Annotated in this window: 110 protein-coding genes, 2 tRNA genes, 1 other RNA gene, 6 pseudogenes and 1 other annotated feature (2 of these 120 cut by a window edge); of the genes and pseudogenes, 69 read left to right on the top strand and 50 right to left on the bottom strand. The window is 53.3% G+C overall.

Features of this window, described 5'->3' with window-relative positions; all coding sequences use genetic code 11:
* The 3 genes from ppiD to EPYR_RS13135 all read left to right on the top strand — a co-directional run.
* On the top strand, positions 1–1,726 hold the 3' portion of the coding sequence (gene ppiD, locus EPYR_RS13145) for a peptidylprolyl isomerase (RefSeq protein WP_014539277.1). It extends 146 nt beyond the left edge of the window; only the last 1,726 of its 1,872 coding nucleotides appear in the window; its start codon lies beyond the left edge, outside the window; it ends in the stop codon at positions 1,724–1,726.
* Positions 1,727–1,866: 140 nt separating this feature from the next.
* Positions 1,867–2,199, top strand: a complete 333-nt coding sequence (locus EPYR_RS13140) for a helix-hairpin-helix domain-containing protein (protein ID WP_014539275.1) — start codon at positions 1,867–1,869, stop codon at positions 2,197–2,199.
* Between the two features lie 105 nt (positions 2,200–2,304).
* Positions 2,305–2,709, top strand: a complete 405-nt coding sequence (locus EPYR_RS13135) for an acyl-CoA thioesterase (RefSeq protein ID WP_012668872.1) — start codon at positions 2,305–2,307, stop codon at positions 2,707–2,709.
* 20 nt (positions 2,710–2,729) lie between these two features.
* Here the strand turns inward: EPYR_RS13135 and queC are convergent, their stop codons facing one another.
* Positions 2,730–3,425, bottom strand: coding sequence for a 7-cyano-7-deazaguanine synthase QueC (gene queC / locus EPYR_RS13130; protein ID WP_012668871.1), 696 nt, complete (start codon positions 3,423–3,425; stop codon positions 2,730–2,732).
* Between the two features lie 78 nt (positions 3,426–3,503).
* Positions 3,504–4,430 carry a DMT family transporter gene (locus EPYR_RS13125; RefSeq protein WP_012668870.1) on the bottom strand — a complete coding sequence of 309 codons (927 nt, stop codon included), beginning with the start codon at positions 4,428–4,430 and terminating at the stop codon, positions 3,504–3,506.
* Positions 4,431–4,534: 104 nt separating this feature from the next.
* Between EPYR_RS13125 and EPYR_RS13120 the strand changes: the two genes are divergently transcribed.
* From EPYR_RS13120 to amtB, 5 genes are all read left to right on the top strand, one after another.
* Positions 4,535–5,008, top strand: a complete 474-nt coding sequence (locus EPYR_RS13120; protein ID WP_012668869.1) for an Lrp/AsnC family transcriptional regulator — start codon at positions 4,535–4,537, stop codon at positions 5,006–5,008.
* 46 nt (positions 5,009–5,054) lie between these two features.
* Complete coding sequence (locus EPYR_RS13115; protein WP_012668868.1) at positions 5,055–6,824, top strand: SmdA family multidrug ABC transporter permease/ATP-binding protein; 1,770 nt, start codon at positions 5,055–5,057, stop codon at positions 6,822–6,824.
* Positions 6,817–8,571, top strand: a complete 1,755-nt coding sequence (locus EPYR_RS13110; RefSeq protein ID WP_012668867.1) for a SmdB family multidrug efflux ABC transporter permease/ATP-binding protein — start codon at positions 6,817–6,819, stop codon at positions 8,569–8,571. Before EPYR_RS13115 ends, EPYR_RS13110 begins: the two co-directional genes overlap by 8 nt.
* A 278-nt stretch (positions 8,572–8,849) precedes the next feature.
* Positions 8,850–9,188, top strand: a complete 339-nt coding sequence (gene glnK / locus EPYR_RS13105; RefSeq protein ID WP_012668866.1) for a P-II family nitrogen regulator — start codon at positions 8,850–8,852, stop codon at positions 9,186–9,188.
* Between the two features lie 22 nt (positions 9,189–9,210).
* Positions 9,211–10,512, top strand: a complete 1,302-nt coding sequence (gene amtB, locus EPYR_RS13100) for an ammonium transporter AmtB (protein WP_012668865.1) — start codon at positions 9,211–9,213, stop codon at positions 10,510–10,512.
* A 74-nt stretch (positions 10,513–10,586) separates the two neighbouring features.
* Here the strand turns inward: amtB and tesB are convergent, their stop codons facing one another.
* Entirely contained in the window at positions 10,587–11,447 is an 861-nt protein-coding gene (gene tesB / locus EPYR_RS13095; protein WP_012668864.1) for an acyl-CoA thioesterase II, read from the bottom strand.
* Positions 11,448–11,669: 222 nt separating this feature from the next.
* Between tesB and EPYR_RS13090 the strand changes: the two genes are divergently transcribed.
* On the top strand, positions 11,670–12,227 hold the full coding sequence (locus EPYR_RS13090) for a YbaY family lipoprotein (RefSeq protein WP_012668863.1): 558 nt from the start codon (positions 11,670–11,672) through the stop codon (positions 12,225–12,227).
* A 22-nt stretch (positions 12,228–12,249) separates the two neighbouring features.
* On the opposite strand, the gene EPYR_RS13085 is transcribed toward EPYR_RS13090, so the two are convergent.
* Positions 12,250–12,567 carry an MGMT family protein gene (locus EPYR_RS13085; protein WP_012668862.1) on the bottom strand — a complete coding sequence of 106 codons (318 nt, stop codon included), beginning with the start codon at positions 12,565–12,567 and terminating at the stop codon, positions 12,250–12,252.
* 132 nt (positions 12,568–12,699) lie between these two features.
* Here EPYR_RS13085 and ffs point away from each other — a divergent pair.
* Positions 12,700–12,796, top strand: an RNA gene (gene ffs / locus EPYR_RS19440) — signal recognition particle sRNA small type.
* Positions 12,797–12,865: 69 nt separating this feature from the next.
* Here the strand turns inward: ffs and EPYR_RS13080 are convergent.
* From EPYR_RS13080 to EPYR_RS13050, 7 genes are all read right to left on the bottom strand, one after another.
* Positions 12,866–13,084 (bottom strand): HHA domain-containing protein, encoded by a 219-nt coding sequence (locus EPYR_RS13080; RefSeq protein WP_004156337.1) that lies wholly within the window; start codon positions 13,082–13,084, stop codon positions 12,866–12,868.
* Positions 13,085–13,113: 29 nt separating this feature from the next.
* Positions 13,114–13,494, bottom strand: coding sequence for an Hha toxicity modulator TomB (tomB, locus tag EPYR_RS13075; protein ID WP_012668861.1), 381 nt, complete (start codon positions 13,492–13,494; stop codon positions 13,114–13,116).
* 146 nt (positions 13,495–13,640) lie between these two features.
* Positions 13,641–13,994: a hypothetical protein gene (locus tag EPYR_RS13070; protein WP_012668860.1), complete on the bottom strand. Its 354-nt coding sequence runs from the start codon at positions 13,992–13,994 to the stop codon at positions 13,641–13,643.
* A gap of 456 nt (positions 13,995–14,450) precedes the next feature.
* Positions 14,451–14,597, bottom strand: a complete 147-nt coding sequence (gene ykgO / locus EPYR_RS13065; protein ID WP_012668859.1) for a type B 50S ribosomal protein L36 — start codon at positions 14,595–14,597, stop codon at positions 14,451–14,453.
* A gap of 10 nt (positions 14,598–14,607) precedes the next feature.
* Positions 14,608–14,868, bottom strand: a complete 261-nt coding sequence (locus tag EPYR_RS13060) for a type B 50S ribosomal protein L31 (protein ID WP_012668858.1) — start codon at positions 14,866–14,868, stop codon at positions 14,608–14,610.
* A 154-nt stretch (positions 14,869–15,022) separates the two neighbouring features.
* Positions 15,023–18,163: a multidrug efflux RND transporter permease subunit AcrB gene (acrB, locus tag EPYR_RS13055; protein ID WP_012668857.1), complete on the bottom strand. Its 3,141-nt coding sequence runs from the start codon at positions 18,161–18,163 to the stop codon at positions 15,023–15,025.
* Positions 18,164–18,179: 16 nt separating this feature from the next.
* Positions 18,180–19,373 (bottom strand): efflux RND transporter periplasmic adaptor subunit, encoded by a 1,194-nt coding sequence (locus EPYR_RS13050; RefSeq protein ID WP_012668856.1) that lies wholly within the window; start codon positions 19,371–19,373, stop codon positions 18,180–18,182.
* 141 nt (positions 19,374–19,514) lie between these two features.
* On the opposite strand from EPYR_RS13050, the gene acrR reads away from it, so the two are divergent.
* Complete coding sequence (gene acrR / locus EPYR_RS13045; protein ID WP_012668855.1) at positions 19,515–20,153, top strand: multidrug efflux transporter transcriptional repressor AcrR; 639 nt, start codon at positions 19,515–19,517, stop codon at positions 20,151–20,153.
* Between the two features lie 7 nt (positions 20,154–20,160).
* Here the strand turns inward: acrR and rsmS are convergent, their stop codons facing one another.
* From rsmS to priC, 3 genes are all read right to left on the bottom strand, one after another.
* Entirely contained in the window at positions 20,161–20,310 is a 150-nt protein-coding gene (gene rsmS / locus EPYR_RS19435) for a pleiotropic regulatory protein RsmS (protein WP_012668854.1), read from the bottom strand.
* A gap of 38 nt (positions 20,311–20,348) precedes the next feature.
* Positions 20,349–20,594 (bottom strand): GlsB/YeaQ/YmgE family stress response membrane protein, encoded by a 246-nt coding sequence (locus EPYR_RS13040; RefSeq protein WP_012668853.1) that lies wholly within the window; start codon positions 20,592–20,594, stop codon positions 20,349–20,351.
* A gap of 280 nt (positions 20,595–20,874) precedes the next feature.
* On the bottom strand, positions 20,875–21,411 hold the full coding sequence (gene priC / locus EPYR_RS13035; RefSeq protein ID WP_012668852.1) for a primosomal replication protein PriC: 537 nt from the start codon (positions 21,409–21,411) through the stop codon (positions 20,875–20,877).
* 66 nt (positions 21,412–21,477) lie between these two features.
* Between priC and EPYR_RS13030 the strand changes: the two genes are divergently transcribed.
* From EPYR_RS13030 to EPYR_RS12990, 9 genes are all read left to right on the top strand, one after another.
* Complete coding sequence (locus EPYR_RS13030) at positions 21,478–21,855, top strand: DUF454 family protein (RefSeq protein WP_012668851.1); 378 nt, start codon at positions 21,478–21,480, stop codon at positions 21,853–21,855.
* 154 nt (positions 21,856–22,009) lie between these two features.
* Positions 22,010–22,561 carry an adenine phosphoribosyltransferase gene (apt, locus tag EPYR_RS13025; protein WP_012668850.1) on the top strand — a complete coding sequence of 184 codons (552 nt, stop codon included), beginning with the start codon at positions 22,010–22,012 and terminating at the stop codon, positions 22,559–22,561.
* Between the two features lie 228 nt (positions 22,562–22,789).
* Entirely contained in the window at positions 22,790–24,721 is a 1,932-nt protein-coding gene (dnaX, locus tag EPYR_RS13020; protein ID WP_012668849.1) for a DNA polymerase III subunit gamma/tau, read from the top strand.
* Positions 24,060–24,121 (top strand) — a sequence feature (DnaX frameshifting element). It overlaps the preceding gene by 62 nt.
* A 55-nt stretch (positions 24,722–24,776) precedes the next feature.
* Complete coding sequence (locus EPYR_RS13015; RefSeq protein ID WP_004156376.1) at positions 24,777–25,106, top strand: YbaB/EbfC family nucleoid-associated protein; 330 nt, start codon at positions 24,777–24,779, stop codon at positions 25,104–25,106.
* Positions 25,106–25,711 (top strand): recombination mediator RecR, encoded by a 606-nt coding sequence (gene recR / locus EPYR_RS13010; RefSeq protein WP_012668848.1) that lies wholly within the window; start codon positions 25,106–25,108, stop codon positions 25,709–25,711. The genes EPYR_RS13015 and recR overlap by 1 nt, the downstream gene beginning before the upstream one ends.
* A 105-nt stretch (positions 25,712–25,816) precedes the next feature.
* Positions 25,817–27,685 carry a molecular chaperone HtpG gene (htpG, locus tag EPYR_RS13005; RefSeq protein ID WP_187298270.1) on the top strand — a complete coding sequence of 623 codons (1,869 nt, stop codon included), beginning with the start codon at positions 25,817–25,819 and terminating at the stop codon, positions 27,683–27,685.
* A 334-nt stretch (positions 27,686–28,019) separates the two neighbouring features.
* On the top strand, positions 28,020–28,325 hold the full coding sequence (locus EPYR_RS13000; RefSeq protein ID WP_012668846.1) for a hypothetical protein: 306 nt from the start codon (positions 28,020–28,022) through the stop codon (positions 28,323–28,325).
* Positions 28,322–29,626, top strand: a complete 1,305-nt coding sequence (locus tag EPYR_RS12995; protein WP_012668845.1) for a KGGVGR-motif variant AAA ATPase — start codon at positions 28,322–28,324, stop codon at positions 29,624–29,626. The genes EPYR_RS13000 and EPYR_RS12995 overlap by 4 nt, the downstream gene beginning before the upstream one ends.
* Positions 29,547–31,058: a hypothetical protein gene (locus EPYR_RS12990; protein WP_014539269.1), complete on the top strand. Its 1,512-nt coding sequence runs from the start codon at positions 29,547–29,549 to the stop codon at positions 31,056–31,058. Before EPYR_RS12995 ends, EPYR_RS12990 begins: the two co-directional genes overlap by 80 nt.
* A 114-nt stretch (positions 31,059–31,172) precedes the next feature.
* Here EPYR_RS12990 and EPYR_RS12985 read toward each other — a convergent pair whose 3' ends face one another.
* A complete protein-coding gene (locus tag EPYR_RS12985; protein ID WP_012668843.1) occupies positions 31,173–32,048 on the bottom strand; it encodes a LysR family transcriptional regulator in 876 nt (291 codons plus the stop codon).
* A 205-nt stretch (positions 32,049–32,253) separates the two neighbouring features.
* Here EPYR_RS12985 and EPYR_RS12980 point away from each other — a divergent pair, with 205 nt between their 5' ends.
* The 8 genes from EPYR_RS12980 (at position 32,254) to EPYR_RS12945 (ending at position 39,162) form a co-directional block, all read left to right on the top strand.
* Positions 32,254–32,958, top strand: a complete 705-nt coding sequence (locus EPYR_RS12980) for a hypothetical protein (RefSeq protein ID WP_041474028.1) — start codon at positions 32,254–32,256, stop codon at positions 32,956–32,958.
* A 52-nt stretch (positions 32,959–33,010) separates the two neighbouring features.
* Positions 33,011–33,409: an NUDIX hydrolase gene (locus EPYR_RS12975; RefSeq protein WP_012668841.1), complete on the top strand. Its 399-nt coding sequence runs from the start codon at positions 33,011–33,013 to the stop codon at positions 33,407–33,409.
* Entirely contained in the window at positions 33,409–34,284 is an 876-nt protein-coding gene (locus EPYR_RS12970) for a DUF6024 family protein (RefSeq protein ID WP_012668840.1), read from the top strand. Before EPYR_RS12975 ends, EPYR_RS12970 begins: the two co-directional genes overlap by 1 nt.
* On the top strand, positions 34,281–35,183 hold the full coding sequence (locus EPYR_RS12965; protein ID WP_012668839.1) for a DMT family transporter: 903 nt from the start codon (positions 34,281–34,283) through the stop codon (positions 35,181–35,183). Before EPYR_RS12970 ends, EPYR_RS12965 begins: the two co-directional genes overlap by 4 nt.
* Positions 35,184–35,276: 93 nt before the next feature.
* Positions 35,277–35,921, top strand: a complete 645-nt coding sequence (adk, locus tag EPYR_RS12960; RefSeq protein ID WP_012668838.1) for an adenylate kinase — start codon at positions 35,277–35,279, stop codon at positions 35,919–35,921.
* A 117-nt stretch (positions 35,922–36,038) separates the two neighbouring features.
* Entirely contained in the window at positions 36,039–36,998 is a 960-nt protein-coding gene (hemH, locus tag EPYR_RS12955) for a ferrochelatase (protein WP_012668837.1), read from the top strand.
* An 89-nt stretch (positions 36,999–37,087) separates the two neighbouring features.
* Positions 37,088–38,392, top strand: coding sequence for an inosine/guanosine kinase (locus tag EPYR_RS12950; RefSeq protein WP_012668836.1), 1,305 nt, complete (start codon positions 37,088–37,090; stop codon positions 38,390–38,392).
* Between the two features lie 227 nt (positions 38,393–38,619).
* Positions 38,620–39,162, top strand: coding sequence for a P-loop NTPase family protein (locus tag EPYR_RS12945; protein WP_012668835.1), 543 nt, complete (start codon positions 38,620–38,622; stop codon positions 39,160–39,162).
* A 194-nt stretch (positions 39,163–39,356) separates the two neighbouring features.
* Here EPYR_RS12945 and ybaL read toward each other — a convergent pair whose 3' ends face one another.
* Positions 39,357–41,042: a YbaL family putative K(+) efflux transporter gene (gene ybaL / locus EPYR_RS12940; protein ID WP_012668834.1), complete on the bottom strand. Its 1,686-nt coding sequence runs from the start codon at positions 41,040–41,042 to the stop codon at positions 39,357–39,359.
* 288 nt (positions 41,043–41,330) lie between these two features.
* A complete protein-coding gene (locus EPYR_RS12935) occupies positions 41,331–42,530 on the bottom strand; it encodes an MFS transporter (protein ID WP_012668833.1) in 1,200 nt (399 codons plus the stop codon).
* 167 nt (positions 42,531–42,697) lie between these two features.
* Between EPYR_RS12935 and ushA the strand changes: the two genes are divergently transcribed.
* Positions 42,698–44,401: a bifunctional UDP-sugar hydrolase/5'-nucleotidase UshA gene (ushA, locus tag EPYR_RS12930; RefSeq protein WP_012668832.1), complete on the top strand. Its 1,704-nt coding sequence runs from the start codon at positions 42,698–42,700 to the stop codon at positions 44,399–44,401.
* Positions 44,402–44,522: 121 nt separating this feature from the next.
* Here ushA and EPYR_RS12925 read toward each other — a convergent pair whose 3' ends face one another.
* Positions 44,523–44,972, bottom strand: a complete 450-nt coding sequence (locus EPYR_RS12925; RefSeq protein ID WP_012668831.1) for a multidrug/biocide efflux PACE transporter — start codon at positions 44,970–44,972, stop codon at positions 44,523–44,525.
* Positions 44,973–45,061: 89 nt separating this feature from the next.
* Here EPYR_RS12925 and EPYR_RS12920 point away from each other — a divergent pair, with 89 nt between their 5' ends.
* The gene (locus EPYR_RS12920; RefSeq protein WP_012668830.1) at positions 45,062–45,928 is read left to right on the top strand and encodes a LysR family transcriptional regulator; all 867 of its coding nucleotides are present in this window, start codon (positions 45,062–45,064) and stop codon (positions 45,926–45,928) included.
* Positions 45,929–45,986: 58 nt separating this feature from the next.
* Here the strand turns inward: EPYR_RS12920 and ybaK are convergent, their stop codons facing one another.
* The 3 genes from ybaK to copA all read right to left on the bottom strand — a co-directional run bounded on the left by ybaK (position 45,987) and on the right by copA (position 50,039).
* Complete coding sequence (gene ybaK / locus EPYR_RS12915) at positions 45,987–46,469, bottom strand: Cys-tRNA(Pro)/Cys-tRNA(Cys) deacylase YbaK (RefSeq protein ID WP_012668829.1); 483 nt, start codon at positions 46,467–46,469, stop codon at positions 45,987–45,989.
* A 179-nt stretch (positions 46,470–46,648) separates the two neighbouring features.
* The gene (locus tag EPYR_RS12910) at positions 46,649–47,452 is read right to left on the bottom strand and encodes a TraB/GumN family protein (RefSeq protein ID WP_012668828.1); all 804 of its coding nucleotides are present in this window, start codon (positions 47,450–47,452) and stop codon (positions 46,649–46,651) included.
* 79 nt (positions 47,453–47,531) lie between these two features.
* Positions 47,532–50,039, bottom strand: coding sequence for a copper-exporting P-type ATPase CopA (copA, locus tag EPYR_RS12905; protein WP_012668827.1), 2,508 nt, complete (start codon positions 50,037–50,039; stop codon positions 47,532–47,534).
* Between the two features lie 95 nt (positions 50,040–50,134).
* On the opposite strand from copA, the gene cueR reads away from it, so the two are divergent.
* Complete coding sequence (gene cueR / locus EPYR_RS12900; protein ID WP_012668826.1) at positions 50,135–50,545, top strand: Cu(I)-responsive transcriptional regulator; 411 nt, start codon at positions 50,135–50,137, stop codon at positions 50,543–50,545.
* Here cueR and EPYR_RS12895 read toward each other — a convergent pair.
* From EPYR_RS12895 to tesA, 5 genes are all read right to left on the bottom strand, one after another.
* Positions 50,542–50,994: an NfeD family protein gene (locus EPYR_RS12895; RefSeq protein ID WP_012668825.1), complete on the bottom strand. Its 453-nt coding sequence runs from the start codon at positions 50,992–50,994 to the stop codon at positions 50,542–50,544. The two genes, cueR and EPYR_RS12895, sit on opposite strands and share 4 nt — an antisense overlap.
* The gene (locus EPYR_RS12890) at positions 50,994–51,908 is read right to left on the bottom strand and encodes an SPFH domain-containing protein (RefSeq protein WP_004156457.1); all 915 of its coding nucleotides are present in this window, start codon (positions 51,906–51,908) and stop codon (positions 50,994–50,996) included. The genes EPYR_RS12895 and EPYR_RS12890 overlap by 1 nt, the downstream gene beginning before the upstream one ends.
* A 131-nt stretch (positions 51,909–52,039) precedes the next feature.
* The gene (locus EPYR_RS12885; protein ID WP_012668824.1) at positions 52,040–52,897 is read right to left on the bottom strand and encodes a co-chaperone YbbN; all 858 of its coding nucleotides are present in this window, start codon (positions 52,895–52,897) and stop codon (positions 52,040–52,042) included.
* A gap of 69 nt (positions 52,898–52,966) precedes the next feature.
* Positions 52,967–53,740 (bottom strand): SDR family oxidoreductase, encoded by a 774-nt coding sequence (locus EPYR_RS12880; protein ID WP_012668823.1) that lies wholly within the window; start codon positions 53,738–53,740, stop codon positions 52,967–52,969.
* Positions 53,741–53,847: 107 nt separating this feature from the next.
* Entirely contained in the window at positions 53,848–54,501 is a 654-nt protein-coding gene (gene tesA, locus EPYR_RS12875; RefSeq protein ID WP_014539258.1) for a multifunctional acyl-CoA thioesterase I/protease I/lysophospholipase L1, read from the bottom strand.
* Between tesA and ybbA the strand changes: the two genes are divergently transcribed.
* Together ybbA and ybbP are read left to right on the top strand one after the other, a co-directional pair.
* Positions 54,469–55,155 carry a putative ABC transporter ATP-binding protein YbbA gene (ybbA, locus tag EPYR_RS12870; protein WP_012668821.1) on the top strand — a complete coding sequence of 229 codons (687 nt, stop codon included), beginning with the start codon at positions 54,469–54,471 and terminating at the stop codon, positions 55,153–55,155. The two genes, tesA and ybbA, sit on opposite strands and share 33 nt — an antisense overlap.
* Positions 55,152–57,569 (top strand): putative ABC transporter permease subunit YbbP, encoded by a 2,418-nt coding sequence (ybbP, locus tag EPYR_RS12865; RefSeq protein ID WP_012668820.1) that lies wholly within the window; start codon positions 55,152–55,154, stop codon positions 57,567–57,569. The genes ybbA and ybbP overlap by 4 nt, the downstream gene beginning before the upstream one ends.
* 62 nt (positions 57,570–57,631) lie before the next feature.
* On the opposite strand, the gene purK is transcribed toward ybbP, so the two are convergent.
* The 4 genes from purK to ppiB all read right to left on the bottom strand — a co-directional run bounded on the left by purK (position 57,632) and on the right by ppiB (position 60,554).
* Positions 57,632–58,699, bottom strand: coding sequence for a 5-(carboxyamino)imidazole ribonucleotide synthase (gene purK / locus EPYR_RS12860; RefSeq protein WP_012668819.1), 1,068 nt, complete (start codon positions 58,697–58,699; stop codon positions 57,632–57,634).
* Positions 58,696–59,205: a 5-(carboxyamino)imidazole ribonucleotide mutase gene (gene purE, locus EPYR_RS12855; RefSeq protein WP_012668818.1), complete on the bottom strand. Its 510-nt coding sequence runs from the start codon at positions 59,203–59,205 to the stop codon at positions 58,696–58,698. The genes purK and purE overlap by 4 nt, the downstream gene beginning before the upstream one ends.
* A 138-nt stretch (positions 59,206–59,343) precedes the next feature.
* Complete coding sequence (lpxH, locus tag EPYR_RS12850) at positions 59,344–60,060, bottom strand: UDP-2,3-diacylglucosamine diphosphatase (RefSeq protein WP_012668817.1); 717 nt, start codon at positions 60,058–60,060, stop codon at positions 59,344–59,346.
* Entirely contained in the window at positions 60,060–60,554 is a 495-nt protein-coding gene (ppiB, locus tag EPYR_RS12845; RefSeq protein ID WP_004156470.1) for a peptidylprolyl isomerase B, read from the bottom strand. The genes lpxH and ppiB overlap by 1 nt, the downstream gene beginning before the upstream one ends.
* Positions 60,555–60,793: 239 nt before the next feature.
* Between ppiB and cysS the strand changes: the two genes are divergently transcribed.
* Positions 60,794–62,182: a cysteine--tRNA ligase gene (gene cysS, locus EPYR_RS12840; RefSeq protein WP_012668816.1), complete on the top strand. Its 1,389-nt coding sequence runs from the start codon at positions 60,794–60,796 to the stop codon at positions 62,180–62,182.
* 81 nt (positions 62,183–62,263) lie between these two features.
* Here the strand turns inward: cysS and adhP are convergent, their stop codons facing one another.
* From adhP to folD, 3 genes are all read right to left on the bottom strand, one after another.
* Positions 62,264–63,280, bottom strand: a complete 1,017-nt coding sequence (gene adhP / locus EPYR_RS12835; protein ID WP_012668815.1) for an alcohol dehydrogenase AdhP — start codon at positions 63,278–63,280, stop codon at positions 62,264–62,266.
* A gap of 194 nt (positions 63,281–63,474) precedes the next feature.
* Positions 63,475–63,687 carry a ribosome-associated protein YbcJ gene (gene ybcJ / locus EPYR_RS12830; RefSeq protein ID WP_012668814.1) on the bottom strand — a complete coding sequence of 71 codons (213 nt, stop codon included), beginning with the start codon at positions 63,685–63,687 and terminating at the stop codon, positions 63,475–63,477.
* Positions 63,687–64,553, bottom strand: a complete 867-nt coding sequence (gene folD / locus EPYR_RS12825; protein ID WP_012668813.1) for a bifunctional methylenetetrahydrofolate dehydrogenase/methenyltetrahydrofolate cyclohydrolase FolD — start codon at positions 64,551–64,553, stop codon at positions 63,687–63,689. Before folD ends, ybcJ begins: the two co-directional genes overlap by 1 nt.
* A gap of 180 nt (positions 64,554–64,733) precedes the next feature.
* On the opposite strand from folD, the gene EPYR_RS12820 reads away from it, so the two are divergent.
* Positions 64,734–64,810, top strand: a tRNA-Arg gene (locus tag EPYR_RS12820).
* Between the two features lie 15 nt (positions 64,811–64,825).
* Here EPYR_RS12820 and EPYR_RS12815 read toward each other — a convergent pair.
* A pseudogene (locus EPYR_RS12815) lies at positions 64,826–65,503 on the bottom strand (site-specific integrase); the annotation flags it as partial.
* Between EPYR_RS12815 and EPYR_RS12810 the strand changes: the two are divergent.
* Positions 65,495–65,779, top strand: a pseudogene (locus EPYR_RS12810) (tyrosine-type recombinase/integrase); the annotation flags it as partial. The pseudogenes EPYR_RS12815 and EPYR_RS12810 overlap by 9 nt on opposite strands.
* 244 nt (positions 65,780–66,023) lie before the next feature.
* Here the strand turns inward: EPYR_RS12810 and EPYR_RS12805 are convergent.
* The 3 genes from EPYR_RS12805 to EPYR_RS12795 form a co-directional block, all read right to left on the bottom strand.
* Entirely contained in the window at positions 66,024–66,341 is a 318-nt protein-coding gene (locus EPYR_RS12805) for a DUF1493 family protein (protein WP_012668810.1), read from the bottom strand.
* On the bottom strand, positions 66,338–66,793 hold the full coding sequence (locus tag EPYR_RS12800) for an STM2901 family protein (RefSeq protein WP_041474025.1): 456 nt from the start codon (positions 66,791–66,793) through the stop codon (positions 66,338–66,340). Before EPYR_RS12800 ends, EPYR_RS12805 begins: the two co-directional genes overlap by 4 nt.
* 162 nt (positions 66,794–66,955) lie before the next feature.
* On the bottom strand, positions 66,956–67,330 hold the full coding sequence (locus EPYR_RS12795; protein ID WP_012668808.1) for a hypothetical protein: 375 nt from the start codon (positions 67,328–67,330) through the stop codon (positions 66,956–66,958).
* Between the two features lie 384 nt (positions 67,331–67,714).
* Here EPYR_RS12795 and hxsD point away from each other — a divergent pair, with 384 nt between their 5' ends.
* Together hxsD and EPYR_RS12785 are read left to right on the top strand one after the other, a co-directional pair.
* The gene (gene hxsD / locus EPYR_RS12790) at positions 67,715–67,987 is read left to right on the top strand and encodes a His-Xaa-Ser system protein HxsD (protein WP_041474024.1); all 273 of its coding nucleotides are present in this window, start codon (positions 67,715–67,717) and stop codon (positions 67,985–67,987) included.
* A gap of 5 nt (positions 67,988–67,992) precedes the next feature.
* Positions 67,993–68,247: pseudogene (locus EPYR_RS12785) on the top strand (His-Xaa-Ser system radical SAM maturase HxsB); the annotation flags it as partial.
* An 8-nt stretch (positions 68,248–68,255) separates the two neighbouring features.
* On the opposite strand, the gene EPYR_RS12780 reads toward EPYR_RS12785, so the two are convergent.
* Positions 68,256–69,424, bottom strand: a protein-coding gene (locus EPYR_RS12780) for an IS3 family transposase (protein WP_104945030.1) whose coding sequence is annotated in 2 segments (ribosomal slippage) — positions 68,256–69,175 and positions 69,175–69,424 — 1,170 coding nt in all. Because the reading frame shifts where the segments join, the coding sequence is not laid out codon by codon here.
* 23 nt (positions 69,425–69,447) lie between these two features.
* Between EPYR_RS12780 and hxsC the strand changes: the two genes are divergently transcribed.
* The 5 genes and pseudogenes from hxsC (at position 69,448) to EPYR_RS21135 (ending at position 73,909) form a co-directional block, all read left to right on the top strand.
* The gene (hxsC, locus tag EPYR_RS12770; RefSeq protein WP_014539248.1) at positions 69,448–70,542 is read left to right on the top strand and encodes a His-Xaa-Ser system radical SAM maturase HxsC; all 1,095 of its coding nucleotides are present in this window, start codon (positions 69,448–69,450) and stop codon (positions 70,540–70,542) included.
* Entirely contained in the window at positions 70,539–71,174 is a 636-nt protein-coding gene (hxsA, locus tag EPYR_RS19425; protein ID WP_012668806.1) for a His-Xaa-Ser repeat protein HxsA, read from the top strand. Before hxsC ends, hxsA begins: the two co-directional genes overlap by 4 nt.
* Before the next feature lie 19 nt (positions 71,175–71,193).
* Positions 71,194–72,804, top strand: coding sequence for a TIGR04141 family sporadically distributed protein (locus EPYR_RS12765; RefSeq protein ID WP_012668805.1), 1,611 nt, complete (start codon positions 71,194–71,196; stop codon positions 72,802–72,804).
* A 246-nt stretch (positions 72,805–73,050) separates the two neighbouring features.
* Positions 73,051–73,538 (top strand): annotated as a pseudogene (locus tag EPYR_RS12760) (transposase); the annotation flags it as partial.
* A 110-nt stretch (positions 73,539–73,648) separates the two neighbouring features.
* Entirely contained in the window at positions 73,649–73,909 is a 261-nt protein-coding gene (locus EPYR_RS21135; RefSeq protein ID WP_071819820.1) for a hypothetical protein, read from the top strand.
* Between the two features lie 123 nt (positions 73,910–74,032).
* Here the strand turns inward: EPYR_RS21135 and EPYR_RS19405 are convergent, their stop codons facing one another.
* The gene (locus tag EPYR_RS19405) at positions 74,033–74,338 is read right to left on the bottom strand and encodes a hypothetical protein (RefSeq protein WP_041474022.1); all 306 of its coding nucleotides are present in this window, start codon (positions 74,336–74,338) and stop codon (positions 74,033–74,035) included.
* A 238-nt stretch (positions 74,339–74,576) separates the two neighbouring features.
* Between EPYR_RS19405 and EPYR_RS21560 the strand changes: the two genes are divergently transcribed.
* Together EPYR_RS21560 and EPYR_RS12750 are read left to right on the top strand one after the other, a co-directional pair.
* Positions 74,577–74,738: a YnfU family zinc-binding protein gene (locus EPYR_RS21560; protein ID WP_222838325.1), complete on the top strand. Its 162-nt coding sequence runs from the start codon at positions 74,577–74,579 to the stop codon at positions 74,736–74,738.
* Positions 74,739–74,967: 229 nt separating this feature from the next.
* Positions 74,968–75,264, top strand: a complete 297-nt coding sequence (locus EPYR_RS12750; RefSeq protein ID WP_012668803.1) for a hypothetical protein — start codon at positions 74,968–74,970, stop codon at positions 75,262–75,264.
* 29 nt (positions 75,265–75,293) lie between these two features.
* Here the strand turns inward: EPYR_RS12750 and EPYR_RS12745 are convergent.
* A tRNA-Gly gene (locus tag EPYR_RS12745) sits at positions 75,294–75,367 on the bottom strand.
* 270 nt (positions 75,368–75,637) lie between these two features.
* On the opposite strand from EPYR_RS12745, the gene ymcF reads away from it, so the two are divergent.
* The 9 genes from ymcF to EPYR_RS12700 all read left to right on the top strand — a co-directional run bounded on the left by ymcF (position 75,638) and on the right by EPYR_RS12700 (position 84,032).
* Positions 75,638–75,856: a cold shock small protein YmcF gene (ymcF, locus tag EPYR_RS21645; protein WP_436198088.1), complete on the top strand. Its 219-nt coding sequence runs from the start codon at positions 75,638–75,640 to the stop codon at positions 75,854–75,856.
* Positions 75,857–76,287: 431 nt separating this feature from the next.
* The gene (locus EPYR_RS12735) at positions 76,288–76,719 is read left to right on the top strand and encodes an OsmC family protein (protein WP_012668801.1); all 432 of its coding nucleotides are present in this window, start codon (positions 76,288–76,290) and stop codon (positions 76,717–76,719) included.
* A 170-nt stretch (positions 76,720–76,889) separates the two neighbouring features.
* The gene (locus tag EPYR_RS12730) at positions 76,890–77,321 is read left to right on the top strand and encodes an RcnB family protein (RefSeq protein ID WP_012668800.1); all 432 of its coding nucleotides are present in this window, start codon (positions 76,890–76,892) and stop codon (positions 77,319–77,321) included.
* A 258-nt stretch (positions 77,322–77,579) separates the two neighbouring features.
* Entirely contained in the window at positions 77,580–77,936 is a 357-nt protein-coding gene (locus EPYR_RS12725) for a hypothetical protein (RefSeq protein WP_012668799.1), read from the top strand.
* A 132-nt stretch (positions 77,937–78,068) separates the two neighbouring features.
* Positions 78,069–78,971, top strand: coding sequence for a homocysteine S-methyltransferase family protein (locus tag EPYR_RS12720; RefSeq protein ID WP_012668798.1), 903 nt, complete (start codon positions 78,069–78,071; stop codon positions 78,969–78,971).
* Positions 78,972–79,023: 52 nt separating this feature from the next.
* On the top strand, positions 79,024–80,568 hold the full coding sequence (locus EPYR_RS12715; protein ID WP_012668797.1) for an ABC transporter substrate-binding protein: 1,545 nt from the start codon (positions 79,024–79,026) through the stop codon (positions 80,566–80,568).
* Positions 80,569–80,574: 6 nt separating this feature from the next.
* On the top strand, positions 80,575–81,564 hold the full coding sequence (locus tag EPYR_RS12710) for an ABC transporter permease (protein WP_012668796.1): 990 nt from the start codon (positions 80,575–80,577) through the stop codon (positions 81,562–81,564).
* A gap of 69 nt (positions 81,565–81,633) precedes the next feature.
* On the top strand, positions 81,634–82,443 hold the full coding sequence (locus EPYR_RS12705; RefSeq protein ID WP_012668795.1) for an ABC transporter permease: 810 nt from the start codon (positions 81,634–81,636) through the stop codon (positions 82,441–82,443).
* Between the two features lie 2 nt (positions 82,444–82,445).
* Positions 82,446–84,032, top strand: coding sequence for an ABC transporter ATP-binding protein (locus EPYR_RS12700; protein WP_012668794.1), 1,587 nt, complete (start codon positions 82,446–82,448; stop codon positions 84,030–84,032).
* A 434-nt stretch (positions 84,033–84,466) separates the two neighbouring features.
* Here EPYR_RS12700 and EPYR_RS12695 read toward each other — a convergent pair whose 3' ends face one another.
* Positions 84,467–85,936 carry a leucine-rich repeat domain-containing protein gene (locus tag EPYR_RS12695; RefSeq protein WP_012668793.1) on the bottom strand — a complete coding sequence of 490 codons (1,470 nt, stop codon included), beginning with the start codon at positions 85,934–85,936 and terminating at the stop codon, positions 84,467–84,469.
* Between the two features lie 263 nt (positions 85,937–86,199).
* The gene (locus tag EPYR_RS12690) at positions 86,200–86,574 is read right to left on the bottom strand and encodes a hypothetical protein (protein ID WP_041474021.1); all 375 of its coding nucleotides are present in this window, start codon (positions 86,572–86,574) and stop codon (positions 86,200–86,202) included.
* A 442-nt stretch (positions 86,575–87,016) separates the two neighbouring features.
* Here EPYR_RS12690 and pqqU point away from each other — a divergent pair.
* Both pqqU and EPYR_RS12680 read left to right on the top strand, forming a co-directional pair.
* Positions 87,017–89,156, top strand: a pseudogene (gene pqqU / locus EPYR_RS12685) (TonB-dependent receptor PqqU).
* A gap of 166 nt (positions 89,157–89,322) precedes the next feature.
* On the top strand, positions 89,323–91,704 hold the full coding sequence (locus tag EPYR_RS12680) for a glucose/quinate/shikimate family membrane-bound PQQ-dependent dehydrogenase (protein ID WP_012668791.1): 2,382 nt from the start codon (positions 89,323–89,325) through the stop codon (positions 91,702–91,704).
* Between the two features lie 46 nt (positions 91,705–91,750).
* Here the strand turns inward: EPYR_RS12680 and EPYR_RS12675 are convergent, their stop codons facing one another.
* Positions 91,751–92,218, bottom strand: coding sequence for a PNPOx family protein (locus tag EPYR_RS12675; protein WP_012668790.1), 468 nt, complete (start codon positions 92,216–92,218; stop codon positions 91,751–91,753).
* Between the two features lie 569 nt (positions 92,219–92,787).
* Here EPYR_RS12675 and arnB point away from each other — a divergent pair.
* The 7 genes and pseudogenes from arnB to arnF all read left to right on the top strand — a co-directional run bounded on the left by arnB (position 92,788) and on the right by arnF (position 99,963).
* Complete coding sequence (gene arnB / locus EPYR_RS12670) at positions 92,788–93,927, top strand: UDP-4-amino-4-deoxy-L-arabinose aminotransferase (protein WP_012668789.1); 1,140 nt, start codon at positions 92,788–92,790, stop codon at positions 93,925–93,927.
* A gap of 1 nt (position 93,928) precedes the next feature.
* Complete coding sequence (gene arnC / locus EPYR_RS12665; protein ID WP_012668788.1) at positions 93,929–94,906, top strand: undecaprenyl-phosphate 4-deoxy-4-formamido-L-arabinose transferase; 978 nt, start codon at positions 93,929–93,931, stop codon at positions 94,904–94,906.
* Entirely contained in the window at positions 94,903–96,882 is a 1,980-nt protein-coding gene (gene arnA / locus EPYR_RS12660) for a bifunctional UDP-4-amino-4-deoxy-L-arabinose formyltransferase/UDP-glucuronic acid oxidase ArnA (protein WP_012668787.1), read from the top strand. Before arnC ends, arnA begins: the two co-directional genes overlap by 4 nt.
* Entirely contained in the window at positions 96,882–97,772 is an 891-nt protein-coding gene (arnD, locus tag EPYR_RS12655) for a 4-deoxy-4-formamido-L-arabinose-phosphoundecaprenol deformylase (RefSeq protein WP_012668786.1), read from the top strand. Before arnA ends, arnD begins: the two co-directional genes overlap by 1 nt.
* A 10-nt stretch (positions 97,773–97,782) precedes the next feature.
* Positions 97,783–99,444: a lipid IV(A) 4-amino-4-deoxy-L-arabinosyltransferase gene (gene arnT / locus EPYR_RS12650; protein ID WP_012668785.1), complete on the top strand. Its 1,662-nt coding sequence runs from the start codon at positions 97,783–97,785 to the stop codon at positions 99,442–99,444.
* Positions 99,441–99,554 (top strand): annotated as a pseudogene (locus EPYR_RS21130) (4-amino-4-deoxy-L-arabinose-phospho-UDP flippase); the annotation flags it as partial. The gene arnT and the pseudogene EPYR_RS21130, both read left to right, overlap by 4 nt.
* A 25-nt stretch (positions 99,555–99,579) precedes the next feature.
* A complete protein-coding gene (gene arnF, locus EPYR_RS12640; protein ID WP_012668784.1) occupies positions 99,580–99,963 on the top strand; it encodes a 4-amino-4-deoxy-L-arabinose-phosphoundecaprenol flippase subunit ArnF in 384 nt (127 codons plus the stop codon).
* A gap of 138 nt (positions 99,964–100,101) precedes the next feature.
* On the opposite strand, the gene EPYR_RS12635 is transcribed toward arnF, so the two are convergent.
* The 4 genes from EPYR_RS12635 to EPYR_RS12620 all read right to left on the bottom strand — a co-directional run bounded on the left by EPYR_RS12635 (position 100,102) and on the right by EPYR_RS12620 (position 104,837).
* The gene (locus tag EPYR_RS12635) at positions 100,102–100,356 is read right to left on the bottom strand and encodes a glycine zipper domain-containing protein (protein ID WP_004169116.1); all 255 of its coding nucleotides are present in this window, start codon (positions 100,354–100,356) and stop codon (positions 100,102–100,104) included.
* Between the two features lie 191 nt (positions 100,357–100,547).
* The gene (cydB, locus tag EPYR_RS12630) at positions 100,548–101,555 is read right to left on the bottom strand and encodes a cytochrome d ubiquinol oxidase subunit II (protein WP_012668783.1); all 1,008 of its coding nucleotides are present in this window, start codon (positions 101,553–101,555) and stop codon (positions 100,548–100,550) included.
* A gap of 1 nt (position 101,556) precedes the next feature.
* Positions 101,557–102,981 carry a cytochrome ubiquinol oxidase subunit I gene (locus EPYR_RS12625; RefSeq protein WP_012668782.1) on the bottom strand — a complete coding sequence of 475 codons (1,425 nt, stop codon included), beginning with the start codon at positions 102,979–102,981 and terminating at the stop codon, positions 101,557–101,559.
* A gap of 950 nt (positions 102,982–103,931) precedes the next feature.
* Positions 103,932–104,837, bottom strand: coding sequence for a LysR family transcriptional regulator (locus EPYR_RS12620; RefSeq protein ID WP_014539230.1), 906 nt, complete (start codon positions 104,835–104,837; stop codon positions 103,932–103,934).
* Positions 104,838–105,010: 173 nt separating this feature from the next.
* Between EPYR_RS12620 and EPYR_RS12615 the strand changes: the two genes are divergently transcribed.
* Both EPYR_RS12615 and EPYR_RS12610 read left to right on the top strand, forming a co-directional pair.
* Positions 105,011–106,024: a zinc-dependent alcohol dehydrogenase family protein gene (locus tag EPYR_RS12615; protein WP_012668780.1), complete on the top strand. Its 1,014-nt coding sequence runs from the start codon at positions 105,011–105,013 to the stop codon at positions 106,022–106,024.
* A 470-nt stretch (positions 106,025–106,494) separates the two neighbouring features.
* Positions 106,495–107,583: a hypothetical protein gene (locus EPYR_RS12610; RefSeq protein ID WP_012668779.1), complete on the top strand. Its 1,089-nt coding sequence runs from the start codon at positions 106,495–106,497 to the stop codon at positions 107,581–107,583.
* 18 nt (positions 107,584–107,601) lie between these two features.
* Here EPYR_RS12610 and EPYR_RS20660 read toward each other — a convergent pair whose 3' ends face one another.
* From EPYR_RS20660 to ygbI, 3 genes are all read right to left on the bottom strand, one after another.
* Positions 107,602–107,766, bottom strand: coding sequence for a hypothetical protein (locus EPYR_RS20660; protein WP_162013508.1), 165 nt, complete (start codon positions 107,764–107,766; stop codon positions 107,602–107,604).
* Positions 107,767–107,780: 14 nt separating this feature from the next.
* The gene (locus EPYR_RS12605) at positions 107,781–108,026 is read right to left on the bottom strand and encodes a hypothetical protein (protein ID WP_012668778.1); all 246 of its coding nucleotides are present in this window, start codon (positions 108,024–108,026) and stop codon (positions 107,781–107,783) included.
* A 169-nt stretch (positions 108,027–108,195) separates the two neighbouring features.
* Positions 108,196–108,957: a DNA-binding transcriptional repressor YgbI gene (gene ygbI / locus EPYR_RS12600; protein WP_012668777.1), complete on the bottom strand. Its 762-nt coding sequence runs from the start codon at positions 108,955–108,957 to the stop codon at positions 108,196–108,198.
* A gap of 302 nt (positions 108,958–109,259) precedes the next feature.
* Here ygbI and ltnD point away from each other — a divergent pair, with 302 nt between their 5' ends.
* The 4 genes in view from ltnD to EPYR_RS12580 are tightly spaced (at most 2 nt apart) and all read left to right on the top strand, a layout consistent with a single transcriptional unit that may run on beyond the window.
* Positions 109,260–110,174: an L-threonate dehydrogenase gene (gene ltnD / locus EPYR_RS12595; protein WP_012668776.1), complete on the top strand. Its 915-nt coding sequence runs from the start codon at positions 109,260–109,262 to the stop codon at positions 110,172–110,174.
* A complete protein-coding gene (gene otnK, locus EPYR_RS12590) occupies positions 110,174–111,436 on the top strand; it encodes a 3-oxo-tetronate kinase (protein ID WP_012668775.1) in 1,263 nt (420 codons plus the stop codon). Before ltnD ends, otnK begins: the two co-directional genes overlap by 1 nt.
* Positions 111,433–112,056 carry a 3-oxo-tetronate 4-phosphate decarboxylase gene (gene otnC / locus EPYR_RS12585; protein ID WP_012668774.1) on the top strand — a complete coding sequence of 208 codons (624 nt, stop codon included), beginning with the start codon at positions 111,433–111,435 and terminating at the stop codon, positions 112,054–112,056. Before otnK ends, otnC begins: the two co-directional genes overlap by 4 nt.
* Before the next feature lie 2 nt (positions 112,057–112,058).
* Positions 112,059–112,779, top strand: the 5' portion of a protein-coding gene (locus tag EPYR_RS12580) for an HPr family phosphocarrier protein (protein WP_012668773.1). It continues 56 nt past the right edge of the window; 721 of the gene's 777 nt are visible here — the first part of the coding sequence; its start codon is at positions 112,059–112,061; its stop codon lies off the right edge, out of view.

Here is a 112,779-nt window from a genome sequence, read left to right as displayed (position 1 = left end):
GATCGGCCGGGCGCAGCTTGAACGTGCCTTTAGCAGCGAGCGTGCTCGCCAGCAGCAAATGCTGGGAGAACAATTTTCCGTGCTGGCGGGTAACGAAGGCTATATGCAGCAGATGCGTCAGCAGGCCCTCTCCCAACTGATTGATGAAATGCTGCTCACGCAGTATGCAAAAGAAATTGGCCTGGCTATCGGCGACGACCAAATCAAACAGGCGATCTTCACACAGCCAGCTTTTCAGACAGACGGGAAATTTGATAACGCTAAATACCTGAGCATTATCAATAATATGGGATTCACTGCCGATCAGTATGCAGAAGCTTTGCGTAAGCAGCTTACCACCCAGCAGCTAATTGGGTCCGTGACAGGAACTGACTTTGTTCTTGGCAATGAAACGGATTCACTGGCGGCGCTGGTGGCACAACAGCGTTTGGTGCGTGAAGTGACGATTAACGTTAACGCCCTGGCCGCTAAGCAGAACGTGACTCAGGAAGAGATCGCCAACTACTACCAGCAGCATCAGAGCAGCCTGATGTCTCCTGAGCAGTTCCGCGTCAGCTACATTAAAATGGATGCGTCGGCGATGCTGCAGCCGGTGAGTGAAAGTGATATCCAAAGCTGGTATCAACAGCACCAGGATGATTACACTCAGCCACAGCGCAACCGCTACAGCATTATCCAGACGAAAACCGAAGCCGAGGCACGGTCGGTTCTGGATGCTCTGAATAAAGGGGGGAGCTTTGCTAAGTTGGCGAAAGAGAAATCCGCCGATCCTATTTCTGCCCGCAACGGCGGCGATATGGGCTGGCTGGAGCCAGAGACCACGCCAGACGAGCTGAAAAATGCCGCTTTGAAAGAGAAAGGCCAGCTATCGGATGTGATTACCTCGTCAGTCGGTTTTATCGTTGCGCGCCTGGATGACACTCAGCCGGAAAAAGTCAAAGCGTTAAGCGAAGTGCACGATGAGATTGCCCGCAAACTGAAACAGGAAAAGGCGGTTGTTGCTTTCTATAAACTGCAACAGAAAGTCAGCGATGCAGCCAGTAATGACAACGAGTCACTGGCGAGCGCCGAACAGGTTGCCGGTGTGAAAGCCGTTGATACCGATTGGTTTGATCGTGACAATCTGCCAGCCGAGCTGAAGTTTAAAGCGGTGCAGGACGCTATCTTTAACGGTGCTCTGTTAGGTGAAAACGGTGCGCCGGGCAGCAACTCCGAGGTGATTACCGTGGATGGCGATCGTGCGTTCGTTCTGCGTATTCGCGAACACAAACCGGAAGCGGTAAAAGCGTTAAAAGACGTGGCTGCACAAATTACCGATACGCTGAAACAGCAAAAAGGGTTGCAGCAGGCAAAAGCTCAGGCAGACAAACTGTTGGCTGAACTGAAAGCCGGTAAGGGTGACGACGCGCTGAAAGCAGCCAATCTCAGATTTGCCGCTCAGCAGACGCTCATGCGTACCGGACAGGATGCGTTAACCCAGGCTGCATTCTCACTGCCACTGCCACCACAAGGTAAGCCGTCCTACGGCATCAGTGAAGATGCTCAGGGTAATGTGGTGCTGATTGCGCTCGACAAAGTGCAAAAAGGCGAGATGCCTGAAGCGCAAAAACAGGCGTTGGTGCAGGGCATCACCCAGAATAACGCCCAGCTTGCCTTTGCAGCCATGCTTAGCAATCTGCGTAAGGAAGCGAAAATCAAATACGGAGCTATGGCTCAGGCGCAATAAGCCTCGTAAATTTTCTGCAACAGATTGCAACATTCAAGGCCGCTTATGCGGCCTTTTCCATTTCTGAAACAGGCCGTTTGCCGCGCTGCCACTTCGGGCGTAGAGTTGCCGTGCTGTCAAACACATGGAGGAAAAACAGCATGATGAATCATCGATTACAGGCGATCACCTTTGCCCTTGCTATCGGGCTGACGATGCCTTCTTTAGCCGCTACCAGCGCGCCAGATGAGCTTAGTAGCGGGGGAAAAACGTTGGCCGAAGAAAGGGGCGCCGCCGGGGCGCAGGTCAGTATTAATAGCGCCAGCGCGCAGGAGCTGGCGGCGGCGATGAGCGGCGTCGGTCTGAAAAAAGCAGAATCTATAGTCAGCTACCGCGAGAAATACGGTCCTTTTACTGGGGTAGATCAATTGAAGGAGGTTCCCGGTCTCGGCAACACGTTGGTGGAGAGAAATCTGGCGCGCCTCAAACTGTGATCCCTATCCTGAGTCGGCCATTTGCTCTGTAAACCGGATTGCTAACTGCTAATCTCTGAAAGGTCATACCCGTTTTTGTGGCCTTTCAGCGCGGAGAACATGGTTATGCGAACCGTTATAAAAGTACGTGGCTACCATCTTGACGTCTTCCAGCATGTCAATAACGCGCGTTATCTGGAGTTTCTTGAGGAAGCCCGTTGGGCATGGTTGGAAGAAGGAGGATCCTTTCACTGGATGAGCAAAAGGGGCCTGGCGCTGGTCGTCGTTAATATTAATATCAACTATCGCCGCCCGGCAATGATGGGCGACGTGCTGGATGTTGACTGTCAGCTGGTGAAGCTTGGTGGCAAAAGCGGCATCGTTGCACAGCGGGTTTCATTGCAGCCGGACGGAATTGAGATCGCAGATGCCATGTTGACCTTTGTCTGCGTCGATACCAAAACGCAGAGAGCACAGCCGCTGGAAGGGGAGTTGAAAGCACATTTGGCCGGCTTAGCCCCGGGGAGCTGATCAATACCCGCCCCGGGCCGTTACACCAGACCGGTTTTGCGCTTTAACTCCAGCGTGATCGCAGCAGGATTTTGCTGATATTCGCTCAATCCACGGGCGCGCAGATGGCAGGCGGCACAATCGCCACAGCCGTCGCCGATAATACCGTTATAGCAGGTTAGCGTCTGATGACGTATCAGCGGCAGCTGCTGCCAGTAGTCGGCCAGCGCCCAAGTCTCTGCTTTATTCAGCCACATTAGCGGAGTTTCGATGCGCAGTTCACGAGCCATACCGAGGTTAATCGCCTGGTTCAGCGCTTTAACAAATTCATCGCGGCAGTCAGGGTAACCGGAGAAGTCAGTTTCACAGGCACCGGTAACGATCGCTTCTGCTTCAATCTGATAAGCATAAATTGAGGCGAAGGTGAAAAACACGATGTTGCGGCCAGGGACAAAGGTGCTGGGCAGGCCACTGGCTGCGGGATTATAAGCCGGAACTGGTATGTTATCACGCGTCAGGCTGCTGACGGCCAGTTCGTTAAGCATGGTGACATCGAGCACTTTGTGCGCCCGAACACCCAACGACGTTGACAGCTGTTGGGCAACTTCTATTTCAGCGCGGTGGCGCTGGCCGTAGTCAAAGGTGACGCAGTGCACCTCGTCATACTGTTGTAAGGCCTGAATCAAACAGGTTGTGGAGTCCTGCCCACCGCTAAATACAACCACTGCACGCTTCATATTTTGTTTCCCCGATTATCTCACGGGGCTATGGTAATGCCTGGCGGCAAATAAAGGTATCCCCGGTCTTAGTGTTGCTTAACGATTACTGGCCCGTTCCGCTCTGGCTATAGCAGGTTGGCAAGCTCCACGATATAGCGTCAGCATAATTCCCAGCAGGAATGGCAGTAACAGGATCAGCGACTGGAGGCTGATGCTAACGCCGTTCAATTTGCTTTCCAGCGTCACGGCAATTAGAGGAAACACCAGAAATACCAGCGATGCCTGGAAGGGTTTGGCCGTTTGCTGCAGCGCAAAGTAGGCCAGAATACCACCCACCCCGGCGATCACCCCAAGATAAGCTATCGCCAGCAGCGCCTGTGGCGTAAAAGCCTGGTAATCAGGTGATTCACTGAGGCCGACAAGCGTCAGAAGTATCCCGGCACCCATGCAGGGTAGCGCGTTGTAGCTCAGTACCGAGATACCCGCACAGCGTTTTTTGCACTGTACATACATGACTGCATGGATTAGCACTGCCGCGACCAGTGCCAGAATTCCCAGCAGCTGACTTTCTGCGCTGGACTGCGTTTCATGCCACAGTATGGTGCCCAGTGCGCCGGTACTGATGCCAAGGCCAAGCAGCTGTTGCAACGTTGTTTTTTCTCGTAAAAATAACAGTGATGCCGCAAGAACGGCCGCAGGCATTGTGGCAAAAATAATGGCGGCCAGGCTGGAGGAGGTATAGCGTTCGCCGTAAATCATCAGGGTGAACGGGATTGCAAAATAGAAAAGCGTGACGCACAGCTGGAAGCCGCGTTGACCAGCGGGGAATAGCAGAGGGGCTTTTTTATAACGTGCCAACAATAACAGCAGCGGCGCGGCACAAAGAAAGCGCAGCCCGGTAGCGAAAATTGGCGGCACGCTGGCCACGGCAATTTTCATCGCCATCCAGGTGGTTCCCCAGGTAAGGGAAACGGCAGTGAATAGTCCAATGATCAAAATGTTACGATAAATTTTGTTGTTCATCCCGGTCATCCCTGAATGTAAAAGAGGAAAGCAGCAGATTAACGAAATGCCGGGAGAAAAGGTTGCTATAATATTGCTGCTTTTATCATATTAGGGAGAAAATTTTGCTACAAACAGCGCTGGATAAAAAAGACCGTATGCTTTTGAACCTGCTTCAGCAGGATTGTACCTTGTCACTGCAGGTGCTGGCGGATGCCGTAAACCTGACAACAACGCCGTGTTGGAAGCGCTTGAAAAGGCTGGAGGATGAGGGCTATATTCGCGGCCGGGTAGCGCTGTTGAATGGTGAAAAGCTCGGTCTGGATCTCACGGCCTTTGTGTTAATCAAAACTCGTCAGCACAGCAGTGACTGGTACCATCAGTTTGTCAGTGTGGTCCAGGCGATGCCGGAAGTGATGGGTTTTTATCGCATGGCGGGAGAATATGATTATTTGTTGCGGGTACAGGTAACCGATATGAAAAGCTATGATGGCTTCTATAAAACGCTGGTAAACAGCGTTCCCGGCTTACTTGATGTGACCTCGAGCTTTGCCATGGAAGAGATAAAATACACTACCGCTTTACCGGTTGGCCCCTGACAGGGACTGCCGCTAACTTAATCCGGCCAATAATCAGGATGTTCAATTGCGACTTTTTAGCCAACTGAGCTGGTTTTTCTTGCGAGAATGGCGCCGATATCTCGGTGCGGTGCTGCTGCTGATTGTCATTGCTGTACTTCAGCTATTGCCACCTTATGTTGTAGGCAAAATCGTTGACGGCGTCAGCCATGGGGTCATGAGCACCGGGCAGCTGATAATGTGGATTGGCGCAATGATAATCACCGCGATAATCGTCTATTTACTGCGCTATGTCTGGCGCATACTGCTATTTGGTGCCTCTTACCATTTGGCGGTTGAACTGCGTGAAGATTTTTACCGCCAGCTAAGCCGTCAGCACCCTGAATTTTATTTGCGGCACCGCACTGGCGATCTGATTGCCAGAGCCACCAATGACGTTGACCGGGTCGTCTTTGCAGCCGGAGAAGGCGTCCTGACGCTGGTGGACTCACTGGTAATGGGCATGGTGGTGCTGGTGGTGATGAGCAGCCAAATTAGCTGGCAGCTCTCCCTGCTGGCCCTGCTGCCGATGCCGATCATGGCGATGGTGATCAAACATTACGGCGACCAGCTACATCATCGTTTTAAAAGCGCACAGGCCGCCTTCTCCTCATTAAACGATCAAACCCAGGAAAGTCTGAGCAGTATCCGCATGATCAAGGCATTTGGTTTAGAGAACCATCAGTCGGGCCAGTTCGCAGCCATTGCTCAGGATACCGGGGAAAAAAACCTGCGTGTGGCGCGCATTGATGCACGTTTCGATCCCACCATCTACATCGCCATCGCTCTGTCAAACCTGTTGGCTGTCGGTGGGGGGAGTTGGATGGTCTGGCATGGTTCGATGACGCTTGGGCAGCTAACCAGTTTTGTTATGTATCTCGGTTTGATGATCTGGCCAATGCTGGCGCTGGCGTGGATGCTGAATATTGTTGAACGCGGTAGCGCCGCCTGGAGCCGTATCCGCTCGCTGCTGTCCGAAGCGCCGGTGGTCGCCGATGGTAATAAGTCGCTGCCGGAAGGGCGTGGGATGCTGCAAATTGCTATCCGGGAGTTTTGTTATCCTGGCGTGCAGCAGCCTGTGCTACGTAACCTCAATGTGAATATCAAACCCGGGCAAATGCTGGGGCTGTGTGGCTCCACCGGCTCGGGCAAAAGTACGCTACTCAGCCTGATCCAGCGCCATTTTGATATTGAACAGGGGGGCATTCGTTTTCATGCAATCCCACTGCCACAGTTGCGTCTTGACGCCTGGCGCAGCAGGTTGGCGGTAGTCAGCCAAACCCCGTTCCTGTTCTCTGACAGCGTGGCAAAAAATATTGCCTTAGGTCGTCCTGCTGCCACGCAGAGCGAGATTGAGCATGCGGCGCAACTGGCCAACGTGCACGAGGATATACTGCGCTTGCCGCAAGGGTACGAGACGGAGGTAGGCGAACGCGGGGTGATGCTTTCCGGCGGGCAAAAACAGCGTATTTCCATCGCGCGTGCGCTGCTGCTGAATACTGAAATTCTGCTGCTGGATGATGCCCTGTCTGCGGTGGACGCTCGTACTGAACACCAAATTCTGCAAAATTTGCGGCGCTGGGGAGAAGGGCGCACGGTGATCATCAGCGCACATCGTCTATCTGCATTGGCCGAGGCCAGTGAAATTCTGGTATTGCAGTATGGTGCCGTTGCCCAGCGTGGTGATCATGAACAGCTGCTCGCCATGGAAGGCTGGTATCGTGAAATGTATCGCTATCAGCAGCTGGAAGCGGCGTTAGATGAAGATGACATCGTACAGGGAGTGACACATGGCTAATACTACTCGGCTATGGCCGACGATCAAGCGGCTGCTTTCCTACGGTGCACCCTGGCGGAAATCCCTTGGCCTGGCCGTATTAATGTTGTGGATTGCCGCAGCGGCAGAAGTGCTTGGACCGGTGCTGATCGGTTATTTTATTGACCAGTTGGTGGCGAAACACCGTATGCCTTTTGGGCTGGCGGCAGGGCTGGTAACCAGCTACCTGTTGCTACAGCTGCTGGCCGCTTTACTCCATTACTGGCAGGCACTGCGGTTCAACCAGGCCGCAGTTGGCGTGGTACAGCGTTTACGCACCGATGTTATGGATGCCGCTTTGCGCCAACCGTTAAGCGCATTCGATACTCAGCCGGTCGGGCAAATTATCTCGCGGGTGACCAATGATACAGAAGTGGTGCGCGATCTGTATGTCACCGTGGTGGCTACCGTACTGCGCAGTGCTGCGCTGGTCGGTGCGATGCTGGTGGCAATGTTTAGTCTGGACTGGCGCATGGCACTGGTGGCGGTGGCCATTTTTCCGGCGGTGCTGACCGTGATGCTGATCTATCAGCGTTACAGCACGCCTGTTGTGCGCCGGGTGCGCAGTTACCTGGCAGAAATCAATAATGGTTTTAACGAAGTGATTAGCGGCATGAGCGTGATCCAACAGTTTCGTCAGCAGGCCCGTTTTGGCGAACGTATGGGCGAGGCCAGCCGCTCGCACTATCTGGCGCGCATGCAGACGTTACGCCTGGATGGTTTCCTGCTGCGGCCGCTGCTCAGCCTGTTTTCCGCGCTGATACTCTGCGGGCTGATGATGCTTTATGGTTTTTCATCTGTGGGAAGCATTGAAGTCGGCGTGCTCTACGCTTTTATCAGCTATCTCGGCCGGCTCAACGAGCCTCTGATCGAACTGACCACCCAGCAATCGATGCTGCAACAGGCCGTGGTAGCCGGTGAGCGCATTTTCGAGCTGATGGATGCGCCCCGCCAGCCTTATGGTAAAGATATCCAGCCGCTCAGTAGTGGCAGCATCGACATTCGCGACCTGACGTTTGCTTATCGCGCCAGTCGCCCGGTGCTGACGGATATCAATTTGTCGGTGCCGCCGCGCCATTTTGTTGCGCTGGTAGGGCACACCGGCAGCGGTAAAAGCACGCTTGCCAGCCTGCTGATGGGCTACTACCCGTTGAGCGACGGCGAGATCCTGCTTGATAATCGACCATTGCCCTCACTCAGCCATGCCGCACTACGCAACAGCGTGGCGATGGTTCAGCAGGATCCGGTGGTATTAGCTGATACGTTCTTCGCCAATATCACTTTGGGAAGAGAGATAAGTGAGGAAGTGGTTTGGGATGTTCTGGAGAAGGTGCAGCTGGCGGCGCTTGCGCGCTCTATGCCTGAAGGTATTCATACCCGATTGGGGGAGCAGGGTAATTCTCTTTCCGTCGGGCAGAAGCAGCTGTTAGCACTGGCCCGAGTGCTGGTCTCGACGCCTGAAATACTTATCCTTGATGAAGCCACGGCAAATATCGACTCCGGTACCGAGCAGACGGTCCAGCAAGCCCTGCGTGCGGTACGTCAGCGGACTACGCTGGTCGTCATCGCCCATCGACTATCGACGATCACCGAAGCGGATACCATCCTGGTGCTGCATCGCGGACGGGTGGTTGAACGCGGCAGTCATCAGCAGCTATTGGCGGCACGCGGACGCTACTGGCAGATGTATCAGTTGCAGCTGGCTGGCGCGCAGCTTGCCGTGTCATAAGAGTCCGGAAGAGACAATCGCTGTGCTGCACCAAATTCAGGCGAGAAAATGGCCGACGGTGAGAAAAAATGCACTGACTTAATGCATGGCGCACCATGTTGGTGCGTTATTTTTTCTTCTTTTTCTGCTTCTCTCTTTTCGTTCAAATGCAGTCTCAGCCAGGTATCAGCCCGACATTGACTCATCATATGAAATCTTCAGTTATTCAACTGTGGCACAGCCTTTGCTTAATAGACAGGTGTTGCTGAGACAGCCATATTTTAATCCTGGGGGATCGTATGAAGCTGGTTACCGTGGTAATCAAACCGTTTAAACTGGAAGACGTGCGTGAAGCGCTGTCGTCTATCGGCATTCAGGGACTCACCGTCACTGAAGTTAAAGGCTTTGGCCGTCAGAAAGGGCATGCGGAGCTGTATCGCGGTGCGGAATACAGCGTGAACTTCCTGCCAAAAGTAAAAATTGACATCGCTATTGCGGAAGACCAGTTGGATGAAGTTGTGGATGTCATCAGCAAAGCGGCCTACACCGGAAAAATAGGTGACGGGAAGATTTTCGTTGCAGAGCTGCAGCGGGTCATCCGCATTCGTACCGGTGAAACTGATGAAGCAGCACTGTAATCCGGGGCTAAGAATAGAATAGATGGGATGGGATAAAATGAAAAAAATTGCTACCTTCTGCCTCGCCGGGGCCACTTTTTTACCGTCGCTGGCAATGGCTGCTGCACCCGCAGTCGCCGACAAAGCTGATAATGCTTTTATGATGATCTGTACTGCCCTGGTGCTTTTTATGACCATTCCCGGCATTGCACTATTTTATGGCGGTTTAATTCGTGCGAAAAACGTGCTGTCAATGCTGACTCAGGTTGCCATGACTTTCGCCCTGGTTTGCGTATTGTGGATGGTCTACGGTTATTCTCTGGCATTCAGCGAGGGCAACGCATTCTTTGGCAGCTTTAACTGGGCGATGCTGAAAAATATCGCGCCTGGTGCACTGATGGGGTCTTTTTATCAGTATATTCATATCGCTTTCCAGGCGTCCTTTGCTTGTATCACCGTTGGTTTAATTGTTGGCGCTATCGCTGAACGCATCCGTTTTTCTGCGGTGCTGATTTTCGTGGTTATCTGGTTGACATTTGCCTACCTGCCAATTGCTCATATGGTGTGGGCCGGCGGTTTCCTCGCTCAGGACGGTGCGCTGGACTTTGCCGGGGGGACGGTGGTTCATATTAACGCCGCCGTTGCGGGGCTGGTCGGAGCTTATCTGGTGGGTAAACGTGCCGGTTTCGGTAAAGAAGCCCTTAAACCGCATAATCTGCCGATGGTGTTTACCGGAACGGCGATCCTTTACTTTGGCTGGTTTGGCTTTAACGCCGGCTCGGCCAGCGCAGCCAATCAAATTGCGGCTCTTGCCTTCCTCAATACGGTGATCGCGACCGCTGGTGCGATGCTAAGCTGGACCTTCGGCGAATGGGCGCTACGCGGTAAGCCCTCACTGCTGGGCGTCAGCTCCGGTGCTATCGCCGGCCTGGTTGCCATAACTCCTGCTTGTGGGTACGTAGGTGTTGGTGGTGCGTTAATTATCGGAGCGATCGGCGGACTGGCCGGCCTGTGGGGGGTAACCACCTTGAAAAAATGGCTGCGTGTTGATGACCCTTGTGATGTGTTCGGCGTGCATGGCGTATGCGGGATTGTTGGTTGCATCCTGACCGGTGTCTTCGCGTCTTCTTCATTGGGTGGAGTGGGCTATGCCGAGGGGGTGACTATGGGCCATCAGGTTTGGGTACAACTGTTCAGTGTTGGTCTGACCATCGTCTGGACTGCAGTGGTCGCTTTCGTCGGCTTCAAAGTGGCGGATATGGCTGTTGGTCTGCGTGTTCCGGAAGAGCAGGAGCGCGAAGGTCTGGATGTTAACAGCCACGGCGAGAATGCTTATAACAATTAATGTTTGGCATGAAAAGCCGAAGCCAAAAGTTAAGCGGGCCATTCAAGGCCCGCTTTTTTTATGCCACCAGGGTGTTATGAGTTTTGACGTATGACGCCTTCCTGTACGGTAGAAGCCACCAGGCTGCCCTGCTGATTGTAGAACTCACCGCGCACAAAGCCTCGGGCGCCGGAGGCGGAGGTGCTTTCTACGCTGTACAGCAGCCATTCATTGAGATCGAACGGACGGTGGAACCACATCGAATGGTCGATGGTGGCAACCTGCATGCCTGGCTCCAGAAAACCCTTACCGTGTGGTTGCAGCGCGACAGGGAGAAGATTGTAATCTGAAGCATAGCCCAGCAAATATTGATGAATACGTTTGTCGGAGGGCAGGGTGCCGTTCGCGCGTATCCAACTATAGCGCACCGGCTCACTGACGTGGCCTTGCAACGGGTTATGGAATTCAACCGGGCGGATTTCGAACGGTCTCTCGGCTAAAAACTTTTTACGGGCTTTTTCAGGAATAAACTGCACCATCTGGCGGGTCATATCAGACTCGGATGGCAGTGCATCAGGCTCGGGCACCTTGGGCATCGTTTTTTGGTGCTCAAAACCACTCTCATGGCCCTGGAATGAAGCGGTCATGTAAAAGATCGGCTGACCATTTTGCACTGCCTTTACGCGGCGGGCGCTGAAGCTTTGCCCGTCACGCAAATTTTCCACATCATAGATAATGGTTTTCTGGCTGTCGCCCGGACGCAAAAAATAGCTGTGAAATGAATGGGTGACGCGATCCTGCGGCACCGTTTGTTTGGCGGCGTACAGCGCCTGGCCTACCACCTGGCCGCCGAAAACCTGTCGCAGACCAAGATTTTCACTTTGTGCGCGAAACAGACCCTCTTCCAGCTTTTCCAGATCCAGCAGGTTTAACAGATTATGCAATGCCTGACTCATACCCGGTTCCTCAATATTTTTTACTACTGCAGTTTGCGAGATCCGACCAGCCAACGTCAATAACGGGTCGTATGAGCTTTTCTAAGACGGCCTGCACATGAAAATAGCCACATACAGGAAAAAATCAGCAACTTGTGCCAGTATTAAATCCACCAAAGTAGTAAAAATTGGCCAATCAGTGGCAATGTTTTGCCGTAGCACTGAGTTAAGGAGAAATGATTAATGAAAATCTGGCAAGTATTAAGTAGCGCAGCGCTGGCCGTTGCAATTTCGGGTTGTGCCGATAAAAGCACAAATGTGCCAACTCCTACACTGGGATCTCAGGTCGCCGGGCAGTCATCGACGCTGAGAATGCCTAATGTTAGCGGTACGGTATGGATCCGTCAGAAAATCGCTCTCCCCCCCAACGCGGTACTGACGGTCACCCTCTCTGATGCCTCATTGGCTGATGCGCCGTCTAAAATTCTGGCGCAGCGGGTGGTACGCACCGAAGGAGCACAGGCACCTTTCCGCTTTGTCCTGCCATTTGAACCCGCAGATATTAAGCCAAATGCGCGCATTTTGTTGAGTGCGGCAGTGACGGTTGATGGCAAGTTGCTGTTTATTACCGATACGGTGAAGCAGGCTGTTACCAGCGGCGGCACACGGCAGGACTTGACGCTGGTTCCGGTTCCTTCAGTCGCCATACCAACTCATAGTGGAACGGCGAGTACTGTACCTTTAACGTCACCTACTCAGGTTACCCCATCATCCAGCGTGCCGGCTCCGACATCGCTCTAACGACAGCGCCCCGCAAGGGGCGTTACAGGCGTTGCCAGCGGTAGCGCTGCAGACAAATTTTACCTTCCAGAGAAACTTCTATGTCTTCGCTTAACAGCGCCTGACGCTGCCGGGCAAAATCATCTCCGGCCAATGCGATTTCCCCTTTACGATTTATCACCCGGTGCCAGGGCAGTTTGCTGCCTGCAGGCAACCGCTTCAGTACACCACCGACCTGGCGGGCGGCGCGGGGTGAACCGGCCAGCAGGGCTACGTCACCGTATGTTGTCACCGATCCAAAAGGAATGGCGGCGATGATATGCCAGATTCGTTGTGTGAAGTTGTCAGATTCCGAACTCATGATGCTCCAGGCCGGGAAAAAAGCTGCAAATTGAGCAAGAAAACAACGGTCATCAGGAGGTGGCTTGCAATTGGTAAGGGCATCATTGATAATGCTTTCGCTCTGATTATTCTGAGCACTCAATGGGGGCCCTGTTGGTTCTCCCGCAACGCTAATTTGTGAACTCGGTCAGGTCCGGAAGGAAGCAGCCGTAACAGATGACGCGTGTGCCGGGATGTAGCTGGCAGGGCCCCCACCCAATTCTGCCTTAGCCAGCTATTCGCTTTCTTAATTCTGCTTCTCAAAACCTTTTACATTTTTAACGGACAAACTTCCAGACGGCAACCGGTACTTTGTCGTACAGCTTATTCATGGTTAGTTCGGCAAGACGGTGATCGGCGGCTGAATAAAATACAGCCAGTTCATCATCAGATAATTCATACTTGTTCTTTTCAATCACGCGTTCCAGGGTGTCGATTGAACGACAACGTCTGAGGCGCATCAGGTAGTCAGTTTTCGTAAGAAGTTTGTCAGTCATTATTAAACCGTAGAAAGAGTTATGGGCTGCTAAAATGAATGGCTGGATTGAACCTGGCTCATTAGGCATTCTTTAGCAAAAATGTTAAACAATCGCTTCGCTGATTTTTGCCAGCGTTGTAAGTCATGAGTATTGACGCCATAATTGCTGAAAAGCATAAAGGTGTCGTCCAGATACTCATCAATCTGACTTATCAAATCGCAGTCTTCGATATGCTTGATTTTGTAATTCATAGTGAATGCTGCAATGTGCTCTATCAGGTCGTTAAGCTGTAGATTGCTCGTTGAGGTGGGGTCGTTAACCCAGCCATGGTGGCTGTCGCCTAACGTAGCCAGACTTTCATCATACAGGTTTTCACATAAGAATTTCAGCTGCGCAATATCATGCCTTTTCGGTGAGTATTCGTCCATCATTTTTCCCTCCATAGCTCGCGAAACATGTCATTAAGCCGCACTTGTAAACTCAGTGAGCCTGGAATTGATAATTACGACGCGACTATGAACATCTGTACAAATATAACCTGGTATGAATTATCTGTATGGGTGATGACTAAATATTACAGTTCGTCTGACATCATTTGGCGATGGTTATCAACAAAGTCAAAAATCAGTTCGTTTGGACGGTAACTAAAATTGACCGACTGCTTGATTGTTTCGTTCGCATCAATATCCAGACAGGCATTGAACAAGTTCCAGCAAAAACTGTAGTTCATTTTATAACGCGATTGTCCCAAATGTTCCAGGGAAATCATTCTGATAGCATCGGGAACATATCGCGCATCAGGTGAATACCAATCAAGGGAACCGACCAGGTCAGTCTCTATTTTTGGAATTAACTGTTGGATTTCTGACATTAATTCAAGTGGGTTAGCTTCAGTTTGGCTGTACTTTACTGGTAAAGTTTTGAGCATTTTTTCCTCGCGGAGATATTTTTTTACCCAGGATAGTTGCCAGAAATCGTTAAACAGGCGACCAGTCAATTGCAGTATAGCCTATCACAATGACTAAGTGGTCAAATATTCCCCTGTCTGCATTGCCGTCATACAGGTATAAGAGGGTGGTTGAGTTTTATTTATATATAGGCGGATGTCGAAAGAGAAGTTGTGTGTAATAAATAGATACATTTCATTTTTGATTGCTTCCACGCCGTCAAGTCGCTGACTACCGCAGTGCTCGGGAACTGAGAAAGACTTTTTCCGTACCACGGGGGACGTGGGTTTCTGGCCATGCAGTGGCTGACTGAGAGACACGAGTCGCCAGCATCTATAAACCGCGCCACAGCACCCGTTGGAGGAAAAAAAGGACAGCTGGCGCTGTCCTTGATTTGAATCCGGGTGGCACTATTCTGTGCGCCGCGACAGTCACTGTCAGCGCTTCTTCTTGCCACCTCTGCCCTGTACGGCTTTGAAGCGCGGGTTGCTTTTGCAAATCACAAATATGCGGCCGTGACGGCGAACGACTTTGCAATCCTTATGGCGTTTTTTGGCCGATGCCAGCGAGCTGAGAACCTGCATCATATTCCCCTTATTTTTTCATTGCGCCAAGAAAACTGCCGAATCTCTGATTGAAGCGCGCAGCGCTGCCTTCTTTGGCAAAATCTTTTTGCTTGCCGGTATAGTAAACGTGTGAAGCGGAGGAAACATCCAACGGCACATAGGGCATATCTTCACCTTCATGCTGGATGGTTCGGTCAGTTTTAATGGTGGAACCTACAACAAAATAAGCATCGGCCGTTGTGTCATGGAACACAACCTTGCGGTAAACAGGATGAATTTTCGGTTTCATTATTACCTCAAATGATATGTTATAATATAACATAAATTATGCGCCGACGTTTCCTGAATTGCAACCACTTAAAGGCTATATTTAAGGCAAAAAAAAGAGGCAGCACAGTTATCCCGGCGGCCTCTTACTTCCTCACAACAGCTGTGGTTAAGTGTTAATCCACAGGGTGGCTATGTTCAATATCTTCTTTGTTTTTACTGAAGCGGCGGCGCACGACCACAAAGAACACCGGTACAAAGAATATTGCCAGCACGGTTGCGGTGACCATGCCGCCCATTACGCCAGTACCTACGGCGTTCTGGGCGCCGGAACCGGCACCGCTGCTGATTGCTAACGGCAGAACGCCGAGGATAAACGCCAGTGAGGTCATCAGGATTGGGCGTAAACGCATACGCACCGCTTCCAGCGTTGCCTCAACCAGACCTTTTCCTTCTTTCTCCATCAGGTCTTTGGCAAACTCAACAATCAGGATGGCGTTTTTCGCCGATAGCCCGATGGTGGTTAGCAGCCCTACCACAAAGTAGGCATCATTACTCAGCCCACGCAGAGTGGTGAAAATTAATGCGCCGATAACCCCAAGCGGTACTACCAGCATAACGGCAAAGGGTATAGACCAGCTCTCGTACAGCGCAGCCAGACACAGGAACACTACAATCAATGAAATGGCATACAGTGCCGGAGCCTGATTACCCGATAGTCGTTCCTGGTAAGACATGCCGGTCCAGTCATAGCCGATACCGGTTGGCAACTTAGACGCCAGCTCTTGCATCAGGTCCATCGCTTCACCGGAGCTTTTGCCTGCCGCCGGCTGGCCCAGCAATTCCATCGAAGGCAGACCGTTATAGCGTTCCAGACGTGGTGAACCGTAAACCCACTGCGCGGAAGCAAAGGCGTTAAACGACACCATTTCCCCGTTGGTAGCGCGAACATACCAGTTACCAATGTCATCTGGCAGCATGCGGTAAGGAGCACCACCCATCACGTACACTTTCTTCACACGGCCACGGTCAATGAAGTCATTGACGTATGAACCACCCCAGGCAGCAGCGAGCGTCGTGTTGATATCAGACAGCGATACCCCCAACGCCTGTGCTTTTTCCTGGTCGATGGTCAGTTTGTACTGTGGGGTATCTTCCAGACCGTTTGGACGCACACCAACCAGCGTATCTGAATGCTGGGCAATCATGCCCAACAGCTGGTTGCGTGCCGCAGTGAGTTTTTCATGGCCCAGGCCACCCTGATCGATAAGCTGGAAGTCAAAACCGGTGGCGGTTCCAAGTTCAACAATAGCCGGCAGGTTGAACGGGATCACCATCGCATCTTTGATCGCCGAAAGTGCGCCCATTGCCCGCCCGGTAATGGCCGGAACTTTGTTAGCTGCACCGGAACGTTCATCCCAGGGCTTCAGGCTGACAAAAGCCAGCCCGGTATTTTGCCCGCGCCCGGCAAAGCCAAAGCCGTTAACGGTAAATACCGAGTTAACGTTCGCTTTTTCTTTATTCAGGTAGTAATCCGTTACCTGGTCCAGCACTTTCTGGGTACGTTCCTGGGTTGCGCCAGCAGGCAGCTGCGCCATGGTCAGGAATACCCCCTGGTCCTCCTCCGGCAGGAAGGCGGTTGGCAGACGCAGGAACAGGAATGCCATACCCACCACAATCAGCAGATAGATCACCAGATAACGGCCCGTGCTGCGCACAATGTGGCCGACACTGTCGGTATAGTGATGGGTGCTCTTGTCAAACAGTCGGTTAAACCAGCCGAAGAAGCCGGTGGTTTTGCCGTGATCGCCTTTGTTAACTGGCTTCAGCATGGTGGCACAAAGTGCCGGGGTCAGAATCAGTGCAACAATGACCGACAGCACCATCGCCGAAACGATGGTAATCGAGAACTGGCGGTAGATAACGCCGGTAGAGCCACCGAAGAAGGCCATCGGGATAAATACCGCTGACAGCACCAGAGCGATGCCGACCAGCGCGCCCTGGATCTGATCCATTGATTTGCGCGTGGCTTCTTTCGGCGGCAGGCCCTCTTCGGCCATGACACGCTCGACGTTTTCCACCACTACGATGGCGTCATCGACCAGCAGGCCGATAGCCAGCACCATCCCGAACATCGTCAGGGTATTGATTGAATACCCGAAGGCACTGATTATGGCGAAAGTACCCAGCAATACTACCGGCACCGCGATCGTTGGGATCAGGGTGGCGCGGAAGTTCTGCAGGAACAGATACATCACCAGGAATACCAGCACGATAGCTTCAACGAGCGTTTTAACCACTTCATTAATTGAAATTTTAACGAATGGCGTGGTGTCATACGGGTAAACCACTTTCAGCCCTGAAGGGAAGAACGGCTCCAGTTTACCCAGCTCCGCTTTCACTGCCGCTGCGGTGTCCAGTGCGTTTGCTCCGGTTGCCAGCTTGATACCCAAACCTGAAGCAGGTTGCCCATTATAGCGAGCAATCACCTCATAATTCTCACCGCCCAGCTCAATATGCGCCACGTCACTCAGGCGCACGCGTGAACCGTCAGCATTCACTTTCAGCAGGATTTTCCCAAACTCTTCCGTCGACGTCAGACGAGTCTGCGCGATGATCGATGCATTCAACTGTTGGCCTTTAACCGGCGGTGAACCACCGAGTTGGCCAGCCGCGACCTGGGCGTTTTGCGTGTTAATCGCACTGATAACGTCTACCGGGGTAAGCTGGTAGTTGTTCAGTTTGTGCGGGTCCATCCAGATACGCATCGCATATTGCGCCCCGAACAGCTGAGTATCACCCACGCCGGAAACACGACTGATCGGATCTTTGATATTAGAGCCAACATAGTCGGAGATATCGTTCTGCGTCATGGTGCCGCTGTCGTTAATGAAACCGGCGACCATCAGGAAGCTGCTGGAGGATTTCTGTACGCGGATCCCCTGTTGTTGGACTTCTTGCGGCAGCAGCGGCGTTGCCAGCTGCAGCTTGTTCTGCACCTGAACCTGAGCGATATCGGCATCAGTACCGGACTCGAATGTCAGGGTAAGCTGCAGCGTACCTGACGAGTCACTGCTGGAACCCATATACATCAGGCCGTCGATGCCATTCATGTTTTGTTCGATAACCTGCGTGACGGAGTCCTGCAGCGTTTTCGCATCGGCACCCGGGTAGGTAGCCGTGATCTCAATTGCCGGCGGAGCAACGTTAGGATATTGCTCAATCGGCAGTTTCAGGATCGACAGCGTACCCGCCAACATAATAATGATGGCGATAACCCAGGCGAAGATAGGGCGATCGATAAAAAACTTAGCCATGTATCAGCGGCTCCTGTTAAGACTTCGGTTTTTCAGATTGCGCCTGGGTCGTTGCGTTGGCGCTATCGTCGCTCACTTCCTGTGGTGTCACCGTTGCACCGGGTTTCACCCGCTGCAGACCGGTAATAATAACGCGGTCGCCGGCGTTAAGACCTTCAGTGACCAGCCACTTATCACCTACAGCCCGATCGGCGGTCAGATTACGTGATTCAACCTTGTTATCCGGGCCGACCACCATGGCAGTTGCCTGGCCAGTTGGCGTGCGCGTTACGCCTTGCTGAGAGACTAACAGCGCGTTCGGGTTGGTGCCTTCATCCAGACGTGCACGGACAAACATGCCCGGCAGCAAGTTATGATCCGGGTTAGGGAAAATGGCGCGCAGAGTGATGGAGCCGGTGGTCTCATCAACGGTAACATCAGAGAATTCTAATGTTCCACTTTGGGCGTATTCACTCCCATTTTGCAAAAGCAGTTTAACTTCCGCTTTTCCGTTGGTCTGCTGCAACTTACCGGAAGCCAGCTCTTCACGCAGGCGCATAAAGTCTTCACTGGGCTGCGTCACGTCAACATAGATTGGATCCAGCTGCTGTACGCTTGCCAGCGCGGTCGTTTGTGCGCTGGTGACCAACGCCCCTTCGGTCACGGAAGATTTACCAATGCGCCCATCGATCGGCGAGGTGACTTTGGTATAGGCAAGATTAATATGAGCTGACTCTACCGCTGCCCGTGCCGCCACAACGGCCGCTGCCGTCTGGCTCTGGGTGGCGACAGCCGTGTCGTAGTCCTGCTGGCTGATGTACTGAGTCCCCATCAGGGGTTTATAGCGTTTTACGGTTGTTGCAGCAATTTGCGCATTAGCCTGTGCCTGTGCCAGATCGCCTTTAGCGCTATCGTATGCGGCCTGATAGGTCGCCGGATCGATTTGATATAGAGACTCACCAGCCTTGATATCGCTACCCTCAACGAAGTTGCGTTTCAAGATAATGCCTGAAACCTGTGGGCGAACTTCTGCGACTCGGAACGACGAGGTACGACCTGGCAGATCGGTAGTAATTTTAAGCGGGGCGCTTTTTAACGTTGTGATGCCTACTTCTGGTGCCTGCTGTTGTCCAGTCTGCTGCGAATCTTTGTTATCACACGCAGTCAGCGCTAAGCTCCCTGAAAGCATCAGAACGGCCGCCAGAGGCGTTAGCCCTCTGTTTTTGTTCATAAATAAACCTCGAATGTCCGATATCGATTGTTCAATGGATTACAAACCCACAAACCCATTGCTGCGTTTAAATTTTAGTCGTGCTATGGTACATACATTCGCAAATGTATGTAAGTCTGAAGCGTTGTCAATCATACCGCCATGGCACGAAATACCAAACAACAAGCGCAGGAAACGCGCAATCACATCATAGATGCGGCTATCAAGCGTTTTTCTGAACATGGCGTTGCTAAAACGTCACTGGCGGACATTGCCGCAGGCGCAGGCGTGACGCGAGGGGCGATTTATTGGCATTTCAAAAATAAAACCGATTTGCTCAATGAAATCTGGACCCAGTCCGAATCCGGTTTGACGACCCGGGAACTTGAGTATCAATCAAAATACCCGGCTGATCCACTCTCCGTGATGCGTGCAATGCTTCTGTATGTGTTTGAAGCGACTGCCACCGACCCGAGAAGACGTGCGCTTATGGAAATCATTTACCATAAATGTGAGTTCGTGGGTGAAATGACCACCCTGCAACTGATGCAGCAAAACCTCTACCTGGAATGTTATGAAAAGATAGAAGAGGTGCTGACCGAGTGTATTGCAGCAAAGCAACTTCCTGAAAATCTGGATACCCGGCGCGCTGCGGTGGTGATGCGCGGCTATGTTAGCGGCATCATGGAAAACTGGCTTTTTATGCCGGAAAGCTTTGACCTGGCTGAAGATGCGCCTCAGCTGGTGGCGACCTTAATTGATATGTTGAACTACAGCGTCACTCTGCGCAAACCGACCTGATGGCGAATTACGCCAGTGCAATGACTTTTTGTTCAAAATCTCGTTGTACAATAGCCAGTGCCGCCAGTACGGTTGCCGGAGCAACCTCATTTTCCTCAAGCAACATAATCAAATCAACGGCTAGCTTAACTTCTTCTGGCGCATTTTCCAGCGACATAGGGTTTCCTTATCAGATGTACAGCATAAGCTGAAGTTTTAAATGCGCAGAATTTTACCCACGCCGGCCATGATTAGCGCTCCGGCCAGCGCCAGCAGCAGGGCGTGCGAGTTAAAAGCGGTGAGAGAACCGTAATCGAAGTAGCTACTGATATATCCGCCGATCAACGCACCGACGGCGGCAAGCACCAGCGAGCTGACCAGCCCGCTGGCCCGAGCGGGGAACAGGCTCCAGGCCACAAAACCCACCAGCAGGCCGATGACAATCCAGGTAAGCAGACCCATATATTATTGCTGCTCCAGTCATAAAAGGCTTATACCCGTCATACTTCAAGCTGCAGGTGCGTTGGCTACGCGTGTTCACCCGAATCACTGACTGTAGTCAGCTCATCGGGATTCACCCGCTTGCCGCCTTCCTGCAACGCGAATTATTTAGGGTAGATCCGTCATACTTCAAGCTGCAGGAGCGTTGGCTACGCGTGTTCACCTGAATCACTGACTGTAGTCAGCTCATCGGGATTCACCCGCTTGCCGTCTTCCTGCAACTCGAATTATTTCGATTATATTATAATCCACGTTCACGGTTTTCAATGGCGCGCTCAATCCGTTTCACAGCCTGCAGACAACGCTGCAAACGTCCTTCCAGCGCCGCCAGCTCGCGTTGTAAGTGTTGCTGCTGGATCAGCGTCTCCTGCTGCGCCAACAGGCTTTCACGATCGCCGATCATGGCGCGCAGGCGGCGCTCAAAGTCCTGATGTGCCGCCAGCTTCTCGTACAAATTTTCTTTGACTGGTGCCGGACGTTGCTCGCTGCTGCGCATTTTTTGCGTTGCGATTTCACGCTGTAGCGCGCTCATCTGTAAAACCACCCGTTCGGCCATCCACGCCACGCTTTCGGTGCGGTTATCACGCACGCTTTGCGCTAACTGTGCCAGCGTTTGACGTACTTCAAGCAAATAATCGCCAAGTCGTGTGGTATGGCAATGAAATAACTGATGGTCGAAGCGTGCCTGTGTCGTCCGCTTATTGGCATGAGGCTCCACGGCTTGCGCCAGCTTTTCAAGCTGGATTTCCAGTTGTTGCAATAAAACTGTGCTCTTCATTGGCATTTCCCCGGCGTTAATCCCGGTATGATAACCTGAATTTAACTCTGATTATGCGGGCTTCCCATGCAACGTTACATCCTGATGACTCTGGGTTGGTTAGCCGTGATATTAGCCACTATTGGCGTTATCCTGCCACTGTTGCCCACCACGCCTTTTTTGCTGCTGGCCGCGTGGTGCTTTGCCCGATCTTCGCCGCGCTTTCACCAGTGGCTGTTGCATCGTTCGATGTTTGGGCGCTATCTGCGCTACTGGCAGCACCACCACGCCATGCCGCCGGGTGTTAAGGGCAAGGTAATCGTGTTTATTTTACTCACCTTTGCTTTGTCGCTGTGGATGGTCAATATTTTTTGGCTCCGGCTCGTGTTACTGGCAATCCTCATCCTGCTGATCGTTTTTATAATCCGGCTACCGGTGCATGATACAGGACAAGAAAAACCCTGATTTTGCTGAATACGGTTGCAATTGCCCGGCGCTTTGCATAGATTTGGTCGTTTTCGTGCGCGGCTTCCCCCCGATGTTTGAATTTCACGCAGCAATGATTGCCGCGTGTAATGAGGCTGCGTGAGTCAGATTTGTTTTTACCAGGCACAAGATTATGACCGCGACTGCGCAGCAGCTTGAATTTCTAAAAAACAGTATCCAAAGCATCCCGGATTATCCTAAACCGGGCATCCTCTTCCGTGATGTCACCAGCCTGCTGGAAGACCCGAAAGCGTTTGCGCTGAGCATTAAACTGTTAGTAGAACGCTATCGTCATGCAGGTATCACTAAGGTAGTGGGTACTGAGGCGCGTGGTTTTCTGTTTGGCGCACCTGTCGCTCTGGGGCTGGGAGTCGGCTTTGTACCCGTGCGTAAACCGGGCAAACTGCCACGTAAAACCTTTGCTGAAGATTATGAGCTGGAGTACGGCACCGATACGCTGGAGCTGCATTGCGATGCGATTCAGCCGGGTGACGTGGTACTGGTAGTGGATGATTTGCTGGCAACCGGCGGTACCATTGAAGCGACCGCGAAGCTGATCCGCCGTGCGGGCGGCAGCGTCAAGGATGCGGCATTCATTATCAACCTGTTTGACCTGAGCGGCGAAGCGCGCCTGAAAGCACTGGGCATTGAAAGCTATAGCCTGGTGAACTTCCCGGGTCACTGACCGGGATGGGGTCAGTCTGGCTTGGCCCGCCCTTTTTCGCTTTCCCGCTGTTGTTTTCATCCTTCTCTCTCTTCCCTGTCAACATGGCGGACTTGTGCCAGCGAACCGAAGCCATGGGCGTGATAAAGTGACAGCGATAAGACGACAACGGCGATAAACTGTTATAGTTGCCAGGCCGGGTTTACCACAACCCTAATACAATTTATTCCACTCGATGATGAAGTCTTAATGAGCTATCAGGTACTGGCCCGCAAGTGGCGTCCACAAGCGTTTACCGATGTTGTCGGACAGCAACATGTGCTGACCGCGCTGGCTAATGGTTTGTCCCTTGGCCGTATCCATCACGCTTATCTGTTTTCCGGCACCCGTGGCGTCGGGAAAACCACCATCGCCCGCCTGCTGGCGAAGGGGCTTAACTGCGAAACCGGTATCACTGCCACTCCCTGTGGGCAGTGCGATAATTGCCGCGAGATTGAACAGGGCCGCTTTGTCGATCTGATTGAAATCGATGCCGCTTCACGCACTAAGGTGGAAGACACCCGCGATCTCCTGGATAACGTCCAATATGCCCCGGCGCGCGGTCGTTTTAAGGTCTATCTGATCGACGAAGTGCATATGCTGTCGCGTCACAGTTTTAATGCGCTGTTGAAAACCCTTGAAGAACCGCCGGAACACGTTAAGTTTCTGTTGGCCACCACGGATCCGCAGAAGCTGCCGGTCACCATTTTGTCACGCTGTCTGCAATTTCATCTTAAAGCGTTGGATCAGGAACAAATCCGTGGTCAGTTGGCGCATGTTCTTCACGCCGAGAATATCGGCGCTGAAACCCGCGCTCTTCAGCTGCTGGCTCGCGCGGCAGATGGCAGCATGCGTGATGCATTGAGTCTTACCGATCAGGCGATCGCGATGGGGCAGGGGCAGGTCACTGCTGCCACCGTCAACGATATGCTCGGTATGCTTGATGATGAACAGCCGCTGGCGCTGATTGAAGCGCTGGTTCACGCCGACGGGGCGCAGGTGATGGCGCTGCTCAATCAGGCCGCCACGCGCGGGGTCGAGTGGGAAGCCCTGCTGGTAGAAATGCTCGCGTTGCTGCATCGCGTGGCGATGATCCAGCTGCTGCCTTCTGCGCTGAGTGATGACATGGCCGCTGTCGCCCAGCGGCTGCGCGAACTGGCCCGGGTGCTGCCTCCCGCTGATGTGCAACTCTATTACCAGACGTTGCTGATGGGGCGCAAAGAGCTATCTTTCGCGCCGGATCGCCGTATGGGCGTTGAAATGACGCTACTGCGCGCGCTGGCTTTCCATCCTAAGGCGGTGATTGCCGAACCGCTAGCTCGCCCGGCGATGACGCCCGCTGCTTTGCCAGCGCAGGCATCTACTCAGAGTGAAACGCGCAGCGAAGCGGCGGCCGCGTCGGCACCGCAGGTGCCAACGTCTCAAGGGCTACCGGACGCCACCAGCCAGCTCCTGCAGGCGCGAACGCAGTTAATGCGCCATCAGGGGGCGAGCAAGCCAAAAAAGAGTGAGCCGGCAGCGCAGAATGCGCGGCCGGCAAGTTCGGTACTGGATCGCCTCGCTGCGTTCAGCGAGCGCGGGCAGCAGCGTCAGCAACAGACCGCTGGCGAAGCGGCTCCGTTAAAACAAGAAGCCTATCGTTGGAAAGCGCAAAACCCTAAGGAAGTCAAAACGGAACCGCGCGCAACGCCCAAAGCGTTGCGCAATGCGCTGGAGTACGAAAAGCACCCTGAGCTGGTCGTTAAGCTGGTGGCAGAATCGCTGGAACGCGATGCCTGGGCGGCTGAAATCGCTGCGCTCACCCTGCCGAAACTGGTGCAACAGCTGGCGTTAAATGCGTGGAAAGAGACCACCGACAGCGGCATCTGTCTGCATTTACGTTCGGCTCAGCGTCATCTTAATTCCCCTTCAGCGCAAAAAGTGCTGAATGAAGCCCTGAATGAGGCAGCCGGACGCCCTATTGAATTAACCGTGATTGAGGATGATAATCCGGCAGAGCTAACGCCACTGGAGTGGCGGCAAAAGATTTACCAAGAGAAGCTGGCGCAGGCGCGTCAGTCGATTATAACGGATACGCATATTCAGACGCTGTGCCGGTTTTTCGATGCTGAAGTAGACGAAGAAAGTATCCGACCTGTTTAAACCGCCGCATCGCTCTGACAGAGTTGATGTGGCCTGAGCTAAAGAGAGAAAACGTATGTTTGGTAAAGCCGGATTGGGTAACCTGATGAAACAGGCCCAGCAAATGCAGGATAAAATGGCGCAGGTGCAGGAAGAGATCGCCGCGATGGAAGTTACCGGCGAGTCCGGGGCCGGTTTGGTGAAGGTCACGATTAATGGCTCACACAGCTGTCGCCGGGTAGAGGTTGATCCAAGCCTGCTGGAAGACGACAAAGATATGCTGGAAGATTTGGTGGCGGCGGCTTTCAATGATGCGGCTCGCCGTATTGCTGAAGCACAGAAAGAAAAAATGGCAACGGTATCAAACGGAATGTCTCTGCCACCTGGCTTCAAGATGCCGTTCTGATGCAAACCAGCCCACTCCTCGAAACATTAATGGAGTCGCTGCGTTGCCTGCCGGGCGTTGGGCCTAAGTCTGCTCAACGCATGGCTTTTCAGCTGTTACAACGCGATCGCAGCGGCGGGATGCGCCTGGCCCAGGCGTTGACGCGAGCGATGTCGGAAATCGGGCACTGTGCCGACTGCCGTACCTTCACTGAACAGGATATTTGCACTATTTGCGCCAATCCACGGCGTCAGCAGAATGGGCTGATATGCGTAGTGGAAAGCCCGGCAGATATCCACGCCATCGAGCAAACCGGGCAGTTCGCTGGCCGTTACTTTGTACTGATGGGGCATCTGTCGCCGTTGGATGGTATCGGGCCAGATGACATAGGCCTCGACCGGCTGGAGCAGCGGCTGGAAAAAGAATCGATTCAGGAAGTGATCCTCGCCACTAATCCGACGGTGGAAGGTGAGGCGACCGCTAACTACATCGCCAGCCTGTGCGAACAGTACGGCGTGGACGCCAGCCGCATTGCTCATGGTGTTCCGGTGGGCGGTGAACTGGAAATGGTCGATGGCACCACGCTGTCGCACTCACTGGCCGGACGTCAGAAGTTCAAATTCTGAGCAACTAAATGGCACGAACTCTTCGTGCCGTCTTGAAATCCATTTTTACATCCCCATCTTTACCTCAACGTTCATCAACCTGTTTTCATTGAGGTAGCAATGACCATGAAAGGACAAGAGACACGCGGCTTCCAGTCAGAGGTAAAACAGCTTCTGCACCTGATGATCCACTCGCTCTATTCAAACAAAGAAATCTTCCTGCGCGAACTGATCTCAAACGCCTCCGATGCCGCTGATAAGCTGCGCTTCAAGGCGTTATCTACCCCGGAACTGTACGAAGGGGATGGCGACTTGCGCGTGCGGGTGGCGGTCGACAAGGAAAAACGTACCCTGACGCTCAGCGATAACGGTATCGGGATGCGTCGCGACGAAGTCATTGAAAACCTGGGCACCATTGCCAAGTCCGGGACTAAATCCTTCCTTGAATCACTGGGATCTGACCAGGCCAAAGACAGCCAGCTCATCGGCCAGTTCGGCGTGGGTTTCTATTCGGCGTTTATCGTTGCGGATAACGTTTCCGTGCGTACCCGTGCTGCGGGGGCTGCTGCCGATGAAGGGGTATTCTGGCAATCTGCCGGTGAAGGCGATTACACCATTGCCGACATTGAGAAAAGCGATCGCGGGACCGAAATCACCCTGCATCTGCGCGAAGGTGAAGATGAATTCCTCGATGCGTGGCGCGTTCGCAGCGTCATCAGTAAATACTCTGACCATATTGCCTTGCCGGTGGAGATCGAAACCCATAACGAAGAAGATGACACCACCACCTGGGAAAAGATCAACAAAGCGCAGGCGCTGTGGACGCGTAATAAGTCTGATATCAGCGAAGACGAATACAAAGAGTTTTATAAACACGTTGCCCACGATTTTACCGACCCGCTTACCTGGAGCCACAACCGGGTAGAAGGTAAGCAGGAGTACACCAGCCTGCTGTATATACCGGCCCAGGCACCGTGGGACATGTGGAACCGCGATCACAAACATGGTCTGAAACTGTACGTGCAGCGCGTGTTTATCATGGACGATGCCGAACAGTTTATGCCGAACTATCTGCGCTTCGTCAAAGGACTGATTGACTCTAACGATCTGCCGCTCAACGTGTCGCGTGAACTCCTGCAGGACAGCCGTATTACCCAGACGCTGCGCGGGGCGCTGACCAAGCGTTCACTGCAGATGCTGGAGAGAGTGGCGAAGGATGATGAAGAGAAATACCAGAAATTCTGGCAGCAGTTCGGTCTGGTGCTGAAGGAAGGCCCGGCAGAAGACAGCAGCAATGCCGAAACCATCGCCAAACTGTTGCGTTTTGCCTCTACCAGCTTCGAAGGGGCGGCGCAGACCGTATCGCTGGAAGATTATGTCAGCCGCATGGTGGAAGGGCAGGAGAAGATTTATTACATCACTGCCGATAGCTACGCTGCCGCGAAAAGCAGCCCGCATCTGGAGCTGTTCCGCAAGAAAGGCATCGAGGTTCTGCTGCTTTCAGACCGCATTGACGAATGGATGATGAGCTATCTCACCGAGTTCGACGGAAAATCATTCCAGTCGGTCAGCAAGGCGGACGACGCGCTAAGCAAGCTGGCGGACGAAGAAACCGAAGAGCAGAAAGAAGCCGGGAAAGCGCTGGAGCCTTTTGTTGAGCGGGTAAAAACCCTGCTGGGCGAGCGAGTGAAAGAAGTGCGTTTGACGCACCGCCTGACCGATACGCCGGCAATCGTTACCACCGAAGCTAACGAAATGACGACCCAGATGGCAAAACTGTTTGCCGCTGCGGGCCAGGATGTGCCGGAGGTGAAATATCTGTTTGAGCTGAATCCTGAGCATGCGTTAGTGAAGCGCGCTGTCGACACCCAGGATGAAGCACGCTTTGCCGAGTGGATCGAACTGCTGCTGGATCAGGCGCTGTTTGCCGAAAAAGGCACGCTGGAAGATCCGAATCAGTTTATCCGCCGGATGAACCAGCTGCTGCTGGGATAATCCGCACAGTATTCTGTAACAGAGCTGTTGACTCACCGGCAGAAATTCTCCCGGTGAGTCATTAATCCATTTTTCCTTTATTCCTGCTTTGCACTCTCCCCGTCTTCCTGTTTAATATCATCACGTCAATTTGCATACCGCTTTTGTAGGTAAAATCAATTGCCTGCAGAGTAAGAACCGTTTATGCGTGTAAATTCTGTTAAATGAGTGTCTAAAGATGAGCTGTGATTTTGCAGATTCTTGCCAGCGGCATTAGGATGATGCCGAACTATTATTCAGTAGAGGGCGCTGGGCCAATGCCGATCATCTTTATGGTTTCTCGGCAGAAAGTGCGTTGAAATACCTGATGTTAGCCTTTGGCATTCCCTTCAATACTGTAAGAAATATGCCTCAAGAGCGTGATGACCAAAAGCATATTGACCGCATCTGGCAGCGTTATCAAACCTACCAGGGGAACTGTCATCCCGCAGGGGCTTACGCATTAGACCCGGTGAATCCATTCGATGACTGGCGGGCATCTCAGCGTTACGATCATCAATCGGCGTTTAGCCAGCAGGTAGCGGAGAATCACAGAAAGGGCGCTAAGATGGCGAAAGATATCCTCAAACAGGCTCAACTCGACGGTGCGATACCAATATGATTATCTTTGATCAAATTTTAACTGGCCTGGAGAGCATTTTTGCCCCCCATGCTCAGGCTGTCTCAGAGATTGGCCCCATCGCCGTCAATCGTGACCTGAATGGTAAAGTTCGTTTAATTGCGCCCGAGACTGCGCGCGAAAATCCGCAGCAGTTTGATCTCATTAATCAGATTGCACAGCAGATGGAACAACGGCTCTCCCCACATTCCTTTCCTGCTAAGGCTGCGGTTCTCTATGAGCCGGATGTGGCAGCGGTCTGCCAGAATGCCCCGCACTTTTTACTATCAGGCACGGATAATGTTTGGGTTGTCGACCGTCTGCCCACGGAAGGCCGTTGGGATCTGATAAAACCTGTCACCCACGGTGCCAGGCGCATTGTCTTTTTCTCTATAAAAGGCGGCGTGGGGCGATCCACGGCGATGGCGGCCTCTGCCTGGGCGCTGGCTCAGGAAGGCAAAAAAGTGCTGGTGCTTGACCTCGATCTTGAGTCTCCTGGCCTGTCAACCTCCCTACTGCCGGAGGAAAAACGCCCAGCCAGTGGCATTGTTGACTGGATGGTCGAAGACCTGGTGGATAATGGCAGCCGTATTGTCGATAACATGCTGGCAACCAGCTCTCTCTCTCATGACGGTGAAATTTACGTCGTCCCTGCTCACGGTAAAGATCCCGGCGAATATATCGCCAAGCTGGGTCGTGTCTGGATGCCGAAAGTGGGTAACCATGGCCAGCGTGAAAGCTGGTCGCAACGGCTAAACCGGTTGATATCCGATCTGGAAGAAAAGATAAAACCGGATGTTATCTTTATTGATTCCCGTTCCGGCATTGATGAAATAGCAGCAAGCTGCGTGAGCGATTTAGGTGCAAGTCTCATCTTATTATTTACGGTAGATGGAGAACAGACATGGTCTGGCTATCGTGTATTGTTCGAGTATTGGCAACGTTTAGGTAAAGCCACCGAAATACGCGAGCGTTTACAGATTGTTGGCGCAATGGTACCGGACGATGAGCGCCGCGAAGCTTATTTTTCCGGTATGCGCGAACGCGCCTGGAATCTGTTTAATCCGCTATACGATGAAATACAGCCCGGCGATCTTAAAGATCGCTTTAATTTTGCCATGAGCGATGTTCTTGCCCCGCATTATCCATGGGTAATACGCTGGAATCTGGGTTTTTCAGCAATAACCTCCCTGCATTCTCGTTTAACCGTAGTCGACGCCAGGAATGTTTCCCTTGTCTTCGGCGAGCTTATCGACGGGACCAGTCAGGCGATCAATATCGTGGAGACATCAGAAGAGGTGTAAAGCAGATAGCATTCGTCGCGCAATATATGAGGCTTTGCCCGCCGATACCTCCTACAGCGGTTCCGCGCCTGCACTGGAGAATTTATATGTCCCTCCGGCGCATTTAAAGGCGCTGCGGCCAGAATGCGTGCTGGTGGTTGGCAGCCGTGGAGTGGGTAAATCGGTATGGACCGCTGCCTTGGCCGATCCTCAGTTGCGTAAGGTTATCGGCTCAAATATACCTGAACTGGATTCTGCGGAAATTCATATCGGTTTTTCCGAGCGGCCCAATAATCAGGACTATCCTGATGCGGATACTTTTAAGCAACTGTCGTCCCGTTTCACGCCTTATGTTATCTGGCGCACGATCGTTGTCTTAGGTATTGCAAAATTATTGCAACATAACTTATTTAACGATAAGAAAACGTGGCAGGAAAAAGTCAGCTGGATTGAGCAGAACCCCGAGCGTGTTGCGCAGTTTATGGCTGATGCCAGTCAGCAGGCGGTGGTAAAAAACCAGCATTTTTTAATTCTCTTTGACGCACTGGATCGCCTCAGTACCGACTGGTCATTGATGGATAGCATGGTACGGGACTTACTGCGCGTCGTGTTATGGCTGAAACCTTATCCGCGCCTGTCGGCTAAGGTGTTCTTACGCGAAGATCAGCTGGAGAGGACGGTGACTGATTTTCCTGATGCATCGAAATTGCTGGCGACAAAAGCAGAGCTTTCATGGGCGCTTAACGACCTGCACGGTTTGCTGTGGCAGTACCTGTTGAATGCTAAAGGTAATGCTGGCGATGTTTTACGGGGCTTATATCAACATTCTGTTGGCAAAAGTGTCATTGAAGCCAATGGTCTTTATTTACCACATGACGAAATCAAGCGCGAGACCGAAGCACAAAGAGCGTTATTTTCAGCGCTGGCTGGCCCGTGGATGGGAAAAGACAGGCGCCGTGGCGTGCCCTATATTTGGGCAGTAAGTCATCTTGCTGATGGCAATGGCCGCACCTCACCACGCTCGTTTCTCGCCGCAATTCGTCAGGCAGCCGAGGATTCCCGCGACAAATATCAGGACCATCCCTATCCTTTGCATTATGAAAGCGTCAAGCGCGGAGTTCAGGAGGCTTCAGGAATTCGTGTGGGCGAGCTGGCGGAAGACTATCCCTGGGTCAGGGTATTTTTTGATCCGCTGGGGGGCTTAACGGTACCTGTTGATTTTTCCTACGTCTTACAAAGATGGCATGATGCTTTCCCCAATGGGCCACAGGATGCGGGTAATAACCGGCTTCCGCCACAGCATGTGGAAAAAGGCTGGCCGGGTATTAAGCAGGACCTGTTGCGTATCGGTGTTTTTGAAGAACGTGCCGATGAGCGTATCGATATGCCCGATCTTTACCGAGTCGGTTTTGGTTTAGGGCGCAAGGGCGGGGTAAAACCCAATAAACAGTAATTTCCGTCGGGCCAGTTCATTCAGTTCGACGTGCCTGTTGCAACGACATCTGCGGATATTCATTTGGCCGTAAAATATCCCTGATGTCGTTGACAGTTTTGTGCGCTGCCCTTGTTACCCCACCATCGAAGCTTCATCTAATAGCCAGCTGCGAAATAATTTAATCCCCTTATCTGCTTTACGTGACGCTTTTATCATCATCCAGGTAGCGCGATCTACCTCGGCAAAACCCAGTGGTGCAATCAGTGAACCGTCGAAGATCTCTTTTTTCACCAGGATCTGCGGCGTCATAATAATCCCCATGCCGTTACGCGCCGCCTGAATCGCCAGAGTGAGATTGTCGAAATGATTTCCAGCCCAAAAATCACCGCGCGCTCCGGTTTTTTTTGCCCATTCGGACCAGGCATTGAGTTTGGTATCGGCATGCAGCAGCGGTAAGGTAGAAAAATCGGTCTCGTAGCTAAAGCGGCTACTGAACGCTGGGGAACATACCGGGCCAATATAGTCGACGGTAATCAGCGTGGCGGCAATGTCCTTCTGTACGGGCTGCTGCTGGCTGACGATCAGTATATCGGTATGCTCACTACGCACCCGCTCCAGATCAACGTGGGTCTGGAAAGTCAGGGCGATTTCGCTATGGCGTGACGTGAAGCGGTTGATACGCGGGATAAGCCATTGCGCCAGAAAACTTGGGGCGCACGATATTGTCAGGCTATGAAGGTCGCACGCGCGAATTTTGTCACAGGTCACTTCAATGCTGCGAAAGCTTTGCATACAGCAGGCTTTAAGGCGCTCACCGTCGGCCGTTAATTGCACTCGCCCCTTAATCCGCAGGAATAAAGGTTTTCCCAGCCACTCTTCTAACTGTTTGATTTGATGACTAACGGCACTGTGCGTTACGTTCAGCGATTGTGCCGCCCGGCTAAAACTTTGTCGCAATGCAGCCTGATGGAAATAGTGTAACGCGCGCAGTGAAGGAAGGTTAGACATCATAGTACCTTGTTAGAAAAACTCACATTAAGTGTCTGTTTATATCATTTTTAAGTCCAGTCAAAATTCACTAGTCTGGCACAGGTTCCGGGGAATGTACTGGTAGCGAACAGCCTGAATCAACTGATGGAATATCACTTCATACAGACGAATTTTCCCCTTGTCAGACCTCGATGAAACTCAACCGCTATGCGAAGGAAAGGAAATGACAAATCAGTATTCAGTTAAGCCGCAACTCGTTATGTTTACCGGTGGTCGGGACAGCACCCTGGCTGCTTGTTATCTGATGTTACAGGGTATCCCTGTCCACCTTTGGTCGGGTAATAGCGGATGCTCACTGCATCGCGGTATTTTGTCGCACCGGGTTGAAGAAATGAAGAATCGCTTTGGCGATCTGGTGGTGGGTCATACCGTTGCTGACATTAGCGGTGCTTTTCGCTCTATTGCCATCGAAGCGCTGGAACAAGATATTCTCAAATATCGCAAAAATCTGGTGCTGCTCGGCGAAAAACTGGCCATTCATGCGCATCTGGTCGATTTCTGTCGCCGCAACGATATCAATACCATCAACGACGGTATTACTCATTATCAAATGGAGTTCCCGGAGCAGCGGCTGGTGGCAAAAACCTTCCTGATGGAGATGATGGCACAATATGATATTAACTATCAGTCGCCGGTGTATGAGTTTGCGCAGTCGGCAGATGACGTGAAATATCGTCTGTTGCAGCTGGGTATCTCTACTAAATCCCTTGAGGGGATCAGCATCTTTGCCGACAGTTTCTCTACGCCTTCAGATGATGTCGTCCTCGCTTATCTGAAAGAAAAAGCGCCTCTGGCACACAATATTGTGAATTTCCTTGCTGGCGAAACGCTTAATCCTCCCGTTTTGAACAACAGCGCCGCAGCCTGAGGTTGCACGAAAATCGTGGCGTAATCTGCGGATTACGTCTTGCGGAGTTGAGATGAAAACAATTGTTAAATGCGCTGCCATTATCATTCATCAGCGTTCGCTGTTACTTACCCGTAAACGGGGCACCGAGGTTTTTATTTCTCCCGGTGGCAAACCGTTGGCAGGGGAAGATCATCTGAGCTGCCTCAAGCGAGAATTAGATGAAGAACTGGGGGTGAAAATCAAAAGTTTCCGACCTTTTGGTTTGTTTCATGGTCGCGCCGAATTCGAAGCACAGGCCATCGAGAACCACGTTTATTTTGTCGAGATTATTGGCCAGCCGCGCGCAAGCCACGAAATTGAAGAGATTGCGTGGGTGAATTATCGCAAACCGCCCTGTGAAATTGCGGTCGGATCGATTTTTCGCAATAACGTTATCCCACTGTTATTCCAGCAAGAGTTGATCAACTGATGGATGCTTCCTCCTTTTCCCCGCAGTTGCAGACGGTGCACGGCGATCGGTTTTATAAGCGAGTCAATATGCTAAAAGACGAACTTCGTGAAGAGCTTACACGGGTATACCAACTACATGATTACGATCTGTTTTTTGTCCAGTCGGTGCGCGTTGGATTGGTGATCCTTTCACACCTGTTTTATAAGCAGGAAACCGCTTTATGCCTGGCGAAACATGCGCATTACAAACCTATCTGTGAGCTGTTTAACTCATCTTCAGCACATGCCAGCGGGCCGGGCAGCGTGCCGATTATTACCCACGTCAACCCTTACACGGGGAAAGTTAACAGCCTGCAAGATTGCAAAGGAAAAGGGGTTGTTGATGCGTCTCACAGTTTCGCCACTAATCGCCACGCCGAGCTGATCGCAGAGAGTTCGGTGTTTGTCGCCCCCTTGCATAAGCACGCTTCGTTGGCCGTTGGGCTGGCGATCGTTGCTTTACGCGCTGAGCACTTCAGCACGCTGATGCGTAGCGAACTGCGCCTGTTCGAAGAGTCCACTTCTTCAGACAAGCCGCTGGAGGAAGCGCTCGAAAATGTGCGCAGTCACAGCTGGCAGCCCTTTAATGTTGCCCAGGTTCAGCCGGTTGAAATAAAGGACGCGGCGGGAATGGACTTTTGCTCCATCAGCGCGCCGGATCTGCCATTCAGCTGTTTCCCTGTACCCGCGCTAAGCGCCACACGGCAACAGCAGGTTAAGAAAGCCGGGGCCAGTTATTTCCCCCATACCAACACGGTGCGTTTGTCGTGCTGGGTGCGTGGTGATGGCAGTCAGCGGGTGGATATGACCAAACAGATAGAGCAAGATTTGATTGCGCTGTGGGAGGAAAAATGAAAGGTTCCCTGGCAGTGAATGGCAATCTGATTGGCATGGTGGGCGGCATTATCCTGAGTACCGATTCGGTATTTATTCGTCTAATGAGCATCGATAACTCATGGCTGATTGTTGCCCTGCGCGGGATTTGCATGTGGGTCATCTGCCTGCTTGTCTGGATCTTCTGGCGTCAAAGCCGTTCAACGCTCGGGCAGCCGTGGCTGACCAGAGATAATTTGCTTTCGACGCTGTTTTTCTGCATCGCCTCCGCCTGTTTCGTTAATGCGCTGAACCACGGCAACGTGGCAACGGTACTGGTTATCATCTCCGGTACGCCGTTTATTTCGGCGCTGATCGCCCGTCTGTTGTTTAAAGTGGCTATCGATCGCAGCGTCATGCTGGCTGCACTGGCAGGCATTATTGGCGTGGGTATCGTGATGTCCGGGCGCGGCATGGGTCACGACGGGGTGGCCAACCTTTATGCGCTGGCAACGGCAATATCGATGGCGCTGGCGTTTATTTTTACCTCGCGCGTTAGCGGCGGAACGGCCGGGCTGCCATCGCTGGGAGCGCTGCTGGCTTCAGTCTTGATCGTGCTTGGGTCAGGTTCCGATGTGGTAACCAGTCTGAACATGCTGTCGGCGGCGCAGCTGGGATGGGTAATGGCTGAAGGCGCCCTGATCATGCCGCTGGCGATGGGGTTAATTACCTTATCAACACGTTTTGTCTCGCCTGCTAATGCAGGACTGTTTTTACTGCTGGAAACCGCCTTAGCGCCGTTGTGGATGTATTTGTTCCTGGGTGAAGTGCCCACAGTTCAGGCGGTTATTGGCGGTGCGATCATTATCATCACGGTGATGACACAATCGTTGTACGCCCGTCGAAAGGAGTCTGCATCGCGCTGCGCCGAAGTGGCATAACCGCGCCCTTCCTTGTGGAAAACGGGGCATGATGATATGTTCGTGCCCTCAGATAATGTGTTCATTAAAGCAATTCGCAAGGGGATTTACGCAATGCGTATTATTCTGCTCGGGGCTCCGGGTGCTGGAAAGGGGACTCAGGCTCAGTTCATTATGGAGAAATACGGTATCCCGCAAATCTCCACGGGTGACATGCTGCGCGCCGCGGTTAAAGCCGGTTCAGAGTTGGGTCAGAAAGCCAAAGAGATTATGGACGCCGGTAAGCTGGTTACCGATGAACTGGTTATCGCGTTGGTCAAAGAGCGTATCGCTCAGGAAGACTGCCGCAATGGTTTCCTGCTGGACGGTTTCCCGCGCACTATTCCCCAGGCTGATGCCATGAAGGAAGCGGGCATCAAGGTCGACAACGTGCTGGAATTTGATGTGCCGGACGAACTGATCGTTGAGCGTATCGTGGGTCGCCGGGTGCACGCAGCATCGGGTCGGGTTTACCATGTTACCTTCAACCCGCCGAAAGAGGCAGGCAAAGATGACGTGACCGGCGAAGAGCTAACCACGCGCAAGGACGACCAGGAAGAAACCGTGCGTAAACGGCTGGTGGAATATCATCAGATGACGGCTCCGCTGATTGCTTACTACAGCCAGGAAGCGGAGGCGGGAAATACGGCCTACCATAAAATCGATGGTACGCGTAAGGTGACCGAAGTCAGCGCCGAACTGGCAAGTATTCTCGGTTAAAGCTGTGAGCCAGGCTCCTCCTGGCTCAATTGCACCAATCGGTTCCACTCCCGCCTTTTTCCGCTAAAATAGGTCAGGTTTACATCACTGACCCTGTCACTAAATCAAGGAATAGCAATGAGGCAAGATAAACCTGGCGTGCTGCTGGTGAATTTAGGCACGCCTGATGCCCCAACCACCCCAGCGGTAAAACGTTATCTGAAGCAGTTCCTCAGCGACAAGCGCGTGGTTGATGCGCCACGCTGGCTATGGTGGCCGCTGCTGAATTTCGGTATTCTGCCTATCCGCTCACCGCGCGTATCAAAACTGTACGCTTCGGTGTGGATGGATGAGGGGTCACCGCTGATGGTTTATAGCCAGCGGCAGCGCAGCGCCCTGGCAGCAAGGCTGGACATGCCTGTGGCGCTGGGCATGAGCTACGGTAACCCAAGCCTTAAGAGTGCCATCGACAGCCTGATGGCAGAAGGTGTCACCCGGCTTATTGTACTGCCGCTTTATCCGCAATTTTCCTGTTCCACCGTTGCGGCGGTATGGGATGGTATTACCGAGGTATTTGCCGGTTACCGTAGCCTGCCGTCAGTCCATTTTATTCGCGACTATGCACAACATCCGGCGTACATTGCCGCATTGAAAGCTTCAGTAGAGCGTTCATTTGCGCAGCACGGCAAGCCGGATCTGTTAGTGACGTCATTCCACGGCATTCCACAGCGTTTTGCTAACGAAGGCGACGATTATCCGCAGCGCTGCTACGAAACCTTTGACGCATTGAAAGCGTCTCTGGGGCTTGGCAGCGACGAAGCGATGCTGACTTTCCAGTCGCGCTTTGGCCGTGAACCCTGGCTGATGCCTTACACGGATGAAACCATGAAGGCGCTGCCCGCTAAGGGCGTAAAGCATGTACAGATTATGAGCCCCGGTTTCGCCGCTGACTGCCTGGAAACCCTGGAAGAAATCAACGGAGAGAACCGGGAAATCTTCCTGCATGCGGGCGGCACGCGCTTTGAATACATACCGGCGCTGAACGATGACGAAGCCCATATCACCATGATGCTTGAGCTGGTGAATCAGTACCGCTAAGCATTCGGGGCAGCTCCCGTCTGGGGAGTCCTCATCGGGCGCAATTGTGTTATCATTGCGCCCTGTTTCCCTGCCAGCAATCCGCAATTATGAAATTCCCCGGTCAACGTAAATCCAAACATTACTTTCCCGTCAGCGAGCGCGATCCGCTGCTGCAACCTGTACAGCCCGAAAACGAGGCCGCCAGAAGCTGGATCGTCGGTATCGATCAGATCCTGGTCGATATTGAAGCAAAAGTGGATGACGAATTTGTCAGCCGTTACGGGCTAAGTATCGGCCATTCGCTGGTCATTGCAGATGATGTTGCCGAAGCGCTGTACGGCGAACTGCAGCGCGGTAAGCTGATCGGCCACCAGTTTGCCGGCGGCACCATTGGTAACACCCTGCATAACTACTCGGTGCTGGCGGATGACCGCTCGGTGCTACTCGGTGTGATGTGTAACAACGTGCAGATTGGCGGCTACGCTTACCGCTATCTGTGCAATACCTCCAGTCGCACTGACCTGAACTATTTGCAGGGAGTTGATGGGGCTATCGGTCGTTGTTTTACGCTGATTAATGAAAACGGTGAACGCACCTTTGCTATCAACCCGGGCATGATGAATCAGCTGCGGCCGCAGAGCATTCCCGAAGAGGTGATTGCCGGCGCTTCAGCGCTGGTACTGACCTCTTATCTGCTGCGTTGCAACCCTGGGGAGCCGATGCCGCTCGCCACCATGCAGGCGATTGAATGGGCGAAAAAGTATAACGTGCCGGTGGTACTGACGCTGGGTACCAAATATGTGATTGCGGATAATCCGCAGTTCTGGCGTGATTTCATCCGCGATCACGTTTCCGTGGTGGCGATGAATGAGGATGAAGCTTTTGAGCTGACCGGCGAACGCGATCCGCTTCAGGCGGCGAACATGACCCTCGACTGGGTCGACCTGGTACTGTGTACTGCTGGTCCGAACGGGCTGTATATGGCCGCATTTACTGAAGATTCTGGTAAACGTGCCACCCAGCATCCGCTCTTACCGGGGGCGATCCCTGAATTTAACCAGTATGAATTCAGTCGCGCAATGCGCTATCAGGACTGTAGCCAGCCGTTGCGGATTTTTTCCCACATTGCCCCATATATGGGCGGGCCGGAAAAAATCATGAACACCAACGGAGCTGGCGATGGTGCGTTGGCGGCGCTGCTGCATGATATCTCAGCGAATAATTTCCACCGTACTAACGTACCTAACTCCAGTAAACACGCACGCAGCTATCTGACCTATTCGTCACTGGCGCAGGTATGTAAATACGCCAACCGCGTAAGTTATCAGGTGCTTAACCAGCACTCCCCACGTCTTACGCGTGGTTTGCCTGAGCGGGAAGACAGTCTGGAAGAGTCGTACTGGGAACGCTAAGCCGCATCTCTGTGTACAGGAAACAGATAGCCTCCTGTACTCCCCCCTGCAAAGACGACGGTTAGCTACTTTCGCATATCTGAACTTCCCACGTTGAAGTTGCTGGCTTTTATCTCAATACGGCTGGCGTCAAATAAAGTCGTTTTCTGGCTTTGATACCGACTTTAATTTATTTAGCATAAGTTTCTTACTGGTGGAACCACACCGTATCGTAAAAAGGAGCTGTTATGAGGGGTATTACGGAATATTGGCGACTTTCACCAAGTTGTCATGATCTGATTAATAAACTAAGCAGTGATTCAACGCGAAAAGGGAAGGTCACGTTTTCCAATCTGCTAAGCTGTCTGAATAATGTGAAGAATTCAGAGGAGAAATCACAACCGCATGAAATTTCCGATCAAATAAGTCACGTATATCGTATTCTGCTGAATAGTGGCAGTAAAGTCTTAGAAAAGAAAACGGTAATTCTTAAAGATATATTTTTATTATCAATAGCTTCTGATCCTTCAGCTAACGTGTTGAGCTGGCTTGATAAAATGGATTGTAATCAAGGACATGCCCCGACTCAGTATCTTGTGTTGTGCGCAAGTCAATCGTATTCAGGTGCAGAAACAAAAAGCACGATACAAAAGAAATATTCGATTGATAGGTTCAGAAATGAACTGAAGCAAAGAATTCATGCGGTAGAAGCAGAAAAGCAAAAAACAATCGGCACCAGGCGCCCGAATTTACATTCTGTTCAGTGTAGAAGTTTGTTGCCGTTGGATTAACGTATTTTTTCAAGGGCGTTAAACAAAATCATGACGTTCAAAGTAAGATCCATTTCATCAAATAAGAACTTGCTGATGCCGCAATGAAAGGCCGGGGGGCGCAAATAGCCAGCTGCTTCCATTAACTCTTAACCGATATTTATCGAGGGCCAGACCGGCTTACCATGCAGCCCCCTCAACCGCACCCCGTGACGTTAAATCGGGCGCGCGGCCGGTTTTTCGTCCTTCAGCGGCAGCAATATAATATTCAGCATGCTATTGGCGATCTCGCGTTCGCCCATAACCACCCGATCGGCACCGCGCTCCTCAATATATATAACCTCGTCGTCATAGTGGGCGCGGGCGATAATCTCTATTTTGGGGCGTTTTTCTCGTGCGGCGGTAACGATCTCACCAGATTCGTAGCCATTAGGAATGGTCAGCAGCAACCAACGGGCGCAGTCAAGACGTGCCAGATCCATAATATCGCCGCGCGCCGCGTTGCCCAGCACCGCCGTGATCCCCCGTTCACGTAAAGCTTCAACCCGCGCACGGCTGTTCTCCACCACCACGACAGGAATGTCGGCCGCCATCAGCTGGCTGCCCAGCAGGCTGCCTACGCGGCCGAAGCCAACAATAATCGCGTGATGACAGAGATCGACAGGGATTTGCTTCTCGTCTTCATCCGCCACTGTTGACGTTTGCTCTTCAAGATTTTCCGTTTTGAGCAGATAGCGCTCCAACAGGGAAAACAGGATGGGATTAAGCATAATCGACAGAATGGCACCTGCCAGCACCAGATTACGACCACTTTCTGGCAGCAGGTTGAGCGATATGCCCAGCCCGGCGAGAATAAAAGCAAATTCACCAATCTGCGCCAGACTCACCGAGATGGTCAGGGCCGTGCGCCTGGAGTGACCACACAAGCGCACCAGAAGTAGCGCAACCAGTGATTTGCCGAAAACGATAATCGACAGCGCGCCCAGCACCGCCAGCGGCTGCTGGACAAGGATCATTGGGTCAAACAGCATCCCCACCGAGACAAAGAACAGCACCGCGAAGGCATCCCGCAGCGGGAGCGTATCGTGTGCGGCACGGTGGCTCAGCTCTGACTCGTTGAGCACCATTCCGGCGAAGAAAGCGCCAAGGGCAAAGGAGACATCAAAGAACTCCACCGCGCCAAAGGCAATGCCCAACGCCAGAGCCAGCACCGACAGGGTAAACAGCTCGCGGGAGCCGGTTGCAGCGCTACGCGCGAGTATCCAAGGCACCACGCGTCGCCCCACCACCATCATCAGCACCATAAACGCCACCACTTTGCCGATGGTGATCAGCAGGTCGAACAGCACCATCGTGACGCTGGCATTACCCTCTTCAAACAGTCCGGCAACGGCAGGCAGCAGCACCAGCGCCAGCACCATCACCAGATCTTCAACAATCAGCCAGCCGATAGCGATCTGTCCGCGTTTACTGTCTATTAACTGTCGCTCTTCCAACGCGCGCAGTAACACCACGGTACTGGCGGTTGAAAGACAAAGACCAAACACCAGGCCGGTCATCGTTGGCCATCCCATCGCCCACGACAGCCCCATTCCCAGCAGGGTGGCGGCGGCGATTTGCACCACCGCACCGGGAATAGCGATCGACTTGACTGCCATCAGGTCTTTCAATGAGAAGTGCAGACCAACCCCGAACATCAGCAGGATCACACCCAGCTCGGCCAGTTCCGGTGCCAGATTAGTATCGGCGACAAAACCCGGTGTAAAAGGCCCGGCCAGCACGCCGGCCAGCAGATAGCCGACTAAAGGAGAGATGCGCAGGCGGTTGGCCAGCATACCAAACAGGAAGGCGAGTACCAGGCCTCCCACAATGGTGGTGATAAGCGGGGTGGTGTGGTGCATGCCTGTCTCCTTTATTTGCACACTCGCTATTCATCGGGTTACTCAAGGAGAGTCTGCCGTTTTCCTGCTACCCGAGTTATACGGAGCGTAAATGGTTCTGAACGTAGTTTTTAAGTGTATGGCATATTGCCAGCTCGCGCTTGTCATTATGGGTGATAATGACAAAAAACATCATTTATTCAGATAAGTTCGTCGAAGAGTGTGCTTTTTCCCACTTATCAGCTGGAGAGCCAGACGTCGCGGGTGAACTGTGCGCTGCTAATTACAGTCAATAGCAGCGTGGAAGGGCTATTTATGGCGGTTATCAGGCAGGAAAGCTGCGAGGATTCCGAGTAAAGGCAGGTAAGCGCAGATTTGATAGACCAGCTCAATGCTGTGGCGATCGGCCACCACGCCGAGTAAGGCGGCACCCAGCCCGCCCATGCCGAATGAAAAACCGAAAAAAAGACCGGAAACCATGCCAATACGACCAGGCATCAGTTCCTGGGCATAGACCAGAATGGCGGAAAAAGCCGAAGCCAGTACCAGGCCAATCACCACCGACAGGACTCCGGTCCACTCTAAGTTGGCATAAGGCAGCAGCAGGGTAAAAGGAGCCACGCCGAGAATGGATGCCCAAATCACGCGCTTACGGCCGATTTTGTCGCCTACCGGGCCGCCAACGATTGTCCCTGCCGCTACGGCAAACAGAAAGACAAACAGATGTAACTGCGCATTCTGTATCGAAAGGCCGAATTTATGCATTAAGTAGAAGGTATAGAAGCTGCTCAGACTGGTGAGATAAAAGTATTTGGAGAACACCAGCACCAGCAGAATGGCCATCGCGTACGCCACCTGACGGCGTGGTAACGCATGGATGGCTGCGGAAGCAGGGGGTTTGGCGGCTACATGCTGCGTCTGATACCAGCGACCAATCTGCAGCAATACCACAATAGCCAGCAGGGCCGCCAGCGAGAACCAGCCAAGGTTGCCTCGACCGTATGGGGCAATAATCAGCGCCGCCAGCAGCGGGCCAAGCGAAGTACCAAGATTACCGCCGACCTGAAACAGCGATTGCGCCAGGCCATGACGCCCGCCGGAGGCCATACGAGCCACCCGCGAGGATTCCGGGTGAAACACCGAGGAGCCGCTACCGACCAGCGCTGCCGCCAGTAAAATCATCGTATAATGACTGGCCAGCGCCAGCAGTATCACGCCGCAGAGTGTAAAGCCCATCCCGACAGGCAGCGACCACGGCTGCGGATGTTTATCGGTAAAATGACCAATCAGCGGCTGAAGCAGTGAAGCAGTCAGTTGATAAGTCAGGGTGATCAAACCAATCTGCACAAAGCTGAGTGAAAAATCTTCCCGTAGCAGGGGGTAGATCGCCAGAATGAGCGCCTGAATCATATCGTTGAGCAAATGGGCAACGCTTATCGCACTGAGTACGCCAAAAGAGGTACGCTTAACCGGTATCTCTGGCGGAAGGGGAGTATGGACGCCTGTCATTATCGTTCCTGTCATCAAGTTAGGGTTGTTGAGTGCCTGTCACTCGCCAATTTGCAACAATATAAGACAGAGCGATGACCTTTTAGTAGCATTCCTGCTGCATAATCAGCCGGACGTCATAAAAACAAATCATTTTCACCTTTCGGGGATTTAACAAGGAGAAGCGAGTGGCAATGTTCAAAAGAAGTCTTGTCGGAGTTCTGGCGGTTGCGTTATGCAGCACGCCGTTGATGGCACAGGCGTGGCAAAAAGACCGGACCTACAAATTTACCGTGCTGCATACCAACGACCACCACGGCCGTTTCTGGCCTAACGTGCATGATGAATATGGCCTGGCCGCGCAGAAAACCATGATGGATCAGATCCGTACCGAGGTGCAGACTCATGGCGGCGCAACGCTGATCCTCTCCGGAGGGGACATCAATACCGGCGTGCCGGAGTCCGATTTGCAGGATGCTGAACCGGATTTTCGCGCAATGAATATGATTGGCTACGATGCGATGGCGATTGGCAATCATGAGTTTGATAACCCGCTTTCGGTACTGCGCCAGCAGCAGAAATGGGCGAAGTTCCCTCTACTCTCGGCCAATATCTATCAGAAAAGCACCGGCAAACGTCTGTTCCAGCCTTATGCACTTTTCAACCGCATGGGCCTGAAAGTTGCCGTCATCGGCCTGACGACCGATGATACGGCCAGGATCGGCAATCCGGAATATTTTGACGATATCCAGTTCCGTAAACCAGCGACAGAAGCCAAAACGGTGGTCGAAGAGCTGCGTAAAAACGAAAAACCGGACGTGATCATTGCCGCAACGCATATGGGTCACTACGACAACGGCCAGCACGGTTCTAACGCGCCGGGCGACGTAGAAATGGCGCGCGCACTGCCAGCAGGCTACCTGGATATGATCGTCGGTGGACATTCGCAGGATCCGGTATGCATGGCCAAAGAAAATCTGAAACAGGTGGATTATGTGCCGGGCAGCCCCTGTACGCCGGATCGTCAGAATGGTACCTGGATCGTGCAGGCTCATGAGTGGGGCAAATATATTGGCCGTGCCGACTTCACTTTCCGTAATGGCACGCTGACGCTGGTTAACTATCAGCTGGTGCCGATCAATCTGAAGCATCAGGTTAAGGATGCTGACGGCAACACCCGCTGGGTGAACTACACGGCTGAAATTGCCAAAAACCCAGGGGTACAAAAACTACTGACGCCATTCCAGAAGAAGGGTGAAGCGCAGCTTGGTGTCAAAATTGGCAGCGTCAACGCTCACCTTGAAGGCGACCGTAGTAAAGTGCGTTTTGTGCAAACCAATATGGCACGCCTGATCCTGGCTGGCCTGACAGAGCGCACGCACGCCGACTTTGCGCTAATGAGCGGCGGTGGGGTGCGTGATTCGATTGAAGCGGGTAGCATCACCTATAAAGATGTGCTGAAGGTGCAGCCATTTGGTAATACCGTGACCCGGGTTGATATGACAGGCAGCGAAATTGAAAAGTACCTTGCGGTCGTCGCCAATAAGCAGGTGGATTCCGGTGCATATGCGCAGTTTTCCGGCGTCAGCCTGGTTGCCGACGGTTCCGGGGTCAGTCATATCAAAATTAACGGCAAGCCGCTGTTAGCGGATAAAACCTACCGTATGGCGATGCTGAGTTTTAACGCCACCGGTGGTGACGGCTATCCGCCGGTGGATAAGCGACCGGGCTACGTTAATACCGGTTTTGTCGATGCTGAAGTCCTGAAACAATATATTCAGAGCCATTCTCCTCTCAACGCGGCAAACTATCAGCCTGGCAAAGAAATTGTGTATCTTAATACGGCAGCAAAGGCAGCAGCGGGCGATAACGCATCGGTGACCCGGCCTTAGCAACCGGCAAGATCCCTGTCAGGATGTATCGATAGCAGGAGGGGCGGCCCGCCAATAAGGGAGCCGCCCTGAATAAACAGACAGAGCCGGGGTGCCGGGCGTTCAGCGGCTTTGTCCGCCACTAAATCGGTTTATTCTGCGCCTGCCGCCGGGGTGATCTCAGGATCCGTTCGCGGACTTTGTCATACAACCAGTTATAAACCACCGTATACGGCAGGAAGAACAGGAAGAAAGCGACTTCAATCAGGAATGCCTGCCGCAAAGTGATACCCAGCATCGAGGCCGCAATCGGCAGGCCGATAGCGATAAAGCCGCCCTCAAAACCCAGTGCGTGCAGTATGCGCAACTTCAGTCCGCGCTGTACCTTGCCGCGCGGCCACAGCCGGTCAAAGCCAGCGTTGTAAACCATGTTCCATATCATCGCTACCGTCGACAGCACGATCGCCAGCAAGCCCATCTGAAACAGGGGTTTACCCATTGCCCAGGCAGCCAGCGGTGACACCAGCAGAATAGCCAGTAATTCAAAGCCTGCAGCATGATAAAAACGTTCTTTTAGCGTACGGCCAGACATATAGCCCTCCTTGTTATTTTCATCGCGCTATTTTCACCGCTTTATTTGCTAAGATGAAATGACTATCCATCGATAAAAGCGATATATAAGTGCGTTATTCACCGGAATCTCTGCAAGCTTTTGTACAGACTGTGGAAAGCGGCTCGTTCTCCGCAGCGGCGCGCGCGCTGCGCAAAAGCCAGTCAACCATCAGTACCGCCGTGGCGAATCTTGAAAGCGATCTGGGTTTCACCCTGTTCGACCGCACCGCCCGTACCCCGGTACTGACTGAAAACGGTCAACGGGCGCTGGCGCAGGTGAAAGAGATCCTGAGCGCCTCGGCGCAGCTGGACAGGCTGGCAGTGCGCCTGGCAGGTGAGGTGGAACCCTGTCTGCGGCTGGCGATCACCGACTTCTGGCAGGCTGACCACCATGCATTGCTGCTGCAACGTTTTGCCAGTCGTTATCCTGATATTGAGTTTGAGTGCATGATTGCGGAAGATGAAGATGTGATCGATTTGCTGCAAAGTGGCCGGGCGCATATCGGCGTATTGCGTGCGCAGCATCACTACCCGCCGGACATCAACGTACAGCACCTGCAGGTAAAGGCGCAAATGGCCATTTATCTGCATCAGGATCATCCGCTGGCGCACCAGCAGCAGGTCAGCGAAGCAGAACTGAGCCAGCTCCGCCAGCTGCGGTTAAACACCTGGGTTGAGCAAACGCCGGCACCCGCCGGGAAGGTGTGGCTGGCGCCGTCATATCCGCTATTACTGGAGATGGCGGAACAGGGGTTCGGCTGGAGTATCTTACCGCGCTGGCTTACCGCGCAGTTTGGTCATCAACTGCTGCGCGAACTGCCGGTGGCGGGCTGGCCGCAACATATTCAGGTTGATGTGATTAGCTCAAGGTGTTCACCGCCCGGCCCGGCGGGACAGTGGATGATCGATCGGCTTATAGCCCAGCGTCCTGATTAATCGCCCTTATCCCTTTCCCACTTCGATCTGCCGTTGCATTTTTGCACAGCAGACCGAATTATTTTTTGGCTATGGCGATATCGGCAAAGCGGGCGCTGAGCAGCTGTGCCAGATCCTGCGGTGCCAGCCCGATATCCAGCCCACGTCGGCCGCCTGACACGTAAATGGTGGCAAACTGCTGCGCGCCAGCATCGATCACCGTCGGCAGGCGCTTCTTCTGGCCGATGGGGCTGATGCCACCCAGCAGATAACCGCTGCTGCGCTGAGCAAACTGCGGGTTGGCCATCTCCACTTTTTTGGCCGCCAGCACTTTAGCCACCTGCTTTAAGTCCAGCTGCGCGTCTACCGGAGTCAGCGCGACGGCCAGGGTTTTGTTATCACCATTCAGCGCCACTAGCAGGGTTTTATACACCTGGGCGGCATCAAGATTTAACTTGCGCACCGCTTCGTCGCCGAAATGGGTTTCGTTGCTGTCATGCTCGTAGGCGTGCAGTGTAAAGGCGACCTTCTGTTTTTCAAGGAGTTTTACCGCAGGTGTCATAAGTACAGGCCTTCCGTTATGTGCCGCTTAACAGTATCAACGATTGATGAATAAAAACGCTGGTGAATGATGTCGCTTTAAGCGACAATCGGCTCCCGTTTCGGCTAACCGCTGAAACGATAACTAAAATCATAATGATGTCCTTATTTGATGGCCGATAGCGATATTGGCCTTTTTTTTTAGCCGCCGCTCAGCAGGCCGGGGAGGTTCCCCTCGCCATAAAGATGCAGTGCGCCAACGGCGACCACGTATCGGCCCGGCGGCAGCTGCTGAAGAAAGCGGCACCAGTGCAGGTTACGCTGGGTCATCAGCAAATCATTCAGGCCGCTGCTGAACGTGCCGGGCAACTCAAGTTTCCTCCCGCTGCCCGGTGGGGCTTCCAGCCACCAGCTCACCATCGTTTGCAGCAGGCGGGCATTGGTGTGCCAGTATTTTAGCGTGTCTTCCAGCAGCGCAAGGCCGTTATCCGCCAGGGATTGCAGCAGCGCCAGCTGGGCCTCGGCCCCCTCCAGTTCGACAACCTTTATCGACCGCGCATGTGCGGCCTGCAGCAGTTGTAAGTCAATACCGCAGTCGGCACGTAGCCCGAGCCGCTGCGCCTGCTGCGCCTGCAGCGTTAGCGCAATCTGCCAGGCGGGCAAGGTATCAACCCGCAGAGGATCGATGCCCAGCTCTTCACAGAGGCGTTGCAGCTGTTGCAGCTGCTGCTCCGGCAGCCGTTGCGCCAGCGGCGCGCACTCTTCACTTCTGTTAAGGGGGGAAGCGCCAGCGGAGATATCCGCTTCAACGATAAGCGCATCGGCGCGCTGTAACCGATCCAACAGTAGCGCCGGGAGCAGCATCATATTACCCGTCCCCATATGAATACTGCCCACCAGATGAAGCTGACGCGGCCCCAGGGTGATGTCCACAGCCGGGTAACGATAGCTTGCCGCGCGTAGCCTCCGCCACAGCACCTGCAGCCTGTAAATCAGTGTCCTCATATGCTTCCCCTTTTCCGCTTATTGCCCTTATGCTAACGCGAACGGTGGCTGGCCGACAGGAATAACGCAGAGCCGTCGGTCACTTCGGTGGGCGATAGCGGATCAGGCGATTGGCATTGCTCACCACGGTTATTGAGGACAGCGCCATCGCTGCCCCGGCGACGACCGGGCTGAGCAGCGTTCCGGTTAGCGGATACAGCACGCCGGCAGCAAGCGGAATACCGCAGGCATTGTAGATAAACGCGCCCAGCAGATTCTGTTTCATATTGCGCAGCGTGGCCTTGGCGATGGCTAACCCATCCACCAGGGCATTGAGATCCTGGCGCATCAGCGTCATCGCCGCCGTTTCAATCGCCACATCGCTGCCGCCGCCCATGGCAATCCCCACATCCGCCTGTGCCAGCGCCGGAGCATCATTGATCCCGTCGCCAATCATGGCTACCCGTTGCCCCTGCCGTTGCAGGGCGCTAATGGCTGCGGCTTTACCATCAGGCAACACCCCGGCAATCACGCGGTCGATTCCCGCCTCGCGAGCAATGGCACTGGCGGTTATTTCATTGTCACCGGTCAGCATCACCAAGCGATAACCCCGCTGATGCAGGCGTTGCAACGCGCTCACGCTCCCCTTGCGCAGCGCATCGCGAATGGCAAACAGGGCGACGATCTTGCCATCCGCCGCCAGCAGTACCGGAGTGGCACCCTTTGCTGCCAGCTGTGACATCTGCGTTGAGACGGCATCGGTGGCAATCTGCTGCTGCGCCATCAGCGCTGCGTTACCCAGCAGCAGAGCGCGACCGTCGAGAACGCCGCTCACGCCCTTTCCCGCCAGGGTACGAAACTGCTCAACGTCCGGCAGCGTGGCCAGCCCGGCATGGGCGACGATGGCGCGCGCCAGCGGATGACTGGCGCCCTGTTCCAGAGCAGCCGCCTGTTGCAGCACCGTCTGGCGATCGGCCTGGTTAAACAGCACAACCTCGACCACGCGCGGCGTGCCTTCGGTCAGCGTCCCGGTTTTATCAAAAACCAGCGTGTCCAGCGTGCTGGCGCGTTGCAGCGCATCGGCATCACGCACCAGCACGCCGAACTCGGCGGCACGCCCAACGCCGGCAATAATTGACATCGGTGTGGCGAGGCCCAGCGCACAGGGGCAGGCAATAATCAGTACGGTAGTGGCCACCACCAGGGTGTAAACCAGCTGAGGTGCCGGGCCGAACAGAAACCAGACGGCAGCGCTCAGTAGCGCGACCGCCATCACTACCGGGACAAATACCGCAGAGATTTTATCCGCCAGCTGGCCGATTTCCGGCTTGCTGTTCTGAGCCTGACGCACCAGCTGAATGATGCGCGCCAGGGTGGTGTTTTTGCCGACGGCCCCGGCACGCAACAGGACACTACCGTCCTGCAACACGGTTCCGGCATGCAGGGTATCGCCCGGCGATTTCAGCTGCGGGATGGCTTCACCGGTGAGCATTGCTTCATCCAGCCAGGCCTCTCCCTGCACGATAGTACCGTCTACCGGCACACGATCGCCGGTCATCACGCGTAGCGTCATCCCCAGCTGTACCTCGCTGAGTGGCCTAAGCTGTTCGCCACCTTCAGTGACCACGCGTGCGGTGGGCGGGGTGAGATCCAGCAGTTTTTCCAGCGCCTGCGATGAGCGCTGACGAGCGCGCTGCTCAAGCATATGGCCAAGATTGATCAGGCCGATAATCATCACGCTGGCTTCATAATAGAGATGGCGTGCCGCCATCGGGAACAGCTCAGGCCAGAGATTCACCGTGATGGAGTAGAGCCAGGCGGCGGCGGTACCCAGCGCTACCAGCGTATCCATCGTGGCACTGCGATTTAACAGGCTGTTCCAGGCGCTGCGATAGAAATGGCCGCCGGCAACAATCATCACCAGCAGGGTCAGAACGCCTGCCACCAGCCAGCCGCCGCGATTGGCTGCGGTAAGCATCATATTGCCACCGCCCATCCCCCAAACCATGAGTGGAACACCCAGCGCTAACGCCAGCGTTGCTTGCCAGCGGAAACGTGTTACCGCCGCCTGCGCGCTTTGCTGCTGTTTTTCGCGCCTTTCCGTCTCATCTTCAACGATTTCCGCGCCATATCCGGCGCGGCTGACCGCTTCGATTAATGCGCCGGGTAACGCGCAGCCCAGCACCAGCGCGCTGTGCAGTGCAAGGTTGACCCGTGCCTGACTGACGCCGGGGACATTTTGCAACGCATTCTGAACGCGGCTCACGCAGCTGGCGCAGTTCATACCCTCAATCAGTAACTGGACGCTTTCACTTTGTTGCGCCGGAAGCTCGCTGGTGGCCGCTGTCAGCGCTTCCGGCTGAATATCTGAGTCTGTCAGCGGGTCAGCCTTTGGGCGCGCGGGTGTTTCAGCCAGGCTGGCGTGATAGCCCGCTCCGGCAACCGTGGCGATCAGCGCCCCGGCGCTGGCGCTTCCGCTCACGCGTGCTTCAGCGATGCTGACCTCTGCCTGCTCCACGTCGGCGCGCTGTTCCAGCGCCTCTTTTACCCGTTTTACGCAGTGTCCGCATGACAATCCGTCCAGCGTCAGTAGGGTGACTTGCGACATATTATCTCTCCTGGTGATCCGGTTTGACCCGGCGCGATTTTTACATTACTTATGGAGGTTAAACCTTCCATTAAGGGGAAGGTCAAGGGGAAACCATGAACATCAGCGACGTGGCAAAAAAGACCGGACTGACCTGCAAAGCAATCCGCTTTTATGAAGAGAAAGGGCTGGTGACGCCGCCGTTGCGCATGGAAAACGGCTATCGCAGCTACAGTGCGAAGCACCTGGAGGAGCTGACGCTGCTGCGCCAGTCGCGCCAGGTGGGTTTTAATCTGCAACAGTGCCGGGAAATGGTCAGTTTGTTCAATGACCCGGCGCGCCATAGCGCTGATGTGAAAGCGCGCACGCTAAAGAAAGCGGCGGAGATCGCGTTACATATTAACGAGCTACAGCTGATGCGGCAGAAGCTGCTCGAACTGGCCGCCAGCTGCCCTGGCGATGACGGTGCTGATTGCCCGATCATTAATCATCTGGCCAGCTGCTGTCACGATAGTAAGGGCGGTTAAACGCTGCGCGCCACCACGCGCAGCGTGATCCCTTCTACCGCCACCACGGTAATCTGCGTGCCTGCCGGCAGATCTTCATCGGCCTGCACGCGCCAGTTACCGTCACCGATCCGGACATGGCCGAAACCATTTACCAGCGCGGCATCCAGCGTTAGCTGGCGGCCAATCAGCTGCTGGCCGCGTTGGTTAAGCGTGGAGGGCGGATGGCGCTGCTGGCGACTTTTCAGCCAGCGATACCACCACAGCGCGGCAAGAATAGTCAGTATGGCAAAGCTCAGCCCCTGCCACTCCCACGGCAAGGGCACCAGCCACACCAGCAGGCTGACCAACACGGCGGCGATGCCGCTCCACAGCAGATAGCCGCTGGCGCCGAGCATTTCAGCTGCCAGCAGCAGACCGCCGAGCGTCAGCCATAACCACCACGGATTTGCTAACAGCGGGTCAAACATTAGCGTTTACGCTCCAGTTTGCTTTCACCTAACAGTTCGCCGATGCCGGCAATCGATCCAAGCAGACTGCTGGCCTCCAGCGGCATCATCACCACTTTGCTGTTGGTGGAAGAGCCAATATGCTGCAGCGCATCGGTATATTTTTGCGCCACGAAGTAGTTAATGGCCTGAATATCGCCAGCGGCAATCGCTTCAGAGACCATTTTGGTCGCCTGGGCTTCTGCCTCCGCACTACGTTCTCGCGCTTCAGCGGCAAGGAACGCCGACTGACGTTCGCCTTCTGCTTTCAGGATCTGCGACTGTTTATCGCCTTCGGCACGCAGAATGGCTGCCTGGCGCACGCCTTCGGCCTCAAGAATATCGGCCCGTTTAGTTCGCTCAGCCTTCATCTGCGCGTTCATTGAGGCGATCAGTTCCGCCGGTGGGCGCACGTCACGGATCTCAATTCGGGTGATTTTGATGCCCCAGGGGTTGGTGGCTTCATCGAGGATCTGCAACAGGCGGGTATTGATGTTATCACGCTGTGACAGCATTTCGTCCAGCTCCATCGACCCCAGGACGGTACGCATATTGGTCATGGTGAGGTTAATGATTGCCTGTTGCAGATTACTGACTTCATAGGCGGCTCGCGCCGGGTCGACCACCTGAATAAAGCATACGGCATCGATGGTGACGCTGGCGTTATCCTTGGAGATAATCTCCTGGGAAGGGATATCCAGCACCTGCTCCATCATGTTAATTTTGCGGCCGACGCGGTCCATAAACGGTACCACCAGGTTCAGACCCGGCTGCAGGGTGGTGGTGTAGCGGCCAAATCGTTCCACCGTCCACTGAAAACCCTGAGGCACAATTTTGATCCCTGACCAGACGATAATCAGAGCCAGCACGATAATGACGGGGATAACAGTCAGCATAGAAATAACCTCCAAATTGTTATTTAACGTACGGGAGCGGTCGCTTTCCCTCACGGCCGCGTTGACGGACGAACCTGAACGGCGGTTCGCCCCGATAGATCTCAGCAGACCCTTTCGTGCATATTCCGCTGTCAGTAGAGCAGGGAATAGAGCTGACGGCGATATTTGGCTGCCAGCGCATCTCCGGTACCGAGCGCGGCTAGGATCTCCTGCAGCATTTTGCGCGCCTGACCATCGGCAGCAGTGAGGTCTTGCTTCAGGTGGCTGAACAGCAGCTCCAGCGCTTCTTCATTACGCCCGACCTGATGAAATTGCAGAGCCAGCTGGGTTGCCAGTTCGGCATTATCAGGTTCAGCCCCAATTTGCTGCTGCAGCTGCTGAATTTCCGGGGTGTCTGCCGCCTGTTTCAGCAGGTCAATCTGTGCCACCAGCCCCTGATAACGCGTGTCCTGATCCTGCAACGGCACCACGTTAAGCACCGCCTCGGCCTCTTCACTGCGGTTCAGGCCAATTAAAACCTCAGCCAGCAGAAAACCGATATCGCTGCGCTGTTTGCTCAGCGCCCAGGCGTCTTTCAGCAGCGGCAGGGCTTCAATCAGTTTATTTTCGTCCATCAGCTGCATGGCCTGCTGCGCCTTCAGCTCTTCTTCCTTCGGCAGCACTTTTTCCAGCAGGGCGCGCACCGCTTCTTCCGGCTGCGGCCCCTGGAAGCCGTCCACCGGCTGACCGTTCTGGAACAGATAAACGGTTGGGATCGAACGCAGACCAAACTGCTGTGCCACGGCCGGTTCGGCATCACAATCCAGCCTTGCCAGAACAAACTGACCGGCGTACTCCTGCGCCAGACGATCCAGCAGCGGCGTCAGCTGCTGGCAATGCTGGCTGCGCTCTGACCAGAAATAGAACAGCACGGGAACCTGCATCGACTGTTCCAGCGTCTGGTGCAGGTTAGTTTCATTAATCTCGACAATCTGCGCTTGTGATGACATCAATTCGTCTCTTTTTACGTAAGTTTAGTACTGTATTGGGGCGGCAGGTAGCGCTTCAAGGCTCGGCGCTTAATTCTGGCGTAAAATACGATCCATTATCCAGCCTGGCAGCAAACGGCGTAACAGGCTGATGCCATATGTGACCAAGGTCACAGGATAGCGCAGGCGCGGATGCTGGCTCTCCAGCGCATGGTGCAGCCTGGGCAAAATTGCTTCCGGCGGCAGGGTAAAGCGTGCGGCAATGCCCGGGTTCTTCACCGGCCTGTCCTGCTGCGCCTGCTGAACATTATTGCTGAAGCGGGTGCTGATTGGCCCTGGCTCAATCAGGCTGACGCGCACCCCGCTGCCGTGCAGCTCCATGCGTAACGCGTCAGACCAGGCTTCCAGCGCGTATTTGCTGGCGGCGTAGGCACCGCGTTTCGGCGTGGAGATCAGCCCCATCACCGAACTGGTATTGACGATGCGCCCATTGCCCGAAGCCAGCAGGGCAGGCAGTAACAGCATGGTAAGCTGGTGGGTGCCAAACAGGTTGGTGGCAAACTGCTGTTCCAGCTGCTGACGTGATATCGATTGCAGCGGGCCATACAGCCCGAATCCCCCGTTGTTAAACAGGCCAGACAGGCAGCCATCGCATAGCGTGAGGATGTCATCTGCCGCGTGCGCAACGCTGGCGGCATCATCAAGATCCAGCAGCACACCGCTGAACCCCAGCTGGTTCATCCGCTCCACGTCCTGGGGTTTACGGCAGCCGGCGATCACATGGTAGCCACGGCGCAGCAGGTCGTTAGCTGCGACCAGGCCAATCCCGCTGGAACAGCCGGTGATCACGATACTTTTTTGCATAACTTTTTGTGCTCTTAATAAACCTGGTTCATCGCAATGGACTGAGAACTAATCTGGTTTTTATGTGCTATTTGTCAGAGTGGGGCAACGTCTTGTGCTCTATTTCATTACCCATCATTCCCCACGCTATCCGATGCCTGATGCTTAACTAAGAAAGCCAGCTGTTTTGCCATCAAATCGGCAATAAAAGGCTGGGCCACCGGATTAGGGTGAATGCCGTCATCCTGCATCCATTCCGGCTTCAGGTAGACCTGTTCCATAAAGAACGGCACCAGCGGGATCGCATGCTGACTGGCCAGTCTGGGATAGATGGCGGCAAATGAATCGGTGTAGCGCTTGCCGTAGTTGGCCGGTAGCCGCACCTGCATCAGCAGCGGCTGCGCCTTTGCCGCCTGGATTTGAGCAATGGCCTGATTCAAATCCTGCTCGACCTGCTGCGGAGGGAAACCACGCAACCCATCGTTACCCCCCAGCTCAATCAGTACCCAGCGCGGCTGATGTTGTTTCAGCAGCGCCGGAAGTCGGGCCAGTCCCTGTGCCGTAGTATCGCCGCTTATGCTACCGTTAATGATAGCAGGGGATTTTTGCCATTTCTCATTGAGTAACGCGGGCCATGCGGCACTGGCGGACATGCGGTAACCGGCGCTCAGGCTGTCGCCCAGCACCAGCAGCGTATCTGCCGCCGCCGCACGCAGCGTCATAAAAGCCACTAAAAACAGGAACGGGTAATGCCAGCGGAAAACATTCTTGAAGTTCATCATCTTAGTAAGTCCGTCGGTCAGGGGGAGCATCAGCTATCTATCCTTACCGGAGTTGAGCTGGTTGTCAAACCGGCTGAAACCCTTGCCCTGATCGGCGAGTCGGGATCGGGCAAGTCAACCCTGCTGGGGATTCTGGCCGGACTGGATGACGGCAGTGCGGGAGAAGTGATGATGCTCGGCCAGCCGCTGCATCAGATGAATGAGGAGCAGCGCGCAGAGCTGCGGGCGCAGAATGTCGGCTTCGTCTTCCAGTCGTTTATGCTGGTGCCAACGCTCAACGCCCAGGAGAACGTGCAGCTCCCGGCGTTGCTGCGCGGTGAGAGCGACAGGCAGAGTCGTGAACAGGCGGCTGCGCTGCTGGGCCAGCTTGGGCTGGGCGAGCGCCTCGGCCATCTGCCCGCCCAGCTTTCCGGCGGTGAACAGCAGCGCGTGGCGCTGGCCCGCGCCTTTAACGGCCGCCCGGCGCTGCTGTTTGCCGATGAGCCCACCGGCAATCTGGACCGCAAAACCGGCGATCGTATCGTCGATCTGCTGTTCAGCATGAACCGCGATCACGCCACCACCCTGATCCTCGTTACCCATGATGAACAGCTGGCCGCACGCTGTGACCGGCGTTTGCGTCTGCGTGACGGCAAGCTGTGGGAGGAAGCATGATCTGGCGCTGGTTCTGGCGCGAGTGGAAATCCCCCTCGCTGCTGATCGTCTGGCTGGCGCTGACGCTGGCGGTGGCCTGCGTGCTGGCGCTCGGCTCGCTCAGCGACCGCATGGAAAAAGGGCTGACGCAGCAAAGCCGTGACTTTATGGCCGGTGACCGCACCTTAAGCAGCGCACACGAGGTGCAGCCGCAATGGCTGGAACAGGCGCGAGCCGAAGGGCTGCAAATCGGACGGCAGCTAACGTTTATGACCATGACTTTTGCCGGTGATACGCCGCAGCTGGCCTCGGTGAAGGCGGTGGACAGTCTCTACCCGATGTACGGCCAGCTGACCACCGCCCCAGCCGGGCTAAAACCGGCAGCGGGCGCGGTGCTGGCCGCGCCGCGCCTGCTTGAACTGATCGACCGTAAAGCCGGGGAAAACCTCGAAGTGGGTGATACCACGCTGCGTATCAGCGGAGCAGTGATTCAGGAGCCGGATGCGGGCTTTAACCCGTTCCAGACCGCGCCGCGCCTGCTGATGAACCTGGCCGATGTGGAAAAAACCGGCGCTGTCCAGCCCGGAAGCCGGGTGACCTGGCGCTATAAATTCTCCGGCAGCCCGGCGCAGCTGGCACGATATGACAGCTACATTGAATCACGCCTTACCCCGGAACAACGCTGGATCAGCGTCGAAAACTCCGGGGACGCGCTGGGTAAATCGATGCAGCGCGCCCAGCAGTTCCTGCTGCTGTCGGCCCTGCTGACGCTGATGCTGGCGATTGCCGCCGTGACGGTGGCGATGAACCACTATTGCCGCAGCCGATACGATCTGGTGGCGGTGTTGAAAACGCTTGGCGCGAATCGCCGCGCCTTGCAAAAGCTGATCGTTGGCCAGTGGCTGGCGGTGCTTCTGCTGGCAGGGCTGGTCGGTAGCGCCATTGGCCTGGGTTTTGAAACCTTGCTGTTGTCCCTGCTGCGCCCGGTTTTGCCGGGGGAACTACCGGCCGCCAGCGGCTGGCCGTGGCTGTGGGCGCTGGGATCCTTATTGACGATTTCACTGCTGGTCGGGCTGCGGCCGTATCGCCTGCTGCTGGCCACTCAGCCGCTGCGCGTATTGCGCCGTGACGCGGTGGTGAATATCTGGCCGCTGAAGTTTTATCTGCCGGCCATGCTGCTGGTGGTGATCGGCCTGCTGGCGCTGCTGGTGGGAGGAAGCAAGCTGCTGTGGGCGCTGGTGGCTGGCATTGTGCTGCTGTCGTTGCTGCTGGGGGCAATCGGCTGGGGCGGACTGTTGCTGCTGCGGCGTCTGACGCTGCGCAACCTGGCATTTCGCCTGGCGGTCAACCGCCTGCTGCGCCAGCCGTGGACCACCCTTAGCCAGCTGGCGGCATTTTCGCTGTCGTTTATGCTGCTGGCGCTGCTGCTGGTGATGCGCGGCGATTTGCTGGACAGGTGGCAGCAGCAGCTGCCGCCGGACAGCCCGAACTACTTCCTGCTAAATATCACCGCACGGCAGGTGCCGCAGGTGACGTCATTCCTGCAACAGCATCAGGTGCAGCCGGAAACCTTCTATCCGGTGGTGCGTGCGCGCCTGACCGCTATTAATCAGCAGCCGGCAGATCCGGCACAGGATGAATCACTCAACCGTGAATTGAATCTGACCTGGCTTAAAGCGTTGCCGCAGCACAATCCGCTGACCGCAGGCAGCTGGCCGCCGCAAAAAGGGGAAGTCTCGATCGAGCAGGGGCTGGCCGAGCGGCTGGGGGTAAAACTGGGTGATAGTCTGACTTTTACCGGAGATACCCAGCAGTTCAGCGCTAAAATTAGCAGTCTGCGTAGGGTGGACTGGGAGAGCCTCAGGCCAAACTTCTTCATTATTTTCCCGCCTGGCGCGCTCGATAACCAGCCGCAGACCTGGCTGACCAGCTTCCGCGTCAATGACGATAACGCGCTGCTGGCGCAGCTTAACCGCCAGTTTCCGACCTTAAGCCTGCTGGATATCGGCACGATTTTGCGTCAGATAGGCCAGGTGCTGGCGCAGGTGAGTCAGGCGCTGGAGATCATGGTGGTACTGGTGACTGTCTGCGGCGTGCTGCTGTTGCTGGCACAAATCCAGGTCGGGATGCGCCAGCGGCGGCAGGAGCTGGTGGTGTACCGTACGCTGGGTGCCAGCAAGAAGTTGCTGCGTGCCACGCTGTGGTGCGAGTTTGCACTGCTTGGCGTGGTATCGGGCGCGGCGGCGACCATCGGGGCTGAAGTGGCGCTGTGGGGATTACAGCGCAAGGTGTTTGACTTCCCTTGGCAGCCGGACTTTATGCTGTGGCTGGCGCTGCCGTTAACCGGTGCGCTGCTGCTATCGCTGTGCGGCGGCTGGCTGGGCTTGCGTCTGCTGAAGGGCAGGGCGCTGTTCCGGGGATATGAGGCGGGCTGACGGCGGGGCGATGTGAAGCGGCGGGCCTGAACTTATCACTTTCAGCCCGCCGTATTGCTGGCTTAAGCAAGTTTATCCACGGCCCAGGCAATACCGCTGGCATATTCCGCAGGCAGCATTGGCACCAGCGCATTGAGCGCGGTGCCAAGTGCCAGCGGGCTGGCGTCTGCCAGATTCAGGTGGCCGACCTTACGCCCGGCGCGCACCTCTTTGTCGTACCAATGCAAATGCACCAGCGGCTCCCTGAGCCACGCGGTATTGATGTCGGTGCCGATCAGGTTGACCATCACTGCCGGGGTATTGACCACCGGGGTGGGCAGCGGCAGATCGAGAATGGCGCGCAGATGCAGTTCAAACTGGCTGATGGACGCGCCGTTCTGCGTCCAGTGACCACTGTTATGCACCCTCGGAGCCAGCTCATTGATCAGCAGACCTTCCGGCACCACGAAGCACTCCATCGCCATCACGCCAACGTAGTTCAGCTCATGCATAATCGCCGACAGCATGCGTTCCGCCTGCTGCTGGTGCTGCGCATCGACGTCTGGCAGCATCACGCTGGTACGCAGTATGCCGTCCTGATGCAGGTTATGGGTCAGCGGGTAGAACACCGTGCTGCCGTCGTGGCCGCGCGCGCCCACCAGCGACATTTCACCCGAGAAGTTGATGCCCCGTTCGACGATACATTCGCCGTAGCATTCGCCGGGCAGCGTAGCGGTTTCGCTGGCGCGCAGACGCCACTGGCCACGCCCGTCGTAGCCGCCGGTACGGCGTTTAACGATTGCCAGTTCGCCGAGGGTAGTGAACACCTGCGCCCACTGGTCGGCAGCGGATAAGAGCTGCCAGGGTGCCGTTGCCAGGCCAAGCCGGTCAAGCAGCTGTTTCTGCGTCAGGCGATCCGCCAGCAGCGGGAAAATATCGCGATTAACAAAGGCGCGATGATCGGCAAGCTCGCGCGTCAACGCGGTTTCCGGCCAGCGCTCGATTTCGGCGGTGATGACGCTTTGCGCCATCGGCAGCGTCTGCGGCTCGGCGTCAAGGCCGACCGGATAAACGGCGATCCCCAGCGGCTCCCCGGCCTGGCGCAGCATGCGCCCGAGCTGACCGTTACCTAAAATGCAGACCGGTTTCATGCTTCCTCCCGGGGGTCCGGATGGTTCAGCACCTCGTCAGTCTGCGCCTGTCGCCAGTCCGCCAGGCGCAGCGCCAGGCCGCTGTCGTGCAGCGCGAGGATCTGCGCCGCCAGCAGGGCGGCGTTGGCTGCCCCGGCTTTACCAATCGCCAGCGTGCCTACCGGAATGCCGCGCGGCATTTGGACGATGGAATACAGGCTGTCTACCCCGCTTAGCGCGGCGCTCTGTACCGGCACGCCGAGTACCGGCACCCGCGTTTTCGCTGCCAGCATACCCGGCAGATGCGCCGCGCCGCCTGCCCCGGCAATAATCACCTGATACCCGTTATCCGTGGCACTTTCGGCAAAGCTGAACAGCTTGTCTGGCGTGCGGTGGGCGGACACCACTTCACAGTGAAACGGAATGTCCAGACTGGTGAGGACTTCCGCAGCAAATTGCATGGTGGCCCAGTCACTTTTTGAACCCATAACAATAGCAATGCGGGCCGGTGCGGCGTTGGATGACATGCGGGTCTGACTCCTGTGATTGTAAAACGTCACCGTGGCAGCGCAGAGACTGGCTACCGGGTGGGAAGGGCAGAGAGAATATCATGACTGTGCGGCAAGGAAAACGGTTGCGTAGCGCGAAACCGCGCCAGTTACGCTTCAGAACGGGAAGGAAATCAGCCTGATCTCGTCACTGCTGACCCGGATCATGGAGCCTTGCTGGTGCCAGGCTCCCAATACCAGACGCTGCGCCGGCTGGCCGTTGATTTCAAGCGGGTGTACCGCCGGACGATGCGTATGGCCGTGGATTAACAGCGGGGTATTGTGGCGACACATTGTTTTGATCACCGCCTGCTGATTAACGTCCATAATCGCCATATCCTTACTGCTGTTAGCCTGTTTGCTACCGTCACGCATTTTTAACGCGATACGCTGGCGTATCAACAGCGGCAGGGCGAGGAACAGCTTTTGCAGCCAGCGCTGCTGCACCTTCTGACGAAACCGTTGGTAACCGCTATCGTCAGTGCACAGCGTGTCGCCGTGCATGACAAGCAGGCGCTTGCCGTACAGTTCCAGCACCTGTTCTTCCGGCAGCAGCGTCATTGCGGCCGAGCGGGCAAAGCGCTTGCCCAACAGAAAGTCGCGATTACCGTGAATAAAGTAGCAGGGGATGCTGAGCTGACGCAGCGCGTGGGCGATCTGCGCGTGCAGCGGATTGGGATCGTCGTCACCAATCCAGGCTTCAAACAGGTCACCAAGAATATACAGCGCATCAGCGTGCTGTGCTTGATGGTGCAAAAATTGCAGAAAACCGGCAGTGATTGCCGGTTCTTCACGACACAGATGGAGATCTGCGATAAACAGCGTGTGCGGCATTATTCGCTGACGGTCACTTTCTGAATGATCACGTCATCTTTCGGCACATCCTGGTGCATGCCGCTGCGGCCGGTAGAGACGGCTTTGATTTTCTCAACCACGTCCATTCCTTCAACCACTTCAGCGAACACGCAGTAGCCCCAGCCCTGCAGGCTTTCGTCACGGAAGTTCAGGAAGTCGTTGTCTGCCACGTTGATAAAGAACTGGGCAGTGGCAGAGTGTGGAGCCTGAGTGCGCGCCATTGCCAGGGTGCCTTTGGTATTTTTCAGGCCGTTGCTGGCTTCGTTACGGATCTCGTCTTTGGTGTCTTTCTGCTTCATGCCTGGCTCAAAACCACCGCCCTGGATCATAAAACCGTTGATCACACGGTGAAAGATGGTGTTGTCGTAAAAGCCTTCGCGGCAGTACTCAAGGAAGTTTTTTACGGTAGCCGGGGCTTTATCATCAAAAGTTTTGATGACGATATCGCCATGATTAGTCTGGAAAGTAACCATTTTCTCATCCTGTCAGGGTTTGAAGTATTTAACAGTGGGCGCAGGAAGTGCAGACAAATAATCTGCCCCTGGCGGCAGACGGCTTTTATACCACAAATTGTGACGGCTCGTCAGCAACGCTGCAAAGCGGGGCTGGGGGATAACTTTGCTTTGCGTAGCGCTGCACGGAAAAATACGTCAGAATATTATACACACTAAATTATCGTTAACCCCGCACACGCTTAAAACGGAATGTCTCAATGCTAAAGATTTACAACACCCTGAGTCGTCAAAAAGAGGAATTTAAACCCATACATGCCGGTAACATCGGCATGTACGTGTGTGGCATTACCGTTTACGACCTGTGTCATATCGGCCACGGCAGAACCTTTGCCGCTTTTGATGTTGTGGCGCGTTATCTGCGTTACAGTGGTTATCAGCTGAAATATGTGCGTAACATCACCGATATAGATGACAAAATCATCAAACGCGCGAACGAAAACGGCGAATCTATCGAGCGGTTGACCAATCGCATGATCGACGAAATGCATAAAGACTTCGCCGCGCTGAACATTCTGCCGCCGGATCTGGAGCCACGCGCCACGCGCCATATTGCAGAGATTATCGAACTGGTCGAGAAGCTGATTACCCGTGAGCATGCTTATGTTGCCAGCAATGGCGATGTGATGTTCTCCGTTGACAGCGATCCGCAATACGGTTCGTTGTCGCGTCAGGATCTGGATCAGCTTCAGGCCGGCGCTCGCGTTGAGGTGGCTGCCGATGTGAAGCGTAACCCGATGGACTTTGTGCTGTGGAAGATGTCCAAAGCAGATGAACCTGGCTGGGCTTCCCCGTGGGGCAACGGCCGTCCGGGCTGGCATATTGAGTGTTCGGCAATGAACTGCAAACAGCTGAGTGAGCACTTCGATATTCACGGCGGCGGTTCTGACCTGATGTTCCCACACCACGAGAATGAGATCGCCCAGTCCACCTGTGCTCATGATGGCCCGTATGTGAACTACTGGATGCACTCCGGCATGGTGATGATTGACCGTGAAAAAATGTCGAAATCGCTGAACAACTTCTTTACCGTGCGCGATGTGCTGCAGCACTACGATGCGGAGACGGTGCGCTACTTCCTGATGTCCGGCCACTATCGCAGCCAGCTAAACTACGGCGAAGATAACCTCAACCAGGCGCGTTCGGCGCTGGAGCGCCTGTATATTGCGCTGCGTAACACCGATACCCGCGCCACTCCGGCCGGCGGCGAAGAGTTTGAGGCGCGCTTTCGCGAGGCGATGGATGACGACTTCAATACCCCGGAAGCCTATTCGGCGCTGTTTGATTTAGCGCGAGAAGTCAACCGCATGAAGGGGGAAGATCCGGCGGCAGCGGATGGCCTGGCGGCGCGCCTGCGCGTGTTGGGCGGCGTGCTTGGCCTGCTGGAGCAGGATCCGCAGCAGTTCCTGCAAAGCGGTGTCAATATCAATGATGAAGAAGTGGCGCAGATCGAAGCGCTAATCCAGATGCGTATCGATGCGCGTAAAGAGAAAAACTGGGCGCAGGCCGACGTGGCGCGTGACCGTCTGAACGAGATGGGCATTGTGCTGGAGGACGGTGCCGGTGGTACCCGCTGGCGCCGCAAATAAGTTGAAGTGAGAATATAAAAAGCCCTGAATTTTCAGGGCTTTTTTTCATTGCGACCTTAATCTGCGCAGCGCGACGCAGGGTTAATGGGTACTGTTAAAATCAATCACCATGCGGCCAACGATTTTTCCGCTTTCCATTTCATGGAAGATCGCGTTGATGTCCTGCAGCGGGCGGCGAGTGACTTTGGGTACAACTTTGCCTTCAGCCGCGAACTGGAAAGCTTCAGCTAAATCTTCACGCGTGCCGACCAGCGAGCCGACGACCTGGATGCCGTCCAGCACCAGACGCGGGATATTCAGGCTCATCGATTCCGGCGGCAGGCCCACTGCCACAATACGGCCACCTGCGCGCATCGCATCCACCGCAGAATTAAACGCCGCTTTGGCAACGGCTGTTACCACGGCAGCATGTGCGCCCCCCGTGCGTTGCTGGATCAGCCGTGCCGCGTCTTCATTACGCGAGTTGATCACCATATCGGCCCCCATCTCTTCGGCAAATTTCAGCTGGGCATCGCTGACGTCAACGGCGATGACTTTGGCATTAAACACATTTTTTGCGTACTGCAGCGCCAGATTGCCCAGACCGCCAAGGCCATAGACAACCAGCCATTTTCCGGGAGAAATACCGGAGATTTTCACCGCCTTGTAGGTAGTGACACCGGCGCAGGTAATGCTGCTGGCGACCGCAGGATCGAGACCGTCAGGCACCTTAACGGCATAATCCGCCACCACGATACACTCTTCGGCCATGCCGCCATCGGCGGTATAACCGGCGTTGATCACCTCTCGGCACAGGGTTTCATTGCCGCTGTTGCAGTATTCACAATGGCCGCAGCCTTTGAAAAACCACGCCACGCTGGCACGGTCGCCGGGCTTGAGGGAGGTCACGCCCGGACCGACAGATTTGACTACGCCAATCCCTTCGTGCCCAAGGATAACGCCGGTTTTATCGCCGAAATCTCCGTTTTTGACGTGCAGGTCGGTGTGACAGACCCCGCAACACTCCATAGTGAGCAGGGCTTCGCCATGCTGCAGCGCGCGGAGGGTTTTCTCTACCACATCAACCTGATGATCGTGAGTGACGACAGCAGCTTTCATCGTGAACCTCTTCAGTTTATAAGGTGTATAACATCAGCTTAGCGCCAGCGGTCAGCTATATATTGATATACATCAAGCCACTACAGTATAGACGGGGACGCGGAATCAGATGATTAAGAGATAAGCGCTGGGTATGCTTGCAGGCATAAAAAAAGCTGCCCAAAAGGACAGCCCTGCGTGAAAGACAGATTGAATCAGGCGGTCACGGTCACGCTGTTGCCGTCGAAAACCACCTTCTGACCGGCGACAATTTTGCAGCGCTTGCGGGTTTCCACCGTGCCGTTAACCGTCACATGGCCTTCAGCGATAACCGATTTTGCCATTGCGCCGCTTTCTACCCAGCCTTCCAGCTTCATCAGGTCACAGAGATCAACATGAGGATGATCGCCCAGAGAGAAAGTTGCCATTATGCTGATACTCCATCGTCGTTGCTTTCACAGGCTTGCAGGGTGTTCTGGATCAGTGTGGCAACGGTCATCGGACCTACGCCGCCCGGTACTGGGGTAATCCAGGCCGCACGCGTTGAGGCCTGGTCAAAATCGACATCGCCGACCACTTTGCCGCTTTCCAGACGGTTGATACCGACATCAATCACGATGGCGCCAGGCTTAATCCATTCGCCGGGAATAAAGCCGGGCTTGCCAACGGCAACCACCAGCAGATCGGCATTTTCAATGTGCTGACGCAGGTTTTTGGTGAAGCGATGAGTCACGGTGGTGGTACAACCGGCGAGCAATAGTTCCATGCTCATCGGGCGGCCAACGATATTGGAGGCACCCACCACCACGGCGTTCAGGCCGAAAGTATCAATCTGATAACGCTCCAGCAGCGTAACGATGCCGCGTGGCGTGCACGGGCGCAGCGTCGGTGCGCGCTGGCACAGGCGGCCTACATTATAAGGATGGAAGCCGTCGACATCCTTGGCGGGGGAGATATGCTCAAGTACTTTGGTATTGTCGATACCGGCAGGCAGCGGCAGCTGCACCAGGATACCGTCAATGTCTGCGTCATCATTCAGCTCGCTAATCAGATCCAGCAGCTGCGCTTCGCTGGTGCTGGCGGGCAGATCGTACGAGCGCGAAAGGAATCCAACCTCTTCACAGGCACGACGTTTACTGCCGACATATATCTGTGAAGCCGGGTTTTCACCAACCAGCACTACGGCCAGACCTGGCGCTCGCTTTCCGGCAGCCAGACGCTGCTGAACTAACCCGGCAACTTCATTGCGCACCTGCTGCGCAATCGTTTTACCATCAATAATTTTTGCTACCATCAGAGAGGGGATCCATCTGTGTTAAGTAAATCGGGAATTGCGCCTATTTTGTCAGAAGCGGACCGCGCTGTCAGGCACAGATTGGCAGGATATTGTTCATAACTTCGGCATTGAATGCCTTGCGGCAGTAAAATCGTTGACTCAGCAGATGCTGGCCGTATAATCCGACGCATTCACTATGCGCCCTTAGCTCAGTTGGATAGAGCACCGGCCTTCTAAGCCGTAGGTCACAGGTTCGAATCCTGTAGGGCGTACCAATTAAAATCAATGAGTTACCCGATTCTTAAACCAGCCTGATTTACACCTTGTGTCGTTTTTGTGTCGCTAACACTTAAAAGCGCGTCAATTTTGCACGCATGTTCGGTTAAGTGGTTCGGTGCAAGATGAGCATATCGGCGAACCATTTCTATGCTTTCCCATCCACCCATTTCCTGCAGCGCTGACAGTGGAACGCCGGACTGTATCAGCCAGCTTGCCCACGTATGCCGAAGATCATGAAATCTGAAATCAGTGATTCCGGCTCGTTTAAGACTGCCACGCCATGCGCTGTTATCATCTTTTCTCATTTTTCTGACAGCTTCTGTTTTTGTACCATCAGATCGCGTGGATGCTTTAGTGTGAACAAACACCCAGCGAGAATGCCTCCCTATCTGCCCCCGCAGAACCCGGCACGCTGTATCATTCAGGGCTACGCCAATAGCCTTGCCTGCCTTTGCATTCTCTGGATTTATCCAGGCCACTTTTCGCTGCAGGTCAATCTGGTTCCACTCAAGGTCGAGTATGTTGGATCTGCGCAACCCGGTTACAAGTGCAAAAGTGACAACTGGGCGTATGCTTTCAGAACAGCATTCCAGTAGCCTGTTTGCCTCCTCTCGGGTAAGCCAGCGAATCCTTTTGCTCACCAGCTTTTTGGTTTTTATTACAGGAGCCGTCTTTATCCACCCCCATTCCTTAATGACCTGAGCAACTACAGCGGCAGCATGATCACCCGCTACGCTACCCGGCTACTGATGATTACCGGGTTAAGGACTATCGAACTCCGCGCCTCTGAATGGCCTGATATCGATTTTGATAAGGGTATCTGGCAGATCCCCGCCGAACGTATGAAGATGCGCCGCCCCCACATAGTACCCATTTCCAGCCAGGCTAAATCGTTACTTGAAGCAACCCACCAGCTAACCGGGCGGGGTAAGTACGTTTTCCCAGGTCGTAATGATGCGGGTAGGATTAGGGTGGGCGCGGCGGCTAAGGGATTGGGGCTGGATTTGTAGCAGAATGTCGGCAGTGGTTCGCACTGCTGGTGCGCGGTGGGGGCAGGTTAAACGTTCAGGGCTTCCCGCCGTCAGTACCGCCGCCTGAATATGAAATTAACGCTAACCCGGTTTTTTCTGTTTTCAGGTTATATAGTGCGCTATGTTTTTGTAACTTACTGAAATACAATGTTAATATATTTTTTCGGTATATTTTCATTTAGTCATAAAGCCAGTATCCTGCTTTAGCTGACTCAATAAACATTTTGAGTGTTAAAGGTGCTTTGCTGGAATTATCGGGGTCCCTGTTAAAAACTGATTTCGTTTTCCACGGGAAATACCTGAGCATATTGAAATTTTCGCAATTGACATTAATCTCAACCGATAAATCTTCTACCAGTGCCGCCAGGTCTTCACTTTCGAAAGTTTCCTGTAACGGCTCATCATCAGAAATGACGACTTGTTTAAACAGGGTTGTCACTTTTGGTAGATGTTCAAGAATGTATTCCCGGAGTTGCTCATTGCTATCGCTCTTCACCAGATTTTATCCTCCGGGCGTGCGATGGTGTTGTACCTGTTAACCGTATGATAACTAATCATCGTGACATCCACAGCCAGAACTACCCATCCAAGAACAGGTACTGCTCTGCCAGCGAATGAACCTAAGTTGTTAACCCAGAAAATCTTTATGCCTCTCATAGAAAATGATTTTTTGGTAAGAGTTGGCAGGACTCTGGTACGAAATTTGTAGCTCAAATGTTTGCGAAAATAAAGCGAAGCTGGTGAAGTGCCGGGCGTAGCAGTTATGGGTTTTCCGGGAATGCCGATAATGTTGTTTCCCAGAATTATTGACGCGACACCAATTACGTCTTGTACGCCCAATTGCTTGAGCATCTCATCTACCATTACCCAGAAAAGAAACTCCTCTGAGCTAAGCTTACTAAGCCCGTTAAAAAAATACGTTCCGTTAAGTTCTTCTACTGTGTCCATTCATCATTCCCTGTTATTGAAATTGCCATTTCGTAGATTACTTTACCCCGAAGGTTAAGCGGCAGTTCTACAGTACTGACCTTATGCAAGAACCTGACTGAGTACCATCAGAGTAAGTCCTAAAGCCCGTTAGCGAACTGTAAAACAATGTGGAACATAAGGCTAATAACCGACTCGCACCGCTTCCCCGTCTATAGCCTCACCCTTAACGCCTTCATCGCGTACCACCAGACAGGANCCGGGCAGGCCATACCGGGAGCAGTTACACCAGATACCTTTACCGTCACCGCTTTGTGTCGTGTCCTGTCTGCGCTCAAAGCTGGTNACCTTCTCTAACAGGCCATCTTTCACCATCGTTTCAAGACTGCGCCGGGTAGATTCCAGATGGTGCCTGGTATCGAAGGAGTCCAGCCCGCAAACCAGAAAGGCCAGCCCGGACACATCAAACGGCGGCTCTCTAATCTCACCCGTCACCCATTCGAGGTTACCCGGCTGGTGGTAGCTCAATATCTCTTTTTTACGGGCTGTCATTCGCATGGCTGGTGGCATTCCTTAATGTATGAGGCATCTATCATANAATAAGAAACAGGCGGGTAGAATTAGGGCTAGCGGTCTCCTCAGGAGGCATCATCAGTATGCCGGAAGATCTCTAAAAGTGNATGGCACCATTATGCGGGATGCTTACAATGTAATAGTTACGGTATTCGTCATAAAATTTTGATAATGAATTTACATTCTCAATTACAAGGGTTAAGATTTAGATATAAGAATATTCTGTAATTAAAACCAACAAACCATCGTAAAAACATATGCTTACTGAAAATGGCGTTTTCATTTTAGCTTCCTTGCAACCTCTCACGGCCTGAAACTGAGAAGTAAAATTTTAGATTCATACCTTTTTACTTTCTGGATGGTAATGTAATGACAAAAATGATAAGAAAAACAGTGTGTTCTGAATGGGTGATCAGAAACATCCTTTACTGGATGAGTAATGTCACTCGCTGGAAGCTTGATGAAGGCGATGAGCACTGGCTCGTGTTGTTCGAACCTTTCAATGATGAGGTTGAGTTCGAGTTTGAACGGCTCCTTAATGACTACAAGCTCAGGGAGAAGCTTCAGGCACACACGGGGCACGTCAGGTCTTCAATCATCGACAATGTTCTGAGGAGCATCGATTCGAGACTTGCCGAATGATTTCGATGCCCTTCAACTTTGACCGCCTGAACAATGGCAAAGTCTTCATCAGCAACTTCGCTGGCTTTCACAGCTTCGTCGATAAGGAAGAACTAAACCTTCTTGCCGATAACAACTCTCCTTCAGAGCAATTCACTTCCCGACTTCTTGAAAGCAGATTGTTCATTGCAGCCGATGCTACTCAGGCAGTTTCACAAGCTTCCCTGAGTTCTGCCTTCGCCAAACGACTGATGAACGAGTTAGCTGTCAGACCTATCTTCTGAAGTGGTCAACAAAAACTGGCCACCGCGTTAGAGTTTTTCCAGTATCGATTTTCTGATTCGTTTGGTGGCAACCCACCATTATATTCGTGCGGCCTGAGTGCGCTGTAATATCCAACGATGTAGTCCGTTATGGCGTGAGTCGCATCGCTGAAGCTTACGTAACCTGTCACTGGCACCCATTCGTTTTTCAGACTCCGAAAGAAGCGTTCCATTGGGCTATTATCCCAACAGTTTCCACGCCGGCTCATACTCTGCCTGATCCGGTAGCGCCACAGTAACTGCCGGAACTGCCTGCTCGTATAATGACTGCCCTGATCGCTGTGGAACATCACTCCTGCGGGCTTACCGCGAGTTTCCCATGCCATTTCCAGTGCTTTCATGGTGAGTCTACTGTCCGGCGAGAACGACATTGCCCAGCCCACTGGCTTTCTTGCAAACAGGTCGAGAACAACAGCGAGGTATACCCAGCGTTTGCCTGTCCAGATATAGGTCACATCACCGCACCACACCTGGTTTGGCTCTGTTACGGCGAACTGTCGCTCAAGGTGATTCGGGATAGCAACGTGTTCATGACCGCCACGCTTATACCGGTGAGTCGGCTGCTGGCGACTGACCAGCCCCAGTTCTTTCATGAGCCGGCCAGCAAGCCAGCGCCCCATCTGATAGCCTCTCTGGGTTGCCATTGTGGCGATGCTTCTTGCTCCGGCCGAACCGTGGCTGATGCCATGTAGCTCAAGTACCTGACTTCGTAACACAGCCCGTCTGCCGTCTGGTTTTTCAGGACGATTTTTCCAGTATTTATAGCTGCTGCGATGAACCCCAAACACATGGCAGAGAGTGGCCACAGGATAACGCGCCCTGAGTTTCCCGATTATCGAGAACCGTTCAGGGAGTCTGACATCAAGAGCGCGGTAGCCTTTTTTAATATTTCGTTTTCCATTTCAATACGTTGTAGCTTTTTCTTCAGCTCACGTATTTCGATTTGTTCCGGTGTTATCGGAGAGGCTTTTGGTGTTTTGCCCTGCCGCTCATCACGCAGTTGCTTGACCCATTTTGTCATCGTGGAAAGACCGACATCCATAGCCTTAGCGGCATCAGAGACGGTGTAGTTTTGATCAACAACCAACTGAGCGGATTCACGTTTGAATTCAGGACTAAAATTTCTTCTTTTCATTGGAGCACCTGTGTTGTTCTGAGGTGAGCATATCACCTCTGTTCAGATGGCCAAATTCAGTAAACCACTTCAATCGCCTGTGCAAATCAAAGCCCGAAAATCCTCAGTTTTATCTGCCAAATTTGCTTGTTACTGAAACTGAACTCGATTCCAGACTTCCAGCATATTTTGCAGACTCGGTTGTAAGCAAAGAACTTTTCGATTCTATAGAAGATGGTGACATTGGCATCGTCAACAACGGCAACATGCTCCGGGTGATTCTGTCTCGTAGAGCGAACCATAACACTGTTCTTGTCACTGAAAGGTGCAATAACAGTTGCCTGTTTTGTTCTCAGCCTCCAAAAGCGGGAAACGATGACTGGCTTCTTAACCAGTCCGCTCTCGCTATCGCTTCCTTCTCACTCAATGGAGTTGTGGGAGTGAGCGGGGGAGAGCCTTTGCTATATGGCGAAGACTTCCTGCATTTTCTGGATTTCATCATCGAAAACTCCCCTGACACAGCACTACATGTTTTAACCAATGGGCGGAAGTTTGCAGATGTCAGCTTTACCCAGCAGATGAAAGAACGAAGCGATAAGATCAAAATCACTTTTGGCATTCCGCTTTATTCTTCAAGAGCAACAGTGCATGACTACCTGGTCGGAAGCGAGGGTGCATTTGATGAAACGGTCAGGGGACTTATAAATGCCGGTAACTCAGGTATCAACATCGAACTGAGAATCATCCCTACTCAGACTAACTACACAGAGCTTGATGACATCGTAGAGTTTGCTGGTCGTGTTTTCTCCAACATTAACCAGATCTCCCTGATGGGGCTGGAGTCGATTGGATGGGCCCGCAAGAACTGGTCATCAATCTTCATTGAACATGACTGCTATAGCGAAAAGATTCTCTCGGCTTTAGACACCGCACACAGGTCAGGTATCCCTTTTACCATCTTCAACTATCCACTATGCCATCTTCCCGAAAGAGTTTGGGGTTTTGCAACACAGTCGATCTCTGACTGGAAAAATTACTATCCAAAAGAATGTGATGAATGCACTCAGAAGTCTTCCTGTGCTGGTTATTTCAGTTCATCAAAAGGCCGTTTTCATCAACCTCCGAGACCAATAATATGAAAAAGTTTAATTTCGCTGCTCTGCTTCCGGGATTTTTGGCTCTAAACAACTCAGTCTGGGCAAGTGATTCATCTACAGGCGCCAGCGATTTACCTGGCATGACCTTAAATGAACATGATCTGGTGATTGCACCGCTCAACACCGAAGTGCCTTTCTACATTGGCGGACACAGAAGTCACAGTTCTCACCGTAGCCACAGCTCTCACCGTTCTTCATCAGGCGGTGGCTACTATGGTGGAAGCACTCCCTACTATCCCAAAACGTACAGCTCACCAAGTACCTCAGACTCTTCCAGTTCAGAAAGTCCTTCGTCATCGTCTTCTTCATCTGTCCGTTCACTTCGTTCTAACGATACTAATACCTCTACAACTACAAACTCAGCAGAAACGACAGGAGCCAATCGTGCCACTGGTGGGCTGACTTCGGATACTGAAAAACGTAAGCGGTTGATCATGCGAGTGCAGTTCGCCTTACTCGATAAGGGGTTCTATAACGGAAATATCGACGGAAGCATGGGACCTGCGACAAGGACCGCTATTAAGAATTATAGAGTTGCAAATGGACTGCCTGCTCCAGTAAGAGAAACATTAGATACTCAGTTATTAAACTCTTTAAATATACTGGCCCGATAAAATATTGCGGGTAAATGGAATGAAGATAAAACTTTCGATTTATAAAACAAAAAGATTTACAGATGACATTGATCAGGTTTTGAATTTGGAAAGAGTCCAGAAACCTATCGAATTTGAGATAGATAATGCAAGAGTATACCTTTATGCAAAGCAAGTTATGGATCCAATGCCTCCTGAATGGACAACTTTATTTACAAGCCAAAAGACGGACATAGAATCCGATTTCTTCGGTATGAACAGTAGCACTGGGGCAGTCTTAGTTGTTGAGGTTAATAATTCAAGATATCTAATTCCATTTGGGACTGGTCATCACTTAATCAATGATAATAGTATTGTCAAAGGTTTTGGACTCAAAACAACCCTTAACTGTATTGAACATAAAAAAATCCGTAGCTTAGATAAAGGTAGTCACAACGAGACTAACCTTTTAACTCGTAGTCAGAGCAGTAAAGAAGTAGATATATTTAATCTTAAAATAGATTCTGAGATGGATATTCTCACAACCCTCACAGGCACTTCCACAGAGGATGTTTTAGGAAACAAAATAACAGGGAAAGACGCTTTTTTAATTATGCCTGATGTTGACTTAAAAGCAATTCCTGAATTGTTAACGAAAATAGACTCTATTTATCTATTACCTCTCCCTGAAGAATTTGAGTGGGTTAACAATATAAAAGAGGCTGATGAGGCCGAAATTGAGATATTGGATTCGCTCTTGATTGATTTGATTAAAGAAAGAAATTTCCATGACATATGGTTAGGTGAGCCAGAAATTGTAGATTGGGAAAATCAAATAGGGTATTCTTTCGAGAAAAGACAAAGAAGCATTATTTATGAAAGCTTGTCAGTAAATCATATTTGTGAGTATTTTGATGGCAAAAAAAATGAAATGACTGTTGATGAACTGAAAAGAAGTTGCCTGCATGTTTTAAATGCCGATTTTGAATCGATAAAAAAATGGTCTTTATATAGATGCATTTATGCTGAGATTAAAGACGGTGACCAAAACTATATTCTGCGAGATTCAATATGGTATGTTGCTGATAGAAAGTTCGTATCTATCATTGATGATGAAATGAAAAAAATCCTACATTATGAATATTCAGATAAATTTCCGGTTTATTCCTATAAAAGAGAAGAGGATTATAATAAGAATGTTTGTCTTAGTGATAAATCCTTTACACATATGGATCAGCAATTTATTCATCATGGAGGTGGGAAAAGTAAGATAGAATTTTGTGATCTTATAAAAGATGAATCAGATTTTATCCATGTAAAATATTACAGTGGTTCGCAAAGCATGAGCCATCTCTTTTCACAAGGATTTGTAGGTTCTGAGCTTTTCATAAGCGATTCTGAATTTAGAGGAAAGCTTAATGAAAAGTTGCCAGCTCATATAAAATTAGCGGATCATATAATTAGACCTGATGCCAAAAAATATAAATTAGTCTTCGCCATAGCTACGAATAAAAACCTTCCAGAAGATTTACCTTTATTTTCAAAAATAAATTTAAAGAACTTTCATAAGAGTATTAGCAATTTTGGATACGAAGTAAGGATCTGCAAAATAGCTGTAGACACTAACATTTACAAGAGGAAGTTATGTAAGCCACAAAAGAATAAGCTTTAAGTTAATTTGTTAATGCCAGAGATGTCTGTCAGTTTATTTAGGTAATCGCTTTTATTACTCAAGAGCCAATGAAACACTTTTGGGTTCTCAAGCAGTTTCTTAATATGAGAAATAATAATGACCCTGTAAATAANTCTGTGTAACTGCCACCGTATTAAAGGTGATCGTGTAAGCATCCCGCATAATGGTGCNATTCACTTTTAGAGATCTTCCGGCATACTGATGATGCCNCCTGAGGAGACCGCTATGCGCAAAGCCCGTTTTACCGAACACCAGAACATCGCTGTTCTGAAGTCTATGGAGGCTGGCAGAACGGTGAAGGATGTGTGCCGTGAAGCCGGAATTTCAGAAGCCAGTGACTACAACTGGAAAGCAAAATGCGGGGGTATGGAGCCAGCGGCATCAAGAAGATCATAGATTGGGAAGATGAAAAACGCCGTCTGAAGCAGATGTTCGCCGATCTGAGCCTTGAGAACAGGGCGCTGAAAGATGTGATCGAAAAAACGCTGAAGCCATCAGAAAAGCGGGAGCTGATAAAGCAAGTGGTGCAGACGTTTTCTATCAGCGTCAGGCGGGCCTGACGGGCTTTTTCTCTGAGCCGTACGGTTTATCATTACCGTCCCGACATATTGCGTGATGAACCGGTTATCAGTGCACTTCAGCAGGCAGCTGAACGTTACCCGCGTTACGGCTTCAGCAAACTGTTCCAGCTTCTGCGCCGCCAGGGTCACGCTTGAGATCATAAAAGAGTGCGCCGTATATACTGCCTGCTTAAGGTTTTTCCTATCTCAGCGAGTATCAACAACGTTTTGCTTATGGCATGGCATTAGAAAATAATCGTGCCATGACAACATATCGCGTAAGAGTCGGTTTTCATAACCCCTCTGCCCTGACATTCAGGCAACTTAATGAGATTTTAGAGCCTCAACGTTTCTGGCGAACAGATTCTTGCGGGGGGAAGTTCCGTTACTTTATGGAATATCAATATCATTCTGAGGCGAAGGATCTCTGTTCCGTGTGTTCCCTGGCTTACTTGCAAGCCTGTAAAGTAAAAAAGTGTCCGCTGGTTTTGGTGGAAATAGTGCCTGAAGCCAATAAGGGATAACGGGCTATGTCGTCAGGATCACGACGACGGGCGGCCGATATAATGGCCTCCGCAGCGTTCCTGACAATGTTCTGCGCCTTGTACTTTATGCATATCTGGCGCATTGTCCGCCGGAAAAATGATTCAGTTAGGCTTGTTGGCGCCATTTAGAGCAGTCTTGAAAGTTTGTGATGTTGCCACGAGCGGAAGCCTGAAGTCATTACTCTCATTAATTAAGCATACGGTGCGCAAATGCCGGTTACAGATAAACCAGATTTCGTCGCGGTCGTTCGAAAGGATATAGTAAGAATCAGATGTTTCTGATGGATTAAAGCAGCCCAACGCACGATAGGCTGTGTTGCTACTAAATCCACTCTGTAAGGGAAGTGGGCGCGGACCATTTTCCATTTCCTGCACTTTCAGATAGAGGCCTTGTTCGAGCCACAGCATAGATCACCTGTAATCGGTGTTAAGGTAGAAGTATTATAACCAATGCTGCTCATTTCGCCTGCTTCAGCTATTGGCTAACATAACGACCTGACCGCGGCCGACAAGCATGGCGGGGCTTCAAAAGCTTGTAAGAAGATTCATCGTGATAAATCGTTATCTCCCCCGAACTTCGTTTATTTGAGTAAAAAAACATCAGTCGTGTTATGGTGCATTTCGTTCACCAATAAGGTCGAATAACATGTCTCTTTTCCATCTTGCGCTGGCTAAAATGGGCAAAACCACACATGATGCCAGGTGCCCTGTTTGTCATAGAACCTCTAAGCAATTAACCATTAAAATATCTAAAAAACAGACCTTAATTTGCCCACAGTGTAAATCCCTTTTCGTGATACATAGCTAAAATCCGGTGCTGATAAACACGGTTTACCGCGCGCCGCGTAAAACTTCGCTTATCGCGTCAATCGTTTTCAGCACAAGAAACTGCACAGCGAAGAAAGGGTAGGCCACGCCTGCCGCACGATATTATGATAACCATATGATAGTTATTAGAAAACAGGGGCTATCCTGAGTGTGTTTTTTGCTGTAGTTTAGTCATCTCCTGAACGAATCGATCGCCAGAGATGCCAAATATGGATAAAAAAATCATGCTGTGCCTGGTTTGGGGATTGTTAAGTGCATGTACGGCTTCGGTCGGGCAGAATTTTGATGATACTAAATTGGCGCAGATAAAATATGACGTTACGACCAGGCAGGATCTGATAGCTTTATTTGGCCAGCCATCTTCAGAAACGCCCTTTCCGCAGGGGCAAAGTATTTTGATGTGGACCTGGAGCCAGGCAAAAGCAATGAGCACCACCCAAGGAAGGACGCTGACCATAAGACTACTTAACGGCAAGGTGAAAAGCTACGCGGCCAGCCAAAGCTGAACAAAATATGCCACGATATTGAGCGGTGTTGGAGCGGCCAGCGGGAATCGAACCCGCGTCATCAGCTTGGGAAGCTGAGGTAATACCATTATACGATGGCCGCACAGCGTCGCGGAGTATAACACAGCCTATAAAACAATTGTTTAATTCGGGCAAAACTAAATCGCTAAAGCCGTTCGCGCTTTCCATGTTGGCTGGCGGCGTGTTGCTATCACCCAAATCATTTTCTCATGCTGAAGAAAAGTGCGGCCTGAACCGATCCGCTGCAAAAGCCGTTATCAGCATAATCAACGCGCCTTTTATTGACGGCACGGAGCAGGCAGTTTTTTCGCATCAGCGGGATATCACGACATCGAGCATTGGCTTGCAGTGAATAAAACTGACAGAATATGGAAATTGTGTTAACATTCGCTTTCGTATTATAAAAATAAGCAGGTTTATTATCCAAAATATCAAATATCAGTGCCCGTCTTGTCACGGATGTCAGTACCGCTTCTCAGTCTTCAACATCACTGCCAAAAATCCTCACGGTGCCAACTGCATTTTCTGTAAAGCTCAAATGATGGTCAGTTATAAGGCTTTTGCCAGCTGATAACAATTGCCGTCGGCCTGTCGCCGATGGTAGATATCCTCCTCAGTTTTAACCTCTCAGTTCCCCGGCATTGCCGCGCCAGATGCGATAAACCAGAACAAAAACGCCATCGCTGCTAAAAAGATAAGTCCGGGGGCAATTGCTCTTTTATTCACGCCTTATCACCTTGTGTTCGTCATCAATGGGAAAAGCGCAGTCTATCATATCCTGTATATTGCCTTACAGTTGCTCAGTTGTTTTTGCTGGCAAAATACCGTCGCAAGCCGATCTCTCAACCCTTATGCCCCGTGATATTGAGGTGATGCAGCCATTGGCGCTTGCTGCTTATTACATCGATCCGGCATGGACAGGTTGTTTAATGACCCGCTGGTCAGCGCACTCTGATACAGCGGCTATACTGGTAGCTGGCGTTAAACAACCGGAGAAAAACGATGACCATTCATAAGAAAGGGCAGGCACACTGGGAAGGCAACATTAAGCAGGGTAAAGGCACGGTTTCCACCGAAAGTGGTGCGCTGAGCCAGCAGCCGTACGGATTCAATACTCGCTTTGAAGGCAAACCGGGAACTAACCCGGAAGAGTTGATCGGCGCTGCGCACGCAGCCTGTTTTTCGATGGCGCTTTCGCTAATGCTGGGTGAAGCCGGGCATACGCCTGAAAGTATTGATACCACCGCCGATGTCTCGCTGGACAAAGTGGATGGTGGCTTTGCCATTACCAAAGTGGCGTTGCAAAGCAAGATAGCATTGCCGGGGATTGAGAAATCCACCTTTGACGGGATCATCCAGCAGGCGAAAGCAGGGTGCCCAATCTCTAAACTGCTGAATACTGAAATCACCCTCGACTACCAGCTGGAAAATTAATTCCGGTTTAAGGCAACGACGTCCTGGTTAAGTCAGGAAACGGTTAAGGATGTGAAAAAAACGCGCTAATCCTCCTGCTTTAGGAGTTGGAGAGATTGGGAAGTGTTGTGCTATCCCCGATAGTCAGGTAGCGGCAGTTTGCAGGCCGTGTGCTAAATGAGGATATCAAAATGAAAAAAACAACACTGTCAGTAATGATTGGCATTTTCACAGCAGGCGCTTTTTTTACAAACTTTTCGCATGCACATGATCCGGGCGATGGCCCGGATCGCTCCTGGCACCAGCAGCAGGGTGAGCACGATAATCGTGGCGACGAACGACGTGCTGTCCGCAGCCACAACGATCGTGGATACGGCAGTCGTGAAGATCCGGGAGAACGTACTCATTTCACCTGGCGTGGCGATGATTTTCGCCGTGGTCACCCGGCTCCCCAGCGCTATCGCGGCGACGGTTACCGCGTTGATGACTGGCGCGACCGTGGTCTGGAAGAGCCACCGCGCGGCGCGCACTGGGCTTATATTGACGGCAACTATGTGCTGATTGCGGCTGCAACGGGGCTGGTTACTGCGATCATCGTCGGCAATCTGTCAGGCCATCACTGATTCTCTCTGGCCGATGGCTTCTGCCATCGGCATGTCTCATTTCCCAACGGTTTATTCCGCCGACGAGATCGTCTTACTCGTTCCATTATCATTATTTTTCAGCCTGTTATTTTGCACGCTGTTACATCCCATTTTTACGGCACAGGGCGCAAATTATCGTCAGCATCAGGCTTGTTGCTCCGGCATTCCCTCAATTATGATTACCCACGTCGGACTGAATGAACAGAGCAAAAACATAAACCGGGCTAAGGACAGAACATGGAAAACCGCATGGATAAACTGGAAGGACATATTGGCCTGTTACAGACCGATGTAGGGGTGTTAAAAACAGACGTCGGAATGCTTAAAATGGATGTTGGCATGCTCAAAGTTGATGTCGACCGGTTGAAAGAAGACGTCGGTAAGCTGAAAGACGATGTCGGCATCCTGAAGATCGATGTGGGGGTTATCAAGTCTAATTATGCCACCAAAGAAGATGTCTTCCGGCTTGACAGTAAAATGGAGAGCCTGCGTAGCGAGCTTCACCAGTCTCTCGCCGCACAGATCAAATGGTTTGCCACTTCTCAGCTCGGGTTGCTTGCCCTTGGTCTGGGATTAGCAAAACTCTTTTTCTGAAACCTGGCGGGTGTACCCGTTAATTTCCCGCCTGAACCAAACTATCCGGTATTTAACCTTATAGACGTCTGGACATGTAGCCATCACCTTATGTAGCATGGACATAAGAATTTTCTCTAAGGAAGCAGGCCAATGACTCAGCAGATAAAGATCCTGGACGGTGGAATGGGGCGTGAACTTGCCAGAGTAGGGGCACCTTTCCGCCAGCCTGAGTGGTCTGCACTGGCTCTGTATGAGGCTCCGCAAAGGGTACGCGAGGTTCACGATAGCTTTATCTCTGCCGGAGCGGGCACCATCACTACCAACAGCTATGCGGTCGTCCCTTTCCACATCGGTGAAGCGCGTTTTAACGCTGATGGTGAGCATCTGGCCGCACTGGCCGGTCAGTTGGCGCGCCAGGCTGCCAATGCCGCCACACATCCGGTGCAGGTGGCGGGCAGTTTGCCTCCGGCGCTGGGTTCATACCGACCCGATCTGTTTGATGCACAACAGGCGCTGAAGATCTATCGCGTACTGGTAGCGGCACAAGCTCCTTACGTAGATGTCTGGCTGGGTGAAACCATCAGTTCCCTGGCAGAAGCCGTAGCGATTCACCAAGCGGTAGCAGACCAGCCCCAGCCGTTATGGCTGTCGTTCAGCCTGCAAGATGGCCCTGATAAGACGCGACGCGACAGTAGGTTGCGTTCGGGTGAAAGCGTTTCTGCCGCCGTGGAGCTGGCGGTGGAGTCAGGTGCAACTCATATTCTGTTTAACTGCAGCAATCCGGAAGTCATGCTATCGGCAGTGCAGCAGGCGGCCGCAACTCTGCGTCGGCTTGGATCTGGGGCCGGGATTGGCGTTTACGCCAATGCGTTCGAGCACGGCAGCAACGAAGGCGGAGCCAATGAAGGCCTGAGCGATTTACGTCAGGATACTCACCCGGAAGGCTATTTGCGCTGGGCGCGCGAGTGGGTAGCGGCAGGTGCTACGCTGGTCGGCGGATGTTGTGGTATTGGCCCTGAACATATCCAGTGCCTGGCCAGCGCGTTTAAATAAACACCAGCGCCCCAACCGCATTGCGGAAAAATAAAAACAGGAAAACAACATCATGAATCGTCGCAACTTTATCAAAACCACCGGTGCACTTTCTGTTGCTGCTGCATGCGGCGGCTGGCCTTTATCACCACTTTGGGCGGCTGAAGCCACGCCGGAGACCGCTAAAAAAGGCGGCCATCTGATTGTAGGCATCGATAATGCGTCCAGTACCGATCGGCTTGATCCGGCATTCTGGTTTGAATCCTACATGTACTTCGTCGGTTCGCAGTTGTTTAACGGCCTGGTAGAAATAGACGAGCAGGGCAAAATCGTGCCTTCGTTGGCGGAAAGCTGGGAAGCCCGGGACGGCAGTAAAACCTGGCTGCTTAATATCCGTCAGGGCGTACAGTTCCATGATGGTCGCACTTTGAGTGCCAAAGATGTGGTTTATTCGCTTAATCATCATCGTGATGAGAAATCCAGCTCTTCGGTCAAGGGCTATCTGGAGCCGGTGACATCGCTGGAAGCCGCTACGCCAAATCAGGTTATCATCAAGCTGAAAGAGCCAAATGTTGAGTTTATTGCGCTGTTAAGCGACGTGCATTTCGTTATCACTGCCGAAAACGAAAGCTTCGATAAAGGCATTGGTACAGGCGCGTTTATTCTTGAAAACTTCAAGCCCGGCGTGCGTACGCTGGTGAAGCGTAATCCTCATCACTGGAATCCGGCTCGCGGTCATGTTGATTCTGTTGAAACGTTGGCGATGAATGACTCCACGGCTCGTGTTGCTGCGCTGGCCAGTGGTTCTGCACATCTGATAAACCGCGTTAATCCTCGTATTGTCGATCGGCTAAAAAGGATGCCAGGCATCCAGCTGTTGCGCTCGCGCGACAGTCAGATTTTTACCTTCCCTGGCCTTGCTCATGCAGCACCCTTCAACACCCTGGACGGGCGTCTCGCGCTGAAATACGCCATCGATCGTCAGCAGATCATAAACACCGTTCTTAGCGGCTACGGCAGCGTGGCCAATGACAACCCGATTTTCCCGTCCAGCCCCTATTACGCTAAGGATATTCCGCAGCGTCCTTATGACCCGGAAAAAGCCAAATATCACTGGCAGAAAAGCGGCTTTGGCGGGCCACTGGTGCTGTCAGTTGCCGAAGCTGGCTTCCCTGGCGCGGTGGATGCGGGTCAGCTGTTCCAGAACTCTGCCGCAAGAGCTGATATTCCGCTGCAGGTGGAACGTGTGCCGGATGATGCGTTCTGGGATAACGTCTGGATGAAGAAGCCCTTTGTTTCCTCCAACTGGGCGCTGCGCCCGACGGCGGATGCGCTGCTGTCGCTGGTATTTACCAGCAACGCGCCTTGGAACGAGTCGCAGTGGAAAGAGCCGGCATTTGATCGGCTGGTCAAAGCTGCGCGCGCTGAACAGGATGAACAGAAACGCCGCCAGATATACCATGATATTCAGGTGATGCTGGTGGAGAAGGGCAGCGAAATCATCCCGCTTTATGCCGATGCCCTGGATGCGGCCAGCAGTAAAATCCGTGGCTTCGTCGCCATTCCGGGCTTTACGATGAGCGGTAACCGTGCAGCGGAAAAAGTGTGGTTTGCGTAATCTCCCATGAGCCTGTTTCGTGAAAGTCGGGGGAAAGGAAACTTTCCCCTGTTAAAACTGATTGGTTTGCGGCTGCTGGCTGGGGTAGCCATGCTGCTGGTGGTCTCAATGCTCATTTTCATCGGCATACAGTTGCTACCTGGCAATGCAGCAACCGCAATTCTGGGGCAATCGGCGACACCGCAAGCGGTGGCGGCGCTTAATCAGCAGCTGGGGCTGGATCAGCCAGCGCTAAGCCGCTATCTCTCCTGGCTGGCTGGCGTACTGCACGGCGATTTTGGCCATAGTTTCACCAGCCGTGAAGCCATTGCACCAGTACTGCTTGACCGGCTGGCTAACACGCTGTCTCTGGCCTGTTTTACCGCAATGGTCGCCGTGCCAATGGCGCTGGTGACAGGGTTTATTTCTGCGCGCTACCAGGGGCGGTGGATTGACCGCCTGCTTAACCTGTTTACACGGGCTGCCGTTTCATTGCCGGAATTTTTCTCCGGTTATCTGCTGATTCTGGTTTTCTCCATCACGTTTTTTTGGTTGCCCAGTAACAGCAGTATCTCTGATGATATGCCGCTGGGCGATCGTCTGCAGGCCATCGCTCTGCCTTGTGTTACGCTGATTTTCGCCATTCTCGGGCATATGAGCAATATGACGCGCGCTGCACTGGTCACTGCGCAGAATGCCGCATGGGTTGACACCGCCTTAATGAAAGGGTTATCGCCATCAGCGATCCTGTTCCGACATGTGTTGCCGAACGCATGGGGGCCGATAATCAACGTGATTGTGCTGAACCTTGCCTGGCTTATGGTGGGGGTGGTGATCGTCGAGAATGTCTTTGTCTATCCAGGTCTGGGCCAGTATATGGTGGACAGCATTAGCAAACGTGATATCCCGGTGATTCAGGATTGTGCGCTGCTGTTGGCAGGTATCTATATCCTGCTGAACCTTCTGGCGGATGTGGTTGCCCTGCTGGCCAACCCGCGTCTGCGCCACAGCCGTTAACCAACGGCGCTGATTCATATCCCGGTGACCCTTTACAGGTTACCGGGACGCTACCAGGAATTGTTGTAGATGTTGAGACTGAAAGTTGCTGTTCTCCCCGGAGCCATCGGGCTGAGCCTGTTCATTTTAGTAGCACTGCTGGCTCCGTGGCTGGCACCTTATGCGCCGGAGCAGATAGTTGGCAGTGCATGGAGCGGGATGACGCCGCAAAACTGGCTGGGGACGGATAATCTTGGCCGCGACCTGCTTTCTCGGCTGATCTGGGGAACTCGCATTTCGCTGAGTGTTAGCGCGCTGGCAACGCTGTTAGCATTTGTCATTGGTATCTTCCTTGGTTTTCTGGCCGGTTACGCCCGTGGCTGGGTTGACCAGCTGATATCCAGGGTTAACGATGTGCTGATGGCGATCCCAACGCTGATCCTGGCTCTGGTCGTGTTGGCGATGCTGCCGAAAACCATGCCGATGATTGTTGCCGTGTTGGGCATTCTTGAGTCTACTCGCGTGCTGCGCGTGGCGCGTTCCCTGGCGCTGGATATTGCCGCACAGGAGTTTATTGAAGTGGCCCGCCTGCGTGGTGAACGGCTGAGCTGGGTTTTGTGGCGTGAGATCCTGCCGAATGCCTACACCACGCTGGTGGCAGAATTCGCCTTACGCTTTATCTTTATCCTGCTGTTCCTGTCGGCGCTTTCGTTCCTCGGGCTTGGCATTCAGCCGCCTGCTGCCGACTGGGGCGGACTGGCGCGTGACAACAAAGACGGCATTCTGTTTGGCGTTTGGGCCGCCTTGATCCCCGGCGCGGCGATTGCCCTGCTGGCGCTGGTGTTAAACAGCGTGGCCGACTGGCTGTTAAGCCAGCATACTCGTAGCTGGCAGGAGTAAATATGAGCGAGCAACCGTTGTTAAGCGTTGAAAAACTGCGGGTTACTGCGGGTAGCGCAGTACTGGTCGATGACATCTCTTTTACCTTGCGTAAGGGCGAGGTACTCGGGTTGATTGGCGAATCCGGGGCGGGCAAATCGACCATAGGTCAGGCGATCCTCGGTCACTGCCGACACGGCATGACGCTGAGCGGGGGGCAGATCCACTTTTCCGGGCGTGAACTGACCGCGCTGACAGAGCGCCAGTGGCGTAAGGTTCGCGGCGCGAAAATTGCCTATGTGGCGCAGTCCGCCAGTGCGGCCTTTAATCCGGCGAAAAAAATCGGTGAGCAGGTGATTGAAAGCGCCATTCGTCATCGGGTATGCGATCGCCGCACGGCTATTCGTCGCGCCATTGAAATTTTTTCCCAGCTGCAGCTGCCGCAGCCGGAGATATTCTTCCAACGTTATCCGCATCAGGTTTCTGGTGGACAGCTACAGCGCGCCATGATTGCTATGGCAATTTGCGCCGGGCCTGAACTGATTATTTTCGATGAACCTACCACCGCGCTGGATGTGACAACCCAGCTGGAAGTATTGAGGGCTATTCAGCAGGTCATCGAGCTGACCGGTGTCGCCGCGCTCTATATCAGCCACGATTTGGCGGTCGTCGCCCAGCTTAGCCAACGCATCATGGTGTTGCGCCGTGGTCGACAGGTGGAAGCGGGCAGCACTGAGGCGCTGCTGACGCAGCCGCAGCAGGATTACACCCGCCAATTGCTGCACAGCCATGGTGAACCCCACCAGCCGCGTAGCGCGACATCGCCGTTACTTATTGCCCGCCAGGTCAGCGTTGAGTATCACGGTGATAAGGTACTGCATGCGGTGTCGCTGACCATTGGTCGTGGGCGTACGCTGGCGTTAATCGGCGAGTCCGGTGCAGGAAAATCAACGCTCGGGCGCGCCGTATGTGGTCTGGTCACCCCATCGCAGGGGGAGATTCATTTTAACCAAAAGCCGCTGCCCGCCATGCTACGTCAGCGCACGCGACAGCAGCTGCAAAGTGTGCAAATGATCCATCAGCACCCCGATACCGCACTTAATCCACGGCTAACCATCCGGCTGCAAATTGAACGGGCGATGGTGTGTCTGACCGGGCTTTCTGCGCCACAACGTCATGCGCGAGTTGATGAGCTACTGGTGAAGGTGGGGCTTTCACCGCTGCTGGCCGACCGGTATCCTCATGCGCTTTCTGGTGGGCAAAAACAGCGCGTTTGCATTGCCCGTGCGCTGGCGGTGCAGCCGGAGCTGATCGTCTGTGATGAACCGACCTCGGCGCTGGATCCGCTGGTCGGGCGCGAGGTGCTGGCACTGCTGAAAAAATTGCAGCAGGAAACCGGCGTTTCGCTACTGTTTATCACCCACGATTTGCATGTCGTCAGGGCAGTGGCGGATGAAGTGATGGTGTTACGTCACGGCAACGTTGTGCGTCAGGGAGGATTGGATCAGGTGTTCAGCTCTCCACTTGACGACTATACCGCCCGACTGCTGGCGGCAGTACCGCAAATGCGCCCCGGCTGGTTGCAGGAAGTGAGCGCTAAAGATGCGTAAATGATAAGTCCTGTGAAAAGGGGCAGGCGGATAAAGTTTGTTATTCAACTCCGATAACCCTGTGTCACGCTGCTTAAAAAACAAATATGCGCAGATTTTCTGCTGATATCGACTAACGGCATGGGGTTTGTGTGCGGTTAATTTGACCACACAATCGGCTTGCACTCAGGGGCGGGATGCTGACGATGACAAAAAAACCTGTTTAATTTCATCTTACTGGCTCTGTCACTATGCACACCAGTGGCGTGCTCACTGTATGCGCTGCAAGAGTTCCAGTCGCGTTTTGAGTTCTCGCAGTAAGGATTGTCGGGTAACAACTGATATCGTGTTACCCGACCGTTTTTTGCGACACAGTCTGATGTTCTGCTATTTCAGACCGTACGGCTTTTTTGCTACAGCAGCAAACTTAATTTCACCATTTTCACCAGACGCTTTTATTCATTGACGGTCTGAGTAATCGTTCCGCTAAATAAAGGCGCTGTGCTGGTATTCTCCTGCCAGGAGAAAGTCAGTTTATTATTCCCACTTTCAGCCCAGGTCAGATATTGCTTATCCCCCTCTGTGGAGATGTTGCCCTCTGTCAGCCATTCAATATTATCAACGCGCTGTGAATATCTGCCTTTTAGCCAAATCTGCGTTTTTTCACCCACGGCGACTTCAGCAAGGCTGATTTTTTGATCCGTTGCAGAATAGGTGGAAATATCATCGCTCAGCAGACTGATATCGGAAATGTGGTTGCCCATTAAAGCAAACAGTTTAAGAGCCGGGAATTGAGAAATAAAGTCAATATTGGTGAGTTTACCCTGAGCAACGGCTAACAGAGTCAGTTTGCTCTTAAATCCTATATCTCTGATCTGTTCATCGCTGATACCGGTATTATTGCAGTACAGCTGAACAAGTCGCTCTGAGGATGAAATTGGGGAGAAGTCAGAGATGCCAGGGCAACCCTGCAAAACCAATCGCACCAGTTTTGGTGCCGCACTGATGCCTTCAATATTGGTCAACTCAATATTTTCAATCAGGCTCAATGATTGTAGCGCAGGAAGGTTAGCTGCTTTACTAAAAGAAGAAAGGCTGTTGTAGTTCAGGCTAACCTGCATCAGAGAGGGTAAGTTGGTCAATTCAATATCAGTGATATGACTCTCATCCAGCTGGAGTAAATAGATCTGCTGATGGCCTGCAACGACGGCTTTTTCTATCTTATTGTTACTGGCATAGACATGAGAAACATTATCCAGTTTATTCAGCCAGTCGAGATCGGTTAACTGGTTGTTGTCAAGCCAGAGTCTTTTCAGTCCTGACAGGTTTACCACGTTTTTCAGCGAGGTGATGCGGTTATTTGTCGCCCAGATACCAATCAGCCAGCGACTGTTTAGCGCATCAATATTCGTCAGATTATTATTTTGAATCTGAAGCTGAACAAGCTTATTCATTCCGGACATAAATGAAACTGAGTTGAGCTGGCACGAGTTAAGCCAGAGTACGGTCATGTCCGAATATTTCTCAAGCCGGTCGAACTCTGCGCCTGTATACTGATTACCGGATAAATCAAGCTCGGTGATGTGTTCCAGCTTAAGGATTTCCTCCATCTTAAGATTGGGGTTATAGGCAAAACCAACGCTATAGAGCTGGTTCAGATTTTTCAAAGGTTCCAACGAGGTAATATTATTCCCTGTAAATGTGACTAACTGCAGATTCTCTGCATATTCCAGACCCGACAAATCAGAGATATCCTTATCCAAAGCTCTGAGATGAGTCAGATCCAATATATTGACAGTGGAAACACCTTCACTTTCGGCCAGGTTTAATGTGGTTTTAATGGCGGATTCTAGATTCTTATCTTTAAAATAGATCATGCTCACCGCTGCGAAAGTATGGGGTGCGCCTTTGGTATAAACTGACATAAAAATTCCTTATTTATGATGATTGACGTTTTATTTATAATGAGGTGGGAAGATTCCTCCCGTAAAATATATAAGATTGAAATCAGGTGAGACAAGTAAAATTCACTGGAAAAGGCGTCAGAATTTATTAGCAGGAAATCATATTATGTTCTTTTCTGTGCCGCGTTTAAAGTATCTTTGTCAGCAAATAACGGCTGAATTTAAATAAGCATCCTGGCACCCTGGCCGGTTTTAACCACGGTGCAACTGTTGGCGCACGGCAGTTATGGGCAGGTGAGAGTGATAGCCTGGTCTTTTGACGCGTTAATCAGGGCGAAACGGTGGTCAGAAATACGTTGTGTCAGCCAGTTATCCTCCGTCACCGCCGTGGGGATATAGAGCTGACGGTCATTGGAGTGCAAGGGGCCGCTGTCGAGTTTCAGCGATGGCAGGTTGACTGAAAATGAGCTGAACCGGTCAATAATCCGGCCCTGCAACATTCCCAGCGGTTGACCACTCAGCGTTTCAACCTTGCCCACGCATATTTTGCCCTGCTCGTTGGAGGAACAGGCGCTAAGCACCAGCACGTACAGCAGTAAGCAAATGACGGCAGGCCGTGGCGAGCAATCTGGCGTTGACCAACGTCCTGAACGGTTCATACGGCATCCTGTTGGTTTCATTTCAGGCATATTATAGCCCACCGTCACACCTCTATGACGTAATTATCATTGCTCTGTTCACCGCAGATTAGTGGCTAATAGTCACATCCGTCTGGCGATAACAGTTGACTGAATCAATTCAGCTAATGTGTTAACACCAGTTCGCAAGCCAACTAATGAGTGTTACAATTGCCGACATATTGCGATCCCGATCACACTAAGTGAGTGAAAGAACCCCTGTAACAACAGGCTTCCGGGCATTTTCTGCGTGAAATGAGAAACACAATTTTGGCAGTTGTCGGTGCTAAATGCGGCATCAGTTATACACTCTTTTGCGATTTATCCTGGCGTGCTCAGGTCGATCACCGAGGACGGGTGGAGATTATTGAGCCGGGCCGGATAAGCCTTCTTGGGTACTAATCAGACTTATCGAATCATTCCAGTGAATAATAAAATCTTAGATTTGTTTCTGACGTCTTTTTTGCTGATACCCGCTGCTTCAGCTCTGCGCAAGCAGATGCAGTCGGCGTTCAGGCACAGGAACCATCCCTTATGGTGATTAAACAGCGTGGCGGGCTGTCCGAACTGGATACGCCTGCTGCGGTCAGCGTGGTGGACGGTGACGATCTGCGCCGCGCCAGCGCACAGATTAATCTCGCGGAGAACTTAGCCAGCGTCCCGGGGCTGCAAATCCAGAATCGCCAGAATTATGCGCAGGATCTGCAGCTGTCGGTACGCGGTTTTGGCAGCCGTTCAATGTACGGCGTGCGCGGCGTGCGGTTATATGTTGACGGTATTCCGGCCACCATGCCGGATGGTCAGGGACAGACGTCAAATATCGATATCAACTCGGTGGGTAAAATAGAAGTGCTGCGCGGGCCTTACTCCGCACTGTATGGCAATGCCTCCGGCGGCGTGGTCAACATTGATACCCTTTCTGGCAGCCAGCCCACAACGCTGGAAGCAGGGACTTATTTTGGCAGTTCGGCTCATGGCGTAATAGCGTTAAGGTCAGCGGCGCGACCGGTGATGGTAGCCAGGCAGGTGATGTCAATTACACTCTGTCCGCATCGCGCTTTACCACCCACGGTTATCGCCATCATAGCGGCACGCAGAAGAACCTCGGTAACGGCAAACTCGGCGTAAGGCTGGATGATGTCAGTACCCTGACGCTGATGTTCAACAGCGTATCGGTAGATGCCAACGATCCCGGCGGGCTGACCGCTGAAGAGTATCAGGCTAACCCGCGTCAGTCGCCGCGTGGCGATGCGTTTAATACCCGCAAAAGCCTCGATCAGACGCAGTTTGGCCTACGCTATCAGCGTGAGTTCAGCGACAGTGACCGGTTGACGCTGACCACCTGGCACGGCGAGCGCCACACCACCCAGTATCAGTCGATTCCGCTGGCACCGCAGCGCAATCCTGCCTATCCGGGTGGCGTTATTCTGCTGGAGCGGAAATATCAGGGCATTGATACCCGCTGGCAGCACGATGGCCAGCTGGGGGCGGTGCCGGTGACGCTGAACGGCGGGGTTGACTATGAAACCATGACCGAGCGCCGCCAGGGTTTCCAGAACTACAACCTGGTGGGTGGCGTGCCGGCTTTTGGTGAGAAAGGCGCGCAGCGGCGCAATGAAAAAAATACCCTGTGGAACCTGGATCCTTATCTGCAAACCCGCTGGCGGCTGACGCCGAAATGGACGCTGGACGCCGGGCTGCGCTACAGCACCGTCAGTTTTGACTCTACCGACTACTACATCACATCGGGCAACGGCGATGACAGCGGCAGCGCACGTTACCACCGGCTGTTACCAATGGGGGCGCTGAATTATGCGGTCAGCGACGCATGGAATGTTTATCTCTCCGCCGGTCGGGGTTTCGAAACGCCGACGATTAACGAGTTGTCCTATCGTTCCATTAACGGGGATGTTACCGGACTGAATCTCGGATTGAAACCGGCCACCAGCGATACGATAGAGCTGGGTAGTAAAACCCGCATTGGCTATGGCCTGCTCACCGCTGCCCTGTTCCAGACCGATACCGATAATGAGCTGGTGGTGGATGACAATGAAAATGGCCGTGGCGTATATAAAAACGCCGGGGAAACGCGCCGTCGTGGGTTAGAGCTGGGCTTTGACCAGCAGTTTGCTACGGACTGGCGTGTGAAGCTGGCCTGGACGCTGCTGGACGCCACCTATCGCCATGAGACCTGTAATGCGAAAAGCGTTTGTACTCCAGCGGGCAACCGTCTGCCGGGCATTGCGCGCAATATGGGCTACGCTTCACTGCAATTTGCGCCGGAAAGCGGCTGGCACGCCGGTGCGGATATCCGCACTATGAGCCAGATTCAGGCCAACGATGCTAACCGTGCTCAGGCTCCGTCTTACACCATTGCCAGCCTGAACGGCGGCTACCGCTTTAACTGGGAACGCTGGTCGCTGGATCTGTTTAGCCGCGTCGATAACCTGTTCGACCGCCGTTACATCGGCTCGGTGATCGTCAATGAAGGTAACAAACGCTACTTCGAACCGGCACCGGGTCGTAACTGGGGCGGTGGTGCCACTATCAGCTATCAGTTTTAAATTTTAGCCGGGCGCAGCCCGGCAATGAATCCTGCAAGTGCCTGCCAGGGACGCTTGCCTCAGTACCGTAATAACAATACTGGATGGATAAGTCAGCATAAACGCGAGCTTTATACAGACGCTTTACGCTTCAACGAAGACTTTTAATTTGGATAAGGTTCACACTATGCATAGTAAAGCATCACGAATACTGATCCTGCTAACGGTTATATTCGCCGCGATGAGTGGCTTATATCTGTTAATTGGCGGTATCTGGTTGGCTAAACTGGGCGGTTCTCTCTACTACATCATCGCGGGTGTGGTTCTGTTGATCACCGCATTTCTGCTGCATCGTCGCCGGGGGGCTGCGCTGCTGCTGTATGCGCTGTTCCTGCTGGGCACCACCGTCTGGTCGCTGTGGGAAGTGGGTTCTGACTTCTGGGCGCTGACTCCGCGCCTGGACGTTACCTTCTTCCTCGGATTATGGCTGGCGTTGCCCTTTATCTGGCGTGAGCTAAATACTAAAGGCGCTTTCCCACGCGTGGCCCTGTCTGCCGTGCTGGTCTTTGCCGTGGCGGTACTGGCTTATTCGGTGTTTAACGACCCGCAGGAAATTAACGGCACACTTAATTCGGATCGGGCGGCAGCGGTTCCTGCTGAAGAGGGGGTGGCACCGGGCGACTGGCCGGCCTATGGCCGTACCCAGAGCGGTACGCGTTACTCTCCGTTGAAGCAGATTAACGATAAAAACGTGGGCGAATTGCAGGAGGCCTGGACCTTCCAGACCGGTGACCTGAAATCCGCAAGCGATCCGGGTGAGATCACCAATGAGGCAACGCCAATCAAAATCGGCAATGCGCTCTATTTGTGTACTGCGCACCAGCAGCTTTTTGCGCTGGATGCGGCCACCGGTAAGAAGAAGTGGATGTTCGATCCCAAGCTGAAGCCGAATCCGGCCTTCCAGCATGTGACCTGTCGCGGCGTCTCTTATTATCAGACGCCGCAGGCGGCGGCCACTCCGGCCGGAACGCAGCCAGCTCTCTGCTCGCGCCGTATTCTGTTGCCGGTGAATGACGGTAGTATGTACGCGCTGGACGCTGAAACCGGCGCTCTGTGCGAGGAGTTCGGCGATAAAGGCAGATTAAACCTGCAAAGCAATATGCCTTATGCAAAAGTGGGTTCTTACGAGCCGACTTCACCGCCAATCGTCACGGCCACCAGCATTGTGATGGCGGGCGCGGTGACCGATAACTACTCCACCAAACAGCCGTCCGGCGTGGTGCGTGGTTTCGATGTCAACACCGGTAAGCTGCTGTGGGCATTTGACAGCGGAGCGAAAGAACCGAATCTGCTGCCGCAGGACGAGCAGCAATACACGCCGAACTCCCCGAACTCATGGGCACCGGCAGCCTACGACGCCAAACTGGATCTGGTTTACCTGCCGATGGGCGTGTCAACGCCTGATATCTGGGGCGGCCACCGCACCCCGGAAATGGAGCGCTTCGCCACCGGTATGCTGGCGCTGAATGCCACCAGCGGTAAGCTGGCATGGTTCTATCAAACCGTGCATCACGACCTGTGGGATATGGACGTACCGGCGCAGCCAACCCTGGCGGATATTGACGACAAAGACGGCCACAAGGTTCCGGTGATTTATATTCCGACCAAAACCGGCGATATCTTTGTGCTGAACCGTACCAACGGTCAACCCGTGGTGCCTGCGCCGGAAATGCAGGTTCCGGGCGGGGCGGCGAAGGGCGACCGTGTGTCGCCGACGCAGCCATACTCTGAACTGAGCTTCCGTCCGAAAGCACAGCTGGCGGGCAAAGATATGTGGGGCGCAACCCTCTACGATCAGCTGGTCTGCCGCGTGATGTTCCACCAGCTGCGTTACGAAGGTCCGTTCACTCCGCCATCCGAGCAGGGCACGTTGGTGTTCCCGGGCAACCTCGGTATGTTTGAGTGGGGAGGTATCGCGGTGGATGGCGATCGTCAGGTTGCCATCGCTAACCCAATGGCGCTACCGTTCGTTTCCCGACTGATCCCGCGTGGACCGGGTAACCCCATTGAGCCAGATGAGAATGATAAAGGCGGCACCGGTAGTGAGAAGGGCATTCAGCCCCAGTACGGACTGCCTTACGGCGTGACGCTGAATCCGTTCCTCTCTCCGATTGGTTTACCCTGTAAGCAGCCTTCATGGGGCTATATTTCTGCGGTCGATTTGAAGACCAACGAAATCGTGTGGAAGAAACGTATCGGCACCGTGCGCGACAGCTCGCCGCTGCCGCTGCCGTTTAAAATGGGCATGCCAATGCTGGGTGGGCCAGTTGCCACGGCAGGTAACCTGTTCTTTATTGCGGCAATGGCGGATAACTATCTGCGCGCGTTTAACGTCTCTAACGGCAAACAGCTGTGGGAAGCGCGCTTACCCGCAGGTGGCCAGGCCACGCCAATGACGTATGAAGTCAACGGCAAACAGTACGTACTGATTGTTGCCGGCGGACACGGTTCGTTCGGCACCAGGCTGGGCGACTATGTGAAGGCTTATGCACTGCCGGACAGCAAGTAAACGCTAACGGCTGATAAGGGCGACCCGCGCGGGGTCGCCCTTTTTTTTATGCCAGCGCTTTCAGCGCGCCGATCTGTTCGCGCCAGCGGGCGATAGCGGCGGCCTCGTCCTGCAGACAAAAAGTTAAGCCGCTCAATACCGTGGCATAGGGAGCGCGATGGAAGCGAACCTGCTGCACATCGGCGCGGAATACCGCCAGCTTTAGCGCCGTCAACGCGTCTGCATGCAAAGCCGCCCGCGCCTGAATTTCCAGCACGGCACCGTCCAGCACCAGCGCAAGGGTGATTTTACCGTCGCGTTTCAGGTTGCGGGTGGTGGTTGAGTCTGGCCAGATGGCAAACAGCAATTCGCCATGGGAGCGGGCGACAATCTCGCCCAGGCTGAGCTGTGCCGCGTAGGGCCAGCCATCTTCGCCCACGCTCGAAAGGTGGATCGCCTGATGCAGATGGCTATCCGGCAGCGACCCGTCGAGCAGTGCCATGAGTTCAGCAGGCAGCGTGCTGGCGTCTGTCATATATCGTTCCTCTTTATTCGGGCATGAGCCATGTAACTTGCGCAGGGATGATTTCTCCCCTGCGCTTTACCCGGTTTAATCTTAATTTTCGCCGGCTTGTGCTGCCGTATTAGGGTTAAATGCGCCCACGGAGAATGCCAGACATTGACTTAATACTGCCACTCATTTAGCGCCCTGTTATTTACCGTCCGCTCAGAATCTGCCAGTTAAACCCTTGTTTTTATATATTTACTGCACATGAATGTGAAGTTTTTTTTATATTTTCGTTGCCTTCGCCGGCCGTTGCCTGTTCGTTTCTGCTGCTGTTACACCGCCATTAAACCCGATCGTTTGAACTGGGCGCTGGACTGTGAATCCCACTCGTCGCCCTAAGCCATTTTCATTTAGGCTATATATATAAGATTGTTGCTAACCTGTTTTGCGTAGTCCCCGGGTTTGTTCTGAACAGCCGGGCGCAGAGGGGCGTTTCCCCTAAGGCGCCACGATGTTGCCGTTTGCCGTATTGCATGAACGTTAACAGAGGCAACCTGCTCTCCGTCAGCACTTTAAACTGTTAATAAGGTTAATCAATGTCGGAATTTTTGCCTTTCTCGCGCCCGTCGATGGGGGCAGAAGAGCTGGCCGCAGTTGAAGAGGTACTGCGCTCCGGCTGGATAACCACCGGTCCCAAAAATCAGCAGCTTGAGCAGGCGTTTTGTCAACTTACCGGCAATCGTCATGCGATTGCCGTTAGCTCGGCAACGGCAGGTATGCATGTGACGCTAATGGCCCTGGGGATCGGCCCCGGCGATGAGGTGATTACGCCATCGCTGACCTGGGTATCGACCCTGAATATGATTGTGCTGCTGGGGGCAACCCCGGTGATGATCGACATTGACCGCGATACGTTAATGGTCACGCCGCAACGGATTGAAGCGGCGATCACCGGGCGCACGCGGGCGATTGTGCCAGTGCATTACGCCGGCGCTCCGGCGGATATTGATGCAATTCATGCGCTGGGTAAGCGCCACGGTATTACGGTGATCGACGATGTGGCTCATGCGGCGGGAACGTACTACCGTGGGCGTCATGTGGGGGACAGCGGCACCGCTATTTTCTCCTTCCATGCGATTAAAAACATCAGCTGCGCCGAAGGTGGAATGGTGGTGACCGATGATGATGCGCTGGCGGATTGCGTGCGTAGCCTGAAGTTTCATGGCCTGGGCGTGGATGCATTTGACCGACAGACACAGGGCCGTGCGCCGCAGGCCGAAGTGCTGACGCCGGGGTTTAAATACAACCTGGCAGATATCAACGCGGCGATTGCGCTGGCACAGCTGGGTAAGCTGGCCGCGCACAATGCCCGCCGTGAGCAGATCGCCCAGCGCTACCTGAACGAACTGAAGGACACGCCGTTTCTGCCGCTGGTGCGCCCCGCCTGGCCGCATCAGCACGCCTGGCACCTGTTTATTCTGCGCGTTGACCGCGAGTCTTGCGGACTGAGCCGCGATGAACTGATGCAGCAACTGGCACAGCAGGGCATCGGCACCGGGTTGCACTTTCGCGCCGCGCATACGCAGAAATATTACCGCGATCGCTTCCCGCAGTTATCACTGCCGGAAACGGAATGGAACTCGGCGCGAATCTGCTCAATTCCGCTGTTTCCCGGCATGAGCGATCGGGACTGCGAACGCGTCATCGCCGCCTTACGCACCCTGGCGGAGCGCTGATATGACAGAACGCGCGATCGAAAAAGTGTCGGTGGTGATCCCGGTCTATAACGAGCAGCAGAGCCTGCCCGAACTGATGCGGCGCACCGATGCCGCCTGTGCGCAGCTGGCGCTGGACTATGAAATCCTGCTGGTGGATGACGGCAGCAGCGACGATTCTGCCGCGCTGCTCACGGCGGCGGCCGAAGCGCCTGGCAGCCCTGTCGTGGCGGTGCTGCTCAACCGCAACTACGGTCAGCACTCGGCGATCATGGCCGGCTTCAGCCATGCCAGCGGCGATCTGGTGATTACCCTTGATGCCGATTTACAGAACCCCCCGGAGGAGATCCCGCGCCTGGTGGCGACTGCGCAACAGGGCTATGACGTGGTGGGAACCGTGCGGCAGAACCGCCAGGACAGCAGGTTCCGCAAATTTGCCTCACGGATAATCAACCATCTGATCCAGCGCACCACCGGCAAAGCGATGGGGGACTATGGCTGCATGCTGCGCGCCTACCGCCGCCATATTATCGATGCGATGCTGAACTGCCATGAACGCAGCACCTTTATTCCGATTCTGGCAAACACCTTTGCCCGCCGCACCACGGAAATACCGGTTCTGCATGCTGAACGTGAATTTGGTGATTCCAAATACAGCCTGATGCGCCTGATCAACCTGATGTACGACCTGATGACCAGCCTGACTACCTCGCCGCTACGGCTGCTCAGCGTATTCGGCAGCATCATTGCGTTATCGGGTTTCGCTTTTTCTTTGTTATTGATTGCGCTGCGCCTGTTCCTGGGCGCGCAGTGGGCGGGTGATGGCGTATTTGTGCTGTTTGCCGTGCTGTTTATTTTTGTCGGCGCACAGTTCATCGCCATGGGGCTGCTTGGTGAGTATATCGGGCGCATCTACAACGATGCGCGCGCCCGTCCGCGATATTTTATTCAGCGCGTTGTGAGCCGCAATGCCGACTCCATAAAGGAGCAGAAATCATGAAAGCTGTGGTGTTTGCCTACCATGATATTGGCTGCACCGGGCTGCGTGCGCTGGCTGAGGCGGGTTACCAGATCGCCGCTGTTTTCACTCATGCGGACAATGCCGCAGAAAATCACTTTTTTGCTTCGGTCGCGCGCACTGCCACGCAGCTTGGCGTGCCGGTATACGCACCAGAGGATGTTAATCACCCGTTATGGATTGACCGCATCCGCAGTATGGCTCCGGACGTCATCTTCTCGTTCCACTACCGCCATATGCTGAATGACGCCATCATCAACAGTGCCAGCCGGGGTGCCTTCAATCTGCATGCCTCATTGCTGCCGAAGTATCGCGGCCGGGCGCCGCTTAACTGGGTACTGGTCAACGGCGAACAGGAAACCGGCGTGACGCTGCATCGCATGGTGAAGCAGGCCGATGCCGGGGCAATTATTGCCCAGAAAAAAGTCCCGATCGCCGATCGTGATGATGCACTGACGCTGCATCATAAGGTGTGCGCGGCGGCGGGGGAGCTGCTGGCCATCACGCTGCCGGATATGCAAAGCGGCAATGATGTTGGACATCCGCAGGACGAAAGTCTGGCCAGCTATGTCGGCCGCCGTACGCCGGAAGATGGCCGTATTGACTGGCGGCTTCCGGCGCAGCGAATTCATAACCTGGTACGTGCGGTGACCGATCCCTGGCCTGGCGCATTCAGCTATGTCGGAAGCGGGAAGTTCATCGTCTGGCAGTCAAAAGTTCGTCACGACTGTCCAGCGAACAGGCCGGGTACGATCCTTTCTGTTGCGCCGCTGGTGGTGGCCTGCTCAGCGGGCGCGCTGGAGATAGTCACCGGGCAAAGTGACAGTGGCATCTATATGCAGGGCAGCCAGCTGGCGCAGACGCTTGGGCTGGTGGCTGGCGCATTGCTGCATAATCAGCCGGCGGCCGTCTTGCAACGCCGTACCCGCGTCCTGATCCTCGGAGTGAATGGCTTTATCGGTAATCATCTGACCGAACGCCTGCTGGTTGACGAAAACTTTGACGTTTTCGGGCTGGATATCGGTTCGGATGCCATCAGCCGCTTTATTGGCCATGAGCGGTTCCACTTTGTTGAAGGGGATATCAGCATTCACTCGGAGTGGATCGAATACCACATTAAGAAATGCGATGTGGTGCTGCCGCTGGTCGCCATTGCCACGCCGATAGAATATACCCGCAACCCGCTGCGCGTCTTTGAACTGGATTTTGAAGAGAATCTGAAAATCATCCGCGACTGCGTGAAATACAAAAAGCGCATCATTTTCCCATCCACGTCAGAAGTTTACGGCATGTGTACCGATACGACCTTTGACGAGGACAGTTCTAATCTGGTGGTCGGGCCGATCAATAAGCAGCGCTGGATTTACTCCGTGTCCAAGCAGCTGCTTGACCGGGTTATCTGGGCCTACGGAGATAAAGAAGGGCTGCGTTTCACCCTTTTTCGTCCGTTTAACTGGATGGGGCCACGGCTGGATAATCTCAATGCTGCACGCATCGGCAGTTCGCGCGCGATCACCCAGCTGATCCTCAATCTGGTGGAAGGCTCGCCGATCAAACTGGTTGACGGAGGAGGGCAAAAGCGCTGCTTCACCGATATCCACGACGGTATTGAAGCTTTGTTCCGCATCATTGAGAACAGGCAGCATAACTGCGATGGCCAGATTATCAACATCGGGAATCCGGAAAACGAAGCCAGCATCAAACAGCTGGCTGAACAGCTGCTGGCCAGTTTTGAGCGCCATCCGCTACGCAACCGTTTCCCGCCCTTCGCCGGATTCCGCGAGGTGGAAAGCAGCAGTTATTACGGCAAGGGCTATCAGGATGTTGAACACCGCAAACCCTCAATTCGCAATGCGAAACGGCTGCTGAACTGGCAGCCTGAGGTGGCGTTGGACAAAACCATTGACGACACGCTCGACTTCTTCCTGCAAAGCGTGGAGCCGGGGGATGCAGGTTAATGATCGATGTCGGCCTGCGTATAGACGTCGATACCTGGCGCGGTACGCGTGACGGCGTGCCGCGCCTGCTGTCGATATTGCAACGCCAGCAAACCCGTGGCAGCTTCTTTTTCAGCGTTGGCCCGGATAATATGGGCCGCCATTTATGGCGGCTGCTAAAACCGCGTTTTCTCTGGAAGATGCTGCGCTCAAATGCCGTTTCTTTGTACGGCTGGGACATTTTGCTCGCCGGGACGGCCTGGCCGGGGCGGCGCATTGGTCAGGGGTTGGCGGAAGTGATCCGTGCGGCCAGCCAACAGCATGAGATTGGCCTGCACGCCTGGGATCATTTTGCCTGGCAAACCTGGGCAGGGGTTTGGCCGGCAGAGCGCCTGAGCGCTGAGATCCTGCGTGGCGTGGAATCACTGGCGCAAATCGTTGGTCAACCGGTCAGCTGTTCGGCTGCGGCCGGCTGGCGGGCCGATGACCGGGTGGTGGTCGCCAGGCAGCCTTTTCATTTTGTTTACAACAGCGACTGCCGTGGCGTCCGCCCGTTTCGGCCGCAGTTGCCAGACGGGCAACTCGGTACGGTACAGATCCCGGTCACGCTGCCGACCTGGGACGAAGTCATCGGCAGCGGCTTAAACCGGACGGGTTATAACCGTTTTATCCTCGACAATATCCGCCGCCATCAGGGCGTACCGGTATATACCATTCATGCCGAGGTGGAAGGGATTGCGCTTAGCGAGATGTTTGCAGATTTGTTAACCGTAGCGCGTCGCCAGGGCATCCGTTTTTGTCCGCTAAGCGAGTTACTGCCGCAGGACGCGACACGGCTGCCGGTAGGGCGCATTGTGCGGGGAGCTGTCCCTGGTCGTGAAGGCTGGCTGGGATGCCAGCAGCTAACCTGAGTGATTGAGTATGAAGTACACCCGTTATGCGCTTTTATTACCTCTTTTCTATCTGTTGTACTATTTAATCCCGCCGGAGTTACGGGCTCTATGGCAGCCGGATGAATTTCGCTATGCCGAGATCGGCCGTGAAATGTTGGTGAGTGGTAACTGGGTTGTGCCGCACTTCCTTGACCTGCGCTATTTCGAAAAGCCGGTAGCCGGATACTGGATTAACAGCCTTGGCCAGTGGCTGTTTGGCAGGAGTCATTTTGCCGTGCGTTTTGGCTCCGTTTTCGCCATCACCCTAAGCGCGCTGCTGGTTTACTGGCTGGCACTGCGTTTGTGGCAGCAGCGTGCTACCGCGCTGCTTTCGTCGGTGGTATTTCTCACCTGCCTGTTGGTCTATGGCGTGGGCACCTATGCCATACTTGACCCGATGATCACGCTGTGGATGGTGGCGGCAATGTGCAGCTTCTGGCTTGCCGCGCAAAACGGCAGCAGGCTTCAGCGGGTCACGGGCTGGCTGCTGCTGGGGCTGGCTTGCGGTATGGGGCTGCTGACCAAAGGATTTCTGGCGCTGGCGGTACCGGTGGTGGCGATTGTGCCGTGGATGATCTGGCAGCGCCGTTATCAAGAACTGCTGCTTTTCGGGCCGCTGGCGATGCTGAGTGCCGCCTGCATTTCTGCTCCCTGGGCTATCAGCATTGCGCGCCAGGAGCCTGATTTCTGGCACTATTTCTTCTGGGTGGAGCACGTTCAGCGTTTTGCGCTAGCCGATGCGCAGCATAAGGCTCCGTTCTGGTACTACCTGCCGGTGCTGCTGGCCGGAACGCTGCCGTGGCTGGGGCTGCTGCCGGGGGCGCTACAGCGCGCCTGGCGGGATCGTAAAACCTGCCCCGCTTCGTTTTATCTGCTCTGTTGGGTGGTCATGCCGCTGCTGTTTTTCAGCCTGGCGAAAGGCAAGCTGCCGACCTATATCCTGCCCTGTTTTGCGCCGCTGGCGATACTGCTGGCACATCACGGCATTAAGATGGCCACCACAGAAGGCCGGGCGTTAAACGCCAACGGCATGATTAATCTGCTATTTGGTTCACTGGGGCTGCTGGCTGTTGTACTGGTGCTGGCCCCATGGGGAGTGGTTCAGCATCCGCTTTATGCCCCATCGGAGCTATCCAGGGTGCTGCTGGCCGGCATCGCGTTTCTGTGGTGGGCGCTAATCGGCTTAGTCAGCCTGGCAGATGGCGCAAGATACTGGCGGCTGGCGGCGTTATGTCCCTTAGGGCTGGCCTTAGTTATAGCTGCCGCCATCCCCCAGCGGGTTATCGACTCCAAACAGCCGCAGTCGTTTATTGCCGCGATAAGTCACAAGCTACAACAAAGCCGCTATGTGCTGGGTAATGAAGTCGGCGTGGCTTCTGCGCTGGCATGGGAGCTGCAACGCAGCGATATCCTGTTGTTCAGTCAGCAAGGTGAGCTGAGATATGGCCTGAGTTATCCTGACGCAAAAGGGCGGTTTATCGCTATTGATGATTTTACCGCCTGGCTGAAAGCGCACCGCCGGCTGGGCAGCGTATCACTGGTGATGAAGCTGTCTGATGAGGACAGACAGATTGACGGGCGCATCCCCAGGCCAGACCAGAAGTACCAGCGCGGCCGGCTGCTCCTGTGGTACTACTCGCGGCAGCCATGAACATCTTGCTGATTGTACTGGCCAGTCTGTTAAGCTGCGCGGGGCAGCTATGCCAGAAGCAGGCTACTCACCAGCGCAGTGGTCGCCGCGTTCTGTTGATGTGGCTGGCGTAGCCGTCATGGGGAGCTATATCTGATGGGGCTGCTGTTTGCGTCAGGCAACGTAGTGCTGGTAAGTATCGCGCAGCTGTTACCGAAATGGGCAATGGTGCAGCTGCCTGATATCAGTCAGCTGCCGCAGTTTGTTTCTGCGTTACGCAGTATGTCGTTGCCGACGGCGGCGCTGTTGCCGGGACTGCTGGTCTACGGACTGTCGATGCTGTGCTGGCTGCTGGCGCTGAAACGCATGCCGCCAGGCCGGGCTTACCCGTTGCTCAGCGTGAGCTATCTGCTGGTATGGCTGGCCGCGCAGTGGCTGCCCGGCATCGACGAAGCCTTTCTCTGGGGCAAGCTGGCGGGAGCAAGCCTGATCGTCGGCGGTTTGCTGCTGATGTGCTGGCCGGCGGCAAAAGCGCGCTGATAAACCCCAGCTGAATATCAGTAACCCGTCCGCAAGTGACGCTGGTAAATGAAGATTTGCCGCTTCTGCCCGGCGGGCGAGATAAACAGAGATAAAAAAACGCCCTTAAAAGGGCGCTTATCATCATACAGATTTACCTTAACGGCGGCCGAGCAACCTGGCGGCCAGGAAGCCAACACCGGCGGCAATAGCCAGTGAAACCAGCGGTGCATCCTGAGTTTTCGTTTTTACACAGTCCAGCGCGTCATCAACAGCATATGAGGCTTTCGCCGCGTGCTGGCGTACTTTGCCTTTAAGTTCATGCTCCGGCGAGTCTACGGCTTTACCCAACTCTTCCTGACCTTTGCCGACGGCTTCTTGTGCTTTATCGTTAGCTTTATCAAACAGACTCATTGTGCCTCCTTTGATGGCATGACTTCTCTAAATCAGAACCTTAAGCGTAGACCATCGCGCGGATGTTGCCGTGAGGATTTTGTGTAAAAATATGAACAGGCGGGAGTTTTTTGTTGGCTGAAGCGGTTTCAGGCGTGGTGGTGGCTGTTGGTGATGGAAAAAGGCGAACCCTGTGGTTCGCCCCCAAACGATCAGTGATAACCGGCGTCCGCCTTGATTTTGCCGCGAAAAACGTAATAGCTCCAGAAGGTGTACACCAGGATAACCGGAATGATCAGCAGGCCGCCGACCAGCATAAAGCCCTGGCTCTGCGGCGGCGATGCCGCTTCCCAGATGGTAATGGCTGGCGGAATGATATTCGGCCAGATGCTGATGCCAAGCCCGGTAAAGCCAAGAAACACCAGCGCCAGCGTCAGCAGGAATGGCGTGTAGTGCGCATGACGGCTTAACGCGCGCCAAAGCCCCCAGGCTGCCGCCAGCACCAGTACCGGCACCGGCAGAAACCAGAACAGGTTGGGGCGGCTAAACCAGCGTTGCATAATGTCCGCGTGCGCCAGCGGTGTCCAGACGCTGACGATAGCAATCACCACCAGCAGGGCAACCAGCAGTGGCCTGGTCAGCGCGGTCATTTTGCGGTGCAACTCATTTTCCGTTTTCATGATAAGCCAGGTGCTACCCAGCAGGGCATAAGCCAGCACCAGCCCCACGCCGCAGAACAGGGTAAACGGCGTCAGCCATACCAGTTCCTGGCCGCTGTAGGTGCGTCCAGTAACCTCCAGGCCATTGATCACCGCACCCAGTACCACGCCCTGGCTGAAGGTGGCCACGAAGGAGCCGCCGATAAACGCTTTATCCCAGAAAGGGCGATGCTCTTCGGTGGCTTTAAAGCGAAATTCAAATGCCACGCCACGGAATATCAGGCCGATCAGCATCATCGTCAGCGGGACAGCCAGCGCATCGGTAATTACCGCGTACGCCAACGGGAAAGCACCAAACAGGGCAGCGCCGCCAAGGATGAGCCAGGTTTCGTTACCATCCCAAACCGGGGCAACGGTGTTTACCATCATGTCGCGCTCAACCGCATCTTTGTTGAACGGAAAGAGGATGCCAATCCCAAGATCGAAGCCATCCATAATGATATACATCAGGGTGGCGAAGATGATGATGGTAAACCAGATAACTGAGAGATCGATTCCCATTTTACTTATCCTCCTGCGGCGAATTCAATTTTTCCTGCACCGCAGACAGCGGGCGTGCGGGGGTATGGGAAGTGCCCGGACCGCCATCCGGCGTGTGGCCGCCTTCGCCTTCCTGCGGGCCTTTTTTGATCAGGTTAGCGAGATAGGTGTAACCGACGCCGAACACGCAGAAATAGACCACCAGGAAGACAATCAGACTGATGCTCATCTGCAGCGTGCTGTGCAACGATACGGCATCACGGGTGCGCAACAGGCCATAAATCACCCACGGCTGACGACCTATCTCGGTAGTGATCCAGCCTGCAACCAGCGCAATCAGGCCCGATGGCCCCATCAGCAGCACGAACCACAGGAACGGACGCGACGTATAAAGACGTTGACCACGACGCATCCACAGGCTGAGCACGCCGACCAGGATCATCAACATTCCCAGCGCGACCATCACGCGGAATGACCAGAACACCACGGTGGAGTTGGGGCGATCTTCCGGCGGGAAGCTTTTCAAAGCCGGAACCTGTTTGTCCATGCTGTGGGTGAGGATCAGGCTACCGAGGTAAGGGATTTCCAGCGCGTACCGGGTGCGCTCTTCCTTCATATCGGGCAGGCCAAACAGGATGAGCGGGGTGGCCTCTCCCGGTGGGTTTTCCCAGTGGCCTTCGATGGCCGCGATTTTCGCCGGCTGGTGTTCAAGCGTGTTCAGGCCATGAGCATCCCCGATCATTGCCTGTATTGGCGAAACGATCAGCGCCATCCACAGCGCCATCGACAGCATTTTGCGCACTGCCGGGGTGTCATTTTTACGCAGCAGATGCCAGGCAGCAGAGGCACCGACGAAGAAAGCGGTCACCAGGAAGGCCGCAACGGACATATGCAGCAGGCGGTAGGGGAATGAAGGGTTGAAGACAATCGCCAGCCAGTCGGTGGGTACCACGATGCCGTTTTGCAGGGCATAACCCTGTGGCGTTTGCATCCAGCTGTTTGAAGCGAGGATCCAGAAAGTAGAAATAAGGGTGCCAATCGCCACCATGCAGGTGGCAAAGAAGTGCAGGCCACGACTGACACGGTTCCAGCCAAACAGCATCACGCCAAGGAAGCCGGCTTCAAGGAAGAACGCGGTAAGCACTTCGTAAGTCAACAGCGGGCCGGTTATGCTGCCGGCAAACTGCGAAAAACCGGCCCAGTTGGTGCCAAACTGATAGGCCATCACCAGGCCGGAAACCACGCCCATACCAAAGTTGACGGCAAAGATTTTCGACCAGAAATGGTAGAGGTCGCGATAGACCTCGTTTTTTGATTTCAGCCATAGTCCTTCCAGCACGGCCAGAAAGCTGGCCAGACCGATGGTGATAGCCGGGAAGAGGATGTGGAAGGCGACAGTAAAACCGAACTGTATCCTGGCCAGATGAAACGCATCTAATCCAAACATTGCTTACCTCGTACTAACATAAACTGCCTTTATTTTTTTACCCACCGTTAATAAAGATATGACATTTTCCGCATCAGGGCGGTCATTAACATGGGACTATTCATCGAAGCTTTGATCTTAAAACCAAAGCGGGTGAAGAAGTAGCTACAGTAATATTGATCCGGGGTATAACAGTAACGATTAATACGAGTAATTGTTTCGATTTAAGGTTAAATAACAGCGCCCTAATGTTAATATTATTTTCCGTTATGATGCAATAATGTAATATTTTTGTGTTACACGGGCGTTTGAACATGCCGTCTGTCTCATCTGCTAAGGCATTTACTCTGCGGCCTTAAATGTGGATTTTTAAGTACTTCCCGCCACGGCTCGGTTTAATTTAAGTTAACGTTCTTAAAAAAAAGATACTAACGTCTTAATGATATAATGACCCTGAGTATTAGCGCTGTTTGTAGCAAAAATGTTGTACAGTTGTGACTGATTTGCCTGCTTAATTTACGCTTCCTCATTCCGTTTTCGCCAGGTGATGTCAATCTGAAAGACACCGTAGGTACTAAGAATTGGCCTGCAAATGTTAAGGTTGTAATACACATAAATAGCCATTTAGAATTAATTTGTTACAAAATGGGCGCGTGTTTTTGCGCTTTACCTGTTTGAAATCAAAAAAAATGCTTAATCCAGCGCTGGATGACGCAGATTTTCACAGTGTGTTACCGACCTCTCTCTTGCCTGATGTCATGCGGCGGGAGCCTGAGACAGCTGGATTTTTTGAGCACGTCCACCTGTTTCTGCAATAGAACGCATCAAGGTCGTTGCACTAGTTAATAGCGCTTTATGCTGTACCCGCGCAGACGTTGCAAAGCTGCTATCAAAGCCAGTGCATTTTCATCCGTATGGAAATAGCGGCTTGGCTGCAATACCGCAGATATGATCGATCATGTTGATGCTTGCTAAAGCTGATAATTCCTTGCAAATATGTCAGAGAACCAGTCAATAAATACCCGGACTTTAGGTGGAAGGTAGCGCCTGTCGGGGAACAAAATGGACACGGGTTTAGTGATGGTTGCATAATCAGTTAATACTTCCCTCAATCTGCCTGACTGGATATGCGGTTCCAGTGCAGTGTGTAAGGCATGAATCATGCCCAGCCCCGCCAACCCGCAGGACAGCAGCACATCTGAATTGTTAACCAGCATATTGCTTCCCGGACGCCGTGAGATAACTTCGCCATCCATGACATACTTCCACTCCATCACTTCACGACTGTGCTCACTAAAAAAATGAATGGCTTTGTGATGTTCAAGATCATCCGGCGTTACGGGGGTACCGTATTTGTCAAGGTATGAAGGCGCAGCGCAGGTGGTCATACGAACGTTACCCACACGACGCGATATAAAACTGGAATCAACCAGTTCCCCCAGACGAATAACGCAATCTATCCCTTCAGAAACCAAATCTGTCAGGCGATCTGAAGCAGTCAATACGATTTCAATTTGTGGATAGAGAGCCTGAAACTCACCTAAAGAGGGGATCAGGATCGCGTGCGTCAGTGCCAGCGGCGCATCAATACGAAGACGTCCGCGAGGCGGCTGCGTCGGGGAAACAGAAGCCATCATTTCGTTAACGTCATTCAGCAGTGTTTTTGCTCGCTGATAGATTTCATCCCCTTCAGCCGTCACACTCAGGCTACGCGTTGTGCGGTGAAGCAGCTTTACGCCCAAATCGTCTTCCAGCTGCTGTATAGATTTACTGACCGCAGGGCGATGCATTTGCAAAGTGTCAGCGGCTTTAGTGAAACTGTGCAGATCGACAACGTGCACAAAAATACCCATCAGTTCAAGCATGTTAGCGCGCATAGTTTTTACCCCCGGTAGCAAAATCCCACCTATTGATGGCCGATTAGGCAGATTATACCCCACCTTGATTGTTTCCCCTGAAATAACACTGAAGTCTTTTTATGTGACTTTTTCCTACGGCCCTCTCTCTTTATCATTAACGAATCTTAGGTATAAAAAGTGGACTTAACAAAATGAAAGCATGGTTACTAAAAGATTTTGGCCTGGAAAATTTGCAACTTGAAGAGGTTGAGACGCCAACACCGGGTCCCGGTGAATTATTGGTAAAGGTAGGCGCAGTTTCTCTGAATTTCAGGGATAAAGCGATTGTTGAGGGGTTTTACGAACCTCATCTGGTTCCAAAGCCACTCATTCCGGTCTCTGATGCAGCAGGAACCATTATTGCGGTGGGTGAGGGGGTATCCCGCTTTAGCGTAGGCGAGCGTGTTAACTCACATCTCTATTCTCGCTGGTTAGAGGGGGAGCCAGCTGCTGATGAGCCAGCCTGGTGTATGGGGATGCCGCTGCCGGGTGGGCTGGCAGAATACATGATAATCCATGAGGACAGCGCAGTCAGAGCGCCTGACAGCATGACCGATGAGGAAGCCTCAACGCTCCCTATCGCAGCGCTGACCGCCTGGTATTCTCTGATGGATATCGGCAACCTGCAGCCTGGGCAAACAGTCCTGGTGCAAGGAACGGGCGGGGTGTCTGTTTTTGCTGCACAGATTGCACACGCTTACGGTGCGCGCGTGATTGCCACATCCAGTAACGATGCCAACCTGGAGCGAATTAAGACACTGGGTGCCGATGAGGGGATCAACTATAAAACCTGTCCTGACTGGCAGAACAAAGTCCTTGAGTTAACCGGGGGGAAAGGAGCGGATATTACGGTAGAAGTCGCCGGTGGTAAGGGCATTAACCAGTCAGTTGCAGCGACCAAAGTTGCTGGAACTATCGCTCAGGTAGGGTTCCTGACCGGTCAGACATCTGAGCTTGATCTGATGCCGTTGATTTTCCGTCAGACGACTATTCGTGGCATTGCTGTTGCACCACGTTCGTCATTTGACCGTATGAACCCTTTCCTTAATAAGCATAGTATCAAGCCAGTCATTGAGCAGGTTTATAGCTTCACTGACGCCGTGGAAGCGTTCAAACATCTTTCCCGTGGCGCATTCGGTAAAATCGTCATCAAAATGGGTGACTGATCGGAAAGGTTACCCCTTCCCAAAAATCTGGCAGTGCATAAATGAATGCCAGATTTATTCGATTTAAACCCTCTCACTGTTCCAGCAAAAGGCTCCCAGATTGGGAGCCTTTTGCGCATGGTGTTCAATAGACATTAGCCTGGCTGCTGGGGTTATCAGAAATGTCGACGGGAATTGAAGGGGAATTGCCCTGTTTTTCGCTGCGGCGGGGGGGAAAGTTGCGTTTCTCTCGTTGAACAGCACGGGTGAGGAACACTCCTTTGTGGCCACTGTGGGCAGAGCGTATGCCTGGTGCGACGCTTATCCATATGCTCTTTTATGCGAAAAGGCCGATTAACGGGGTGATTTTCATAACAGTTATTGCTAAGTCTGCCTGGTGGTATGTATATTATTGCATTGATATTTCGGTATTTTTTTACTAAAGCCAAATTTCTCTGAGATACAAACCCTCTCTTCAGGAATCACTCAGTATGCAAAGTGAACACAGCGAAACCAGTCCTGCGCCATTACTGGATTTGACGGTTATCCCTGCCGATATACTGCTGCTTGGCAAGCGGTTGGCAGATACAAAATATCAGATCGACGTGCTGGGAAAACAGGGCTGGGGGGAACTGACGGGCAATTTGCACGGCCTGGAGGCCAGCGGTGAATGGAACGGCCCGGATGATGCTTTAACCTTCTTTAGTAAAATTTTTCCTTTTGCCTCCTTGCCATCTGAAAACTCACCTCCGGGCATCTGGCAGGTACCTGTTGAACGGGTAATTGGCCGCAGCTGGCGCTGGTGGCCCGAGCACCTTACTGCCAACAGTGAAGAAAAATTGCGTGAACATCTTGCCGGAGACCAGGCTGCTGACGGCACGTTATATTATTTTATTTCTTCGCTGGCAATGCTGCTGGCGGTGCAGGGACAAAGCCGGGTTAACTACTGCAGACAACGCCATATCCCCTTTATTACTGCCAGAGTTATCGGGTTGACTTACCCCCCGGCTTCCCGCTTTACGATTTACCACGTCACTAAGGGGGCTACCCGACAAAGCTGGGTGGTCATCAACGACCGTTACCTGCAGGCGGTTCACTGGCCGCGAATCACCTTACCGGTGCTGACCCGTTATGGGGTTCACAGCGCCCTCTGGCCGCAAAAATTCCCGGCAACTGACCTTATTTTCGAGGAGCTGCACAGTCCTCAGCCCGCTCAGGATTTTATCGCCCCCTGTGTTGATTTACATGCGCTTCAGCAGAAGATTGATGCCGCAAAACTCGCAGCGAAGCCGACAAAAATGGCGATCGGTGATATGGGTATCGTCAATATTTGGCCGGTAAGTATAACGCTGACAGGCCTTTTTCTGCTTTCACTCATCATTACAGGGGTGACGGCGGGAGAAGGCTGGCCAGGGCTGCTCAGTTTGCTGGGTTGCGCGGTGTCAGCCAGCATGTTGCTATTTATGGTTGCCCCGGTTTTTCAGGTACGGCAAAACTCAGGTGACCTGAGCACAATGCGTGCGCAAGAGTCACTGACCGAATCGACGAAACACCCGCAGCCACCGGCGGAAACAGCATAAAACCGGTTTGACCGTTTGTTAGCGCTGATTATCCTTATTGCGGAAATAGTCGCCGACTTCTTTGTGCCACGATCGGCGTTTGCGCCACTGCTTTTTTGCCAGCGGGCTGTTCATTGATTTAGAGTGAGTATGTTGATTTATCGAAGCCAGATGTGGCGGGGCGAAACGTGCGTTCCCTGTCATCGCACTGTGCATGATCAATGCGATTGGGCGAAGCCCGCTTTGATCATCTGTTCTCGTATTGCGTTTGCAATAACACGATTACCGCCGGTAGCCGGAAAGACGACATTATTAATCACATCATCAAGGTATTGCTCACTGAACTCTTGCCGTGTCAGTTGGGTGCCTCCTTCATCATTAATGGCAATCGATCCCTGGATATGGTCGACTGCATTATACGCTTTGATGCAGTAACGACCCAAACTGGTATTAATAGTGCTCATAATAACTCCCGGTCACGTTTGCGTCGAAGCGGTGAAAGGCAGCGGGTGAATCCATAACCGTTCTGATAATTTTAGCTACTCAGCTCACAGTTCTCTAATAATACGCGCAACAAAAATAGAAAATCGTGACCGTTGTCGACAAAATTTTTTATTTGATAAATACGCTCTGTTACCCGGCAAGCGTTATCTCAAAATCGAGCGTTCTCAGATCCTGCCGCGCGCTATCGGTCAGTTGGGCATCGGTAATGATATGGTCAAAACGGGTGAGTGGCAGAGCGAGGAAAGTGGCTATCTTATTGTATTTGGAGCTGTCGGCCAGCAGTACACGTTTACTGCTGATGTCACTCACCGTGCGCTTGATGGCAATTTTTTCTTCATCCGGGGTGAATATGCCACGCATGCCCCAGCAAGAAGCGGAAATGAATGCAATGTCTAACGAAAGCCCGCGTAATGTCTGAGCCGCCGCTTCCCCGATGCAGGAGCGATTATTTCGACATAATTTGCCACCGGTATGGATCATCCGACACTGGCTGCTATCAATCAGCAGATCAGCGATGACGAAATCATTGGTCACAATCAGCAGATCGTCTCGTGTTCCCAGTTCACGAGCCAGCGCCAGCGTGGTGGTGCCGGCATCAAGATAGATACAACTGTTACGAGGAATATGACGCGCGGCGGCAACGCCAATTGCCTGTTTCTCCATGCTGTACATGCTGCTCTTATCCAGGTAAGAAGGTTCGCTGGAGAGGCGCTCGGTTGAGCGCACCCCACCTGAAACCAGCAGTACGGCTCCCTGTTCTTCCAGCTTTTGCAGATCGCGACGTATCGTCATATGAGAGACGGCCAGTCGTTCGGACAACTCAGCAATACTTACCACGCCACGAAGCTGCACCAGCGTGACTATTTGTTGGTGACGTTCAACCGGAATCATGACTACTCCTGAGAATTTAACAGAGATTCTGAGCCAAAGTGTAAAGAGCGACCCTGTACTGTGCACCAAAATTTTCAGCTATTTTCAGAGCAGGGAATGAGGCTTAATCATCAGCTTTTAAGCATTATCTATTTGAATACCAGAAGAAAAAAGTGAGCTGCACCATTCTTGTTATTGTTAATTTTTGTGAAAAACACCTTAATTTCGTTCAGTAATGTGAGGTTTGTCACTAATGAGAGCAGTTGCAGCCGCTATAGTTAACATGGAATAACAAATAATCACTAGAGTTAACATGGAGGCGTATGTCAAAGGCAACATCATTGTCGGTCTGTGTGATTGGCCTTGGCTCTATGGGAATGGGGGCGGCGCAATCCTGTATTCACGCCGGCCTGAAAACCTGGGGCGTAGATCTCAATCCACAGGCTTTGCAAACTCTGCGCGACAGCGGGGCGCAGGGGGCTGATACCTGTGCCGATACTTTTGCCACCGACCTCGATGCGGTATTGCTACTGGTGGTTAATGCGGCTCAGGTCAAACAGATCCTGTTTGCAGAAAAGGGTCTGGCAGCGCGATTAAAACCGGGTACGGCGGTCATGGTCTCTTCAACCCTGTCATCACAGGATGCACGGAACATTGCACAGCAGCTGGCAGCACATCAGCTGATTATGCTGGATGCCCCGGTATCAGGCGGAGCAGAGAAAGCGGCAAAAGGCGAGATGACGGTGATGGCATCTGGCAGTGACCGGGCTTTTGCGCTGCTGCAGCCGGTGCTCGATGCGGTTGCGGCTAAAGTCTACCGTATCGGCAGTGAAATTGGCCAGGGTTCGACGGTGAAGATTATTCACCAGCTGCTGGCCGGGGTGCATATCGCTGCCGGTGCAGAAGCGATGGCGCTGGCGGCTCGGGCCGGTATTCCTCTTGCTACGATGTATGAGGTGGTGACAAACGCGGCGGGTAATTCCTGGATGTTCGAAAACCGCATGCGTCACGTTGTCGATGGTGACTACTCGCCAACGTCAGCGGTTGATATTTTTGTCAAAGACCTCGGGCTGGTCATCGATACGGCCAGAGATCTGCACTTTCCGCTGCCGCTGGCATCAACGGCGTTAAATATGTTCACCTCTGCCAGCAATGCGGGTTACGGTCGCGAAGATGACAGCGCGGTCATTAAGATTTTCAGCGGTATCTCTCTGCCAGCCCAACAGGAGCGTGAATAATGCGTCTGGGAGTGATAGCGGATGATTTTACCGGGGCGACGGATATTGCCAGTTTCCTCGTGCAAAACGGCATGTCCACCGTGCAGTTGAACGGTGTGCCTGCTGAAGCTCGTCAAATCAACGCGGATGCGCTGGTGGTCAGCCTGAAATCCCGTTCCTGCCCGCCTGAAAAAGCGGTAGACGATTCGCTGCAGGCGCTGATGTGGTTGCAACAGCAGGGCTGTGAGCGCTTCTACTTCAAATACTGCTCGACATTCGACAGCAGTGCAAAAGGCAATATTGGCCCGGTAACCGATGCATTGCTGAAAGCTCTCGGCGAATCGCAGACTGTTGTTGCCCCCGCGTTACCCGTTAACGGTCGTACCCTGTACCAGGGGCATCTGTTTGTCATGGATCAGCTGCTGTGTGACTCGGGTATGCGCCATCACCCGGTAACGCCCATGACCGATAGCAACCTGTTACGCCTGATGGAAGCACAGGCCAGCGGGAAAGCGGGATTGATCGACAGCCAGACCCTTGACCAGGGAGCGGAGGCGGTGCGAGCGGCGCTAGGGGCGCTGGCTAAGCAGGACGTCAATTATGTGGTGCTGGATGCACTGCACGAGCAGCATTTGCTAACCCAGGGCGAGGCGCTAAGCGATATGCGGCTGCTGACCGGGGGATCCGGCCTTGCCATTGGTCTGGCTCGTTGGTGGAAGAGAGGTGCAGCAGACCGCTTCCATACGCAGACGGCAGGTGCGCCGCAAGGGCAATATGCCGTGGTTCTTTCTGGCTCGTGCTCTGAGATGACGCAGCGCCAGGTTGCGCACTATCGTCAGCAGGCGGCCGCGCAATGTATCGATATTGAACGCGCCCTGAGTCAGCATGAGGCTTATGTCCGTGAGCTTTGTGACTGGGTTGTACAGCATAAAGAGGATGTGCTGGCACCGCTGCTTTATGCCACCGCCGGGCCGGACGGGCTGCGATCTGTTCAGCAGCGCTTCGGTGCAAAACGCAGCAGCGACGCGGTTGAACAGCTGTTTGCCGCCGTGGCACGCGAGTTACAGCAGCGTGGCTGGCAGCGCTTTATCGTCGCCGGGGGCGAGACCTCAGGCGTGGTAACGCAGTCGCTGGCGATAGATGCTTTCCATATCGGCCCGGCTATCTCACCCGGCGTACCCTGGGTACGCGCGGTACAGCAGCCGGTATCACTGGCGCTGAAGTCCGGAAACTTTGGCGGCGAAGATTTCTTTACCCGAGCACAGAGGGATTTTTCAGTATGACGGAACAGCAAGCGCGAGAAGAGATGGTTCGGCTGGGTGCTTCTTTCTTCCAGCGCGGTTACGCCACCGGTTCAGCTGGCAATCTGTCGATGCGACTTGCCGATGGTACGCTGCTGGCGACGCCAACCGGTTGTTGCCTCGGCGAGCTTGAGGCGCAGCGCTTATCAAAAGTGACGGCGCAAGGGGAGTGGATCTCCGGTGACAAACCTTCGAAAGAGATTAGCTTCCATCGCGCCATTTATTTGAATAATCCCGCCTGCGGGGCGATTGTGCATCTGCACTGTCTGTATTTAACCGCGCTCTCCTGTCTGCAAGGTCTGGATGCTAAAAACTGTATTCGTCCGTTCACGCCGTATGTGGTGATGCGCGTTGGCGCGGTGCCCGTGGTGCCTTATTACCGTCCGGGTGACGGGCGACTGGCCGAAGATCTGGCGCAGTTAGCACCCCATCACAAGGCGTTTTTACTGGCCAATCACGGCCCGGTGGTGGTGGGTGATACTCTGCGTGAAGCGGCGAATAATGCCGAAGAACTGGAAGAGACAGCCCGGCTGATATTTACCCTGGGTGACCGCCCGATACGCTACCTTAACGATGACGAAGTGGCCGAATTACGGAGCTGAATATGCCTAAGTTTGCTGCCAATTTATCGACCCTGTTTACCGAAATACCGTTCCTGCAACGTTTCGAGGCTGCGGCAAAAGCCGGGTTTCGCGCGGTGGAGTTCCTCTTTCCCTACGATTATCAGCCAGCAGAATTAAAGCAGGCGTTAACCCGTCATCAGCTGGAACTGGTGTTATTTAATACTGCACCTGGTGATACAGCGGCGGGGGAGTGGGGCGTTTCCGCTATTCCCGGTCGTGAAGCTGATGCCCGACGTGATATCGACCGCGCACTGGAATATGCCCTGGCGCTTGAATGCCACCAGGTGCACATTATGGCTGGGGTGGTGCCAAAGGCCGCAGATCGCGAAGCTTATTGTCGAACCTTTATCGACAATGTGCGCTACGCCGCTGAGCGCTTTGCCCGGCACGATATCCGCATTTTACTCGAAGCACTCAATCCCAAAACTAAACCTGACTATCTCTACTCCAGCCAGTATCAGGTGCTCGAGATGGTAAAGCGTATAGACCGTCAAGGCGTTTTCATTCAGCTCGATCTGTATCACGCGCAGCTGGTTGACGGTAACCTGAGCCATCTGATCGCTGACTACATCGGTCATTATCAACATATCCAGATTGCCTCAGTGCCGAACCGCCATGAGCCGGATGAAGGTGAGATTAATTACCCGTGGCTGTTTGAACTGCTCGATAGCAGCGGATATCAGGGCTGGGTCGGCTGCGAAT

This window comes from Erwinia pyrifoliae DSM 12163 (assembly GCF_000026985.1).
Classification (GTDB): Bacteria; Pseudomonadota; Gammaproteobacteria; order Enterobacterales; family Enterobacteriaceae; genus Erwinia; species Erwinia pyrifoliae.
Note: the sequence above shows the minus strand (reverse complement) of the source record. Positions and strands in the feature narration are given on the sequence as shown.

What these genes read in the sequence shown, in the direction of transcription:
- EPYR_RS12880 (WP_012668823.1), bottom strand. Translation starts at nt 53,740, where the DNA reads ATGCAAAAAAGTATCGTGATCACCGGCTGTTCCAGCGGGATTGGCCTG.
- EPYR_RS12710 (WP_012668796.1), top strand. Translation starts at nt 80,575, where the DNA reads ATGAGCCTGTTTCGTGAAAGTCGGGGGAAAGGAAACTTTCCCCTGTTA.
- EPYR_RS12690 (WP_041474021.1), bottom strand. Translation starts at nt 86,574, where the DNA reads ATGAACCGTTCAGGACGTTGGTCAACGCCAGATTGCTCGCCACGGCCT.
- acrB (WP_012668857.1), bottom strand. Translation starts at nt 18,163, where the DNA reads ATGGCTAAGTTTTTTATCGATCGCCCTATCTTCGCCTGGGTTATCGCC.
- adhP (WP_012668815.1), bottom strand. Translation starts at nt 63,280, where the DNA reads ATGAAAGCTGCTGTCGTCACTCACGATCATCAGGTTGATGTGGTAGAG.
- EPYR_RS12895 (WP_012668825.1), bottom strand. Translation starts at nt 50,994, where the DNA reads ATGTTTGACCCGCTGTTAGCAAATCCGTGGTGGTTATGGCTGACGCTC.
- EPYR_RS12625 (WP_012668782.1), bottom strand. Translation starts at nt 102,981, where the DNA reads ATGTTTGGATTAGATGCGTTTCATCTGGCCAGGATACAGTTCGGTTTT.
- EPYR_RS13135 (WP_012668872.1), top strand. Translation starts at nt 2,305, where the DNA reads ATGCGAACCGTTATAAAAGTACGTGGCTACCATCTTGACGTCTTCCAG.
- EPYR_RS21135 (WP_071819820.1), top strand. Translation starts at nt 73,649, where the DNA reads ATGACAACATATCGCGTAAGAGTCGGTTTTCATAACCCCTCTGCCCTG.
- EPYR_RS13070 (WP_012668860.1), bottom strand. Translation starts at nt 13,994, where the DNA reads ATGCTCAAAACTTTACCAGTAAAGTACAGCCAAACTGAAGCTAACCCA.
- EPYR_RS12925 (WP_012668831.1), bottom strand. Translation starts at nt 44,972, where the DNA reads ATGTCTGGCCGTACGCTAAAAGAACGTTTTTATCATGCTGCAGGCTTT.
- EPYR_RS20660 (WP_162013508.1), bottom strand. Translation starts at nt 107,766, where the DNA reads ATGACAGGGAACGCACGTTTCGCCCCGCCACATCTGGCTTCGATAAAT.
- EPYR_RS12720 (WP_012668798.1), top strand. Translation starts at nt 78,069, where the DNA reads ATGACTCAGCAGATAAAGATCCTGGACGGTGGAATGGGGCGTGAACTT.
- adk (WP_012668838.1), top strand. Translation starts at nt 35,277, where the DNA reads ATGCGTATTATTCTGCTCGGGGCTCCGGGTGCTGGAAAGGGGACTCAG.
- priC (WP_012668852.1), bottom strand. Translation starts at nt 21,411, where the DNA reads ATGAAGAGCACAGTTTTATTGCAACAACTGGAAATCCAGCTTGAAAAG.
- EPYR_RS12965 (WP_012668839.1), top strand. Translation starts at nt 34,281, where the DNA reads ATGAAAGGTTCCCTGGCAGTGAATGGCAATCTGATTGGCATGGTGGGC.
- EPYR_RS13040 (WP_012668853.1), bottom strand. Translation starts at nt 20,594, where the DNA reads ATGGGTCTGCTTACCTGGATTGTCATCGGCCTGCTGGTGGGTTTTGTG.
- EPYR_RS12680 (WP_012668791.1), top strand. Translation starts at nt 89,323, where the DNA reads ATGCATAGTAAAGCATCACGAATACTGATCCTGCTAACGGTTATATTC.
- EPYR_RS12750 (WP_012668803.1), top strand. Translation starts at nt 74,968, where the DNA reads ATGGATAAAAAAATCATGCTGTGCCTGGTTTGGGGATTGTTAAGTGCA.
- EPYR_RS12885 (WP_012668824.1), bottom strand. Translation starts at nt 52,897, where the DNA reads ATGTCATCACAAGCGCAGATTGTCGAGATTAATGAAACTAACCTGCAC.
- htpG (WP_187298270.1), top strand. Translation starts at nt 25,817, where the DNA reads ATGAAAGGACAAGAGACACGCGGCTTCCAGTCAGAGGTAAAACAGCTT.
- arnB (WP_012668789.1), top strand. Translation starts at nt 92,788, where the DNA reads ATGTCGGAATTTTTGCCTTTCTCGCGCCCGTCGATGGGGGCAGAAGAG.
- cysS (WP_012668816.1), top strand. Translation starts at nt 60,794, where the DNA reads ATGCTAAAGATTTACAACACCCTGAGTCGTCAAAAAGAGGAATTTAAA.
- copA (WP_012668827.1), bottom strand. Translation starts at nt 50,039, where the DNA reads ATGTCGCAAGTCACCCTACTGACGCTGGACGGATTGTCATGCGGACAC.
- acrR (WP_012668855.1), top strand. Translation starts at nt 19,515, where the DNA reads ATGGCACGAAATACCAAACAACAAGCGCAGGAAACGCGCAATCACATC.
- ykgO (WP_012668859.1), bottom strand. Translation starts at nt 14,597, where the DNA reads ATGCAGGTTCTCAGCTCGCTGGCATCGGCCAAAAAACGCCATAAGGAT.
- ybaL (WP_012668834.1), bottom strand. Translation starts at nt 41,042, where the DNA reads ATGCACCACACCACCCCGCTTATCACCACCATTGTGGGAGGCCTGGTA.
- EPYR_RS12995 (WP_012668845.1), top strand. Translation starts at nt 28,322, where the DNA reads ATGATTATCTTTGATCAAATTTTAACTGGCCTGGAGAGCATTTTTGCC.
- tomB (WP_012668861.1), bottom strand. Translation starts at nt 13,494, where the DNA reads ATGGACGAATACTCACCGAAAAGGCATGATATTGCGCAGCTGAAATTC.
- EPYR_RS12725 (WP_012668799.1), top strand. Translation starts at nt 77,580, where the DNA reads ATGGAAAACCGCATGGATAAACTGGAAGGACATATTGGCCTGTTACAG.
- EPYR_RS12675 (WP_012668790.1), bottom strand. Translation starts at nt 92,218, where the DNA reads ATGACAGACGCCAGCACGCTGCCTGCTGAACTCATGGCACTGCTCGAC.
- lpxH (WP_012668817.1), bottom strand. Translation starts at nt 60,060, where the DNA reads ATGCCGCACACGCTGTTTATCGCAGATCTCCATCTGTGTCGTGAAGAA.
- EPYR_RS13140 (WP_014539275.1), top strand. Translation starts at nt 1,867, where the DNA reads ATGATGAATCATCGATTACAGGCGATCACCTTTGCCCTTGCTATCGGG.
- EPYR_RS12975 (WP_012668841.1), top strand. Translation starts at nt 33,011, where the DNA reads ATGAAAACAATTGTTAAATGCGCTGCCATTATCATTCATCAGCGTTCG.
- tesB (WP_012668864.1), bottom strand. Translation starts at nt 11,447, where the DNA reads ATGAGTCAGGCATTGCATAATCTGTTAAACCTGCTGGATCTGGAAAAG.
- EPYR_RS12715 (WP_012668797.1), top strand. Translation starts at nt 79,024, where the DNA reads ATGAATCGTCGCAACTTTATCAAAACCACCGGTGCACTTTCTGTTGCT.
- amtB (WP_012668865.1), top strand. Translation starts at nt 9,211, where the DNA reads ATGGGATGGGATAAAATGAAAAAAATTGCTACCTTCTGCCTCGCCGGG.
- EPYR_RS13090 (WP_012668863.1), top strand. Translation starts at nt 11,670, where the DNA reads ATGAAAATCTGGCAAGTATTAAGTAGCGCAGCGCTGGCCGTTGCAATT.
- EPYR_RS19405 (WP_041474022.1), bottom strand. Translation starts at nt 74,338, where the DNA reads ATGCTGTGGCTCGAACAAGGCCTCTATCTGAAAGTGCAGGAAATGGAA.
- EPYR_RS12735 (WP_012668801.1), top strand. Translation starts at nt 76,288, where the DNA reads ATGACCATTCATAAGAAAGGGCAGGCACACTGGGAAGGCAACATTAAG.
- EPYR_RS12605 (WP_012668778.1), bottom strand. Translation starts at nt 108,026, where the DNA reads ATGAGCACTATTAATACCAGTTTGGGTCGTTACTGCATCAAAGCGTAT.
- glnK (WP_012668866.1), top strand. Translation starts at nt 8,850, where the DNA reads ATGAAGCTGGTTACCGTGGTAATCAAACCGTTTAAACTGGAAGACGTG.
- ybcJ (WP_012668814.1), bottom strand. Translation starts at nt 63,687, where the DNA reads ATGGCAACTTTCTCTCTGGGCGATCATCCTCATGTTGATCTCTGTGAC.
- EPYR_RS21560 (WP_222838325.1), top strand. Translation starts at nt 74,577, where the DNA reads ATGTCTCTTTTCCATCTTGCGCTGGCTAAAATGGGCAAAACCACACAT.
- cueR (WP_012668826.1), top strand. Translation starts at nt 50,135, where the DNA reads ATGAACATCAGCGACGTGGCAAAAAAGACCGGACTGACCTGCAAAGCA.
- EPYR_RS12695 (WP_012668793.1), bottom strand. Translation starts at nt 85,936, where the DNA reads ATGTCAGTTTATACCAAAGGCGCACCCCATACTTTCGCAGCGGTGAGC.
- recR (WP_012668848.1), top strand. Translation starts at nt 25,106, where the DNA reads ATGCAAACCAGCCCACTCCTCGAAACATTAATGGAGTCGCTGCGTTGC.
- otnK (WP_012668775.1), top strand. Translation starts at nt 110,174, where the DNA reads ATGCGTCTGGGAGTGATAGCGGATGATTTTACCGGGGCGACGGATATT.
- arnT (WP_012668785.1), top strand. Translation starts at nt 97,783, where the DNA reads ATGAAGTACACCCGTTATGCGCTTTTATTACCTCTTTTCTATCTGTTG.
- folD (WP_012668813.1), bottom strand. Translation starts at nt 64,553, where the DNA reads ATGGTAGCAAAAATTATTGATGGTAAAACGATTGCGCAGCAGGTGCGC.
- EPYR_RS13085 (WP_012668862.1), bottom strand. Translation starts at nt 12,567, where the DNA reads ATGAGTTCGGAATCTGACAACTTCACACAACGAATCTGGCATATCATC.
- arnC (WP_012668788.1), top strand. Translation starts at nt 93,929, where the DNA reads ATGACAGAACGCGCGATCGAAAAAGTGTCGGTGGTGATCCCGGTCTAT.
- ppiB (WP_004156470.1), bottom strand. Translation starts at nt 60,554, where the DNA reads ATGGTTACTTTCCAGACTAATCATGGCGATATCGTCATCAAAACTTTT.
- EPYR_RS12765 (WP_012668805.1), top strand. Translation starts at nt 71,194, where the DNA reads ATGAAGATAAAACTTTCGATTTATAAAACAAAAAGATTTACAGATGAC.
- EPYR_RS12730 (WP_012668800.1), top strand. Translation starts at nt 76,890, where the DNA reads ATGAAAAAAACAACACTGTCAGTAATGATTGGCATTTTCACAGCAGGC.
- EPYR_RS13125 (WP_012668870.1), bottom strand. Translation starts at nt 4,430, where the DNA reads ATGAACAACAAAATTTATCGTAACATTTTGATCATTGGACTATTCACT.
- EPYR_RS12890 (WP_004156457.1), bottom strand. Translation starts at nt 51,908, where the DNA reads ATGCTGACTGTTATCCCCGTCATTATCGTGCTGGCTCTGATTATCGTC.
- hemH (WP_012668837.1), top strand. Translation starts at nt 36,039, where the DNA reads ATGAGGCAAGATAAACCTGGCGTGCTGCTGGTGAATTTAGGCACGCCT.
- EPYR_RS12615 (WP_012668780.1), top strand. Translation starts at nt 105,011, where the DNA reads ATGAAAGCATGGTTACTAAAAGATTTTGGCCTGGAAAATTTGCAACTT.
- EPYR_RS12700 (WP_012668794.1), top strand. Translation starts at nt 82,446, where the DNA reads ATGAGCGAGCAACCGTTGTTAAGCGTTGAAAAACTGCGGGTTACTGCG.
- EPYR_RS13030 (WP_012668851.1), top strand. Translation starts at nt 21,478, where the DNA reads ATGCAACGTTACATCCTGATGACTCTGGGTTGGTTAGCCGTGATATTA.
- otnC (WP_012668774.1), top strand. Translation starts at nt 111,433, where the DNA reads ATGACGGAACAGCAAGCGCGAGAAGAGATGGTTCGGCTGGGTGCTTCT.
- ygbI (WP_012668777.1), bottom strand. Translation starts at nt 108,957, where the DNA reads ATGATTCCGGTTGAACGTCACCAACAAATAGTCACGCTGGTGCAGCTT.
- hxsD (WP_041474024.1), top strand. Translation starts at nt 67,715, where the DNA reads ATGACAAAAATGATAAGAAAAACAGTGTGTTCTGAATGGGTGATCAGA.
- purE (WP_012668818.1), bottom strand. Translation starts at nt 59,205, where the DNA reads ATGTCATCCAACGCCGCACCGGCCCGCATTGCTATTGTTATGGGTTCA.
- EPYR_RS13110 (WP_012668867.1), top strand. Translation starts at nt 6,817, where the DNA reads ATGGCTAATACTACTCGGCTATGGCCGACGATCAAGCGGCTGCTTTCC.
- EPYR_RS12970 (WP_012668840.1), top strand. Translation starts at nt 33,409, where the DNA reads ATGGATGCTTCCTCCTTTTCCCCGCAGTTGCAGACGGTGCACGGCGAT.
- EPYR_RS13050 (WP_012668856.1), bottom strand. Translation starts at nt 19,373, where the DNA reads ATGAACAAAAACAGAGGGCTAACGCCTCTGGCGGCCGTTCTGATGCTT.
- purK (WP_012668819.1), bottom strand. Translation starts at nt 58,699, where the DNA reads ATGAAACCGGTCTGCATTTTAGGTAACGGTCAGCTCGGGCGCATGCTG.
- EPYR_RS13060 (WP_012668858.1), bottom strand. Translation starts at nt 14,868, where the DNA reads ATGAAACCGAAAATTCATCCTGTTTACCGCAAGGTTGTGTTCCATGAC.
- EPYR_RS12935 (WP_012668833.1), bottom strand. Translation starts at nt 42,530, where the DNA reads ATGACAGGCGTCCATACTCCCCTTCCGCCAGAGATACCGGTTAAGCGT.
- dnaX (WP_012668849.1), top strand. Translation starts at nt 22,790, where the DNA reads ATGAGCTATCAGGTACTGGCCCGCAAGTGGCGTCCACAAGCGTTTACC.
- ltnD (WP_012668776.1), top strand. Translation starts at nt 109,260, where the DNA reads ATGTCAAAGGCAACATCATTGTCGGTCTGTGTGATTGGCCTTGGCTCT.
- EPYR_RS13080 (WP_004156337.1), bottom strand. Translation starts at nt 13,084, where the DNA reads ATGACTGACAAACTTCTTACGAAAACTGACTACCTGATGCGCCTCAGA.
- arnD (WP_012668786.1), top strand. Translation starts at nt 96,882, where the DNA reads ATGATCGATGTCGGCCTGCGTATAGACGTCGATACCTGGCGCGGTACG.
- hxsA (WP_012668806.1), top strand. Translation starts at nt 70,539, where the DNA reads ATGAAAAAGTTTAATTTCGCTGCTCTGCTTCCGGGATTTTTGGCTCTA.
- EPYR_RS12950 (WP_012668836.1), top strand. Translation starts at nt 37,088, where the DNA reads ATGAAATTCCCCGGTCAACGTAAATCCAAACATTACTTTCCCGTCAGC.
- rsmS (WP_012668854.1), bottom strand. Translation starts at nt 20,310, where the DNA reads ATGTCGCTGGAAAATGCGCCAGAAGAAGTTAAGCTAGCCGTTGATTTG.
- ybaK (WP_012668829.1), bottom strand. Translation starts at nt 46,469, where the DNA reads ATGACACCTGCGGTAAAACTCCTTGAAAAACAGAAGGTCGCCTTTACA.
- EPYR_RS12985 (WP_012668843.1), bottom strand. Translation starts at nt 32,048, where the DNA reads ATGTCTAACCTTCCTTCACTGCGCGCGTTACACTATTTCCATCAGGCT.
- EPYR_RS12945 (WP_012668835.1), top strand. Translation starts at nt 38,620, where the DNA reads ATGAGGGGTATTACGGAATATTGGCGACTTTCACCAAGTTGTCATGAT.
- EPYR_RS12705 (WP_012668795.1), top strand. Translation starts at nt 81,634, where the DNA reads ATGTTGAGACTGAAAGTTGCTGTTCTCCCCGGAGCCATCGGGCTGAGC.
- EPYR_RS12635 (WP_004169116.1), bottom strand. Translation starts at nt 100,356, where the DNA reads ATGAGTCTGTTTGATAAAGCTAACGATAAAGCACAAGAAGCCGTCGGC.
- ybbP (WP_012668820.1), top strand. Translation starts at nt 55,152, where the DNA reads ATGATCTGGCGCTGGTTCTGGCGCGAGTGGAAATCCCCCTCGCTGCTG.
- EPYR_RS12910 (WP_012668828.1), bottom strand. Translation starts at nt 47,452, where the DNA reads ATGAGGACACTGATTTACAGGCTGCAGGTGCTGTGGCGGAGGCTACGC.
- ybbA (WP_012668821.1), top strand. Translation starts at nt 54,469, where the DNA reads ATGCCAGCGGAAAACATTCTTGAAGTTCATCATCTTAGTAAGTCCGTC.
- cydB (WP_012668783.1), bottom strand. Translation starts at nt 101,555, where the DNA reads ATGGGAATCGATCTCTCAGTTATCTGGTTTACCATCATCATCTTCGCC.
- EPYR_RS12980 (WP_041474028.1), top strand. Translation starts at nt 32,254, where the DNA reads ATGACAAATCAGTATTCAGTTAAGCCGCAACTCGTTATGTTTACCGGT.
- EPYR_RS12620 (WP_014539230.1), bottom strand. Translation starts at nt 104,837, where the DNA reads ATGCGCGCTAACATGCTTGAACTGATGGGTATTTTTGTGCACGTTGTC.
- arnF (WP_012668784.1), top strand. Translation starts at nt 99,580, where the DNA reads ATGGGGCTGCTGTTTGCGTCAGGCAACGTAGTGCTGGTAAGTATCGCG.
- EPYR_RS12610 (WP_012668779.1), top strand. Translation starts at nt 106,495, where the DNA reads ATGCAAAGTGAACACAGCGAAACCAGTCCTGCGCCATTACTGGATTTG.
- EPYR_RS12990 (WP_014539269.1), top strand. Translation starts at nt 29,547, where the DNA reads ATGTTTCCCTTGTCTTCGGCGAGCTTATCGACGGGACCAGTCAGGCGA.
- queC (WP_012668871.1), bottom strand. Translation starts at nt 3,425, where the DNA reads ATGAAGCGTGCAGTGGTTGTATTTAGCGGTGGGCAGGACTCCACAACC.
- tesA (WP_014539258.1), bottom strand. Translation starts at nt 54,501, where the DNA reads ATGATGAACTTCAAGAATGTTTTCCGCTGGCATTACCCGTTCCTGTTT.
- apt (WP_012668850.1), top strand. Translation starts at nt 22,010, where the DNA reads ATGACCGCGACTGCGCAGCAGCTTGAATTTCTAAAAAACAGTATCCAA.
- arnA (WP_012668787.1), top strand. Translation starts at nt 94,903, where the DNA reads ATGAAAGCTGTGGTGTTTGCCTACCATGATATTGGCTGCACCGGGCTG.
- EPYR_RS13015 (WP_004156376.1), top strand. Translation starts at nt 24,777, where the DNA reads ATGTTTGGTAAAGCCGGATTGGGTAACCTGATGAAACAGGCCCAGCAA.
- EPYR_RS12800 (WP_041474025.1), bottom strand. Translation starts at nt 66,793, where the DNA reads ATGGACACAGTAGAAGAACTTAACGGAACGTATTTTTTTAACGGGCTT.